The organism is Intrasporangium zincisolvens, from assembly GCF_034724055.1.
GTDB classification, from domain to species: domain Bacteria; phylum Actinomycetota; class Actinomycetes; order Actinomycetales; family Dermatophilaceae; genus Monashia; species Monashia zincisolvens.
In genome coordinates this window covers 609,193-723,377 of the sequence record NZ_JAWIIL010000001.1, presented here as the reverse complement: position 1 = coordinate 723,377, position 114,185 = coordinate 609,193, and the positions used below count along the sequence as shown (strand labels likewise).

Annotated in this window: 98 protein-coding genes (2 of these 98 only partly in view); 45 read left to right on the top strand and 53 right to left on the bottom strand. The window is 72.2% G+C overall.

Annotation, left to right across the window (positions count from 1 at the left end):
* Positions 1–290: the start of a CaiB/BaiF CoA transferase family protein gene (locus tag RY076_RS03270; protein ID WP_323096097.1), read on the bottom strand. The gene continues 886 nt to the left of window position 1, outside the view; only the first 290 of its 1,176 coding nucleotides appear in the window; its start codon is at positions 288–290; its stop codon lies beyond the left edge, outside the window.
* A gap of 121 nt (positions 291–411) precedes the next feature.
* Between RY076_RS03270 and RY076_RS03265 the strand changes: the two genes are divergently transcribed.
* The gene (locus RY076_RS03265) at positions 412–1,140 is read left to right on the top strand and encodes a FadR/GntR family transcriptional regulator (protein WP_323096095.1); all 729 of its coding nucleotides are present in this window, start codon (positions 412–414) and stop codon (positions 1,138–1,140) included.
* A 77-nt stretch (positions 1,141–1,217) separates the two neighbouring features.
* Here the strand turns inward: RY076_RS03265 and RY076_RS03260 are convergent, their stop codons facing one another.
* The 5 genes from RY076_RS03260 to RY076_RS03240 all read right to left on the bottom strand — a co-directional run bounded on the left by RY076_RS03260 (position 1,218) and on the right by RY076_RS03240 (position 6,499).
* Complete coding sequence (locus RY076_RS03260) at positions 1,218–1,736, bottom strand: gamma carbonic anhydrase family protein (RefSeq protein WP_323096094.1); 519 nt, start codon at positions 1,734–1,736, stop codon at positions 1,218–1,220.
* 90 nt (positions 1,737–1,826) lie between these two features.
* On the bottom strand, positions 1,827–3,341 hold the full coding sequence (locus RY076_RS03255) for a peptide MFS transporter (protein ID WP_323096092.1): 1,515 nt from the start codon (positions 3,339–3,341) through the stop codon (positions 1,827–1,829).
* A gap of 79 nt (positions 3,342–3,420) precedes the next feature.
* Positions 3,421–5,112 (bottom strand): 5,6-dimethylbenzimidazole synthase, encoded by a 1,692-nt coding sequence (bluB, locus tag RY076_RS03250; RefSeq protein ID WP_323096090.1) that lies wholly within the window; start codon positions 5,110–5,112, stop codon positions 3,421–3,423.
* Between the two features lie 28 nt (positions 5,113–5,140).
* Positions 5,141–5,977 carry an SDR family NAD(P)-dependent oxidoreductase gene (locus RY076_RS03245; protein ID WP_323096087.1) on the bottom strand — a complete coding sequence of 279 codons (837 nt, stop codon included), beginning with the start codon at positions 5,975–5,977 and terminating at the stop codon, positions 5,141–5,143.
* A gap of 9 nt (positions 5,978–5,986) precedes the next feature.
* On the bottom strand, positions 5,987–6,499 hold the full coding sequence (locus RY076_RS03240; protein WP_323096085.1) for a MarR family winged helix-turn-helix transcriptional regulator: 513 nt from the start codon (positions 6,497–6,499) through the stop codon (positions 5,987–5,989).
* 175 nt (positions 6,500–6,674) lie between these two features.
* Here RY076_RS03240 and RY076_RS03235 point away from each other — a divergent pair, with 175 nt between their 5' ends.
* Positions 6,675–7,982 carry an MFS transporter gene (locus RY076_RS03235; RefSeq protein WP_323096083.1) on the top strand — a complete coding sequence of 436 codons (1,308 nt, stop codon included), beginning with the start codon at positions 6,675–6,677 and terminating at the stop codon, positions 7,980–7,982.
* On the opposite strand, the gene RY076_RS03230 is transcribed toward RY076_RS03235, so the two are convergent.
* The 3 genes from RY076_RS03230 to RY076_RS03220 are packed head-to-tail and all read right to left on the bottom strand — an operon-like array spanning position 7,955 to position 10,593.
* A complete protein-coding gene (locus RY076_RS03230; protein ID WP_323096081.1) occupies positions 7,955–8,746 on the bottom strand; it encodes a DUF5995 family protein in 792 nt (263 codons plus the stop codon). The two genes, RY076_RS03235 and RY076_RS03230, sit on opposite strands and share 28 nt — an antisense overlap.
* A gap of 40 nt (positions 8,747–8,786) precedes the next feature.
* Positions 8,787–9,401: a flavin reductase family protein gene (locus RY076_RS03225; RefSeq protein WP_323096080.1), complete on the bottom strand. Its 615-nt coding sequence runs from the start codon at positions 9,399–9,401 to the stop codon at positions 8,787–8,789.
* Positions 9,402–9,447: 46 nt separating this feature from the next.
* Complete coding sequence (locus tag RY076_RS03220; RefSeq protein WP_323096388.1) at positions 9,448–10,593, bottom strand: pyridoxal phosphate-dependent aminotransferase; 1,146 nt, start codon at positions 10,591–10,593, stop codon at positions 9,448–9,450.
* 144 nt (positions 10,594–10,737) lie between these two features.
* Between RY076_RS03220 and RY076_RS03215 the strand changes: the two genes are divergently transcribed.
* Entirely contained in the window at positions 10,738–11,265 is a 528-nt protein-coding gene (locus tag RY076_RS03215; RefSeq protein WP_323096078.1) for a phosphoribosyltransferase, read from the top strand.
* A gap of 30 nt (positions 11,266–11,295) precedes the next feature.
* On the opposite strand, the gene RY076_RS03210 is transcribed toward RY076_RS03215, so the two are convergent.
* Positions 11,296–13,290, bottom strand: a complete 1,995-nt coding sequence (locus tag RY076_RS03210; protein WP_323096076.1) for a hypothetical protein — start codon at positions 13,288–13,290, stop codon at positions 11,296–11,298.
* A 228-nt stretch (positions 13,291–13,518) separates the two neighbouring features.
* Between RY076_RS03210 and RY076_RS03205 the strand changes: the two genes are divergently transcribed.
* The gene (locus RY076_RS03205) at positions 13,519–14,595 is read left to right on the top strand and encodes an alpha/beta fold hydrolase (RefSeq protein WP_323096074.1); all 1,077 of its coding nucleotides are present in this window, start codon (positions 13,519–13,521) and stop codon (positions 14,593–14,595) included.
* 25 nt (positions 14,596–14,620) lie between these two features.
* Complete coding sequence (locus RY076_RS03200) at positions 14,621–15,493, top strand: LLM class F420-dependent oxidoreductase (RefSeq protein WP_323096072.1); 873 nt, start codon at positions 14,621–14,623, stop codon at positions 15,491–15,493.
* Positions 15,494–15,496: 3 nt separating this feature from the next.
* On the opposite strand, the gene RY076_RS03195 is transcribed toward RY076_RS03200, so the two are convergent.
* From RY076_RS03195 to RY076_RS03180, 4 genes are read right to left on the bottom strand one after another with little or no spacing between them, the layout of a single operon-like run.
* The gene (locus tag RY076_RS03195; RefSeq protein ID WP_323096070.1) at positions 15,497–15,796 is read right to left on the bottom strand and encodes a hypothetical protein; all 300 of its coding nucleotides are present in this window, start codon (positions 15,794–15,796) and stop codon (positions 15,497–15,499) included.
* A gap of 45 nt (positions 15,797–15,841) precedes the next feature.
* Positions 15,842–16,690, bottom strand: coding sequence for an ABC transporter permease (locus RY076_RS03190; RefSeq protein ID WP_323096068.1), 849 nt, complete (start codon positions 16,688–16,690; stop codon positions 15,842–15,844).
* Positions 16,687–19,488, bottom strand: a complete 2,802-nt coding sequence (locus tag RY076_RS03185; protein WP_323096067.1) for an alpha/beta fold hydrolase — start codon at positions 19,486–19,488, stop codon at positions 16,687–16,689. Before RY076_RS03185 ends, RY076_RS03190 begins: the two co-directional genes overlap by 4 nt.
* A 31-nt stretch (positions 19,489–19,519) precedes the next feature.
* Positions 19,520–20,092, bottom strand: a complete 573-nt coding sequence (locus tag RY076_RS03180) for a TetR/AcrR family transcriptional regulator (protein WP_323096064.1) — start codon at positions 20,090–20,092, stop codon at positions 19,520–19,522.
* A 93-nt stretch (positions 20,093–20,185) separates the two neighbouring features.
* On the opposite strand from RY076_RS03180, the gene RY076_RS03175 reads away from it, so the two are divergent.
* Positions 20,186–20,863: an NADPH-dependent F420 reductase gene (locus RY076_RS03175; RefSeq protein WP_323096063.1), complete on the top strand. Its 678-nt coding sequence runs from the start codon at positions 20,186–20,188 to the stop codon at positions 20,861–20,863.
* 19 nt (positions 20,864–20,882) lie between these two features.
* Here the strand turns inward: RY076_RS03175 and RY076_RS03170 are convergent, their stop codons facing one another.
* A complete protein-coding gene (locus RY076_RS03170) occupies positions 20,883–21,182 on the bottom strand; it encodes a hypothetical protein (protein ID WP_323096061.1) in 300 nt (99 codons plus the stop codon).
* A gap of 44 nt (positions 21,183–21,226) precedes the next feature.
* Here RY076_RS03170 and tpx point away from each other — a divergent pair, with 44 nt between their 5' ends.
* Positions 21,227–21,718 (top strand): thiol peroxidase, encoded by a 492-nt coding sequence (gene tpx / locus RY076_RS03165; RefSeq protein ID WP_323096059.1) that lies wholly within the window; start codon positions 21,227–21,229, stop codon positions 21,716–21,718.
* Here tpx and RY076_RS03160 read toward each other — a convergent pair.
* On the bottom strand, positions 21,688–22,962 hold the full coding sequence (locus RY076_RS03160) for an MFS transporter (protein ID WP_323096057.1): 1,275 nt from the start codon (positions 22,960–22,962) through the stop codon (positions 21,688–21,690). The two genes, tpx and RY076_RS03160, sit on opposite strands and share 31 nt — an antisense overlap.
* An 86-nt stretch (positions 22,963–23,048) precedes the next feature.
* On the opposite strand from RY076_RS03160, the gene RY076_RS03155 reads away from it, so the two are divergent.
* Positions 23,049–23,570 carry a MarR family winged helix-turn-helix transcriptional regulator gene (locus RY076_RS03155; RefSeq protein ID WP_323096055.1) on the top strand — a complete coding sequence of 174 codons (522 nt, stop codon included), beginning with the start codon at positions 23,049–23,051 and terminating at the stop codon, positions 23,568–23,570.
* Positions 23,571–23,604: 34 nt separating this feature from the next.
* Here the strand turns inward: RY076_RS03155 and glpK are convergent, their stop codons facing one another.
* Positions 23,605–25,131, bottom strand: a complete 1,527-nt coding sequence (gene glpK, locus RY076_RS03150) for a glycerol kinase GlpK (protein WP_323096053.1) — start codon at positions 25,129–25,131, stop codon at positions 23,605–23,607.
* A gap of 391 nt (positions 25,132–25,522) precedes the next feature.
* Between glpK and RY076_RS03145 the strand changes: the two genes are divergently transcribed.
* The 6 genes from RY076_RS03145 to RY076_RS03120 all read left to right on the top strand — a co-directional run bounded on the left by RY076_RS03145 (position 25,523) and on the right by RY076_RS03120 (position 31,331).
* On the top strand, positions 25,523–26,995 hold the full coding sequence (locus RY076_RS03145; RefSeq protein WP_323096051.1) for an HNH endonuclease signature motif containing protein: 1,473 nt from the start codon (positions 25,523–25,525) through the stop codon (positions 26,993–26,995).
* Between the two features lie 87 nt (positions 26,996–27,082).
* Positions 27,083–27,532, top strand: coding sequence for a hypothetical protein (locus RY076_RS03140; protein WP_323096049.1), 450 nt, complete (start codon positions 27,083–27,085; stop codon positions 27,530–27,532).
* A 132-nt stretch (positions 27,533–27,664) separates the two neighbouring features.
* On the top strand, positions 27,665–27,931 hold the full coding sequence (locus tag RY076_RS03135) for a twin-arginine translocase TatA/TatE family subunit (RefSeq protein WP_323096047.1): 267 nt from the start codon (positions 27,665–27,667) through the stop codon (positions 27,929–27,931).
* Between the two features lie 22 nt (positions 27,932–27,953).
* Positions 27,954–28,631 (top strand): ATP-binding protein, encoded by a 678-nt coding sequence (locus tag RY076_RS03130; protein ID WP_323096044.1) that lies wholly within the window; start codon positions 27,954–27,956, stop codon positions 28,629–28,631.
* 43 nt (positions 28,632–28,674) lie between these two features.
* Positions 28,675–30,399, top strand: a complete 1,725-nt coding sequence (locus tag RY076_RS03125) for a glycerol-3-phosphate dehydrogenase/oxidase (RefSeq protein WP_323096042.1) — start codon at positions 28,675–28,677, stop codon at positions 30,397–30,399.
* Complete coding sequence (locus tag RY076_RS03120; RefSeq protein ID WP_323096040.1) at positions 30,396–31,331, top strand: carbohydrate kinase family protein; 936 nt, start codon at positions 30,396–30,398, stop codon at positions 31,329–31,331. Before RY076_RS03125 ends, RY076_RS03120 begins: the two co-directional genes overlap by 4 nt.
* Positions 31,332–31,344: 13 nt before the next feature.
* Here the strand turns inward: RY076_RS03120 and RY076_RS03115 are convergent, their stop codons facing one another.
* A complete protein-coding gene (locus tag RY076_RS03115; RefSeq protein ID WP_323096039.1) occupies positions 31,345–31,773 on the bottom strand; it encodes a VOC family protein in 429 nt (142 codons plus the stop codon).
* A 104-nt stretch (positions 31,774–31,877) separates the two neighbouring features.
* Entirely contained in the window at positions 31,878–32,747 is an 870-nt protein-coding gene (locus RY076_RS03110; protein WP_323096037.1) for a DNA-formamidopyrimidine glycosylase family protein, read from the bottom strand.
* 87 nt (positions 32,748–32,834) lie between these two features.
* On the opposite strand from RY076_RS03110, the gene RY076_RS03105 reads away from it, so the two are divergent.
* A complete protein-coding gene (locus tag RY076_RS03105) occupies positions 32,835–35,861 on the top strand; it encodes a glycosyltransferase (RefSeq protein ID WP_323096035.1) in 3,027 nt (1,008 codons plus the stop codon).
* On the opposite strand, the gene RY076_RS03100 is transcribed toward RY076_RS03105, so the two are convergent.
* Both RY076_RS03100 and RY076_RS03095 read right to left on the bottom strand, forming a co-directional pair.
* Positions 35,848–37,020, bottom strand: a complete 1,173-nt coding sequence (locus RY076_RS03100) for a glycosyltransferase family protein (RefSeq protein WP_323096034.1) — start codon at positions 37,018–37,020, stop codon at positions 35,848–35,850. The genes RY076_RS03105 and RY076_RS03100 overlap by 14 nt on opposite strands.
* 11 nt (positions 37,021–37,031) lie before the next feature.
* Positions 37,032–38,912 carry a glycosyltransferase family protein gene (locus RY076_RS03095; RefSeq protein ID WP_323096033.1) on the bottom strand — a complete coding sequence of 627 codons (1,881 nt, stop codon included), beginning with the start codon at positions 38,910–38,912 and terminating at the stop codon, positions 37,032–37,034.
* Positions 38,913–39,095: 183 nt separating this feature from the next.
* Here RY076_RS03095 and RY076_RS03090 point away from each other — a divergent pair, with 183 nt between their 5' ends.
* From RY076_RS03090 to RY076_RS03055, 8 genes are all read left to right on the top strand, one after another.
* Entirely contained in the window at positions 39,096–40,823 is a 1,728-nt protein-coding gene (locus RY076_RS03090; RefSeq protein ID WP_323096032.1) for a glycosyltransferase family 4 protein, read from the top strand.
* Positions 40,820–41,722 (top strand): ABC transporter permease, encoded by a 903-nt coding sequence (locus RY076_RS03085; protein ID WP_323096031.1) that lies wholly within the window; start codon positions 40,820–40,822, stop codon positions 41,720–41,722. Before RY076_RS03090 ends, RY076_RS03085 begins: the two co-directional genes overlap by 4 nt.
* Before the next feature lie 4 nt (positions 41,723–41,726).
* Positions 41,727–42,536: an ABC transporter ATP-binding protein gene (locus RY076_RS03080; RefSeq protein WP_323096030.1), complete on the top strand. Its 810-nt coding sequence runs from the start codon at positions 41,727–41,729 to the stop codon at positions 42,534–42,536.
* Positions 42,533–43,786, top strand: a complete 1,254-nt coding sequence (locus tag RY076_RS03075; protein WP_323096029.1) for a glycosyltransferase — start codon at positions 42,533–42,535, stop codon at positions 43,784–43,786. Before RY076_RS03080 ends, RY076_RS03075 begins: the two co-directional genes overlap by 4 nt.
* Positions 43,720–44,979: a UDP-N-acetyl-D-mannosamine dehydrogenase gene (wecC, locus tag RY076_RS03070; RefSeq protein WP_323096028.1), complete on the top strand. Its 1,260-nt coding sequence runs from the start codon at positions 43,720–43,722 to the stop codon at positions 44,977–44,979. Before RY076_RS03075 ends, wecC begins: the two co-directional genes overlap by 67 nt.
* Positions 44,980–44,993: 14 nt before the next feature.
* The gene (gene wecB / locus RY076_RS03065; protein ID WP_323096027.1) at positions 44,994–46,205 is read left to right on the top strand and encodes a non-hydrolyzing UDP-N-acetylglucosamine 2-epimerase; all 1,212 of its coding nucleotides are present in this window, start codon (positions 44,994–44,996) and stop codon (positions 46,203–46,205) included.
* Positions 46,198–47,478, top strand: coding sequence for a nucleotide sugar dehydrogenase (locus tag RY076_RS03060; RefSeq protein WP_323096025.1), 1,281 nt, complete (start codon positions 46,198–46,200; stop codon positions 47,476–47,478). Before wecB ends, RY076_RS03060 begins: the two co-directional genes overlap by 8 nt.
* Before the next feature lie 154 nt (positions 47,479–47,632).
* Positions 47,633–48,886 carry an extracellular catalytic domain type 1 short-chain-length polyhydroxyalkanoate depolymerase gene (locus tag RY076_RS03055; RefSeq protein ID WP_323096024.1) on the top strand — a complete coding sequence of 418 codons (1,254 nt, stop codon included), beginning with the start codon at positions 47,633–47,635 and terminating at the stop codon, positions 48,884–48,886.
* Between the two features lie 4 nt (positions 48,887–48,890).
* Here RY076_RS03055 and RY076_RS03050 read toward each other — a convergent pair whose 3' ends face one another.
* From RY076_RS03050 to RY076_RS03020, 7 genes are all read right to left on the bottom strand, one after another.
* Positions 48,891–53,780 (bottom strand): ATP-dependent helicase, encoded by a 4,890-nt coding sequence (locus RY076_RS03050; protein ID WP_323096023.1) that lies wholly within the window; start codon positions 53,778–53,780, stop codon positions 48,891–48,893.
* A 48-nt stretch (positions 53,781–53,828) separates the two neighbouring features.
* Positions 53,829–55,643 (bottom strand): selenocysteine-specific translation elongation factor, encoded by a 1,815-nt coding sequence (gene selB / locus RY076_RS03045; protein WP_323096022.1) that lies wholly within the window; start codon positions 55,641–55,643, stop codon positions 53,829–53,831.
* A gap of 45 nt (positions 55,644–55,688) precedes the next feature.
* Positions 55,689–57,005, bottom strand: coding sequence for an L-lactate MFS transporter (locus tag RY076_RS03040; RefSeq protein WP_323096021.1), 1,317 nt, complete (start codon positions 57,003–57,005; stop codon positions 55,689–55,691).
* Positions 57,006–57,059: 54 nt separating this feature from the next.
* Positions 57,060–58,166, bottom strand: coding sequence for an NrfD/PsrC family molybdoenzyme membrane anchor subunit (nrfD, locus tag RY076_RS03035; RefSeq protein WP_323096020.1), 1,107 nt, complete (start codon positions 58,164–58,166; stop codon positions 57,060–57,062).
* A complete protein-coding gene (locus RY076_RS03030) occupies positions 58,163–59,200 on the bottom strand; it encodes a 4Fe-4S dicluster domain-containing protein (RefSeq protein ID WP_323096018.1) in 1,038 nt (345 codons plus the stop codon). Before RY076_RS03030 ends, nrfD begins: the two co-directional genes overlap by 4 nt.
* 3 nt (positions 59,201–59,203) lie before the next feature.
* Positions 59,204–62,572, bottom strand: coding sequence for a formate dehydrogenase (gene fdh / locus RY076_RS03025; protein WP_323096016.1), 3,369 nt, complete (start codon positions 62,570–62,572; stop codon positions 59,204–59,206).
* Between the two features lie 167 nt (positions 62,573–62,739).
* Positions 62,740–63,435 (bottom strand): family 43 glycosylhydrolase, encoded by a 696-nt coding sequence (locus RY076_RS03020; RefSeq protein ID WP_323096387.1) that lies wholly within the window; start codon positions 63,433–63,435, stop codon positions 62,740–62,742.
* On the opposite strand from RY076_RS03020, the gene RY076_RS03015 reads away from it, so the two are divergent.
* The 3 genes from RY076_RS03015 to RY076_RS03005 all read left to right on the top strand — a co-directional run bounded on the left by RY076_RS03015 (position 63,322) and on the right by RY076_RS03005 (position 67,573).
* On the top strand, positions 63,322–63,567 hold the full coding sequence (locus RY076_RS03015; protein ID WP_323096394.1) for a hypothetical protein: 246 nt from the start codon (positions 63,322–63,324) through the stop codon (positions 63,565–63,567). The two genes, RY076_RS03020 and RY076_RS03015, sit on opposite strands and share 114 nt — an antisense overlap.
* A 342-nt stretch (positions 63,568–63,909) precedes the next feature.
* On the top strand, positions 63,910–64,980 hold the full coding sequence (locus tag RY076_RS03010) for an FUSC family protein (protein WP_323096014.1): 1,071 nt from the start codon (positions 63,910–63,912) through the stop codon (positions 64,978–64,980).
* A gap of 37 nt (positions 64,981–65,017) precedes the next feature.
* Positions 65,018–67,573, top strand: a complete 2,556-nt coding sequence (locus tag RY076_RS03005) for a DEAD/DEAH box helicase (RefSeq protein WP_323096012.1) — start codon at positions 65,018–65,020, stop codon at positions 67,571–67,573.
* 10 nt (positions 67,574–67,583) lie between these two features.
* On the opposite strand, the gene RY076_RS03000 is transcribed toward RY076_RS03005, so the two are convergent.
* Complete coding sequence (locus RY076_RS03000; protein WP_323096010.1) at positions 67,584–68,036, bottom strand: SRPBCC family protein; 453 nt, start codon at positions 68,034–68,036, stop codon at positions 67,584–67,586.
* A gap of 71 nt (positions 68,037–68,107) precedes the next feature.
* On the opposite strand from RY076_RS03000, the gene RY076_RS02995 reads away from it, so the two are divergent.
* Complete coding sequence (locus tag RY076_RS02995; protein ID WP_323096009.1) at positions 68,108–69,049, top strand: acyl-CoA thioester hydrolase/BAAT C-terminal domain-containing protein; 942 nt, start codon at positions 68,108–68,110, stop codon at positions 69,047–69,049.
* Between the two features lie 72 nt (positions 69,050–69,121).
* Positions 69,122–69,907, top strand: coding sequence for a DUF1206 domain-containing protein (locus tag RY076_RS02990; RefSeq protein ID WP_323096006.1), 786 nt, complete (start codon positions 69,122–69,124; stop codon positions 69,905–69,907).
* A 78-nt stretch (positions 69,908–69,985) separates the two neighbouring features.
* Here RY076_RS02990 and RY076_RS02985 read toward each other — a convergent pair whose 3' ends face one another.
* Genes RY076_RS02985 through RY076_RS02975 form a run of 3 tightly spaced genes read right to left on the bottom strand, consistent with a single transcriptional unit; the run spans position 69,986 to position 72,562 of the window.
* The gene (locus RY076_RS02985) at positions 69,986–70,747 is read right to left on the bottom strand and encodes a phosphatase PAP2 family protein (protein ID WP_323096005.1); all 762 of its coding nucleotides are present in this window, start codon (positions 70,745–70,747) and stop codon (positions 69,986–69,988) included.
* On the bottom strand, positions 70,744–71,526 hold the full coding sequence (locus tag RY076_RS02980) for a phosphatase PAP2 family protein (RefSeq protein ID WP_323096003.1): 783 nt from the start codon (positions 71,524–71,526) through the stop codon (positions 70,744–70,746). Before RY076_RS02980 ends, RY076_RS02985 begins: the two co-directional genes overlap by 4 nt.
* Positions 71,519–72,562 (bottom strand): diacylglycerol/lipid kinase family protein, encoded by a 1,044-nt coding sequence (locus RY076_RS02975; protein ID WP_323096001.1) that lies wholly within the window; start codon positions 72,560–72,562, stop codon positions 71,519–71,521. Before RY076_RS02975 ends, RY076_RS02980 begins: the two co-directional genes overlap by 8 nt.
* A 138-nt stretch (positions 72,563–72,700) precedes the next feature.
* Here RY076_RS02975 and RY076_RS02970 point away from each other — a divergent pair, with 138 nt between their 5' ends.
* A complete protein-coding gene (locus RY076_RS02970; RefSeq protein WP_323095998.1) occupies positions 72,701–73,345 on the top strand; it encodes a DUF1345 domain-containing protein in 645 nt (214 codons plus the stop codon).
* A 36-nt stretch (positions 73,346–73,381) separates the two neighbouring features.
* On the opposite strand, the gene RY076_RS02965 is transcribed toward RY076_RS02970, so the two are convergent.
* Genes RY076_RS02965 through RY076_RS02945 form a run of 5 tightly spaced genes read right to left on the bottom strand, consistent with a single transcriptional unit; the run spans position 73,382 to position 78,559 of the window.
* Entirely contained in the window at positions 73,382–74,635 is a 1,254-nt protein-coding gene (locus RY076_RS02965) for an ATP-grasp domain-containing protein (protein WP_323095997.1), read from the bottom strand.
* On the bottom strand, positions 74,632–75,366 hold the full coding sequence (locus RY076_RS02960; protein ID WP_323095996.1) for an alpha/beta hydrolase: 735 nt from the start codon (positions 75,364–75,366) through the stop codon (positions 74,632–74,634). The genes RY076_RS02965 and RY076_RS02960 overlap by 4 nt, the downstream gene beginning before the upstream one ends.
* Positions 75,367–75,401: 35 nt before the next feature.
* On the bottom strand, positions 75,402–75,740 hold the full coding sequence (locus RY076_RS02955; RefSeq protein ID WP_323095994.1) for a TfoX/Sxy family protein: 339 nt from the start codon (positions 75,738–75,740) through the stop codon (positions 75,402–75,404).
* A 13-nt stretch (positions 75,741–75,753) separates the two neighbouring features.
* Positions 75,754–77,211 (bottom strand): MFS transporter, encoded by a 1,458-nt coding sequence (locus RY076_RS02950; RefSeq protein WP_323095993.1) that lies wholly within the window; start codon positions 77,209–77,211, stop codon positions 75,754–75,756.
* Between the two features lie 22 nt (positions 77,212–77,233).
* Positions 77,234–78,559, bottom strand: coding sequence for a M20/M25/M40 family metallo-hydrolase (locus tag RY076_RS02945; protein ID WP_323095992.1), 1,326 nt, complete (start codon positions 78,557–78,559; stop codon positions 77,234–77,236).
* A 56-nt stretch (positions 78,560–78,615) separates the two neighbouring features.
* Here RY076_RS02945 and RY076_RS02940 point away from each other — a divergent pair, with 56 nt between their 5' ends.
* The gene (locus RY076_RS02940) at positions 78,616–80,202 is read left to right on the top strand and encodes an LLM class flavin-dependent oxidoreductase (RefSeq protein ID WP_323095991.1); all 1,587 of its coding nucleotides are present in this window, start codon (positions 78,616–78,618) and stop codon (positions 80,200–80,202) included.
* Between the two features lie 26 nt (positions 80,203–80,228).
* Here the strand turns inward: RY076_RS02940 and RY076_RS02935 are convergent, their stop codons facing one another.
* Positions 80,229–80,786, bottom strand: coding sequence for a type 1 glutamine amidotransferase domain-containing protein (locus tag RY076_RS02935; protein WP_323095989.1), 558 nt, complete (start codon positions 80,784–80,786; stop codon positions 80,229–80,231).
* Between the two features lie 68 nt (positions 80,787–80,854).
* Between RY076_RS02935 and RY076_RS02930 the strand changes: the two genes are divergently transcribed.
* Entirely contained in the window at positions 80,855–81,574 is a 720-nt protein-coding gene (locus tag RY076_RS02930) for an MBL fold metallo-hydrolase (RefSeq protein WP_323095988.1), read from the top strand.
* A gap of 192 nt (positions 81,575–81,766) precedes the next feature.
* Here RY076_RS02930 and RY076_RS02925 read toward each other — a convergent pair whose 3' ends face one another.
* Positions 81,767–82,144: a DUF5681 domain-containing protein gene (locus RY076_RS02925; protein WP_323096386.1), complete on the bottom strand. Its 378-nt coding sequence runs from the start codon at positions 82,142–82,144 to the stop codon at positions 81,767–81,769.
* Positions 82,145–82,286: 142 nt separating this feature from the next.
* On the opposite strand from RY076_RS02925, the gene RY076_RS02920 reads away from it, so the two are divergent.
* Positions 82,287–82,886 carry a hypothetical protein gene (locus RY076_RS02920; protein WP_323095987.1) on the top strand — a complete coding sequence of 200 codons (600 nt, stop codon included), beginning with the start codon at positions 82,287–82,289 and terminating at the stop codon, positions 82,884–82,886.
* A 31-nt stretch (positions 82,887–82,917) separates the two neighbouring features.
* Here the strand turns inward: RY076_RS02920 and RY076_RS02915 are convergent, their stop codons facing one another.
* Entirely contained in the window at positions 82,918–83,793 is an 876-nt protein-coding gene (locus RY076_RS02915) for a hypothetical protein (protein ID WP_323095986.1), read from the bottom strand.
* Between the two features lie 1,984 nt (positions 83,794–85,777).
* On the opposite strand from RY076_RS02915, the gene RY076_RS02910 reads away from it, so the two are divergent.
* Complete coding sequence (locus RY076_RS02910) at positions 85,778–86,524, top strand: hypothetical protein (RefSeq protein WP_323095984.1); 747 nt, start codon at positions 85,778–85,780, stop codon at positions 86,522–86,524.
* 554 nt (positions 86,525–87,078) lie between these two features.
* Here the strand turns inward: RY076_RS02910 and RY076_RS02905 are convergent.
* The 4 genes from RY076_RS02905 to RY076_RS02890 form a co-directional block, all read right to left on the bottom strand.
* Complete coding sequence (locus RY076_RS02905; protein ID WP_323095982.1) at positions 87,079–87,609, bottom strand: DUF4395 domain-containing protein; 531 nt, start codon at positions 87,607–87,609, stop codon at positions 87,079–87,081.
* A 68-nt stretch (positions 87,610–87,677) separates the two neighbouring features.
* Positions 87,678–88,484, bottom strand: a complete 807-nt coding sequence (locus RY076_RS02900) for a DUF6498-containing protein (protein ID WP_323095980.1) — start codon at positions 88,482–88,484, stop codon at positions 87,678–87,680.
* Between the two features lie 56 nt (positions 88,485–88,540).
* Positions 88,541–90,067 (bottom strand): MFS transporter, encoded by a 1,527-nt coding sequence (locus tag RY076_RS02895; protein WP_323095978.1) that lies wholly within the window; start codon positions 90,065–90,067, stop codon positions 88,541–88,543.
* A gap of 24 nt (positions 90,068–90,091) precedes the next feature.
* Positions 90,092–90,673 carry a carboxymuconolactone decarboxylase family protein gene (locus tag RY076_RS02890; protein ID WP_323095976.1) on the bottom strand — a complete coding sequence of 194 codons (582 nt, stop codon included), beginning with the start codon at positions 90,671–90,673 and terminating at the stop codon, positions 90,092–90,094.
* Between the two features lie 123 nt (positions 90,674–90,796).
* Between RY076_RS02890 and RY076_RS02885 the strand changes: the two genes are divergently transcribed.
* Positions 90,797–91,594, top strand: a complete 798-nt coding sequence (locus RY076_RS02885) for a deoxyribonuclease IV (RefSeq protein ID WP_323095974.1) — start codon at positions 90,797–90,799, stop codon at positions 91,592–91,594.
* A gap of 108 nt (positions 91,595–91,702) precedes the next feature.
* Entirely contained in the window at positions 91,703–92,614 is a 912-nt protein-coding gene (locus RY076_RS02880; protein WP_323095972.1) for a trypsin-like serine peptidase, read from the top strand.
* Between the two features lie 39 nt (positions 92,615–92,653).
* Here RY076_RS02880 and RY076_RS02875 read toward each other — a convergent pair whose 3' ends face one another.
* Entirely contained in the window at positions 92,654–93,445 is a 792-nt protein-coding gene (locus RY076_RS02875; protein ID WP_323095970.1) for a DUF4118 domain-containing protein, read from the bottom strand.
* A 140-nt stretch (positions 93,446–93,585) separates the two neighbouring features.
* Between RY076_RS02875 and RY076_RS02870 the strand changes: the two genes are divergently transcribed.
* Genes RY076_RS02870 through RY076_RS02860 form a run of 3 tightly spaced genes read left to right on the top strand, consistent with a single transcriptional unit; the run spans position 93,586 to position 95,183 of the window.
* Complete coding sequence (locus tag RY076_RS02870) at positions 93,586–93,990, top strand: DUF6855 family protein (protein ID WP_323095969.1); 405 nt, start codon at positions 93,586–93,588, stop codon at positions 93,988–93,990.
* Positions 93,991–94,008: 18 nt separating this feature from the next.
* Complete coding sequence (locus tag RY076_RS02865; RefSeq protein WP_323095968.1) at positions 94,009–94,434, top strand: DUF3224 domain-containing protein; 426 nt, start codon at positions 94,009–94,011, stop codon at positions 94,432–94,434.
* The gene (locus RY076_RS02860; RefSeq protein WP_323095966.1) at positions 94,431–95,183 is read left to right on the top strand and encodes an alpha/beta fold hydrolase; all 753 of its coding nucleotides are present in this window, start codon (positions 94,431–94,433) and stop codon (positions 95,181–95,183) included. The genes RY076_RS02865 and RY076_RS02860 overlap by 4 nt, the downstream gene beginning before the upstream one ends.
* A gap of 91 nt (positions 95,184–95,274) precedes the next feature.
* On the opposite strand, the gene RY076_RS02855 is transcribed toward RY076_RS02860, so the two are convergent.
* A complete protein-coding gene (locus RY076_RS02855) occupies positions 95,275–100,329 on the bottom strand; it encodes a GH92 family glycosyl hydrolase (protein ID WP_323095964.1) in 5,055 nt (1,684 codons plus the stop codon).
* Between the two features lie 275 nt (positions 100,330–100,604).
* Between RY076_RS02855 and RY076_RS02850 the strand changes: the two genes are divergently transcribed.
* The 5 genes from RY076_RS02850 to RY076_RS02830 all read left to right on the top strand — a co-directional run bounded on the left by RY076_RS02850 (position 100,605) and on the right by RY076_RS02830 (position 106,043).
* On the top strand, positions 100,605–101,603 hold the full coding sequence (locus RY076_RS02850; protein WP_323095963.1) for a LacI family DNA-binding transcriptional regulator: 999 nt from the start codon (positions 100,605–100,607) through the stop codon (positions 101,601–101,603).
* Entirely contained in the window at positions 101,600–102,658 is a 1,059-nt protein-coding gene (locus RY076_RS02845; RefSeq protein WP_323095960.1) for a class I mannose-6-phosphate isomerase, read from the top strand. The genes RY076_RS02850 and RY076_RS02845 overlap by 4 nt, the downstream gene beginning before the upstream one ends.
* Before the next feature lie 99 nt (positions 102,659–102,757).
* A complete protein-coding gene (locus RY076_RS02840; RefSeq protein WP_323095958.1) occupies positions 102,758–104,074 on the top strand; it encodes an ABC transporter substrate-binding protein in 1,317 nt (438 codons plus the stop codon).
* Between the two features lie 122 nt (positions 104,075–104,196).
* Positions 104,197–105,102: a carbohydrate ABC transporter permease gene (locus tag RY076_RS02835; protein ID WP_323095956.1), complete on the top strand. Its 906-nt coding sequence runs from the start codon at positions 104,197–104,199 to the stop codon at positions 105,100–105,102.
* Positions 105,099–106,043 carry a carbohydrate ABC transporter permease gene (locus RY076_RS02830; protein ID WP_323095954.1) on the top strand — a complete coding sequence of 315 codons (945 nt, stop codon included), beginning with the start codon at positions 105,099–105,101 and terminating at the stop codon, positions 106,041–106,043. The genes RY076_RS02835 and RY076_RS02830 overlap by 4 nt, the downstream gene beginning before the upstream one ends.
* Before the next feature lie 79 nt (positions 106,044–106,122).
* On the opposite strand, the gene RY076_RS02825 is transcribed toward RY076_RS02830, so the two are convergent.
* Both RY076_RS02825 and RY076_RS02820 read right to left on the bottom strand, forming a co-directional pair.
* Positions 106,123–106,977, bottom strand: a complete 855-nt coding sequence (locus RY076_RS02825; protein ID WP_323095952.1) for an ABC transporter permease — start codon at positions 106,975–106,977, stop codon at positions 106,123–106,125.
* A complete protein-coding gene (locus RY076_RS02820) occupies positions 106,974–107,999 on the bottom strand; it encodes an ATP-binding cassette domain-containing protein (RefSeq protein WP_323095950.1) in 1,026 nt (341 codons plus the stop codon). Before RY076_RS02820 ends, RY076_RS02825 begins: the two co-directional genes overlap by 4 nt.
* A 226-nt stretch (positions 108,000–108,225) precedes the next feature.
* On the opposite strand from RY076_RS02820, the gene RY076_RS02815 reads away from it, so the two are divergent.
* Positions 108,226–108,648 (top strand): helix-turn-helix domain-containing protein, encoded by a 423-nt coding sequence (locus RY076_RS02815; protein WP_323095948.1) that lies wholly within the window; start codon positions 108,226–108,228, stop codon positions 108,646–108,648.
* Positions 108,649–108,738: 90 nt separating this feature from the next.
* On the opposite strand, the gene RY076_RS02810 is transcribed toward RY076_RS02815, so the two are convergent.
* The 5 genes from RY076_RS02810 to RY076_RS02790 form a co-directional block, all read right to left on the bottom strand.
* Positions 108,739–109,686, bottom strand: a complete 948-nt coding sequence (locus RY076_RS02810; protein WP_323095946.1) for a phage tail tip lysozyme — start codon at positions 109,684–109,686, stop codon at positions 108,739–108,741.
* A 32-nt stretch (positions 109,687–109,718) separates the two neighbouring features.
* Complete coding sequence (locus RY076_RS02805) at positions 109,719–110,804, bottom strand: peptidoglycan recognition protein family protein (protein ID WP_323095945.1); 1,086 nt, start codon at positions 110,802–110,804, stop codon at positions 109,719–109,721.
* Positions 110,805–110,810: 6 nt separating this feature from the next.
* The gene (locus RY076_RS02800; RefSeq protein WP_323095943.1) at positions 110,811–111,560 is read right to left on the bottom strand and encodes a D-Ala-D-Ala carboxypeptidase family metallohydrolase; all 750 of its coding nucleotides are present in this window, start codon (positions 111,558–111,560) and stop codon (positions 110,811–110,813) included.
* A gap of 121 nt (positions 111,561–111,681) precedes the next feature.
* On the bottom strand, positions 111,682–112,587 hold the full coding sequence (locus tag RY076_RS02795; protein ID WP_323095942.1) for a hypothetical protein: 906 nt from the start codon (positions 112,585–112,587) through the stop codon (positions 111,682–111,684).
* 7 nt (positions 112,588–112,594) lie between these two features.
* A complete protein-coding gene (locus RY076_RS02790) occupies positions 112,595–112,990 on the bottom strand; it encodes a peptidase inhibitor family I36 protein (RefSeq protein WP_323095940.1) in 396 nt (131 codons plus the stop codon).
* 247 nt (positions 112,991–113,237) lie between these two features.
* Here RY076_RS02790 and RY076_RS02785 point away from each other — a divergent pair, with 247 nt between their 5' ends.
* Positions 113,238–114,185 carry the beginning of a tetratricopeptide repeat protein gene (locus RY076_RS02785; RefSeq protein WP_323095939.1) on the top strand. Its footprint extends 1,473 nt past the window's final position, so only the first 948 of its 2,421 coding nucleotides appear in the window; it begins with the start codon at positions 113,238–113,240; the stop codon falls past the right edge of the window.

The following is a 114,185-nucleotide window of genomic DNA, read 5'->3' as shown; positions in this document are numbered from 1 at the left end:
TCGGCGCGGTCGACGAGCGCGAGGAGCACGTCCTTGTCGGCGGCGTCCTTGAGATCGAGGGTGATCGACTCCTTGTTGCGGTTGGCCGACAGGTAGTACGTCGCCTCCCGCTGCCCGTCGGGGCCGACGAAGGGCGGCCCCCACCCGCGGGTGTCGTCGCCGCGGCCGGGCGCCTCCACCTTGATGACGCGAGCGCCGAGGTCGCCGAGCATCATCGTCGCGTGCGGCCCGGCGAGCGCGCGGGTCAGGTCGACGACGAGGACGTCGCTGAGGGGTCCGGTCGAGGTCATGGACGGCATCCTGCCGCGTGCGGCCCCCGGTCGCGTTGGTCGAACTCCACCGCGTCACGACGAGCCGGTGTCACTGGCCTGTCCACTGGGCCACTGGAGGTCCCGAGCCTAGAGTGACGTCATGCCGACATCCCCCGACGCCGCGCCACCGGGCCGGGTCGTGCGGCTGCGCCTATACGAGCAGGTCGCCGAGCAGATCACGGCCTGGGTCGAACGCACCGGGCTCACGGCCGGCGAACGCCTCCCACCCGAGCGGGAGCTGGCCGAGCGGCTCGGGGTCAGCCGGGCCACGCTCAGCCAGGCCCTCGTGGCCCTCGAGGTCAGCGGCGTCGTCACGGTCCGCCACGGCGACGGCACGGTGCTCTCGGAGTCACCCGGGCACCGGCGTCTGGCCGAGGCGCTCCGGACCCGCGCCACCCGGCTGCCGGACGTCCTCGACGCGTACGACGCCCTCGCCACCAGGGCCGCGGCCCTCGCCGCCGAGCGGCGCACCGACACCGATCTCGCGCACCTCGACGCGGCGCTCGCGCAGCTGGCGGGCGAGGTCGCGGACGGGCACCGCGGCGAGGTGGGTGACGAGCTGTTCCACGAGGCCGTGGCCGCAGCCGCCCACTCGGCGCTGCTCGCCCGACTCCTCGGCGAGGTCCAGGACCTGCTCCGGCCGGCGCGGGTCGAGTCGCTGTCGCAGCCGGGGCGGCCCGCCGAGGCCCTCGCGAGCCTGCGGACCGTCGCTGCGGCGGTCCGCGCCGCCGACCCGGCCGCCGCTGCGAGCGCCATGCACGCCCACGTCCTGCTGACCAGCGACGCGCACCTCACCGACGTCGCACCCTCCACCTTCCCGATCGAGTGAGCACCCGGTCCCAACCGCCACACGCGTCGGGTGACGCCTGAGGTTTCGTGCTCACTCGATGAACGTCGGGCGGCGGGTCAGCCGATGACGCGGGCCGAGCGGTGCATCTCGGCGAGGCCGACGTAGACCTCGGCGTTGGCCTTGATCCGCAGCACGCCCGCCTCGTCGATCTCCCGGCGCACCTTCCCGGGCACGCCGGCCACGAGCGAGCGCGGCGGCACGACCATGCCCTCCGGGACGACGGCACCGGCGGCCACCAGGCTGCCCGCACCGATCCGTGCGCCGTTGAGCACGACGGCACCCATGCCGACGAGGCAGTCGTCCTCGATCGTGCAGCCGTGCAGCACGGCCTTGTGGCCGACGGACACGCCCGACCCGATCGTCGTCGGGTGCTCGGCGTCGGTGTGCACGACGACGCCGTCCTGCAGGTTGCTGCGCTCACCGAGGACGATCGGCTCGAAGTCGGCGCGCAGCACCGCGGTGTACCAGACGCTCGAGCCCTCGCGGAGCTCGACGGCACCGAGCACCTCGGCGCTCGAGGCGATCCACGCCGTCTCGTGGACGGTCGGGGCACGGTCTCCGAGGGTGTAGATCATGCGTCCTCCTGGGGTGGGTCCATGTGCAGCGGGCGGCCCGACGGCCGCCGCACCGATGGGGTGCGACGGCCGCGGGTCAGGAATCGAGGCTCACTCGTGGCCGCCGACCTCCGCCGACGCCATGCGGCGACGGATCCACGGCACGAGGGCCATGAGCACGGCCGTGAAGGCGAGCGTCATGACGCCGTTGACGACGTAGTACTGCGAGTCGGGCAGGCCGTCCATGGCCTTGATGAGCTGGGCGGCGAGGGCCTGGCCCGCCGCGACGGCGAGGAACCACAGCGCCATCGACTGGCTCGCGAACGCCTTCGGCGCGAGACGCGTCGTGGCCGACAGGCCGACCGGCGACAGGCACAGCTCGGCGACGGTCTGGAGCACGAAGACGGCGGTCAGCACGAACACCGGTGCGGTGTTGTTCTGGTAGGTCGCGAACGCCCACGCCATGCCCAGCGCCGACAGGCCGATGAGCCCGACGCCGAGCGCCATCTTGAACGGCGTCGACGGGAACTTGCCGGCCCGACGCGTCCAGATCCAGCCGAAGACCGGCGCGAGCAGGACGATGGCGAGCGGGTTGATCGACTGGAACCACTCGGGGTTGATCGTGACGCCGGCGACCTGCTTGACGGTGTTGTTCTCCGCGAAGAGGGCCATCTTTCCGGCGGCCTGCTCGAAGATCATCCAGAAGAGCATCGCGCCGATCCACAGCGGCAGGTAGGCGAACACGTGTCGCTTCTCCTGGGGCTCCACCTTGGGGCTGCGGAACATCATCGTGAAGTAGCCGATCGGCACGGCGATGGCGAGGATCGAGATGGCGTCGATGACCTGGTCGAGGAGCGTGTCGCGCCAGAGGCCGGCGAGCAGCAGCAGCGCCACGAAGAGCACGACCGAGCCGACGGCGAGGCCGACGACCCTCGGGCGCTCGCGCGCCGTGAGCGGGTTCGGCACGTCGTCGCCGGCGCCCTTGAGCGCCTTGCGGCCGAGGACGAACCAGACGATCGCGACCGCCATGCCGACGGCAGCGGCGGCGAAGCCGGCGTGGTAGCCGTAGTGGTCGCGGAGGAAGCCGACGACGAGCGGCGAGAAGAACGAGCCGATGTTGATCGACATGTAGAAGATCGAGAAGCCGGCGTCGCGGCGCGGGTCCTGCTCGCGGTAGAGCGAGCCGACCATGGCGGACACGTTCGGCTTGAGCAGGCCCGTGCCGAGGGCGACGAGCGCGATGCCGAGCCAGGCCGAGCCGGCCGCGGGGACCGCGAGGCACAGGTGGCCGGCCATGATGACGATGCCGCCGTAGAGGGTCGAGCGCCGGGCGCCGACGAGGCGGTCGGCGGCGAACCCACCGATGACGGACAGCAGGTAGACCGAGGCGCCGTAGACGGCGACGACGGCGGTACCGGTGTTCTCGTCGATGCCGAGGCCGCCGTTGGCCAGGGTGTCGGTGAGGAAGTAGAGGAGGATGGCCCGCATCCCGTAGTACGAGAAGCGCTCCCACAGCTCGACGAAGAAGAGCGTCGAGAGGCCCTTCGGGTGGCCGAGGAAGGCCCGGTCGTCGGGGTCTGCGGCGCCGGCTGGGGTGGGCGGGCGGTCCTGGGTCTGGGTTGTCATGCGTGTTCTCCCGGCCCCGGTTCACGGGGCGGTCGGTTGATGGACAGCCACCCAAAGTAGGGCGCGCACCACGCCGGACTCAAACCGTACGCGTGCGGGCGACCTCCCGGCGCAGGTCCAGACCGGTGTGCAGCAGGCCCGTCGCGAGGGCCGCTCCGACGCCCTCCCCCGCACGGATCCGGAGGTCGAGGAGGGGCTCGAGGCCGAGCTCGCGGAGCACGGCAGCATGGGCTTTCTCACGCGAGCGCTGCCCGGCCACGAGGTGCGCGGCGACGGCCGGCTCGACGCGTGCGGCCGCCAGCGCGGCGACCGAGGTGGCGAGCCCGTCGAGCACGACGACGCCACGGGACGCGCAGACGCCGAGGACGACGCCGTGGAGGACGGCGAGCTCTCCCCCGCCGAGACGCCGGAGCACCTCCGACGCCTCGAGGGTGCCGTCGGGCGGGACGACGCGGGCCAGGGCCCGTTCGACGACGTCGCGCTTGCGCCCGACCATCGCGGTGTCGGCCGACGACCCGCGCCCGACGACGTCCGACGCGGGCAGCCCCAGCAGCGCCGCTGCGAGCGCCGCCGCGACGGTCGTGTTGCCGACGCCGATCTCGCCGAGTGCCACGGGGCCCGATGCGGCCAGGCGTTCGCCGTGCTCGCGGCCGAGCGCCACGAGATCCTCGAAGGTGCCGACGTCCAGAGCGTCGGAGTCGACGAGATCGCCTCTGGCGCAGCCGATCCCGGCATCGATGAGGAGCACGTCGAGCCCGGCCGAGCGGGCGGCCACGGCGCCCATCGACGTGCCCGCACGCGTCGCGTCGGCGACGTCGGCAGTGACCGACACGTCGAAGGCGCTGACGCCGTGCGCGGTGACGGCGTGGTCGGCCGCGGCGACGACGAGCGTGCCGCGCCCGGTCCAGCCGCGCGGCGCGGGCAGCGCCTCGACGCGGTCGAGGACGGCGTCGACGACGCCGAGCGAGCCGGGTGCGGTGAGCAGGTCGTCGGCCCGGTCGCGCGCGCCCACGACCTCGGCCTGGGCGGGGGCGCGCAGGTGCGACACCGGCGCGTCGGTCTCGGTCCAGCGCTCGCGCATGACGACCTGCTCGAGCGGCACCCGCCGCGACCACCCGGCCCGCTCGAGGCCGGGCTCGGGCGGGCGCTCGTCGGGCCAACCGAGGCAGAGCCAGCCGAGGGTCTCGACGCCGTCGGGCAGCCCGAGCAGGGCCGCGAGCTCGGCCGGCTCGAAGAGGGTGACCCAGCCGAGCCCGAGCCCGTGGGCCCGCGCCGTCAGCCACATGTTCTCGATGGCTGCCGCGCACGACCACAGGTCGGCGTCGGGGAAGGTGGCCCGGCCGAGGACGCCGGCGGCGGGGGTGCGGCGGTCGCACGCGACGACGACGCCGACGGGCGCCTCGCGGATGCCCTCGAGCCGCAGGTCGAGCAGGCCGCGGGCGGACTCTTCGGACATTCCGGACGCCTGGCGCAGGCGGGCCCGATCGGCCATGAGCGCGGCGGTGTCGCGGGTGGCCGACTCGGTGACGACGAGGAACCGCCACGGCTGGCTGTGGCCGACGCTCGGACCGCGGTGGCCGGCGAGCAGGACGGCCTCGAGCACGTCCTCGGGCACGGGGTCGGGCCGGAACCGCCGGATGTCGCGGCGCGCCCCGACGACGCGCTCGAGCGAGGCGAGGTCGTCGCGCAGGGCCCACGCGTCGGGCGCCTGGGCACGCTCTGCCGCCGAAGTGCGGTCGCCGATGGTCGGGACGGGCCTGCGGTAGCTCACGGCCCCGAGCCTAGTTACCGGCCAGGCGTCAGGCGGGCGCCGCCTCGATCCACCCACGGGTGACGCCGAGCACCCGCGACCCGTCGAGGTCGGCGAGCGAGGCTCCGACGAAGGCCGTGGCCCCGGTCGAGGTCTGCCACCTGAAGCGGTACTCCTCCGACAGGGCGGCGTCGGCGATCGCGTTCGAGGCGTCGACCGAGGACTGGGCCGCGGCGAACGCGCCCTCGGTGCGAGCGAGGTACGCCCGCAGCTGCGGGGCGTACGCGTCGTCGGCGACCTCGGGTCGGGCGACGTTCGACACGAAGTCGCTGGCGACGGCGGCCGGCTCGACGACCGACACCCGGACGCCGTGGGCGAGGGCGACCGGCGCGAGCGACTCCATGAAGCCCTCGACGGCGAACTTCGCGCCGCAGTAGGCGTCGGCGAAGGGCTGGCCGACGGCGCCGCCGACGCTCGTCACCGTGAGGATGCGCCCCGAGCCGTGCTCGCGCATGTGCGGCAGGACGAGCTTCGTCAGCGCGACGGGCGCGAGGTAGTTGACCTCGAGCTGGGCACGGACGTCGTCGAGGCTCAGCTGCTCGGCGGTGCCGACCGCGCCGCGTCCGGCGTTGTTGAGCAGGACGTCGAGCGAGCCGTGGTCGGCGATGACGCCCTCGACGCACCGGCGGGCGGCGTCGTGGTCGGTGACGTCGAGGGGCCGGACGTCGAGGGTGACGCCCGCCTCGCTCGCCGCCGTGTCGAGCGCCGTACGGCGACCCGTGTCGCGCATCGTGGCGACGACGGTGAGGCCGCGGCGGGCCAGCTCGACGGCGGTGTGCAGACCCATGCCGGACGACGTACCGGTCACGAGGGCGATCTGGCTCATGTCGCGACGCTACTCCTCGACGTCGTCGAGGCCCTCGATGACGATCTCGAGCAGCCGGCCGAGCTCGTGGCGCTCGGTCTCGCTGAGCCGCTGGAGGGTGTCGCTCTCGACGACGTTCGACTCGCGCACGGCCGCGCGGAACAGGGTCCAGCCGTCGGTGGTCAATGACACGAGGGTGCGGGTGCGGTTCGACTCGTCGGGACGGCGCTGGACGAGGCCGCGCGTCTCCATCTTGTCGAGGCGGTGGGTCATCGACGACGGGGCGACGTTGGCGAGGTCGGCCAGCTGGCTCGGGGTGAGGCAGGCGTCGCCGGCGCGGGCGAGGCCGGCGAGCACGGCCCACTCGCCCTGCGTGAGGTCGAGGTCGGCGAACTGGCGCACGTACCACTGGTCGAGCTTCCTCGTCACTGCGTAGACGCCGGTGATGACGCGCTGCACCGACTCCTCGCCGCCGGCAGCGGTGTAGAGGGCGACATCGGCCGCGTGCTCCTGGGCGGCGTTCCTGCGTCGTCGTGTCGCCATAAAAGGCATTGTTCCACCACCCGGGAGTGGTGCTAGAGTTTCGATGTCGAACTTCGTGTTCGAAATATTCGAGACCGAAGTCGCGTTGTACGCCCTCGTGCGTCCGCGACCGCCGGACCCCTCGGGCACTGCAGCCCGCCCTCGATCCCCCGACCCCGGAAAGGGTGTGAAACCCATGCGTACTCGCCTGCTCGTCCTTGCCTCCTCCGTCGGCATGCTCGGTTGGGGCACGGTGCTGCCCTACCAGTACGCGTACGCGGCCAACACCCGTGGCTGGGGTCCGCTCGCGGCGGCACTCGCCAGCACCCTCTTCTCGGTCGGCGCGCTCGTCGCCGCACCGTTCGCCGGGCGCCTCAGCGACCGCTTCGACCCAGTCCTCGTCGCCGTCGTCGCCAAGCTGCTCGCGGCCGTCGGCGTCGGCAGCCTCGTGTGGGCCGACACCGCGCCGTCCTTCCTCGTCGGCATGTTCGTCTTCGGCTTCGGCCTGACCGCCTCGACGCCGGCCGCGTCGGTCCTCGTGCTGCGCTGGGCCGGGCACGCAGACCGCCGCAAGGTCTTCGCCTACAAGTTCACGGCCGAAGCGATCGGCATGGCGGTCGGCGCGTTCGTCGCCGGCCAGCTCGTCGACCTGAAGCGCACCGACGGCATGACGCTCGCGTTCGTCGCCGCCGGCGTCGGGTTCGCCCTGTCGGCGGTCATCATCCGCGTCGCCGGCATCGGCGCCCCGACCGAGGTCGACACCGACGTCGCGCCGGGCGAGGCCGAGACCCGCGTCAGCACCCTCGAGGCGCTCCGACGCGTCTTCGCCGTGCCCGCGCTGCGCTGGGTCGCCGTCGTCACCGTCACCCTCGCGCTCGGCTTCTACGCCCAGTTCGAGTCGGGCCTGCCGGCCTACGCCCTCACCGTGCTCGACGCCGACGAGTCGACCATCGGCCTCGCCGCCGCGGTCAACTGCATCGTCATCGTCGCGCTGCAGGTCGTCGTCGTGCGGCTGACGGCCAAGCGTGCCGCCGGCTCCCTGCTCATGGCCGTGGGCGGCATCTGGACGCTGTCGTGGGTCGTGCTCTCCAGCGCCCAGCTCGTCGAGCCGGAGGTCGCCTCGGCCCTCTTCGTCACGACGTTCGGCATCTTCGCCGTCGGCGAGACGATGTACGCCCCGGTGCTCAACCCGCTCACCGCGAGCCTGGCTCCCGCCGGACTCGTCGGCACGACGCTCGGCACCTTCACGGCGATCCAGACGACGTTCTCGGCCCTCGGCCCGCTCGTCGCGGGCGCCCTGCTCGGGCTGGGCCTCGCCAACGGGTTCCTCGCGCTGCACCTCGGCCTGAGCCTCGTCGCGGTCTACGCCGCCTGGCGCCTCCGGGCCGTCATGCGCCGGACGCCGGTCGAGGCCGCCGTCGAGTCGGCCGCCGAGCCGTCGGTTGAGCCGTCGGTCGAGCCGTCGGTCGAGCCGCGTCAGGTCGCGGCGCCCGCCGCGGCCTGAGGCCCGGCGACGGGCGTCAGCAGCTGGCGGCTCGCGAGGCCCACGGTGCGCGAGAGCGTCGCGAGGTAGTCGGTCCGCAGCGGCTCGACGCCCTCGAGCGACCAGAGCACCCCGGCGTTCGTCCACGCGGCGTCGCGGGCCCGGCCGATGCTCCAGGCGCCGACGAGGTCGGCGACCGGGCCCGCCACGCGGCGGTCGACCTCGAGGGCCAGCCCGTCGAGGAAGGAGCGCCGCACGTCGTCCTGCACTTCGGCGAGCAGGCCGGTGACGCGCTGGTAGTCCTCCTCGAGGCCGGGGCTGTCGGGGCGCAGGCCGAGCTGGCGACACGTGCGCACGACCGCGATCGGCAGGTCGTGGTTGATGTGGGCGTTCATGCCGGCCACGGCGAACTGGATGGCGAGCACGTCCGTGCGAGAACGGGACTCGAAGAGCGGCAGCCACGCGTCGGTCGGCGTCGGAGCGGCGACGGCCTCGAGCCAGAGCCCGGCGAACACGAGGTCGAGGCGCGTCATCGTCGCGGCGTCGCGGAACCAGCCCTGGCCGATGCGGTCGCGGACGAGCTCGGTCACGCGCAGGTACATGTCGCTGAAGGCGCGCACCCCGTCGCCGGCCGGCAGGCCCGCGTCGATCTCGCGCATCCGGGCCACGAGGGCGTCCACGGTCGCGAGCTGCCCCGGCGGCACGGGTTCGAGCGGGGAGGCCCCGGGCCGGTCGAGGCCGAGGCGGGTGCGCACCGCCGCGAGCACGTCCGAGAACCAGCCCATGCCCAGACGGTAGACCCTCGGCGGGCCGGGGCTCGGGGTCTCAGCGGTAGTGCTCCTCGTCGACCGTGGCGAGGCGCGAGGGGTGGAGCTGGCCGCCGAGGCCGTAGAACCGCTGGAAGCTCATGACGAGGGGTCGCCACCGGTCGGGGTCGATGCGGTTCGGGTGGGCCTCCGCGCGAACTGACGGGTGCACGTGGACGCGGACCACCTGCGCGACGACGAGCGCGTGGTCGGTCTCGTGCACCGACTCCACGCAGGCCTCGAGCGCCACGGGGCACTCGGCCGCGAAGGGCGCCGTGACGACGTCAGAGGCGACGGGCGTCAGTCCCGCGAGCCCGAACTTGTCGCGGTGGTGACGGTAGCCGGCCGCGGCCTTCCACTCCGACAGGCGCTCGGCGCCGGTCGTCAGGGCGAGCCGGTCGACGGCGTCGACCTGGTGCTGGCTCGGCAGGTTGACGACGAGCTCGCGGGTGCGGCGCAGGTTGGCCAGGGTCTGGGAGGCGAGGCCGAGCCCGAGCGTCGCGGTGTGGCCGAGCCAGAAGGCGGAGGAGAAGGGAGCGAGGTTGGCGCTGCCGTCCTCGTTCGTCGTCGACACGAGCACGACGGGCGTGCCGAGGTAGAGGATCGCGGGGTCGATGGTGACGTGGCTGCTCACACCTCGTAGACGCGTCGGGCCCTCAGGGTGTGAGGTCGCGTACGCGTCAGCGCTCGTTGAAGGCAGCGATCCGGTCGATCGCCTCGCCGACGGCGGTGCTGCCGGCGGCGAAGCTGAGCCGGACCGACTGCTCCCCCGCGCGGTCGTCGAAGTCGACGCCGGGCGTGATGGCGACGCCGGCCTCCTCGAGGAGCGCGGACGAGTAGGCCCGCGAGCCGCCCCACCGCTCGAGCTGGGGGCCGAGGTCGGCCCAGTAGTAGAAGGCGCCGTCGGGCGGGGCAGACTCTCCCCAGCCGAGCCGGGCTGCGTTGTCCAGCAACAGCTTCCGTGTGCGGGCGAACTCGGCGACGGCCTCGTCGCACTCGGCGTACGACTCCTCGGCGAACGCGGAGACCGCCGCGTACTGGGCCGGCGCTGGAGGGCACAGCGCGACGTTGCCGGCGAGCGCGTCCACGGTTCTGGCGAGGTCGGCAGGCAGCAGGAGCCAGCCGAGCCGCCACCCGGTCATGCCCCAGTACTTGCTGAACGACGACACGACGACCGCCGACTCGTCCGTCTCCCACGCGCACACCCCGCGCGGGTCCTCGGCATCCGGCCCGGGGTAGGTGACGCCGTGGTAGATCTCGTCACTGACGAGGCGCACCCCGTTGGCGGAGCACCACGCGCTGACTGCCGCGAGCTCGGCCCGGTCGACCATCGTGCCCGTGGGGTTGGCGGGCGAGGCGAGGACGAGCCCGGCGAGTGCCCCCTGCTCCTGGGCGGCGTCGAGCAGCTCGGGCGTCGGCTGGTAGCGGGTGCCCGGGCCGCAGTCGATCTCGACGACCTCGCAGCCGAGGGCCCGCAGGATGTTGCGGTAGGCCGGGTAGCCTGGTCGGGCCAGGGCGACGCGGTCGCCGGCCTCGAACGCGGCGAGGAACGACAGGACGAACCCGCCCGACGAGCCGGTCGTCACCGCGACCCGCGCCGGGTCGACGTCGACGCCGTACCAGCGGCCGTAGTGCGCGGCGATCTCGGCGCGCAGCTCGTGGGTGCCGAGGGCCGACGTGTACGTCAGCGCGCGCCCCGACGCGTGGATCCGCGCCGCAGCCTCGGACACGAGCGTCGGCGCACCTCCGGAAGGCTCGCCGGCGCACAGCGACACCACGTCGCGACCCTGCGCGCGCAGCACGGCCACGCGGTCGAGCACGTCCATGACCTCGAACGGCGGCACCTGCGAGCGCCGCGACGGACCGGGGTGGCGGGGTGCGTGGTTCACCCGGCCAAGTCTCCCCCACCGTCCACCCGACGAGACCGGCAGGTAACAAGTCGGTCACACGACCTCGCTACGCTGGTTGCCATGACGCTCGCCTACCACGCAGACTCCTCCACGCTCGCCGACAAGGAGGTGCTGACGTGGGAGGGCTTCGGCCAGGCCTGCCGCGAGCTCGGTGAGCTCGTCGCGTCCTCGAGCTTCCGCCCGGAGATCCTCGTCGCGGTCGCCCGCGGCGGCCTCCTGCCCGGCGGCGGCCTCGCCTACGCCCTCGGCCTCAAGCTGACCGACGCCATCAACGTCGAGTTCTACACCGACGTCGACGAGACCCTCCCCGACCCGGTCCTGCTCGCCCCGCACCTCGACACCGCGAGCCTCAAGGGGCGCCGCATCCTCGTCGTCGACGACGTCGCCGACTCCGGCCGCACCCTGGCCCTCGTCATGGACCTGCTCCACGAGCACGGTGCCGAGGCCCGCAGCGCGGTGCTCTACGGCAAGCCGCGCTCGGAGGTCACCCCCGACTACGTGTGGCGGGTCACCGACCAGTGGATCGTCTTCCCGTGGTCGGCCCAGCCCCCGGTGACGGCCGGCTTCCCGACCCCCGACGAGGACTGACGCGTCACGGCATCGACATCACCGACCGCGTCAGCGGACGGCGATGACCCGGACCGCCGAGACCCCTGACCCGTTGAGGCTCGTGGCGCTGCGCAGGACCCGGACCTCATACGTCCCACGCGTCCCGAAAGCCGTCGTCAGCTGTGCCGTGCCCCCGGCGGGAGCCGCGACCGTCCTGACGGTGCGCCACGTGGACGTGCCCCGGAGCCGGGTCTGGAGCGAGACCGTCGCGCCCGCCTGGTACGGGTAGGTCGACGCCTTCACCACCACGGAGCGGTTGCGGTAGGTGTACGTCGGCGTGCTCGTCACCGTGACGGCCGCCGTCGAGGTGGCCGGGACGACACCCGACAGCCAGCCGACCCCCGGAGCCGGCGTCGCGTACGACACGCGGAGCTGGCCGTTGGCCCGGCTCGTGTAGGCCAGCGTCGCCACCCCACCGGTCGTCGCCCTGGCCGAGGCGACGGAGACCCAGGTCGTGGTGCCGGCCTTGCGCAGCTGCAGGGTCACCGGGACGCCGACGGGCAAGGACGTCACCCCGGCTCCCCGGTCGTCGGCCAGGCGGACCGTGACCTTCTGCGTCGAGCCGTACCGCGTGGCCGGCGCAGCGAAGGAGGCCACCCGGCGGTTGGCGTACACCGGGAACGATCCCGACACGGACTGCTGGAACCAGTCACCCGCGTCCGCCCACACGACGTAGCTCGCCGAACCGGCGGCGCGCGGCGTGAAGGACGTGCGGCCCGTACCGTGCTGGCCGCCGCACGGGGCGCACCAGCTGCCGCTGGGGGCCCAGCCCGACGGGTCGGTCAGCTGTCCGCTCAGCGACTCGATGACGTGGCCGGCGGGCGCGTCCGCCGTGGCCGTGACCTGCGACGCACGACCGACGAACGCGGGCGGGGCGACCACCCGGATCCCGAGCGTCACCACGTCGTAGGTCGTCGTGACCGGCACGCCGACCTGGTTGGGCCGCGTCGTCGACTCGAGCATCCGGGCCGAGACGGCGTGGCGCCCGACGCCGAAGGTGCCGAGACCGACGAGCCGCTGTGCCGACCCGGACGCAGAGGTCAGCGACGCCGGCCAGGACTGGTTGGCGTCGCCGGGGTTCGTCACGACGCCGTCGACGGACACCTCGACGTAACCGACGGACCGCGCGAGCGGGCCGCGGAGGGAGACGTACATCGTGCGGCCCGTTCCGACGAGGTCGGGCTGCGAGAGGTCCTCCAGAGCCAGGGGTGGCGCGTGCCGCACCACGATCTCGCCCGTGTCGAAGGGGGGCCTCACGTACCACCCGTCCGCGCTCCGCCCCCGGGTGACGACGAAGTAGCTGCCCTCGGGGTACCCGGACAGGTCGAAGGTCATGGTCGCCCGGTAGCCGGCGGGCGTCGAGACCCACTCGACCAGCCGGCGCTCGAGCTCGGCCCCGAGGTCGGGGACCCCGGCCGAGCCGCGGACCAGGCGGGCCTCCACGGTCTCGCCGGGCAGCGGGGTCCCGCCGTCGGGGAGGAGGGGGGTGCGCACCGGTGCGGCCACGTACGTGACCGTGGTGTCGGCCACGGCCGCGCTGTAGCCGGCCGTGTTCGGCGTCGGCGCCGTCTGGCGGGTCAGGGAGTGCTCGAGGGCAGGCAGTCGGTAGTCCAGCGCCACGCCGACGGCCTGGTACCCGCCCGGAGTGGTGAATCCCGCGAAGAACGGATTGCTGTCCCCGCTCACGGGCCGCTCGAAGTCGCGCCCCGGCTCCACGGCGATGTCGACGGTGCAGCCGGTCGGGCAGGTCTCCCGGGTCACGGACCGGGTGCCGACGCTCCTGCCCCAGCCGGCGCTGACCTCCGTCTGCTCCTGGTCACCCAGGTCGACCTGGAACCGGGCGGTGAAGGCGCCGCCGACGGTGGACCCCGGCTCCGGGCTGACGAGGGTCACGACGGCGTCGGTCGTCTCCTCACCGAGCGCCATCGCCGTCGGTGTGGCAGGCAGCGCAGGAAGGAGCAGGACGACGAGCGCGGCGAGCGCGGTGCGCACGGACGTGCGCATCGGGGAGCGTGGCATGGGTGGTGTGACCTCCGGCGGGGACGTTCCCCCTCGGAACGCACACGTCGCAGATCGTAGGTCACCGACTCGGGCCGTTCGCGCCGATCATCACGAATCGGACCGTCGGGCGGCGCGGGACGACACACCCTGCGTCGGATCGATGGCATCGCGCCACACTGCCCGACCACCGCGCCGGCTGGTACGACTGGGCCACCGGACAAGGAGGCCCGCATGGACAGCTCGAGCAGCACCCCGTCAGCGTCGTTCACGTGTTCCGTCGTCGAGACGGACCGCCTCGCCACGAACGTGTGGACGAGCGGCCCGGAGGACGGTGCGCCGGTGCTCCTCGTGCACGGCAACCTCTCGACCGGCGGGTTCTGGCGGTACGTCGCCGAGCAGCTGCCGGCCGACGTGCGCGTCATCGCCCCCGACCTGCGTGGCTTCGGGCGCACCGAGCCGCTGCCCGTGGACGCCACCCGAGGGCTCGGCGACATGGTCGACGACGTGCGCGCGCTCCTCGAGACGCTCGGCCTGACCAGCGGCTCGCGGGTCACCGCCGTCGGCTGGTCGATGGGCGCGGGAGTGCTCGAGCAGTACCTGCTGACCCACCCCGGCGACCTCGGCAGCGTCGTTCTGGTCGCGCCGCTGTCGCCGTACGGCTTCGGCGGCACGGTCGACGCGTCGGGCACCCCGGCGTTCCCCGACGCCGCGAGCACCGGTGCGGGAGCAGCGAACCCGGACTTCGTCCGCCGCCTCGCCGAGAAGGACGCGTCGGACGCGGAACCGCAGAGCTCGCCGCGCGTCGTCATGCGCACCTTCTACGGCCCCGGCGCCAACGCCGCGAACGTCGACGAGGACTTCCTCACCGACGAGCTGCTCCTGACCCGCACCGGTGACGACTTCTACCCGGGCGACGCCACGCCCTCGGAGAGCTGGCCGGGCGCCGCCCCGGGATCGCGCGGCGTGCTCAACACCATGGCCCCGACGAACTTCGACGCGTCCGGCATCGTCGACCTCGACCCCAAGCCGGCCATCACGTGGCTGCACGGCGAGGTCGACCAGATCGTCTCCGACGCCTCGCTCTTCGACCTCGCGACGCTCGGGTCGATGGGTGCCGTGCCGGGCTGGCCCGGGGCCGACGTGCTCCCCTCGCAGCCGATGGTCGCCCAGATGCGTGCCGTGCTCGAGCGGTACGCGGCGAACGGCGGGGTCACCCGCGAGGTCGCGCTGGTGGGCATCGGCCACGGCATCCCGCTCGAGGTGCCCGGCCGCGTCGCCGAGGAGGTCGTGCGCGCCCTCGTGCGGTGAGGAATCCGGACGTAGTGTGCAGAGCATGGACCTCGGACTGCACCTCGCCAGCTTCACGTGGAGCGGCGGCTCCGCGACGTTCGTCGACGACCTCGTGCGCACGGCGCGCACGGCCGAGGACGTCGGCTTCACCAAGCTCTCCGTCATGGACCACGTCTGGCAGATCGGTCCGGTCGGGCCCAAGGAGCAGGAGATGCTCGAGGCCTACACGGCCCTCGGCTTCCTCGCGGGGGTCACCGAGCGCATCGAGCTGCTCGCGTGGGTGACGGCCGCCGTGTACCGCGAGCCGGGGATGCTCGCCAAGGAGGTCACGACGCTCGACGTGCTGTCCAGGGGGCGCGCGTGGCTCGGCATCGGCGCGGCCTGGAACGAGGAGGAGTGTGTCGGGCTCGGCCTGCCGTTCCCGTCCACCGCCGAGCGCTTCGAGCGGCTCGAGGAGACGCTGCAGATCTGCCTGCAGATGTGGGGCGACAGCACCGAGCCCTACGACGGCAAGCACTACCGGCTCGGCAGCACCCTCAACTCGCCGCAGTCCGTGCAGCGACCACACCCGCCGATCCTCATCGGCGGCGGCGGTGAGAAGAAGACGCTGCGGATGGTCGCCCAGTACGCCCAGGCCTGCAACCTCTTCGACAGCCCCGACCTCGCCCACAAGCTCGACGTGCTCAAGCGGCACTGCGACGACCTCGGCCGCGACTACGACGAGATCGCCAAGACCGTCATGGGACCGGTCAACCCCGGACCCAACGGCGAGAACGTCGACGCGACGCTCGAGCACCTGGCCGACCTCGCGGCCCTCGGGGTGAGCCACCTGCACATGCGCGTGCTCGACGGCTCGCGCACAGACTGGCTCGAGCTCGTCGGCGAGCGGATCATCCCCGAGGCGAAGAAGCTCTGAGCATCAGTCGTCGGACGGGGCGCGCTCGTCCCTCGTGTACGAGCGCGTCGCGTGCACGTCGTCGGTGAGCCCGTAGACGGTGCGCAGGTCGGCGATGGCCTGCAGCTGCCGCCGGCTGTGCGGGCTCGCGCACGACTCGCCCTCGTCGCCGGCGACCGGTTCGAAGGAGTGCAGCACGATGCGCTCGAGCAGCTCGCCCAGCGTCTCGTCGTTGAACTCGGCGAGGCCCTTGAGCACCTTGACGAGGTCCTTCTCCATCCGCACGCCGAGCTGGACGCGCTCGACCTTCATCACGTCACCCATGGGACCAAGTTACCCAGGTAACACCAGATGGTCTTGCGCTTTTCCTCAGCTGAGGATGTCGGCCCGGCGGAAGCGTCGGTAGCCGAGCATCGTGAAGGCGACCGCCCACACGAGCGACCACAGCGCGCCGTGGGTCACGGCGGTCCACTGCGGGTCGAGGGCGATGATGTCCTGCCAGGCTCGGTTGTAGTGGCCGGGGAAGGCGTTGCGCCACGGGTCGAGCGCGTCGATCTGGTCGAGGATGTTGAGGACAATGGTGAAGAGCACCGCGCCACCGACGGCGGCGAGGGGCGCGTCGGAGCGCACCCCGATCCAGAACGCGATCGCGGCCGTCGGCAGGAGCGTCACGAAGACGTACGCCAGGGCGAGCGCCAGCCGCGGCAGCAGCTGGCCCCACGTCAGCGACTCCCCCGTCGGGCTCGTCAGCGGCGCCCAGCCGTAGGCGAGCCCGCCCACGAGCAGCGACCACCCGACGAGCAGCACGGCCGCCGCGACCGTCGAGGCCAGCCCGATGACGAGCTTGCTCGTCAGCAGCCGCGCCCGCCGCACCGGGGCGATGAGGAGGTAGCGCAGCGAAGACCACGACGCCTCCGCCGGCACCGAGTCGCCGCAGAAGAGCGCCGCGACGAGCACGAGCAGCAGCTCGGACGACGCGAAGAGCGTGAAGAGGGTGAAGTTGGCCGAGCCGTCCTGGGCGAGGTCGATGAACCGGGGCGCCGCACCCGGACGCGGCGGGTCGCCGAACGCGAAGGCGGCCACGAGGATGAGCGGCAGCGCGAGGACGAGCGCGAAGGCGACCTTGGTGCGGCGCCGCCCCCACTGCCTCCCGAGCTCGGCGCGCCACGACAGCGGGTCGCGGACGCGTCGGACGGGTCCCACGGTTTCGACGCTCATCGGGCCCTCACCTGCCTCAGTCGGTCGACGAGCGACACCGACTGGTCGCCCGGGCCGGTGCCGTTGCTCGACGCCGCAGCGGAGATGACGCCGAGGAACACCTCCTCGAGGTGGCGCCGGCTGCTGACGCCGACGACGGGCACCCCCGACTCGACGGCGGCCCGCACGACGGCGGCCCGGTCGAGGTCGGCGACGACGACGAGACGCGTCGGGGTGTCGACGCGCACCTCGCTGACGCCGGGCGCAGCCGCCAGCGCGGCGGCGAGGTCGTGGAGGCGGTGCCGCTCGACACCCTCCTCGACGTCGACGAGCGTCGTGTCCTGGCTGTCGACGAGGTCGGCGACGGGGCCCTGGGTGACGACGCGTCCGGCGTGCATGACGACGACGTGGGTGCACGTCATCTCGACCTCGGCGAGCAGGTGGCTCGACACGACGACGGTGCGTCCGGTCTCGGCGTAGCGGCGCAGGATCGGGCGCATGGCGGCGATCTGCGGCGGGTCGAGGCCATTGGTCGGCTCGTCGAGGACGAGCAGCTCGGGCAGGCCGAGCATCGCCTGGGCGATGCCGAGCCGCTGCTTCATGCCGTGGCTGTAGGACTTGACGGGGCGGTCGACGGCGCCGCCGAGGGCCGCGACGTCGAGGGCCTCGTCGAGGTGGGCGTCCTCGGACGGGCGGCCCGTGGCGCGCCAGTACGCCTCGAGGTTCTGCCGGCCGGTGAGGTGCGGCAGGAAGCCGGGACCCTCGATGAGCGCGCCGACGCGGCCGAGCACGTCCGAGCCGGCCGTCACCGGCTGGCCGAGCACGTGCACGCTGCCCGCGTCGGAGGAGATGAGCCCCATGACCATGCGCATCGTCGTCGTCTTGCCGGCGCCGTTGGGTCCGAGCAGCCCGACGACCTGGCCGCGCTCGGCCCGCCACGACACGTCGTCGACGGCGCGGTGCCCGTCGGCGTAGGTCTTGACGAGCCCGTCGACGACGAGCGGCACGTCGGCGAGGTCGGGCCGTGGTGCGGCGTGCGCGCGCCGGCGCCGTCCGACGAGCCAGCCGCCGAGCGCCACGAGGAGCAGGACCGCGAGCGCCGACGCCGCGACCCGGGTCTCGGTGTCGATGCCGGTGCCCGAGCCGGCCGCCGGAGCAGCCGCCGCGACGGGCACGACGAGGCCGCCGTCGGCGCGCACCCGGACGGTCGCCGGCGTCCGGTCGTTCGAGAACGTCGACTCGGTCGCCGTCAGCAGCACGCGCCACTGGCTGCCGGCCGGCATCGGGTAGGTGGCGGCGGGCAGCGAGAGGGTCACCGGCGTCGGGCGCCCCGGCGTCACTGTGACCCGCAGCGGGGAGACGAGGGCGTGCGGCAGCGTCGCCTGCCCGCCGCTGACGCGCCACAGCGAGGCGAACAGCGTGACGGTCGGCTGGTCGGAGGTGACGGTGAGCCGCAGCGTCGGCGAGCCGACGGCGGTCGTGCCGGTGGCGACCGGCTCGGTGTCGAGGGCGGTGGACTGCCCCGGCAGGGCAGCGATCTGGTACGTCGAGAGGGTGACGCCGAGGGCGGCGAGGCCCGGCACCGCGATGAGCGAGGCGGGCTGGCCGCCCGGCGGGTGCGAGAGCACGCCGGTGGTCGTGCGCAGGGGCAGCGTCGTCGTCGACAGCGCGGACCCGCCGAGGCCGGGGTAGTGCGGCAGCGTGAACAGCTGCGACGCCTGGCCTCGCCGGGCTGCCGGCGTTGAGTAGGTGAATGCCACTGTGGGAAGGGCGGATTCGTGCGGCGCCTTGTCGCGCACCCAGTGGTCGAGCCACGCGTAGGACGCGTCGGTCTCCTCGCGCACGCGGCTGCTCGGTGCGTCGTGCCCGCCGTCGGTCCAGCGCACGGCGTACGGGGTGCCGGACGCGTCGAGCGCAGATGCGGTGGCGTCGGCCTGATCGAGGCCGAAGAGCGAGTCGGCCTGGCCCTGCACGAGGAAGGTCGGGGCCTTCACCTGCGGCATCGTGGCGCGCGGGCTGTGGGCCCGGAGCAGGGCGAGCAGCTGCGGCGAGGGCGTGCCGGTCTCGGACGCCTGGACGAAGAGGCGGCAGATGGTCGGGTCGAAGCGGCCGCACTCCGATGCCGCGGCGCCCGAGCCACGGCGGGCACCGAGGAAGAAGTTCGAGGCCCACACCTGCTTGAACGGGCCCGGCTCCGCGGTGGGCGCGCGGCCGGCCGCCGTGGTCGGCGGACGCGTCAGGGCCGACTGCGGGAAGAACGCCTCGGCGAGGTCGTTCCACGTGATCGCGGCGACGACGCCGTCGACGCGCGGGTCGGCGCCGGCGAGCAGGAGCGCGAGCGCCCCGCCGTAGGAGGCGCCCATGACGCCGGCTCTCGGGTCGCCCGATGCGTCGAGCTCGACGTCCGGACGAGCCGCCGCGAGGTCGAGCATCGCGCGGGCGTCGGCGACCTCGAACTGCGGGTCGTCGAGGTGGATCCGGCCGCCCGAGGCGCCGTGGCCCCGGGCGCTCCACGTGACGACGACGTAGCCCCGCTCCTGCAGCTCGACCGCCTGCACGGCGACGGAGTCCTTGCTGCCGCCGAAGCCGTGGGCGAGGAGCACGACGGGGTGCCGGCCGGTGGTCTGCGGGTACACCGAGACGTCGAGCCGCACCGGCGTGCCGTCGGGCTCCGAGCGCACCGACACCTGCTGGGCGACGGGTGCGGCGGATGCTGCGGGGCGCACGACCGCTGTCGACGCGTGGGCCGCGGGCAGCGTCGGGACGCCGGCTGCGAGCACCACCCCGAGCGCGGCGACGAGGCGGGCCCGGACCGTCATGGGCCCATCACATCACGGAGCCCCGTCGGAGTCAGGCAGCGGCGGGCACGGCGAGCGCGACGAGCGCAGCCGCGGTGCGCCGCGCGGCGGCCGCGGCCTCCGGGTCGGCCGAGAGCGCCCCGTCCGCGAGGCCACCGTCGAGCAGCAGGGCGAGCGAGCGCGCCAGCCCGTCCGGATCCGTGGCGCCGGCATCGACGGCGAGGCCGCGGATCCAGGCGAGGACGGCCTGCTTGTGGGCGACGGTGCGGTCGTGCACCGGAGTGCCGGGAAGAGTCTCGGCGGCCGCGTTGATGAAGGCGCAGCCGCGGTAGCCGTCGCGCCGGCAGGCCGTCCCGAGCGCGTCGAAGAGGCCGACGAGCCGGTCCGCGGGAGCGGGTCCGGCGGCCTCGGCGGCGGCCCGGAGCTGCCCGGTCCACACGCGGTCGACCCGGTCGAGGTAGGCGAGGACGAGCTCGTCCTTGGCCGGGAAGTGCTTGTAGAAGGTCGCCTTGGCGACACCCGACTCGGCGATGATCAGGTCGACCCCGACGGCCTTGATCCCCCGGGCGTAGAAGAGGCCGAAGGCGGTGTCGAGGATCCGGTCACGGGCGGGGGCGGCAGGCACCCTTTGATCATAGACAGACCTGTCTGTTACCGTCCATGTCCGCAGGCAGACAGATCTGTCTACCCATCGACATCGCACCGCGAAGGAACCCCCATGGACATTGCAGTTCTCGGCACCGGCATGGTCGGCCAGTCGCTCGCCGGCGCCCTCACCCGCCTCGGACACTCCGTCACCGTCGGCACCCGCGACCCGCAGGCGACGCTCGCCCGCACCGACGCCGACGCCATGGGCAACCCGTCCTTCGCGTCCTGGCACGCCGAGCACGGCGACGTTGCCCTCGCGAGCTTCGCCGAGGCTGCCGCCAGAGCCGAGCTCGTCGTGCTCGCCGGCAACGGCTTCGCCGCCCTCGACATGCTCACGGCCGCCGGCGCCGACCACCTCGCGGGCAAGGTCGTGCTCGACATCTCCAACCCGCTCGACTTCTCGGCCGGCTTCCCGCCCAGCCTCTTCGTCAAGGACACCGACTCGCTGGGCGAGCAGATCCAGCGCGCCTTCCCCGAGGTCCGCGTCGTCAAGTCGCTCAACACCCTGACCGCCGCGCTCATGGTCGAGCCGAAGCTCCTCGGCGAGAGCACCACTGTGTTCGTCTCGGGTGACGACGCCGACGCCAAGGCCACCGTGACGGCCCTGCTCACCTCGTTCGGCCACGACGACGTCATCGACCTCGGCGGCATCGAGACCGCCCGCGGCACCGAGATGCTCCTGCCGCTGTGGCTGCGCACCATGGGAGCCCTCGGAACCGGCATGTTCAACATCAAGGTCGTTCGCTGAGAGGGCTCCGCCCGACGCGTCAGCCGTCCTGCTCGAGACGCCTCTCGAGACGCTTCTCGAGCAGGTAGGCGGCGACGCCGCACACGACGAGCACCAGGAGGGGCGGCAGGTAGCGCATCGCGCCCTCGAGCTCGAGCCAGTCGTAGGGCGCCGTCGAGAACGCGAAGAGGTCGAGCTCGAGGACGTAGCGCACGATCGGCAGCAGCCCGAAGACGATCCCGACGATGCCGATGCAGTTGATGAGGAACCGGGTGCCACCACCGGCGGGCACCTCGGGCGCACGCCCGGACGGGCGCTCGGGCGGGCGCGTCGGACTCATGGGCCACAACCTACGCGTCCGGCTGCGGGTGCTAGAAACACGGCATGGCCATCACCGCACTCGGAGACACTCCCGTCCACACCGTCGGCGACCTGCCCGCCGTCGGCACCCCCGCGCCCGCCTTCACCCTGACCGGCCCCGACCTCACCGACGTCGAGCTGCCCAAGGGGCGCCGCGTCGTGCTCAACATCTTCCCGAGCATCGACACCCGCACCTGCGCGACGAGCGTCCGCCGCTTCAACGAGCTGGCTGCGGGCCTGGAGAACACGACCGTCATCTGCGTCTCGGCCGACCTGCCGTTCGCGCTGCGCCGGTTCTGCGGCGCCGAGGGCATCGAGGACGTCGTGACGGCCTCGACGTTCCGGTCGAGCTTCGGCCAGGACTACGGCGTGACGATGACCGACGGCGGCATGCGCGGCCTGCTCGCACGCACAGTGGTCGTCGTCGACGCGTCGGGCACCGTCACGCACGTCGAGGTGGTGCCGAGCATCGGCCAGGAGCCCGACTACGACGCCGCGATCGCCGCGCTCGGCTGAGGCTCGACGCCAGAGGGATCGTCCGGGGTGACGGCGGGAGCGCCGCCGCCCCGGGCGAAGTCACGCACCCCGCGGACGAGCAGCGGCCAGCAGCCGGCGACGAGCATCCACACGGCCACCCCGGCCATGACAGTGCTGGTCGGGAACCGGTCGCTGATCGGACCGACGAGCAGGTTGCCGAGCGGGATCGCGCTGAACGAGATGAGGATGTCCCACGACGCGACGCGCGCGAGGCGGTCGTGGGGCACGCCGTCCTGCAGCGCGGTGTCCCAGCCCACGGCGAAGAACATCAGCCCGGCGTTGGCCAGGAGGCCGCAGACGAGGATGCCGGCCAGGCTGCCGGGCCACGCGAAGGCGAGTGGGAAGAGCGGGAACAGTCCGAGCGCCACGAAGGCCCAGAGGAGCATCCGCCGCGGCTGCAGTCGCATCGCGAGCAGGCCGCCGACGATGCCGCCGACGCCCTGGGCGGCGACGACGAGGCCGAGCGTCTTGGCTCCGCCGAGGTCGCGGACCGCGGTGACCTCGACGAGGACGACGAGCACGCCGGTGGCGACGTGGAACATCCCCGCCGAGACAAGGCCGGTCCAGAGCCAGTCGTGACGCCGGATCTCCGCGAGGCCCTCGACGATCTCGGCACGCACGGACGTGCGCTCAGTTCGGCGCGAGGCCCCGGCCCGGACGAGGGCGACGCTGATGGCCGACCACACGAAGGTGGCTGAGTTCGTGGCGAACCCGGCAACCGGGCCTGCGTGGGCGACGACGAGGCCGGCGAGGAGCGGACCGGCGATCTGCGCCGCGGACTGGAGGAAGCTGATGGCGGCATTGGCGTCCTGTCGACGCTCCGCCGGGACGACGAGTGGTCGCAGGGACACGAAGGCCGGGAAGAAGAAGGCACCCGCACCCGAGGTCACGGCCGCGAGGGCCGCGAGCAGGGCCAGCGGCGGGTCACCGAGCAGGAAGGCCAGCGCCGTCGCGCCTGCGGTCGCGGCGCGGACGAGGTCGGCGACGACCATGATCCGGTGCGGTGCGAGCCGGTCCGCCCAGACCCCGCCGAGGAGGGTGCAGAGCAGCCGGGCCCCCATGGCCGACGCGGCGATGATGCCGAGCTCGGCGGCGCCCCCGCCCGCCAGGACGATGGCGACCGAGAGCGCGATGGGGTGGAACGCGTCGCCGACCCAGGAGAGAGCCTGGCCCGTGACGAGGAGGCGGAAGTCGCGCACGGCGGTCAGCTCACGGATGGACATGGCTCGACATTAGTTAGATGTCTGACTATCTGTCAACGAACTATCAGATGGTTTGCCTTACCGCGCGCCTCTGCGACACTGACGCCATGGCGAAGGCACCCGGGCAGCCGCGGCAGCAGCAGGACTCGGTCGACCGGCACGTCGCCCGGTGGACCGGACTGCTCGACGGGATGGACCCGGAGGTCGAGGGCGCCGTCACCCGGATGCAGGCCATCACCAAACGGATCAAGGCCGACGACCACGCCGCCTACGCCGACAGCGACGACACCATCGAGGACTACTGGACCCTGCACGCGCTCCTCATCCAGCCCTACCCGGAGGAGGCGACACCGGCCCAGCTCGCCGACGCGTGCGGCGTCACCCGAGCGGCGATGACCTCACGCATCGACCGGCTCGTGCAGCGCGGCAAGGTCACCCGGGAGGTCGACCCGGTCGACCGCCGCCGCATCCTCGTGCGACCCACCGCATCCGGACGGGCTCTGTGGGAGAAGGGGATCGAGGCGGGACTCGCTCGGGAGAAGGCCGCGTTCTCGGCCCTCGACACCGCCGAGCTGCGGGCATTGAACGCCCTCCTGCGCAAGGTCGTGCTGCACCTCGAGGAGGGCTGAGCCGGCGGGGTCGGCACGCCGGCACACCGGCACGTCAGCGGGTGTCGTCGTCGACCCAGTCAAGGGTGCGCTGCACGGCCTTCTTCCACTGGCGGTAGAGACGGTCGCGCTCGGCGTCGTCCATCCGCGGCGTCCACCGCCGACCCTCGCGCCAGTTCTCGCGGATCTCGTCGGTCGACTCCCAGTAGCCGACCGCGAGGCCCGCGGCATACGCGGCACCGAGCGCCGTGGTCTCGGCGACCTCCGGCCGCACGACGTCGACACCGAGCAGGTCGGCCTGGAACTGCATCAGGGTGTCGTTGCCGACCATGCCGCCGTCGACCTTGAGCTCGCTCAGCGGCACGCCCGAGTCGGCATTCATCGCATCGAGCACCTCACGCGTCTGGAAAGCCGTGGCCTCCAAGGCTGCCCGCGCGAGGTGGCCCTTGTTGACGTAACGCGTCAGGCCGACGAGCGCGCCGCGCGCGTCGGGGCGCCAGTGAGGGGCGAAGAGGCCCGAGAAGGCGGGCACGAAGTACGCACCGCCGTTGTCGTCGACGCTCGCCGCGAGCGTCTCGACCTCCTTGGCGTCCTTGATGATTCCGAGGTTGTCGCGCAGCCACTGCACGAGTGACCCCGTGACCGCGATCGACCCTTCGAGGGCATAGACGGGCGCCGCGTCGCCGAGGCGGTAGCAGACGGTCGTCAGCAGGCCGTTCTCGGAGGCGACGATGTCCTCGCCGGTGTTGAGGAGCATGAAGTTGCCGGTGCCGTACGTGTTCTTGGCCGTGCCGACCTCGAGGCAGGCCTGGCCGAACGTCGCCGCCTGCTGGTCGCCGAGGATGCCTGCGACCGGCACGTCGATGAGGATGCCGGGCTTGCACGTGCCGTAGACCTCCGACGACGAGCGGATCTCGGGAAGCATCGAACGCGGGACGCCCATTGCGGCACAGAGGTCCTCGTCCCACGCGAGCGTGCGCAGGTCCATGAGCAGGGTGCGCGACGCGTTGGTGACGTCGGTGACGTGGACGCCGCCGTCCGCCGCGCCACCGGTGAGGTTCCACACCAGCCAGGAGTCGATGGTGCCCATGAGCAGCTCGCCGGCCTCGGCCCGCTCGCGCGCGCCCTCGACGTGGTCGAGGATCCAGCGCACCTTGGGGCCGGCGAAGTAGGTGGCGAGTGGCAGCCCGGTGACCTCGCGCCACCTCTCGGCGCCGTCGGCTGCGGCGAGCTCGTCGCAGATCGCCTGGGTGCGGGTGTCCTGCCAGACGATGGCGTTGTGGATCGGCTCGCCGGTGACGCGGTCCCAGACGACCGCGGTCTCGCGCTGGTTGGTGATGCCGACGGCGGCCACGTGCGTGGCGTTGAGGTTGGCCTTGCCGAGCGCCCCACCGACGACCTGACGCGTGTTGGCCCAGATCTCCGACGCGTCGTGCTCCACCCAGCCCGCGCGCGGGAATACCTGCCGGTGCTCGAGCTGGTCGACCGCCACGACGCGGCCGCCCCTGTCGAAAACCATGGCGCGGGTGCTCGTGGTGCCCTGGTCGATGGCGACGACGTGGCTGCGCTGCTCGGTCGGCATGAGCCCGACCGTACCGTGCGGGTGGCCTCGCTTCACGGTTCCGCAGCAATGCTTGTGGACAGGCCTGCGCCACAAGGATTTCCGTGTCCACAGCCTGCGGCCCACCCTTGATTCTTGTTCGAACACCTGTTCTAATTGAGGGAAGGGACCACCCGGCGAAAGGAGAGCGGCGATGCCCTATCTCGACGCGCTGCCTGCCTCAGGTGTGACTGGTCGTCTCGCTCGGGTCCGGCGGATCCTCGCCGCCGACCGCGAGCGTCGTGAGGCCTGCTCGGTTGTCGTCGCCGCGGGCAGCGGCGCGTCGGGATCTGTGTCGGGACCCGTGGGGTCCGGGCTCGAGCGCGTGCCGGGTTCCCCGGCGGCTGGTGGGGTATCCCGTCACGCGGATGTCGTGGCTGCGCCGCAAGCCTTCCGTGACGAGCGGCTCGACGCGTGCGGTGACCGGGTCCTGTCGCAGGTCGAGGCGCTGGAGCGGGCCAAGGCGCGGCTGGAGGCCCGGCTGCTGCAGGCCTACGCGGCGCTGCACACGATCCAGGAGCAGCAGCTGGCCCGCATGGTCACCGCCACCCCGGTGCCGCTGAGCATCGACCGGCTGGTCGCGGACGAGATCGCGTGCGCGACCGGGGTCGGCCAGGCGGAGGTGTCCCGGCGGCTCGAGCTGGCCCTCGCGGTACGGCGGCACCGGGTCCTGCACGCGGGCCTGCGCCAGGGGTCGGTGAGCCTGTACCGGGCGTTGACCGTCGTCGCCGAGACCCGTCACCTGCCCGACGACGCACTGCCCGCCCTGGAAGCCACCATCCTGGCCCCGACCCCCGACGGCACCCTCGCCTCGCAGCGGCTGTTCCGGGCCCGGCTGCGCCGCGCCGTCACCGCCGCCGACCACCGCGGCACCGACGAACGCCGCACCGCCGCGACCCTGCGCCGGGGCGTGGTCGGGCGCCTGACCGAGGACGGCATGGGCGTCCTGACCCTGACCGCCACGGCCGAACGGGTCGTCGGCGTGCTGGACCGCGTCGACGCGCTCGCCCGGGCCGCCCGCGCCGCCGGCGACGACCGGACCCTGGACCAGCTGCGCAGCGACCTGCTCACCGACCTCGCCCTCTTCGGCACCACGTCCGGGGCTGCCGCGCCGGGCGGCACGGGCTCCGAGGTCGTCGCCGGGTCGACCCCCGATGCCGCTGCTGGTCTCGACACCGGCCCGACGTGCGGGCGCTGGCTCGCCACCGCGCCGGCCGCGGTGGTGCGGATCGTCGTCCCGTTCGAGGTTGCCACCGGCACCTCCGACGCGGCGTGCGAGCTGCCCGGGCACGGCTGGGTCACCGCCACCCATGCCCGAGCGATCATGACCGCCCCCGGGTCGATCTGGCAGCGCCTCGCCGTCGACGTCGACACCGGCACCGCGCTGCAGCTGTCCACCGACCGGTACACCCCGACCCGCGCCATGGTCGAACACGTCCGCGCCGTCGACGGCATCTGCCGCGCCCCCGGCTGCCAGGTCCCGGCCGACCGCTGCGACCTCGACCACATCACCCCCTGGCCCGCCGGCCCCACCCGCGTGGCGAACCTGCAGGCCCTGTCCCGCGGCTGCCACCACCCCAAGACCGCCGGCGCCTGGACCGCCAGACGCGACACCCACCACCCCGGAAACCACGAACCCGACGACCCCGGCGACCCCGGCGACCCCGGCCGCAGCGGTGGAGGCGATGCCGGCGACCCGGTGCGGTGGACCACCCTCGCCGGACGCGACTACGTCACCTACCCCAAGAACTGGCGCGAAGGCCTCACCGACCCCGGCACGACTCCACCCAAAACGGGGCCGCGTGAACCAGAGCGCGACCCGGAACCCGAGCCGCCACCCTTCTGAGAGCGCCGGTCGGCCGGGCCTGCGTGGCAACGTCAGTGCGCGCGTCATCACCAACCGGGCCCGGCACCGGTGCAGGATGCGGTGGTGATGGGCGATGAGGCAGCTGGGGCCGCGCGCCCCGACAGGGCACTGGGCCCCGCCGGGGTGCTGCTGCTCGTGTTGTCCATCGCCCTCGTCTACCTCGGGGGCCTGACCCTGCTCGGATCGGCGATGGCGCCTCCTATCGGGCCGGAGGACGAGGTGGCCGCCTCCTCGTGGGCGGTGTCCCTGGTCGTGGGGCTGGTGAGTGCGCCCGTCGCGCTGGTCCGGCGCACGACCCTGACCCGGCTGACGCTCCTCGCCATCGGTAGCGCCACGGCCTGCCCTTGCCTGCTGCTGCTGGTGCGCCACGTGGCCTCCGGCCAAACCACGGTCGACGACGCACTGCTCGTGGTGTCCCTCGGGGTCGGGACACTCGCGATCATCGTGGCGTCGATGAGCGGGCGGGCGCGTCGGCTCCGGCCCGAGCCAGACGCGTCGACCGGTTCGTCGTCCTGACGCACCTCCGTCCCGCGGCGCGTATCACAGCCACTCCGTCGGCGATCCACAGCCCACGTCCAGACTGCGCGCCTAGCCTGCGGCTGAGCGGCATGCGGCACCGTGCCCGGCCGCCGTCGAGGGGAGGACGCCATGGCCGATCTGGGATGGCCCGAGATGCTCATCATCGCCATCGCCGCGATGGTCCTCTTCGGCTGGAAGCGCCTGCCCGACGCCTCGCGCAGCCTCGGCCGGTCGATCCGCGTCTTCCGCTCGGAGATCGCCGGGATGCGCACCGACGGCGAGACCGAGCCCGCCCCGACGACCGTGACTCCGGGCGCCGTGGCCCCGTCCGGCCTCGACGCCCCGGCGCCGGTCACGACGACCCAGGTCACCGGCACGCCGCTGCGACCCGAGTGACCGGTCGCGCCAGACTGTCCCGGTGACCGGAACCTGGCGCAACACCACCCACGACTGGGCCGCGACGGTGGACACCGACCACCTCGCCGACATCCGCGCGCGGGCCGCCGAGCTCGCCCCCGGAGGCGCGACCCACCTGGTCCTCGAAGTGCTCGCCTACGCCGACGACGAGGCCGCGAGCGCCGGCCGGGTCGGCCGCTGTGTCGTGACCGTCCACGCCGACGGCTCGCTGTCCGTGGCCGACGACGGACGCGGCACCGACACCCGGGTCGACGCGTCGGGACGAACCGTCCGCAAACCGGTCATGGCCACCCGCGACCTGCGGTTCTTCGACGTCGAGGACCCGCCGCAGCTGCCCGACGGCCACCCACGACGCGGGATGTCCGTCGTCGCGGCCCTGAGCGAGATCCTCGTGCACACGAACCGTCGACTCGAGGGCAGCTGGACCCAGACCTACGACCACGGCGTGCCGGTCACCGACCTCGTCCCGGTCGTCGACCAGCAGGGAGCCGCCACGGCGACCGGCACTGCGACCGGCACGACGGTCCGCTTCCGGCTCACGGGCTGCTCCGGCGAAGAGGCCCGGAGCCTGACGACACGGCTCGGCTCGTGGCCTCACCTCGAGGTCGTCGTCGTGCACGAGGAACCGTCGGCCCGCGACTCGAGCGCCGCGGACGCCCCGGCTCGGGACCGCTCGTGACGGTTAGGGTGGGTTCGGGCCCGTCCGACTCCAAGGAGGTGCGATGACCAGCCCCGTCCGCCTCGACCTCGACTACCGCGCCGCTGCGTGGAAGCGCCTGGCCAGCAAGCAGTTCGACGTCCTCGTCATCGGTGGCGGCGTCACCGGCGCCGGCACCGCCCTCGACGCAGCGACGCGTGGCCTGTCCACGGCCCTCGTCGAGCAGCGCGACTTCGGCTCCGGCACATCCTCCCGCTCGTCGAAGCTGTTCCACGGCGGCCTGCGCTACCTCGAGCAGATGAACTTCGACCTCGTCCGCGAGGCGCTCAAGGAGCGCGAGCTCATGCTGAGCCGCATCGCGCCGCACCTCGTCAAGCCGGTGTCCTTCCTCTACCCGCTGACGAACCGCGGCTGGGAGCGCCCGTACGTCACGGCCGGCCTGACGCTCTACGACTCGATGGGCGGCGCACGCTCGGTCCCGCGGCACAAGCAGCTGACGCGCACCGGCGCCCTCAAGCTCGCCCCCGCCCTCAAGCGGGAGTCCCTCACCGGCGGCCTCCTCTACTACGACGCCCAGGCCGACGACGCCCGGCACACCCTGACGACGGTGCGCACCGCGGCCGCCTACGGCGCCACGGTCGTCTCGAGCGCCCGCGTCGTCGACCTGCTGCGCGCCGGCGAGCGTGTCGTCGGTGCCGTCGTCGAGGACGTCGAGACCGGCGAGCGCACCGAGGTCCGCGCGTCCGTCGTCATCAACTGCACCGGTGTCTGGACCGACGACATCCAGACGATGGCCGGTGGCCGTGGGCGGTTCCACGTGCGCGCGAGCAAGGGCGTGCACATCGTCGTGGCCCGCGACCGGATCAACTCCGAGACCGGCCTGATCCTGCGCACCGAGAAGTCGGTGCTCTTCGTCATCCCGTGGAACACCCACTGGATCGTCGGCACCACCGACACCGACTGGGACCTCGACCTGTCGCACCCGGCCGCCACCAAGGCCGACATCGACTACATCCTCGAGCACATCAACACCGTCCTGAAGGTGCCGCTGTCCCACGAGGACATCCAGGGCGTCTACGCGGGTCTGCGCCCGCTGCTGTCCGGCGAGAGCGAGGACACGAGCCAGCTCTCGCGCGAGCACGCCGTGGCCCGCCCGCAACCCGGCCTCATCTCCATCGCCGGCGGCAAGTACACGACCTACCGGGTCATGGCCGCCGATGCGGTCGACGCGGCAGCCGAGGACGTCGGCGGCGACGTGCCCGGCAGCGTCACCGAGTTCATCCCGCTGTCCGGCGCTGAGGGCTACGTGGCCCTCGTCAACCAGATCGACCGGCTCGCCCGCCACCAGGACCTCCCGGTCTGGCGGGTCACGCACCTGCTCGAGCGCTACGGCTCGCTCGTCCACGAGCTGTTCGCACTCGCCGAGGACGACCGCAGCCTCTACGAGCCGCTGCCCGGCGCCGAGGAGTACCTCAAGGTCGAGATGCTCTACGCCGCGACCCACGAGGCGGCCCTGCACCTCGACGACCTCCTCGCCCGTCGCACCCGCATCTCGATCGAGACCCCGAGCCGCGGCATCGACTGCGCCCGCGCCGTGGCCGAGATCGTCGCCCCGGTGCTCGGCTGGGACGCCGAGCGCCTCGAGGCCGAGGTGGCGGCCTACCACGCGCGCGTCGAGGCCGAGCTCGAGTCGCAGAAGGAGCTCGTCGACTCCGAGGCCAACGAGGAGCGGCTCGCCGCCCCCGACGTGCGCCGCATCCCGGTGAGCCGGCCCCAGGAGGTCCAGTGACGGACGCGTCGCCCGGCGGCGTCCTCGTCGTGGGCGGTACCGGCGTCGACACCATCGTGCGGGTGGGCGAGCTGCCCGTGCCCCTCGCCGACTCGCACGTCGTGCCGCCGATCGACATGCACGTCGGCCACACCGGCACCGGCGTCGCCCTCGGGCTGCAGCGGCTCGGCGTGCCGACGCGGATCGTCGACGTCGTCGGAGACGACCACGAGGGCTGGCTGGTGCGCGATCGCCTTGCCGCAGAGGGCATCCCGTTCGACACGGTCATCCACCCGAGCGGCACCCGCAGGGCCGTCAACCTCGTCGACCCGACCGGCCGCCGCCTGTCGCTCTACGACCCGCGACACCCGTACGACCTCGTGCCCGACGCGTCGCTGTGGCTCGACGCCCTCGCCGCGCTCGACGCCGGCCCGGGCGCCCGGCACGTGCACGCGTCGATCATGCCGTGGACGGTGCACGCGCTCGACGAGGCGACCCGCCGCGGCCTGAGCACCTCGACCGACCTGCACGACTGGGACGGCCACAACCCGCACCACCGCCCGTTCGCCGAGGCCGCCGACGTCGTCTTCGTGTCGGGTTCGGCCCTCGGCGGTCGCGAGGACGACGTCGTCGCCGACGTGCTGGCCCGCGGACGCGCCCGCCTCGTCATCGTCATGGACGGCGCCCGTGGCAGCCGGGTCACCGTGCGCGACGGCGAGCGCTTCGCCGTACCCGCCCTCGACCTGCCCGGACGCGCCGTCGTCGACTCGAACGGCGCCGGCGACGCCTACGTCTCGGGGTTCCTGCGCTCGTGGCTCGCGGGCGGGACGGTCCGCGACGCCGCGCGCGCCGGCGCCGTGGCAGGTGCGTGGGCGTGCGGGGCAGCGGGCACCCACGCCGACCTCGTGGACGCCGCCGAGATGGACCGCCAGCTGGTCCGGCTCGACGCCTGAGCCGAGCCCGAGCTCAGCCCTGGCCGCCGCCGGCGTTGTCGCCGCCGGCGATGTTGACCATCCAGTCGACGCCGTACTTGTCGGTGAGCATCCCGAACGTGTCGCCCCACATCTGCTTCTCGAGCGGCATCTGCACGGTGCCGCCGTCGGCAAGGCCGTCCCACCAGCCCTTGAGGTCGGACTCGTCGTCGCCGCTCAGGCTGACGGTGATGCTCGAGCCGGTGCGGTACTCCATCTGCGGCGGGGTGTCGGCGGCCATGAGGGTGAAGCCGGACGGGGTCTCGAGCTGGGCGTGCATGATGCCGTCGGAGCCCTCGCCCTCCTGCCCGTACTCACCGAACGTGCTGAGCGTCAGGTCGCCCCCGAAGACCGACTTGTAGAACTCCATCGCCTGGCGGGCGTTGTCCTTGAACGAGATGTACGGGTTGAGCCGAGAGGTCATCGCATGCTCCTTCGCAGGTCGCTCCGGTTCGGAGCGGGACGTGCAACAGGCTAGGACCGGCCACCGACGACCGGCACCCCAACGGGTGGAGTCCGGTCGAAATCTCAGTACGAACGCCGCGAACGACGCGCGCCGCCGTTCGAGCCGAGCGGGTTCTGCCGGCGGCCGTCGTCGGTCGGCCCGAGCCCGCCCTGGCAGGTCGGGCAGTAGAACATCGTGCGCTCCTGCGGCGGGACGCCGATCGGCGCCACCCGCACCGTCGTGCCACAGCGCCGGCACGGGCGCCCGCTGCGGGCGTGGACGTAGTGCGCCTCGTCGAGGCGCCGGCTGCCGGTGCTCGACTGGACGGCGTGGTGGCGACCCTGGTCGATGAGCCGGCGGGCCCGGTCGACGACCCGCTCGACGGTCTCGCGCCCGAGATCGGCGGGCAGCGCCCACGGCTGCACGCGTTCGAGGAAGAGGGCCTCGGCGCACCACATCGTGCCGACGCCGGCGAGGTTGCGCTGGTCGAGCAGGGCCGCTCCGATCGGCACCGGCGCGGCGAGGACGTTGCCGACCGCGCGGTCGCGGTCCCAGTCGGGGCCGAGGACGTCCGGGCCGAGGTGGCCGACGAGGTCGCCCTCGCGGTCGGTGGGCACGAGGTCGAGCATCCCGAGCCGCAGCCCCAGCGCCGTCCAGTCGGGTGCCGACACGAGGGCCCGCAGCTGCGGGTTGCGACGCCACCGGTCGGCGAGCGTCGGCGTGGCCTCGACGCGCCACTGACCCTCCATCCGCAGGTGCGAGTGCAGCGTCACGCCGCCCTCGATGCGGTGCAGGACATGCTTGCCGCGGCTCACCACCTCCAGAGTCGAGCGGCCGCGGAGGTCGGCCGTGGAGATCTCGGGCCAGCGCAGGTCGGCCTCGACGATGACTCGTCCGGCGAGCGCGGCATGCAGCCGCTGCGCCGTGCGCCACACGGTGTCGCCCTCCGGCACGTCCTACCTCCTGGCCTTCACCTCGCGTTCACCGTCGGGGTGCCCGCCACGGCCAGCGTATTCAACCCGCGCCACTACCTTCGCCGGGTGCGAGACCTGACCGTCGTCGTGTCCGCCCCCGGATCGTGCGCCTCCCTCGAGCGATGCCTGCGGGCGCTCGCGGCGCAGACGCTGCCGGCCGACCGGTTCGAGGTGGTCGTCGTGCTGCACGGCCCGGGCGAGGCGGCGCGCGAGGGCTTGAAGCGCACGCTCGAGGGACCGCTCGCCGGCCACGACGTCGTCCTCGCCGACGCGGTCGCCCCGACCTCGGCCGCCGCGCGCAACGTCGGCGTCGAGCTGGCCCGGGGCAGCTGGACGACGCTCGTCGACGGACGCGACGTCCCCGGCCCCGACCTCCTCGAGGCCCTCCACACGTCCCGCTCCACCGAGCGGGTCGCCGCGGCCCGCGTCGAGCAGGCGGGGGCAGGCCACGAGCCGGCGCCCGACGCGGGACCGACCACGGCTCCCCACCGCGCCGTCGGGCTCGCCCGGGCCCGCGGCGGATTCCTCGTGCCCACCGCGTGGCTCCGCGAGGTGCCCTGGGTCGACGCCCTCGCCGAGCACGCCGACGCCGTCCGCGCCGGTGCGCTGCTCAGCCGGTTCGACCACCGCTTCACGACCGTCGACCCGACGCCCGCCCTCCGTGGCGCCACCTACGCCGTCTCCCCCGACGCCCCCGACGCCCGGCCGCTGCTCCCCGACGTCGTCCGCGACCGGGTCGCGGCGCTCGAGGCCATGACCGCCGGCACGCAGGCCGACCCCGCCGACCGGTCCGCCCTGACCGACGCACTCGTCGACGCCGAGCTGGCCGACCTGCGTCGCGACGTCGCCGGCGACCCCGACGCCACCGCCCTGGCGGACCGGTTGCTGCGCGCGGCCGGCATCCGCGGGGTCCGTGGGCTCGGCACGACGACCTCGCACGACGACACGTGGTCGCTGTTCCGCGAGCCTGACGACGCCGTGCGCTCGGTCGTCGTCGTGGCGGGCAGCGCGGGTGCGGTCAACGGGCACGCCCGGATGTTGACGTTCCTGTCGCGCAACGGGGTCGGCGTGCGGGTCGTGCACTACAGCGGGCGGCTCAAGCCCATGCTGCGCCTGCTCCCCGACGCCCACAGCGTCGAGGTGCTGCCCGCGTCGTCGGGCTGGCTCGAGTCGCGCCTCGCCGGCACCCGGTCGCGCCGCCGCCGCATCGCGGTGCGGGCCGCCGAGGAGGCCCTGCGCGTCGGGCGCCGCGTCGTTCCCGAGGTGCTTCCGCCGCGGGTCACCGCCCCGGCGTGGCGACGCGTCGACCAGCGTGCCGCCGACCTCGTGACCGAGCCGGGGACCGTCGTCGTCCTCGACCGCGGCGGCTCGACGCTCCTGCGCGCTTGCGCCACAAGCGGTTCCGTGCCGGCAGCGGGCGACCTGCACGACCTCGCCGTCACCGTCATGCGCGTCGCCGCGAGCCGCGTCGGGGGTCACCTGCAGGACGCGCACGCCGCCCGAGGCGCCTCGCGGGTCCTGCGCCGTGAGCCCACCCGCACCCGCTCGTGGCTCGACGCGCGCCTGTGGGCCATGGTCGGCTACCGGCTGCTGCGCTCGAACCGGCTCGAGGCGGCCGAACAGGTGCTCGACGACCTCGGTGCGATCTTCGGTGCGGACGCCCTCGACCGGCACGGGGTGCCGGCGCTGCGGGCGCTCATCGACGTGCAGACGGGCCGCGCGCGCGACACCGGGTCCGTCGTCGACGCCGTGCGCGCCGCCCTCGGGGAGGGGGACGCCGCCCTCGCCGGGACGGACGGCAGCCCGGACGACGCCACCCTCGACGAGGTGGCCTTCCTCGCCACCGTCGCCCTCGACGTCCTCTTCACCCGGCGCCTGCACGCCGCGGTGACCACGACGCCCCTCGTCGACGACCCGGACACCTTCCTGGCCCCGCTGCGCGACACCGCGACCGGGCGCCTGCTGGCTGCGCCCGCGCCCCGACGCGACGTCGCGACTCCCCCTGCTGCCGTGGGTCCCCGGCCCCGTGTCACGGTCCTGCCCGGCGCCTACCCGAAGTTCGCGAAGGCCGTCGTCGAGCAGCTGACCCCGGCCGCCGACGTCGAGGTGCTCGACCTCGGGGCCCGCGAGTCCCGCTTCACCAACACGGGCATCGACCCCCGCACCGTGCGGGCGCGCCTGCTCGCCGCCACCGGCCAGGCGCCCGCCCTCGACCCCGCGACGGCCGAGGCGCTGACGGCCGACGTCGTCTTCGTCGACTGGGCCGACAAGGGCCTGACGTGGGCGACGGACGTCGTGCCCGAGGGCACCCGCGTCGTCGTGCGACTCCACGGCGTCGACACCCTGAGCGCCTGGCTGCACACGGCCGACTGGTCGCGCGTCACCGACGCGATCTTCCCGAGCGAGCACCTGCGCCGGGCCGCCGCGAACGCCCTCGGCGGCCGCCTCGACGGGGTGCGCCAGCACGTCGTCGCCAACCCCGTCGACGTCGACCGGTACGTCCTGCCCAAGCACCCGTCGGCCCGCAAGCGCCTCGGCATGGTCGGCTGGGCGCAGCAGGTCAAGGACCCGCAGTGGACGCTCGACGTGCTGGCCGAGCTGCGGCGCCACGACCCCGAGTGGCGCCTCGCCCTCATCGGCGCCGACGTCGACCTCCGGGCCGGGAACCCGGTCGAGCGCGAGCTCGCGCAGGCCTTCCACGCCCGCCTCGCCGCCGACCCCGACCTGCACGACGGGATCGACTACGTCGGCTACACCTCAGCCCTGCCCGAGCGGCTGCGCGACGTCGGCTGGGCCGTCAGCGCGAGCCGGCGCGAGGGCTTCCACGTCGGCCTCGTCGAGATGGCCGCGAGCGGCGCCGTGCCTGTCGTCCGCGACTGGCCGGTGTACGCCCGCGAGGGTGGCGCCGGCCTGCTCTACCCGACCGACTGGGTCGTCACGACCCCGGCCGAGGCCGCGACCCGGATCCTCGCCGTCACCGACGCCGGCGCCTGGGACGACGAGAGCGCCGGCACCGTCGACACTGTGCGAAAACGCTTCAGCGGCAGCGATGCCGGCGCCCGACTCCGCGAGATCGTCCTCAGGAACGGCTGATCCGCGAGAGCACCTGCACGGCCGCGCTCGCGTGCTCGATCGGCGAGCGGTGGTCGAGGGGCTGCGCGTCGAGGGCGCTGCCCTCCTCGACGACGCCCCACACGGGCGTGCCGCTGCCCCGGTAGTCGCTCCACTTGGAGGGCAGGAACGGGTTCTGCGCGCCGGCGGGGCTCACGGCGTCGTTGACGAGGAGGCAGTCCATCCGCTGGGCCAGGGACAGGAACTCGAGGTAGCCGACGAAGGGCCCCACGCGGACGCAGTCGCCGAGCCCGCGGCCGACGACGACGTCGTGCAGCTCCTCCGGCTTCGAGGTGAACACGTGGAGCAGGACGCGCTCTCGCACCGCGCGGGGCGCCACCTCGAGCGCGTCGAGGACGCCGGTGACGCCGCGGTTGGCGTAGAAGTTGCCGAAGTAGCCGACGTGCCGGCGGTTCGGGTCGAGCTCGTACGTCGAGGGCCGGCTCTCGTAGAACCGCGTCGCGGGCGTCGGGTGCGGTGACACGACGCCGACCCGCTCGGCACGCTCGGCGAGCCGGGGGTCGTGGCAGTGCTCGAGCATGAAGTCGCGCTGGTGCTCGTTGGTGAACATGACGCTGTCGGCGAGGGCGAAGGCGATGACCTCGCACCACTCGAAGGCGTTGAGTCCCTCCGGCGCCCGGAACCCGGCCGCCTCGACCGCGGCGCGCAGCCGCCCGAGCACCCGGTCGTCGGTCGCCGGGGCCGCGCGCACGCCGCCGAGCACGTCGTGCGACAGCGGGTCGGAGAACTCGGCGTCCCAGTGGATGCCGGGGCGGGCCAGCTTCACCTCCACTGCGAGGAAGTGCGAGGCCGCGAACTGCGCTCTGCTGTAGACCGACTCGTACTCCCCCTGCAGCGCCTCCCAGCGCTGGAACGTCTCGATCCCGAGCCGCTGGTAGTCGACGATCGAGGCCCACGAGCTGAACGCCGTCCTCGACGGCACGGCCGCGAACCGGCGCACGAGCCCCCCGGTCAGCTGCACGAGCCCGGCGTCCTGGTGCCGGATCGAGTCCATCGCGTTGCACACCACGTCGACGGGCTCGCCACGGTCGTGCACCCGCTTGGCCGCGACGATCGCCGCGGTGTCGGAGTAGGGCGGGAAGCAGTACGAGGTGACGATTCGGCGGGCAGGAGTGCTCACGGTGGTTCCCATCAGACGGTGACGTGCTCGGTCGGGTCGCCGTGGAAGGCGAGCACCCCGCGCCGGGCCAGCAGCTCGATGTCCGACACGGGCCACGTGTGCCCGTCCGGCGTCGTGGCACGCACCGAGACGAAGTTGAAGCGGTCGGTCGAGTAGACGCGGCCACCCTCGGCCCGCACCTTCTCGAGGAAGGTCGTGTCGACGCGTCGGGGCAGGTCCTCGAAACGCAGCCGGGTGGCGAGGTCGCGGGCCAGCAGGAGCGTGCCGCCCTGGACGAGGTCGACGTAGCGGTGCTCGGCGTCCGGGAACCGCAGCAACGTCGCGCCGGTGGCGGTCAGGTGCGCGTAGTGCGCCCACTTCCCGACGACGGCGGCGTCGGTGTAGTCGAAGGCGCGCACGAGGTCGAGCAGGTAGTGCTCGGCGTAGACGTTGTCGTCGTCCATCTTGGCGACGTACCGTCCCGACGCCGCGTCGACACCGAGGTTCATGCAGGCCCCGAGCGTCAGCGATGCGTCGGCGGCCCGCACGACGACGCGCGACGCGTCGAGCCCGGCGGCGTCTGCGAGCACGCCCACCTTCTCCGGCTCGAGCTCGAACCCGTGCGTCACGAGGACGAGCTCGAGGTCGGGATGCGACTGGGCGCCAACGAAGCGCAGGACGTGCTCGACCTGGCCGGGGCGCATCGTCGGCACGACGGCCGACACGCTGCGGTCCCGCGGCGGCGTCGGAAGCCCGACGGTCGCGAGGACGGCGTCGACGCGGTGGCCGTACGTGTGCTCGTCGTGCACCCTGCGGTGGGCGCGCAGGCCGAGCCGGTCGCGGTGGTCCTCGTGCTGGAGCAGGGCCCGCAGCTCGCGGTCGGTCTGCTCGGCGTCACGGGTCACGCGCACCGTGTCGCCGAACAACGGCTCGATCGACGCGGCCGGACCGGAGAGCACGGCGGTCTGCGCCGCCGAGAGCTCGAAGAGCCGGCGGGCGCACATCGTCGGCGACTCCGTCACCGAGTTGACGTTGAGGAACACCTTGTAGGCGGTGTACGCCCCGAGCATCCGCTCGTAGGGGAGGCTGCCGACGAGCGAGCCGGAGTAGCGGCGCGGGAACTGGTAGCGGGGGTCGCGCCCGGCCATCCGCGAGAACACCTCGAGCCCGAGCGGCAGGGCCGGCTCGAGCACGTACTCCATCTGGCGGCGTCGCTCGTCGTGCTTGTCGGCGAAGTAGCTGCCGGCGAAGGCGACCTCCCGCGTGCGTCCCGCCCCGTGGCGCACCGGCGTGTGGATGCGCGGCTGGGCACCGAACGGCAACAGGCCGATCCGCGAGCGCCCGAGGTCGCGCTCGTAGTCGGGAATGCGGCCGGCGTCGACGGTGAGGACCTGGTCGAACAGGCGCGCCGTCTCGAGGAACCGGTGGTAGTTCGGCGGGTCCTCCTTGTTCCAGAACACCGTCGGGATGCCCTCGGCGCGACACCAGGCCACGAGATCACGCAGCTCGAGCGACGGCGCCTCGGGTGCGGTCATCGCGAGCCGCCACGCGCCGCCGTTGCCGTTCCAGGCCGACTCGACGAAGAGGAGGTCGGGGCGCTTGTCCCGCAAGGCGGTCCGCCAGGAGTCGGGCTGCACCCGCACCTGGTCCCACTCGTAGCGGAAGGCGAGGTCGGAGAAGTCGTCGAGGATGACGGCGGCGAGGACGTCGGGCCGGGCGACGGGCCCGGCGGGCAGCTCCGGACGGGGCAGGTCGACGCGCAGCCGCGCCGCCCGCACCCGCGGCAGCCGACGCTCCACCTCGCGACGAACCTTGCGCGGCAGGTCCGCCCGCGCCCGCGGGTCGCCGAGGGCCCGCCATGCAGCCGTCCGGGCGCGGCCGATGTCTCCGAGGATCCGCTGCCTCGTGTTCACAAACTTCTCTCTCTGTTCGACTGGCGTTCCGCCTCGGCCCCATCGACGTTTCGCGTGCACTGCGACGTTCGTCCGGTGAGACCTGGACTCGGCGCCACTGTGGCATCCGCCCTCGGCACCTCCGGCCCCCGCGGCGCAACGCGCAGCCGAACAGTTGGTGACATCCCGTCCACGACGGCGCTGATGCTCGCGAACCTCCCGGTGGCGGCATGCGTCGCGCGCAGCCACGTCACCCGCAACCCGTGGCAGGCGGTGTGGGTCGGCACGCGCCTGCTCCCGGCGTCGGTCACCCGGGGCCTCGGCGAGCGCACCCGCGGGCCGCTGTCGGTCATCGCGGCCGCCGCGTCGGGCCAGCGCGAGCTCGCCCGACGACGCCTGTCCGACGGCCTGCGGAGCGCCCCTCTGGCCCGCGCCCGCCGTCTCCTCGCGGCCGCGGCCGCCACCGGCCAGTGGACCGAGGTCGACGCGGACACCGCGGATCGCGCCCCCGCCACCGGGGGCGCCGCCGCGTACGTCGCCCACGCGTCGGGCGACCTCACCACGGCCGAGCAGGCCCTCGCCGGCGCCCGCGGCCCGCTCGACCGGGCCCACCGCCGGTGGCTGGAGGGTGAACGGCTCGTGCTGACCGGCGCCGCCGTCGAGGCCCTCGAACCGAGCCGGGCCCACCCCTCACCCACCACCGACGCGCCAGTACGGCGACGCCGTGCCGTCGTCCACGTCGTGACGAACTCGCTGCCCGAGGTGCAGGCCGGCTACACGGTGCGCACCCAGGGCATCGTCGCCGCCCAGCGCCGCGCCGGCATCGACGCGCACGTCTGCACGCCGCCCGGCTACCCCGTCGCGCAGGGACACCTCCTCAGGGCGCGCGAGTCGGTGCTCGGCGGCGTGCCGTACCACCGCAGCCTCCCGGTCGGGCGCCGCCTCGACCTGCCCGACCGCCGCCTCGAGGAGTACGCGTCGGCCGTCGAGTCGCTCGCCGGGCGCGTCGGCGCGAGCGTCCTGCACGCCCACTCCAAGCACGACAACGCCCAGGCGGCGCTCGTCGCCGGGGCGCGCCTCGGTGTGCCCGTCGTGTACGAGGCGCGCGGCTTCCTCGAGGACACGTGGGCCAGTCGCGGCGGCAGCACCGCCAGCGACTTCTACCGCTGGACCCGCGCCACCGAGACCCGCTGCCTGCACCTGGCCTCCGCCGTCGTCACGCTGTCGCAGACGATGCGGGCCGACATCGTGGCGCGCGGCGTCGACGCGGACCGCGTGCACGTCGTCGGCAACTGCGTGCCCGACGCGTACCTCACCGACCCGACTCACGGCGACGCGGTCCGGTCCCGCCTCGGCGTCCACCGGGACGCCGTCGTCGTCGGCACCGTGACGACGCTCAACGACTACGAGGGCGTCGACGTGCTCGTCGAGGCCGCGGGGCTGCTCGACGACCCACGCGTCGTCGTGCTTGTCGTCGGCGACGGCCCGGCCCGCGACCGGCTGGCCTCGCGCGCGAACGAGCTGTCCCGCAAGGGGACCCGGACGCGCGTCATCCTCACCGGACGCGTCCCGCACGCCCGCAGCCGCGACCACCACGCCGCCGTCGACGTGTTCTGCCTGCCACGACGCTCCACCCCGGTGACCCGGCTGGTGCCGCCCCTCAAGCCCGTCGAGGCGATGGCGCTGGCCCGGCCCGTGGTGGCCAGCGACCTGCCGCCGCTGCGTGAGCTCGTCGGCACCGACCGCGGGCGCATCGTGCCGGCCGGCGACGCCACGGCGCTGGCGGACGCGATCCGCAGGCTCGCCGACGACCCAGACCTGCGACGCCGCCTCGGGCGCGCGGCACGTGACCACGTCGCCGCCGAGCGCACATGGTCCGCCGCGGCCCGCACCTACCAGCACCTCTACGAAACCGTCTGCGAGGACGCATGACCGACGTGACCACCGCACCACCGACGCCGTACGCGCCGGCGACGCTGACACCGGCGCAGGCCGAGGCACTGGCCCGCGCCGGTGGCCTCGAGGAGCTGGGTGTCCGCCCGCCGATGCGCCGGTACGTGCGCGACGTGTGGCGCTACCGCCACCTCGTCTGGCACCTGTCGTCGTCGCAGGCCTACGCGACGAACCAGAACAACCACCTGGGCCAGCTCTGGGCGGTGCTCAACCCGCTGCTGCTCGTCGGCTCGTACTACCTGATCTTCGGCCTGCTGCTGAAGACCCGCGGTGGCACGTCGAACTACATCGCGTTCCTGACGATCGGCATCTTCGTCTTCGGCTACACCGCCTCCGCCCTGACCGCGGGCGCCAAGGCCGTCACGGCCAACATCGGGCTCGTCCGGGCGCTGCGCTTCCCCCGGGCCGTGCTGCCGGTGTCGGTGACGCTGACCCAGTTCCTCGTCAACGTGCCGGCGTTCATCGTCCTCATGGTCATGGTGCCGCTCACCGGGGAGCCGTTCTCGTGGCACTGGTTCCTCTTCCCGGTGGCGCTGGGCCTGCAGAGCCTCGTCAACCTCGGGCTCGTCTTCTTCCTCGCGCGGGTCGTCAACGCCGCCCGCGACACGAACAACCTCGTCCCCGTCTTCGTGCGGCTGGCCCGTTACGTGTCGGGGGTCTTCTTCTCGATCCCGCACTACGCCGGGCACGGCCTGATGAGCGCCGTGCTCCTCTACCAGCCGCTCGCTGTCGGCATGACGACCGCCCGCGAGGCCCTCATGGACCAGTACCCGCTCTCGTGGTCCAGCTGGGTCGCAGCCGCGTTCTGGGGCGTCGTGCTCAGCGTGTCGGGGATCGTCTTCTTCTGGCGTGGGGAGGGTCGTTATGGCAGCGACTGATTCGGTGACCGACACGACCACCGAGGCCCGCCCGAGCGTCGTCTGCTCGAACCTCGACATCGTCTACTCGGTGTTCGGTGCCAAGAAGCGCGCGACGTCGACCGAGGGCGACCAGCCCTTCCTCGAGCGCGTGCTCGCCCGGCGGCGCAACGGCCTCGGGGAGGCCGCCGGCGTCGGCAACGTCCGACGCGTCCACGCCGTCAAGGACGTCTCGTTCGTCGTCCGCCACGGTGAGGCCGTCGGCATCATCGGGCGCAACGGCTCGGGCAAGAGCACGCTGCTGCGCGCCATCGCGGGCCTCATGCCGCCGACGAACGGGCGCGTGTGGGCCGAGGGCAACCCGTCGCTGCTCGGCGTCAACGCGGTGCTGCTCACCGGCCTGACCGGGGCCCGCAACGTCATGATCGGCGGCCTCGCCCTCGGCCTGTCACCGCGGGAGGTTCGCGAGCGGTACGACGACATCGTCGAGTTCTCGGGCATCGGCGACTTCGTCGACCTGCCGATGAGCGCGTACTCGTCCGGCATGGGCGCGCGCCTGCGGTTCGCGATCTCGACCGCGGCTGCCCCCGACATCCTCATGATCGACGAGGCCCTCGCCACCGGCGACGCCGAGTTCCAGGCGCGCAGCCGCGACCGGATCGCCGAGATCCGCCGCGACGCGAGCACGGTCTTCCTCGTCAGCCACTCCAACGCCGCGATCCGCGACTCGTGCGAGCGCGTGCTCTGGATGGAGCAGGGCCGGCTCGTCATGGACGGCCCGACCGAGGACGTCGTGCGCGCCTACGAGGACAGCCACCGGAAGGCGCGCGCGTGACCCCGGTCGACGCGTCACCCGTGCTGCGCGTGCTCGTCGTGACGGTCGTGCACCACCCCGAGGACGCCCGCATCCGGCACCGGCAGATCGGCGCGCTCCTCGACGCCGGGGCGCACGTCACGTACGCGGCGCCGTTCTCGGCGCACGGGCTCGACCTGCCGGAGGCGGTGGGGCTGCGCGCGCTCGACGTGCCGCACGCCGCCGGCCGGTCGCGGGGCGCGGCGTTCCGGGCCGCCCGCCGGCTGCTGCGCCAGGAGGCACCCGACCACGACGTCGTGCTCGTCCACGACCCGGAGGTCGTCGCGGCCGCGGCCGGGCTCGGGCTGCCCCACCTCGTGTGGGACGTCCACGAGGACACCGCCGCCGCCGTCGAGGCCAAGCCGTGGGTGCCCGACTGGGCGCGCGGCACCGTGGCCGGCGCGGCCCGCCGCATCGAGCGGTACGCCGAGCGGCACCACGACCTCATCCTCGCCGAACACGCGTACGCCGAGCGGTTCGAGCGGCCCCACCACGTCGTGCCGAACACCGTGACCGTCCCCGAGACCGTCCCGTCGCCCGGCGACACCCGCGCCGTCTACCTCGGCTCGCTGACGATGGCCCGCGGCGCGGCGACGCTGCTGCAGACCGGTCGTCTCCTCACCGTGGCCAGCCGCGGCCGCGTCAAGGTCGAGATCATCGGGCCGGCCCGCGACCAGCGCACCGCCGACACCGTCAGCTGGGGCGTCAAGTGCGGCCACGTGGTGCACCACGGCTTCGTGCCGAGCGCCCGCGCGCTGCCGATGCTCGACGGGGCGCTCGCCGGCCTGTCGCTGCTCGAGGACCGGCCCAACTACCGCCACTCGATGCCGACGAAGGTCGTCGAGTACATGGCGCGCGGCATCCCCGTCGTCACGACGCCGCTGCCGCTCGCCCGCGACCTCGTCGAACGCGCCGGCTGCGGCTACGTCGTGCCGTTCGAGGACGCCGAGGCCACCGCCGCCGCCCTCGTCGAGCTGGCGAACGACCCGGACCGACGCGCCGCGATGGGCCGCGCCGGCCACGCGTACGTCCGCGAGCACTTCGACTGGCGCGTCATCGGCCGCGACTTCGTCCGGCACGTCACCGACCTCGCCACCCGGCCGACCCACGCCCCACAGCCCACCTCACCCGCACCATCCGCAACCCACAGCAACGGAGACACCTCATGTTCGACGACGGAATCGCCGTCATCGGCCTCGGCTACATCGGACTACCGACCTGCGCGGCACTGACCCGCCAGGGCATCGGCGTCGTCGGGGTCGACGTCAACGCCCGCACCGTCGAGGAGATCAACGCCGGACGCGTGCCGATCGTCGAGCCGAACCTCGACGTCGCCATCGCCTCGGCCGTCGCCAAGGGCCTGCTGACGGCCACGACGCAGACGCCGCACGCGTCGGTGTACCTCATCGCCGTGCCGACGCCGTTCCGCGGCGACCACGAGCCCGACCTCGCCTACGTCCGCGCGGCCACCGAGGCCATCGCGCCGCAGCTGCGCGGCGGCGAGGTCGTCATCCTCGAGTCGACCTCTCCCCCCGGCACGACGCAGCTGATCTCCGAGTGGATCTCCGACCTGCGTCCCGACCTCAAGCTGCCCCACATGGGCGGCATCCCCGACGTGCACCTCGCGCACTGCCCCGAGCGGGTCCTCCCGGGGCGGATCATGGTCGAGATCTTCGCCAACGACCGCATCGTCGGTGGCCTGACGCCCGAGTGCGCGCTGCGCGCCGCCGAGGTCTACCGCACGTTCGTCACCGGCGAGATCCTCCTGACCGACGCGACGACGGCCGAGATGGCCAAGCTGACCGAGAACGCCTTCCGCGACGTCAACATCGCCTTCGCCAACGAGCTGGCCGAGATCTGCGAGCACGTCGGCCTCGACGTCTGGGAGGTCATCCGGATGGCCAACCGCCACCCCCGCGTCAACATCCTCCAGCCCGGCCCCGGCGTCGGCGGCCACTGCATCGCCGTCGACCCGTGGTTCATCGTGTCGGCCGCCCCGGAGCAGGCCCGGCTCATCCGCGCCGCCCGCGAGACGAACGACGCCCGACCGCGCTCGGTCATCGACAAGGTCGAGGCGGCGCTCGAGCTCGCCGGCAAGCCGGGCGGCACGGACGCGACCGTCGCGTGCCTCGGCCTGGCCTTCAAGGCCGACATCGACGACCTGCGCGAGTCGCCGGCCCTCACCATCACCGAGACGTTCGCGAACGAGCACCCGGGCACCCGCGTCCTCGCCGTCGAACCGCACGTCGACGCGCTCCCGGCCGGCCTCGCGGCCCTGCCCAACGTCGAGCTGACCCCCACCGCGCAGGCCGTGCGCGAGGCCGACGTCGTCGTGCTCCTCGTCGACCACGCCGCCTTCCGCTCGGTGAGCCTGGGCGACCTGCGAGGCCGCGAGCTCGTCGACACCCGCGGCTACTGGCGCTGAAGGAGATCCACACCATGAGCCTTTCCGGCACCACGCCCCGTCGCCGCGTCATGACGATCTACGGCACCCGCCCCGAGGCCATCAAGATGGCCCCGCTCGTCGCAGCCCTGGAGGCCGACGACCGGCTCGAGCCGGTGGTCGCCGTCACCGGCCAGCACCGCGAGATGCTCGACCAGGTCAACACGCTGTTCGGCATCAGGCCCGAGCACGACCTCGACCTCATGACCCCGGGCGCCACCCTCGCCGAGATCACGGCCCGCACGGTGCAGGCCACCTCCGAGCTGCTGCGTGAGACGCGCCCCGACGTCGTCGTCGTCCAGGGCGACACGACGACGGTGCTCGCGTCCGGGCTCGCCGCGTTCTACGAGCACATCCCCGTCGTGCACCTCGAGGCCGGGCTGCGCACCGGCGACGTGCGCAGCCCCTTCCCCGAGGAGGCCAACCGCCGGCTCACCGCCCCGCTGGCCGACCTGCACCTGGCCCCCACCGCGACGTCCAAGGCCAACCTCGTGCGCGAGTCCGTCGACCCCGCAAGGGTTCCCGTCACCGGCAACACCGTCATCGACGCCCTGCGGTGGACGACCGCGCAGCCCGTCGAGTTCGACGACCCGCGCGTCGCGGTGGCCGTCGAGGAGGCGGCCCTGGGCCGCGACCTGCTCCTCGTCACCTCCCACCGTCGGGAGTCGTGGGGGCCGCGCATGGTCGAGACGATGTCCGCCGTGCGCGACCTGGCGCAGGACCGGCCCGACCTGCAGGTGCTGCTGCCCATGCACCGCAACCCGGTCGTGCGCGAGGTGATCGAGCCCCTGCTGGGCCCGCTCGAGAACGTCCTGCTCACCGAGCCGCTCGACTACCACCAGTTCGCGCACGCGCTCGCCGGCTCGACGCTCGTGCTCACCGACTCCGGCGGCGTGCAGGAGGAGGCCCCGAGCCTCGGCAAGCCGGTCCTCGTCATGCGCGACACGACCGAGCGCCCCGAGGCCGTCGAGGCCGGGACCGTGCGCCTCGTCGGCACCGACGGCGCCACGATCCGCGCGGCCGTCGAGGAGCTGCTCGACGGCGCCGACGCCTACGCCGCCATGGCGGCAGCCGTCAACCCGTACGGGGACGGCCGCGCCGCCGAACGGTCGGTGGCCGCGATCGCCGAGCTGCTCGGCGTCGGCCACCGGGCGCCCGACTTCGACCCGGCCGACTCCGCGGAGTCGCGCCAGCTGCTCGGTGCCTGAGAACCCGCGGCTCGACGTCGTCGTCGTCGGGCTGGGGTACGTCGGCCTGCCGCTCGCGCAGGCCGCGGCGGCCGCCGGGATGCAGGTCGTCGGGCTCGACACCGACGCGTCGGTCGTCGCCTCGCTGTCGGTGGGGAGGTCGCACGTCGACGACCTGTCCGACGACGACGTCGGCGCGATGCTCGCGGCCGGGTTCGCCCCGACGACGGACGCGTCGGTGGTCGCCGACGCGTCGACGGTCGTCATCTGCGTGCCGACGCCGCTGGGGTCCGAGGGCGGTCCCGACCTCGGCGCCGTCGTCGGAGCGACGCGCTCGCTCGCCACGCACCTGCGCCCGGGCACCCTCGTCGTCCTCGAGTCGACGACCTACCCGGGCACCACCGACGAGGTGGTCCGGCCCATCCTCGAGTCGGGCGGTCTCGTCGCGGGCCGCGACTTCAGCCTCGCGTTCTCGCCGGAGCGCGTCGACCCCGGCAACCCCGTGTACGGGATCGTCAACACCCCCAAGGTCGTCGGCGGCCACACGCCGTCCTGCACCGACGTGGCGGCTGCCTTCTACGGCAAGTTCGTCGACACCGTGGTGCCGACGCGTGGCACGCGCGAGGCCGAGACGGCCAAGCTGCTCGAGAACACCTACCGGCACATCAACATCGCGCTCGTCAACGAGATGGCCCGGTTCTGCCACGACCTCGACATCGACCTCTGGGAGGTCATCGCGGCGGCGAGCACCAAGCCGTTCGGCTTCCAGGCCTTCCACCCCGGTCCGGGCGTCGGCGGGCACTGCATCCCCATCGACCCGAACTACCTGTCGCACAACGTCCGCACCCGCCTCGGCTACCCGTTCCGGTTCGTCGAGCTGGCCCAGGAGGTCAACGGCGCGATGCCGGCCTACGTCGTGCGCCGGCTCCAGGACGCGCTCAACCACGACGCCAAGGCGCTGCACGGCTCGCGGGTGCTCGTCCTCGGCGTCACGTACAAGGCCGACATCGCCGACCAGCGCGAGTCCCCGGCCGTGCCGCTCGCGCGCCGCCTGCTCGAGCACGGCGCCGACGTCGTGTTCCACGACCCGCACGTGACGCGGTGGGACGAGGTGGGCGCCGACGTGCCCCGCGTCGCCGACGCCGACCTCGAGGATGCCGTGGCCGACGCCGACGCCGTCGTCCTGCTGCAGCGGCACCGCGGCTACGACGTCGACCGCCTCGCCGCCCTGTCGAAGCGCTTCCTCGACACCCGCGGTTCGGCGACTCCACGCCCGCACGTGGAGCGCCTCTGACACCTCGACCGACACCTCGGCAACGGGGGCGTCAATGGTCCGCCGAGCCAGCCGGGTGTCCGGCTCGTGGGGGTTCGTCCCACACCCCGCGCCAGCGGCCGGTGCCATCGTGACGAACCGGGCACCAACGGCGATGCCCGGAACGGAGGCGACGATGAGCTCCACCCGCACCATCACGCTGCACCGGCTGCACCCGACCCATGCCGGCCCGGCCGTCCGCGCCCTCGCGGCCGTCCTCTCCCTCGTCACGGCGGCGGCCCTGACGCTGCTCGTGGTCAACGCACCGCCCGCGAGCGCCGCGACGCTCCAGCAGGTCACCGGGTTCGGCAGCAACCCGGGCGCGCTGGCGATGTACAGCTACCGGCCCGACGGGCTGCCGGCCGGTGCGCCGGTCGTCGTCGAGCTGCACGGCTGCACGCAGAACGCGACGACGTACTTCAACAGCTCGGGCTGGCGCACGTTCGCCGACCGGTACGGGTTCGCGCTCGTGCTCGCCGAGCAGAGCAGCGCCAACAACAGCAGCTCGTGCTTCAACTGGTTCCAGACGGGCGACACCACGCGTGGCCAGGGCGAGGCGGCGAGCATCGCCCAGATGGTCGACTACGCCGTCTCGACGTACGGCTCGGACCGCTCGCGCGTCTACGTCACGGGCCTGTCGGCCGGTGCCGCGATGACCTCGGTCATGCTCGCGACCTACCCCGATAGGTTCGCCGGCGGGTCGATCAACGCCGGCCTGCCCTACCGCTGCGCCACGAGCTCGATCGACGCCTACTCGTGCATGAACCCGGGCGTGGACAAGACGCCCAAGGCCTGGGGTGACCTCGTCCGCGCGGCCGACTCCGGCTACTCCGGCCCGCGGCCCAGGGTCGCGATCTGGCAGGGCACGAGCGACACGACCGTCGCGCCGATGAACGCCACCGAGCTGCGCGACCAGTTCACCGACGTGAACGGCGTCTCGCAGACCCCGACCTCGACGGGGTCCATCAGCAGCGGCGTCACGTGGGAGGACTACGGCGGCTCGGTACGTGTCACCCGGATCCAGGGGATGGGCCACGGCACCGCCGTCGACCCGGGCACCGCGGCCAACCAGTGCGGCACGGCGGGCGCGTACTTCATCGACACCGTGTGCGCGGCGTACTACGACGTGGAGTTCTTCGGTCTCGACGGCGGCAGCACGCCGCCGCCCACGAGCACCACGACGACGACCTCCACGCCGCCGCCCACCACGACGACGACGCCGCCCGTGTGCATCACCTCGAGCAACTACGACCACGTCGTGGCCGGGCGCGCCTACCAGTCGGGCGGGTACGCCTGGGCCGTCGGCTCGAACCAGAACCTCGGGCTCTACAACACCTTCTACACCGCAACCCTCAAGCAGTCCTCCCCCGGCTACTGGGAGAAGTGCTAGCCGCTCAGCGGCGCAGGCGCAGTCCGCGCGGGGTCATGTGGAACCCCGCGTCGGACAGCGCCTGCACGAGCGGGTGGCCCGACCCGAGCACCGAAGCGCCGTCGGCCTTCTCGACGGTGAGGCGGCCGAGCGCGCCCTCGCGCACCGCGAGCGCCAGGGCGTCGGCGGCGGGTTGGAGCCGGTCGGGGTCGTCGGACCAGCAGAGCATGGTCTTGCCGCCGCGCTCGACGTAGAGCACGAGCCCGCCGTCGACGAGGACGACGAGCGCCCCGGCCTTGCGGGCGGGCTGGTGGCCCTTGCGGCGCGAGGAGCCTTCGGCCGCCTCGTCGGTCGCGTCGGTGACGCCGCGCTCGGGCCAGCCGATGGCGGCGCCGTAGGGGTTGGCCGGGTCGCTCGCGGCCAGCACGAGCGCGGGCACGGCCGGCGCGCCGGGCCGGCGCCCGCGTCCGGTCGCCGTCGGCGGGGGCGCGACCGGCACCGCCCACTCGTCGCCCTCCCGCGGGTCGACGCGTCCGGCGGTCGACGCGTCGGTGCCGGGCAGGCGGGTGAGCGAACGCAGCCGGTCGACGGCGCCGGTGGAGGCGAACTGCGAGGCGCCGAGCCCTTCGACGAAGTAGCCGCGGCGCACCTTGCCGGCCTCCTCGGCGGCGGCGAGCACGCGGTACACGGCGGCGAACCCGCCCGGCACCTCCTCGCTGACGACCGACCCCCGGGTCAGCACGCCGTACCGGTCGAGGAGCAGCTCGGCGGCGGTGACGGCACGCACGGTCGGGTCGGTCTCGGCGGCGGGCAGCAGGGTCCACCGCCCGACGCCGGTCGGCGGGCCCGACCCTGCTGCACGGCCGGCCTGGAGCGCGCGCCCGGCCGCAGCCGCCTCGGCGGCCTCGACCTGCGCGGGCGTCGATGCAGCGAGCGCCCCACGGAGAGAGCCGAACCGGCCGAGCGAGCCACGGCGCGACGTGTACCGGGCCGACCGCGGCGCCGACGTCGTGCGCTTGTGGGCGGTACGACCTCCGGACAGCAGGGCACGTAGCGGCGCGACGGTGTCGTTGGTGACGTGCCCGGACCACACGAGCGACCACAGCGCCTCGATGACGTCGGTGTCGTCGAGGTCGAGGCGCTGGGCCAGCGGGCGGAAGAAGTAGGCGCCGCCGCCGTCGAGGGCGTCGAGGACGGCACGCTCGGCGTCGGTGAGCGCACCCTCGGGGCCGGTGGTGTCGTCGGGCGGGGTGAGCGTGAGGTGCGCGGTGTCGGCGAGGTGCAGGCTGACCCAGCCGTCGTCGCCGGGCAGCGAGCCGTGCCCGCGCCACACCACTTCGCCCGAGCTCATCACCTCGTCGAGCAGGGCCGGGCGGTAGTCGGCGACACGCGCCGGCAGCACGAGCGACTCGAGCGCGCTGGCCGGCAGCACGGCGCCGGTCAGCTGCTCGACCGCGCGCAGCAGACCCTCTCGGCCGCGCTGGCCGCCGCCGACGCCCTGCCACTGCGGCACGAAGCGCGCGAGGTCGGCCTGGTCGACCGGCTCGACCTCGTGGCGCAGCGCCGCGAGCGACCGGCGCCGCAGCAGCCGCAGCACCTCGGCGTCGCAGAACTCGGGCCCGTGGCCGCCGCCGTTCTCGGTGGGCAGCAGCTCGCCCTCGACGACACGGCCCGCCGACACGAGCCGGCGCAGCGCGTCGTGCACGACGGCCGGGCCCAGGCCCCACCACGCCGCGACGGTCTGCACGGCGAAGGGGCCGTGGGTGCGGGCGAACCGGGCCACGAGGTCGGCGAGCGGGTCGGGGACCGGCTCGAGGAAGGCCTGCGGCACGCCGACGGGCAGCGCGGTGCCGAGGGCGTCGCGCAGGCGGGCGGCGTCCTCGATGGCGGCCCAACGGTCCTCGCCGGCGACGCGCACGGCGATGACGCGTCGGGCCGCCTCGAGCTCGGTGAGCGCCGCCTCGACGGCGGCGGGCTCGAAGCCCTCGGCCGCGCGGGCCACGACGTCGCGCGTCGACAGCGGCCCGAGGACGCGGAGCAGGTCGGCGACGTCCTCGCCGTCGCGGGCGGCGCGCTCGGGCGTCAGGCGCTGGAGCTCGGCCTCGGTGCGGGCCACGGCCTCGGGGTCGAGCAGGTCGCGCAGCGCGAGCGCCTCACCCTGGCCGAGCAGCTCGGACAGCAGCGAGGGGTCGAGTGCCAGGGCGGCCGCCCGGCGCTCGGCGAGCGGGGAGTCGCCCTCGTAGAGGTACTGCGCGACGTAGCCGAAGACGAGCGACTTGGCGAACGGGCTCGGCTGGCGCGACTCGACGTCGACGACGGTGACCGCGCGCGATCGGATGTCGCCCATGAGCCCGACGAGCCCGGGCACGTCGAAGACGTCCTGGACGCACTCGCGCACGGCCTCGAGGACGATCGGGAAGGTCGGGTACTGGCTCGCGACCTCGAGCAGCTGGGCCGCCCGCTGGCGCTGCTGCCACAACGGCTGGCGCCGGTCGGGGCGGCGCCGCGGCAGGAGCAGCGCCCGGGCTGCGCACTCGCGGAACCGCGACGCGAAGAGGGCCGAGCCGCCGATCTCCTGGGTGACGAGCTCGTTCACCTCCTCGGGCTCGAGGGTGATGATCTCGACGAGCTGCTGGCCGACGTGGCTGCTGTCCGCGCCGTCCTCGAACTCGAGGTCGGGCAGGCGGAAGACGATGCCGTCGTCGCCGTGCATCGCCTGGACGTCGATGCCGAACCGCTCGCGCATCCGGGCTGCCACGCACAGGGCCCACGGCGCGTGCACCTGCCCGCCGAACGGCGAGAGCACGGCCACGCGCCAGTCGCCGATCTCGTCGCGGAACCGCTCGACGACGATGGTGCGGTCGTCGGGGACGTGCCGCGTCGCCTCCTTCTGCTCGGTGAGGTAGCCGAGGAGGTTGTCGGCGGCCCACTCGTCGAGGCCGGCCTCCTGCACCCGGGCGCGCGCCCGCTCGGGGGTGAGGCCGACGATCTCGCGGATGAACGCGCCGACGGCACGGCCGAGCTCGACCGGACGGCCCTGCTGCTCGCCCTTCCAGAACGGCAGCCGCCCCGCCTGGCCGGGCGCGGGCGTCACGAGGACGCGGTCGTGGGTGATGTCCTCGATGCGCCACGTCGACGTGCCGAGGGTGAAGACGTCGCCGACGCGCGACTCGTAGACCATCTCCTCGTCGAGCTCGCCGACGCGTCGGCCCGGGCCCTCGCCCGAGGCGAGGAAGACCGCATAGAGACCACGGTCGGGGATGGTGCCGCCGCTCGTGACCGCGAGGCGCTGGGCGCCGCGCCGGCCGGTCAGGGTGTCGGTGACGCGGTCCCACACGATGCGCGGGCGCAGCTCGGCGAACTCGTCGCTCGGGTACCTGCCGGCGAGCATGTCGAGGGTGGCCTCGAGGACGGTGCGTGGCAGCCCGGCGAAGCTCGCGGTGCCCCGGACGAGGGTCTCGAGGTCGCCGACGGTCCAGTCGTCCATGGCGGTCATCGCGACGACGTGCTGGGCGAGGACGTCGACGGGGTTGGCGGGCACGCGCAGCGACTCGATGTCGCCCGAGCGCATCCGCTCGACGACGACGGCGGTCTGCACCAGGTCGCCGCGGAACTTCGGGAAGAGCACCCCCTGGCTGACGGCACCGACCTGGTGGCCGGCGCGCCCGACTCGCTGCAGGCCGCTGGCCACCGACGGCGGGCTCTCGACCTGCACGACGAGGTCGACCGCGCCCATGTCGATGCCGAGCTCGAGGCTGCTCGTGGCGACGACGGCGGGCAGCCGGCCGGCCTTGAGGTCCTCCTCGATGGCGGCGCGGTGCTCCTTGCTCACCGAGCCGTGGTGCGCGCGGGCCAGCACCGCGGGTGCCCCGCGCGAGGCGCCGGACTGGGCCATCACCTGCGCCGGTGGGTGCGTCGCGGCGGCCGCGGCGTCGGCCGGCGAGGGCAGCCCCTCCTGCTCGGCGAGGCGCTCCTCCCAGATCTCGTTGAGCCGCGAGGTGAGGCGCTCGGCGAGGCGCCGCGAGTTGGCGAACACGAGCGTCGAGCGGTGGTCGGCTATGAGGTCGACGATGCGCTCCTCGACGTGCGGCCAGATGCTCGCCTGGGGCGCGTTTCCGGCGGCCGGGCCGGACAGGTCGGGCACGCCGGGGGTGATCTCGGCCGGTGCGCCGGACAGCTCGGCCATGTCGGGGACGGGCACGACGACGTCGAGGTCCCACTGCTTCGTCGACGCCGGCTGGACGATCTCGACCGGACGCCCGCCCGCGAGGTAGCGCGCGACCTCCTCGACGGGCCGGACGGTGGCCGACAGTCCGACGCGCTGGGCGGGCTTGGGCAGGATGGCGTCGAGTCGCTCGAGGCTCAGCGCGAGGTGGGCGCCGCGCTTGGTGCCCGCGACGGCGTGGACCTCGTCGACGATGACGGTCTCGACGCCCTTGAGCGCCTCGCGCACCGACGAGGTGAGCATGAGGAAGAGCGACTCGGGTGTCGTGATGAGGATGTCGGTGGGCGTGCGGGCGAAGGCGCGACGCTCGTTGGCCGGGGTGTCGCCGGACCGGACGCTGACGCCGATGTCGGGGACCGGCAGGCCGAGCCGCGTGGCCGCGTGGCCGATGCCGACGAGCGGGGCGCGCAGGTTGCGCTCGACGTCGACGGCGAGCGCCTTCATGGGCGAGACGTAGAGGACGCGGCACCGTTCGAGGCGCTCCTCGGGCACCGGCTCGCTCGCCATCCGGTCGATGGCCCAGAGGAAGGCCGAGAGCGTCTTGCCCGAGCCGGTCGGGGCGACGACGACGCAGTGGTGGCCCGAGCTGATGGCGTCCCAGGCGCCGGCCTGGGCGGTGGTGGGCGCGCTGAAGCTGCTCCGGAACCACTCCGCGGTGGCCGGGGAGAACCGGTCGAGCACGTCAGTCATTACCGGCCACCCTTCCACCCGCCACCGACACGCCCCTGCTGACGCCGCTCACCGACGCACCTCCCGGTGCGTGCCGTCGACGCGACGGGTCCAGCCCCGGGCGTCGAGGTGCTCGAGCAGCGGGATGACGGTGCGCCGGGTCGAGGTGAGCGCGACCCGGGCCTCGCTCGTCGTGAACGGCTGCGGCAGCCCGGCGAGCACGCGCATGGCCTGGGCCGGGGCGATCGGCAGCAGGTACACGTCGTCGGGCACGCCGGGCAGGCGCACGAGCCGCCCCGCCCGCACCGCGGCGGCCAGCTCGCGCGGGCCGATCGCCGACGCGTCGAGCTCCTTCTGCTCCGGCGCGGCGAAGGGCTCCTCGGCCAGGCGCGCCTCGATCCGGCGCAGCCCCTCCTCGGCCGGCGCCCCCAGCACGGCGGCGCGCCCGGGCAGGCCCACGCGTCCGTCGTGCGCGTCGAGCCCGGCCGACGCCGCGAGGTCGGGTACGAGGGCGCGGTCCGGCGCGCCCGACGCGGACCGCGCGGCCTCGAGGGTGAGCGTCGGGTCGAGCGGGTCGGCGTCGGCCCGGGCGGTGACCGCGGCGTGCAGCCGCCGCCCCCACTCCTGCCACGCCGTGTCGGCGACGAGCCACCGACCCCGGCGCGTGACGCCGTCGGCCGGTCGGTCGCCGTCGGGCACGCGGGCGCCGAGCGCCTCGGCATCCGCCTCGGTCATCGCCCCGCGCCGGGCCACCTCGGCGGCGAGGTCGGGTGCGCCACCCATCGTCGCAACGGTCTCCGCGCGGCGGGCGGCCGCTCCGCGCCGACGCAGGGCGGGTGGGTCGGTGTCGACGACGAGGGCGCCGAGCACGCGGCGCGAGCCGGGGTCGCGCAGCACGAGCCGGTCCCCGGCCGTGAGCGCGAGGGCCGCCGGCAGGGCGAGCCGCAGCGCGCCGGGGCCGAGCGGACGCGTCCGCACCTCCACGGCGAGCGAGCCGACGTGGAGCATGAGATGCGCTGGTACGCGGTCGAACCCGCTGCTGCCGACGTCGACCTGCGCGTCGACCCGCACGTCCACGATCGCTGTGGTCCGCCACGCGTCGGGGGTCACGAGCACGTCGCCCCGCCCCACCTCGTCGGCCGCGACGCCGCGGACGTTGACGGCGACCCGGCTCACCGGCCCGACGGTGCCGGCCGGGCGTTCCTGGCTCTGGAGTCCGCGGACGGTGACGCGGGCGTTCGTGCCGTCGGTGCGCTGCACGCGCAGCTCGTCACCGACGCGGACGGTGCCGGCGCCGAGCGTGCCGGTGACGACGGTGCCGGCGCCCTTGACGCTGAAGGACCGGTCCACCCAGAGGCGCACCCGGGCGTCGGTGTCCGGTGCCGGGAGCGACGCGACGAGCCGGTCGAGCGCCGCCCTCACGTCGTCGAGACCCTCGCCCGTGCGGGCCGACACCGTGACCGCCTCGGCACCGGCCAGCGACGTGCGCGCCACCCGCTCGAGGGCGTCGGCGCGGGCTGGCTGCGGGTCGGCGAGGTCGGCCCGGGTCACGACGACGAGGCCGTGCCGCAGCCCGAGCGCATCGACGGCAGCGAGGTGCTCGGCCGACTGGCGCCGCCACCCCTCGTCGGCGGCGACGACGAGGACGACGGCGGGCGCCGGGCCGAGTCCGGCGAGCATGTTGCCGACGAAGTGCTCGTGCCCCGGCACGTCGACGAAGGCGACCGAGGCGCCGGAGGGCAGCGTCGTCCACGCGTACCCGAGGTCGATGGTGAGGCCGCGGCGCCGCTCCTCCTCCCACCGGTCCGGCTCGATGCCGGTGAGGGCGCGCACGAGGGTCGACTTGCCGTGGTCGACATGACCAGCGGTGGCGACGACGTGCACGCCCTCACCGTACCCAGCGCGGCTGGGCGCGGGACCGCGTCGGTGTCAGTGCCGGGGGACGTGCTCCTCTCGGGGTGTCCTGGCCTCTGCTGCCACGGCGTCGTGCCGCGGCGGACGGGTGACGAGCGGCAGGACCAGGGCCACGACGGTGATGATGCCGATGACGGTGAAGCCCAGGGTGTAGGCCTTGTCGCTGCCGATGAGCGAGGCGATGAGCAGCGGCCCCACGACGCCGCCGATGCTCCAGCCGACGAGCATCAGTCCGTAGATCGCGCCGACGTTGCGAATGCCGAAGAACTGCCCGGCCGTCGAGGGCATGGTGCCGAACGCCCCGCCGTAGCAGAGGTAGATGAGCGCCGCGAGGACCGCGAAGAGGGCCTTGTTCGTGGCGTGTGGGATGAGCAGGAGGCACACGGCCTGGACGCCGAGGATGCCCATGAAGGCCGGCATCTTGCCGACGAGGTCGGACAGCCAGCCCCAGAAGATGCGGCCCGCGCCGTTGAAGAGTCCGAGCACGCCGACGAGGGCGGCGGCGGCCGCGGCGGAGTAGCCCGCGACGTCGCTCGCCGTGCCGGCCGCGACGGCGATGAGCGAGATGCCGGCCGTGACGCTCATCGTCAGGATGCCGGTCAGCAGGTACCACTGGCGCGTGTGCAGGGCCTCGCTCTGGCTGAAGTCGCGCGACGCGGAGTCGCCGCTCGTGACCTTCGGCGCGTCCTTCGAGCTGGCGCCCGTGACGTCGGGCACGACGTCGGGGTTGCGGAAGACCGACGTGCAGAGCAGGAGGATGACGAGGTAGCCGATGCCGAGCCAGAGGAACGCCTTGGTCGGCACGCTCGGCGTCTGGTCGATGAGCGCCTGGCCGACCGGTGCCGTGACGACCGCGCCGAACCCGAAGCCGGCCACGGCCAGTCCCGTGATGAGGCCCGGCTTGTCGGGAAACCACTTCTGCAGCATGGCGATCGGCACGATGTAGACCATGCCGAGGCCGAAGCCGCCGATGACGCCGTAGCCGACGACGAGCAGCCAGAAGGCGTCCGGCGTCTGGGCGAACGAGGCGAGGATGACGCCGACGGCGTAGATGATGCCGCCGGTCAGCGCCACGACGCGTGGGCCGCGGGCGTCCTGCAGCCGGCCGCCGACGTAGCTGCCGATGAAGATCATCCCGATGACGACGCTGAACGGCACGGCGGCCTTCGACTTCGACCAGCCGAACGCGGCGTCGCTCTGCATCGCCTTGGCGAAGACGCTCCACGCGTAGACGGATCCGATGGCCAGCTGCACGAGCACGGCGCACACGAGGATGACCCAGCGGTTCGCGCCGCTCGTCCTCGTTGCCGGGTCCCTGTCGGTCCTGCTCATGGCATTCCCCTTCCGGTCCTCCGGCGGCGCCCCTATGCGCCGCCGGCGCGGCGTCTAGCGCGCCGTCGTGATGGAGTCGTCGACGACCCCGGCAGCGCGCCGGCGTTCGAGACGCTCACGTTGGTGCTCGACCGTGTACTTCGGGTCGATCGCGGAGGTCATACCCGCCTCGAAGACGCCGAAGCGCGTGCACGCCGAACCCGCCATGAGGGCAAGGCCGCTCAGGGCCGCCCCGACGCGGGTGCGCCCGACGGTGACGGCGCCGACGGCCCCGGCGATGGTGAGCACCTTGCTGGCCTTGAGCAGCGTCGCGGCCTTGCCGGTGCGCAGCGGCTCGGACAGCGTCGGCCCGAGCTTGTCCTGCATCCGCTCGAAGGCGAGCGTCTCGACGAGCGCGCTGACGGCGGCGAGGCGCCGGGCCGGTCCGTTCTGCCGCGCCGGCACGGTGACGAGGGCCAGCCCCGCCGCGGCGAGGTTGGCGGAGCTGACGAAGACGAACGGCAGCTCGCGGTAGGACTCGTGCCACGTCGGCGTCGCGGTGTCGGCGAGGAGCACAGCGGTGTAGGCGGCGAGCGGCGGGGCGAAGAGCGCCGAGCCGACCGTGGCCGGGCCGTCGGCGAGCTCGAGGAGGCGGGACACGCGAGCCAGCGCGGTGCCGGGCCTGCTTGCGCCGGAACGACTTCCGATGAGCGCCTGCCCGACCTCCGAGGCGAGGGCGAGCCCCGAGAAGCCACCGAACGCGGTGAGGATCCACGAGCCGACCGACATCGGCGAGGTCAGCTTGACGGTGCGCATCATGTTGAGGGCGCGGCTCGGCTTGCCGAGGTCCTTGGCGAGCGCCGCCCCGCCGAGCGCGGCCGCCCCGACGGCGCCGACGCGTCCGGCCCGGCGCAACGCCGGGTAGCCGAGCGCCGCACCTCCCGCAGCGAGGAGCGCCGACCCGGCGGCGACGCCGCCGAGGAACAGGTAGGCGGGAATCTCCTTCTCCCACGGGGCGGGTTTGACGATGTGGCGGCCGTAGTAGCTGTCGAACCTCGCGTCGGGCACCATGAGCGACTCGTCGCGCTTCCGGCGTCCGCCGTTCTGGCCCGCCGATCGGGCACCGTCACGCCGACGCTCCTTCTCGGGCGGGCGGTCGGCGTCGAAGGGGTTGGTCGTCATCGCTTCCTCCCGACGAACGCGGCCGCGGCCATGCCGAGCATGGCGATCCCGGCGAGGCCGGCCTTGCGGAACATGTCGGGCAGGTCGGCCGTCGTGACGCGCGGGTCGGGCGGCAGGCCGTAGACCTCGGGCTCGTCGAGGAGGAGGAACACCGAGCCGGTGCCGCCGACGCCGTCGTTCTCGTCGGTGCCGTAGAGGCGCGCCTCGGTGTACCCGCGCTCGTGCAGCTCGGCGACGCGGGCCTTTGCGGTGGCCCGCATCTCGTCGAGGTCACCGAACTTGATCGACGTCGTCGGGCAGGCCTGGGCGCACGCGGGCGTCTGGCCGTCACCGAGCCGGTCGTAGCAGAGCGTGCACTTCTGGGCGATGCCGACGTTCTTGACCTCGCCGTTGTGGGACGGGTCGGCGCCGCCGCCGTTGACGGTGATGCCGTGCGACTGCCGGCCGCCCTCGTGGCCCTCGTCGCCGCGGCGGCGCTCGATGACGCCGAACGGGCAGGCGGCGACGCAGTAGCCGCAGCCGTTGCAGATGTCGTCCTGCACGACGACGGTGCCGAACTCGGTGCGGAACAGCGACCCGGTGGGGCACACGTCGAGGCAGGCCGCGTGGGTGCAGTGCTTGCACACGTCCGACGCCATGAGCCACCGCACGTCGGGCAGCTCGGGCTCGGCGACGGCCGTGGCCACGGGCGCGGCCGCCGGCTCCTCGGCCGAGCGCACGGTCGGCATCCCGAGCTGCACGAGCCGGCGGCCGGACTCACGGGCCTGCTCGACGCGCTCGGTGCTCTGCTCGACGAACGCGACGTGGCGCCACGTGCTCGCGCCGAGTGCCCCGGTGTTGTCGTAGGACTGGTTGAGCAGGTCGAGGCCGTCCTCGGGGATGCCGTTCCACTCCTTGCACGCGACCTCGCAGGCCTTGCAGCCGATGCAGATCGAGGTGTCGGTGAAGAACCCCTTGCGCGGCTCGTGCCTGTCCCACGCGGCGTCGGCCGCGGGGTCGGTCGGTCCGGACAGCTGGTTGCGCCAGAAGCCCACGCCTCAGCCCTCCTTCTTCTTCTTGGGCGACGTGTCGGGGATCGACTCCGGGTGCCCGGTGCGCAGCTCGTTGCTCGTCATGACGGTCGTCCCGGCGCGTGACTGGTACTCGGCGACGAACCGCAGCAGCGCCTCGCCGGTGGGCCGGCGGCCAGGCACGATGTCGCACGAGCCGGCCTTGCTCTCCTGGATCTGGACGTTGGGGTCGAGGGCGACGCCGAGCAGGTCGTTGGCGGCGTCACCGCTGACGACGGCCGCGCTGCCGACGCCCCAGTGGTAGGGCAGGCCCACCTGGTGCACGGTGCGGCCTCGGATGACGAGCGGCGTCATCCGCTCGGTGACGAGCACGCGCGCCTCGACCGCGGCGCGGGCCGACACGATGGTGGCCCAGCCGCCCGGCTCCAGCCCGCGCTCCTTCGCCAGCTCGGGAGAGACCTCGCAGAAGAACTCCGGCTGCAGCTCGGACAGGTAGGGCAGGAAGCGGCTCATGCCGCCGGCGGTGTGGTGCTCCGTGAGCCGGTAGGTCGTGAAGACGAACGGGTACACGTCGGCGCCCGGGGCGTTCCCGGACGGGCTCCAGAGGTTGTCCTTGCGCGGGAAGACCTTGCGGGCCGGGTTGGACTGCTGCCGGTAGAGCGGGTTCTGGACCGGCGACTCCTGCGGCTCGTAGTGCGTCGGCAGCGGGCCGTCGAGCATGCCCTTCGGGGTGAAGAGCCAGCCCTTGCCGTCGGCCTGCATGATGAACGGGTCGTCGCCGGCGAGGCCGTCGGGGCCGCCGGTGCCGGGCTCGGGCCGGTAGGACGGCGCCTTGGCCACCGGGAAGTCCGGCACGTCGTGCCCGGTCCACTTCCCGGCGTCGGCGTCCCACCACACGTACCTCTTGCGCTCGCTCCACGGGTTGCCCTCGGGGTCGGCCGAGGCGCGGTTGTAGAGGATGCGGCGGTTGGCCGGCCAGGCCCAGCCCCAGTCGAGCGCGGTGAGGTCCTGCTCCTGACCCGGGCGCCGGTTGGCGGCCTGGTTCGTGCCGCCGGCGTACACGCCGGTGTAGATCCAGCAGCCGCCCTCGGTGGAGCCGTCGGCCTTCATCTCGGTGAACGCCGACAGCGGCTGGCCCGCTTTCTCCCCCGTCAGGTGCCGCCCGTTGATCTCGGCGAGCACGGCCTCGGCGTCGATCTCGCCGTCGGCGTCGAGCGGGTAGTCCCACGTGAGATCGAGCAGCGGCCGGTCGCGCGGGTCGGTGGAGTCGGCGAGGATCTCGCGGACCCGCTTGCCCAGCTCGAAGAAGAACTCCAGCTCGCTCTGGGCCTCGCCGGGCGGCGCGACCGCCTTGTGGTGCCACTGGAGCATCCGCTGGGTCTGCGTGAAAGAGCCCGACTTCTCGGTGTGGGCCGCCGCCGGCATGAAGAAGACCTCGGTCCGGATGTCCTCGGTGCGCAGCTCGCCGGTGGCGATCTCGGGTCCGTCCTTCCAGAACGTCGCCGACTCGATCATCGCGAAGTCGCGCACGACGAGCCACTTTAGGTGGCTCATCGCCTGACGCTGCATCCGCCCGTGGGCCGAGCCGACGGCCGGGTTCTGGCCCAGGAGGAAGTAGCCCTCGACCTGGTCGTCGAGCATCGCCATCGTCGTCTGGTAGGTGCCGTGCGCACCCGAGAGGCGTGGCAGGTAGTCGAAGGCCCAGTCGTTCTCGGCCGTCGCGGCCTTGCCCCACCAGGCCTTGAGCAGGCTGACGGCGTAGGTGTCGGCGTTGGCCCAGAAGCCCTTCTGCTCCTTGCTGCCGATGGCGCCGAGGTAGTCGTCCCACGTGTCGTGCAGGCCCGCGACGGGCATGGCGAGGTAGCCGGGGAGGATGTTGTAGAGCGTCGGGATGTCGGTGGAGCCCTGGATGCTCGCGTGGCCGCGCAGCGCCATGATGCCGCCGCCCGGTCGGCCCATGTTGCCGAGGAGCAGCTGGATGATCGCGGCGGTGCGGATGAACTGGGCACCGAGCGTGTGCTGGGTCCAGCCGACGGCGTAGACGAACGCGGTCGTGCGGTCGCGCCCGCTGTTCTCGGTGACGGACCTGGCGAGGTAGGCGAAGTCGTCGACGCTGACGCCGCACGTGTCGGCGACCATCTCGGGCGTGTACCGCGAGTAGTGCCGCTTGAGGATCTGGAAGACGCAGCGGGGGTCCTGCAGCGACTCGTCGCGCAGCACCCGGGCGTGCTCGAGCGCCGGTCCGCCGGAGCCGTGCTCGTCACCGGCCGACCGCTCGGACGTGCTCTGCCCGTGCTCGTGCCCGGCCGCGGGGCCGCCGATGGTGCCGGGCGACGCGTCGCCCTCGCCGTCACTTTCACCGTCGCCCTCGCGGTCGTCGGCGGTCGCGTAGGCCCACGTGTCAGGGGCGTAGCTGCCCTTGTCGTCGTCGTAGCCGGAGAAGAGGCCGTCGAGGTCCTCGGTGTCCTGGAACTTCTCGCTGACGAGCGTCGCGGCGTTCGTGTACGCGACGACGTACTCCTCGAAGAACAGCTCGTTGCTCAGGATGTGGTTGATGAGCGCCCCGAGCAGCACGACGTCGCTGCCGGCCCGGATCGGGATGTGCTTGTCGGAGGTCGCCGACGTGCGGGTGAACCGCGGGTCGACGTGGATGACCCTCGCGCCCTTGAGGCGCGCCTCGGTGACCCACTGGTAGGCGACCGGGTGGCACTCGGCCATGTTCGAGCCCTGGATGACGATGCAGTCCGAGTTGGACAGGTCCTGCACGTACTGCGTGGCGCCGCCGCGTCCGAACGAGGACCCCAGACTGGGGACCGTGGAGGAGTGTCAAATACGGGCTTGGTTCTCGATCTGGATCGCGCCGGCTGCGGTGAACAGCTTCTTGATGAGGTAGTTCTCCTCGTTGTCGAGCGTCGCGCCGCCGAGCGAGGCGATGCCCATCGTCCGCCGCAGCGGACGGCCCTTCTCGTCGTGGTCCTGCCAGCCGGCGCGGCGGCTCTCGACGAAGCGCTGCGCGATCATCTCGACGGCAGTCTCGCGCGCCATCGGCTCCCAGCCGGTGCCGCCGGGGCGCCGGTAGAGCACGTGACGCTGGCGCGTCGGGTTGTTGACGAGCTGCTCGCTCGCGGACCCCTTGGGGCACAAGCGGCCCCGCGACACGGGCGAGTCCGGGTCGCCCTCGATCTGTACGACCTTCTCGTCCTTGACGTACACCTTCTGGCCACAGCCGACGGCACAGTACGGGCAGACGCTCTGCACGACGCGGTCGGCGGTGGAGGTGCGCGGCGTCAGCGACCGGGTGCGCTCGGACGTCACGGCCGGGCCGCGTCCGAGGAAGTCACCCGAGCGGACCTGCCGGACCACGGGCCAGGACAGGAACGTCTTCTTCGCCTCCATGGCCGTCACCTTCCCCGGCGTTCAGGCACGCCGACCCAGCGTCACGTCGTTCGAGCACTCCATGCCCACGGGGCCCGGAGCTCTAACCACCCTAGGCACGCGAGTCCGGAAAGCGGGGGTACGGGCCGACCCGGGTGTCGGCCCGTACCCACGAGCGTGCCGGCGCGTCAGGACAGGTACGGCGTCCCGTTGCTCCACTTGAGCACACCGGTCCAGGCCGGCCGCACGAGCGGGCTCGCGCTCTTGCGCACGTGGAAGGCGACGCGCAGCACCCCACCGTCGCTGATGACCTCGGCCCCGCCGGGGCCGCAGAAGCGGTCGGTCGTCGAGACGCCCATGCCGCCGACCCAGCGTGGGTTGCCGAGCGCGAAGAGGTCGTTGCCCGACCACACCTGCGTGGCGTAGTTGCAGTCCTTGTAGCCGTTGCGCGAGACGAACAGGTGCACCTTGCCGCTGCCGTCGCGGTACACGTCGGGGGCCTCGGCGACGGCCGAGCCGATGCGGGCCGCGCTGAGCACGACCTGCGGCGAGCCGGCGAGCTTGGTGCCGGTGGCGTTGTCGACGCGGACCGCCATGATCTGGAACCGGCGCGGGCTGTAGTTGCCGATCTTGTACACGAGGTAGCGGTTGCCGTAGCGGCTCGTGTACTGCGCCGGGTCGATGGCCTCGCTGTAGCCCGACGGCGGGCAGATGAGCGGCGTCGACGCCGGAGCGAACGGGCCGGTGGGCGAGGACGAGCGGCCGCACCGATGCAGTGCTTGTTGTTCGTCGCCGAACCGGGCGCCTCGCGGCGGGCGGCGAAGAACATCGTGAAGCGCTCGGCGCCCGGGGTGCTCGCCGTCTGGAAGACGTGCGGCGCCCACAGCTGCGCCGGCGAGCTGTCGGTCGACTCGAAGGTCCACGCGGGGCGGCCGCTCATCGAGTTCCCGACGATGCCGAAGCCCGAGCCGGGCGAGGCCGAGCGGGCGACGCGGAAGCCGGCGCCCGTCGCGTAGAGGTAGTACTTCGTGCCCTGGGCGCGCGTCGTGAACTTCGCGAACCCGGGGTCCGGGAAGTCGCGGGCGATGACGTTGCGGGCGCTGCTGCCGGTCGTGACGGCCTGCGCCGGGGCCGACGCGACCGCACCGGCCAGCATGACCGCCGCGGCCCCGAGGGCAGCGACGACTGCGGTCTTCTTCATGTGTGTCCCCTGATTCCCCTGGTGGTGCCGGGTTCGTGCCCGGCTGGCGCGATTGTGGCCCACCGCGGGCTCCACGTCGATGGGGAGTCGATGGGGAGTCGATGGGGAGTCGATGGGGAGTTCGCCCCGACCCCGCCGGCTCCTAGACTCTGGAGCGATGGACTCCCCCGCACCCGAACCGCGCCGGCCGGCGCTGCGGCAGGCGACGGCGGGCCTGCTGCGCTGGGGACCACACGGCGGTGCGCACCGGGTGGCCCTGCGCGCCGGCGTCTCGGTCGGGGTCCCGCTCCTCGTCCTCGTCCTCGCCGGACGCGCCGAGTGGGCGCCGTACGCCGCGTTCGGGGCCTTCACCTCGCTCTACGGCCGGCGGCACGCCCGCTCCGAGCGCGCCGGCATGCAGGTCGTCGCCGGCGCCTTCCTCGTCCTCGCGGTGACGGCGGGTGCGCTCGTGTCGCTCGCCCCGGAGTCGCGCTGGCTCGTCGTGCCGCTCGGGGCGCTGCTGGCCGCGGCCGGCTCCCTGGCCTCCGACGCGTACCGCTGGCACCCGCCGGGCCCGCTCTTCCTCGTCTTCGCCTTCGCGGTGTGCGCCATGGTGCCGGCCACGCCGACCACCGTCCTCGTCGCGGCCGCGGTGGCCACGGCGAGCGTCCTGTTCTCCCTGCTCGTGGCGCACGCGGGTGTGCTGCGCGAGCCGACCTCGTGGCGCCGCCCCCAGCTGCCGGCGCCACGGTTCCGCGACGCGCTCGCCGCACCGGGCGCCCGGGCGCACCTCGTGCGGTACGTCCTCGCGCTCGGCGCCGCGGGGGCCATCGCCACCGGGCTCGGCTGGCAGCACCCCTACTGGGCCATGGTGGCCGCGGTGACGGTGCTGTCGGGCCCCGACCTCGCGGCGCGGCTGACACGCGGGCTGCACCGCGTCGTCGGCACGGCGGCAGGCGTCCTCGTGGCCGCACCGATCCTGCTGTGGTCGCCGCAGGGCGCGTGGGCGGTGCTCGTCATCGGGGTCCTGCAGGTGCTGACCGAGCTCGTCGTGGGGCGCAACTACGCGGTCGCCCTGCTCTTCATCACCCCGCTCGCCCTGATGATGGGCCAGCTCTCCCACCCCGTCGCCGCCGGTCCGCTGCTGCGCGACCGGCTGTTCGAGACGGTCCTCGGCGCCGTCGTCGGCGCGGTCGTCCTGCTCGCGGTCCCCGACCGGCTGCGTCGGGCGTCGTCCGCGGGCGCCTGACGATTCGGCCGGCGCCCCGGGCCGGTGGCATGCTCGCGTGGTGACGACGAACCTCGAGAAGCGCATCCCGGCCGACGCGGACGCCGACGCGCTCTACGACGCGTTCGCCGAGTGGGCCGCCGAGCAGGGGCTGACGCTCTACCCGCACCAGGAGGAGGCGTTCCTCGAGGTGCTCTCGGGCAGCAACGTCATCCTTGCGACGCCGACCGGCTCGGGGAAGTCGCTCGTCGCCGCGGCCGCCCACTTCACCGCCCTCGCCGAGGACCGCGTCTCCTTCTACACCGCCCCGATCAAGGCGCTCGTGTCGGAGAAGTTCTTCGCGCTGTGCGACCAGTTCGGCGCCGACAACGTCGGCATGATCACCGGCGACGCCACGGTCAACGGCGACGCCCCGATCATCTGCTGCACCGCCGAGGTGCTGGCCAACCTCGCCCTGCGCGAGGGCCCGGCCGCCGACATCGGCCTCGTCGTCATGGACGAGTTCCACTTCTACTCCGAGCCCGACCGCGGCTGGGCCTGGCAGGTGCCGATCCTCGAGCTGCCGCAGGCGCAGTTCGTCCTCATGTCGGCCACCCTCGGCGACGTCACGATGTTCCGCGACGACCTGACCCGGCGCACCGGACGCGCCACGGCCGTCATCGCCGGCACCGAGCGCCCCGTGCCGCTCGAGTTCTCCTACGCCACGACCCCCATCCACGAGACCATCGAGGAGCTGCTCGAGCAGGACCGCGCGCCGGTCTACGTCGTGCACTTCACCCAGGCCGCCGCGCTCGAGCGCGCCCAGAGCCTCGTCGCGCTCAAGGTGACGACCCGCGAGGAGCGCGACGCCATCGCCGAGCGCATCGGCGGCTTCCGGTTCGGCACCGGCTTCGGGCGCACCCTGTCGCGGCTCGTGCGCCACGGCATCGGGGTGCACCACGCCGGCATGCTGCCCAAGTACCGGCGGCTCGTCGAGCAGCTGGCCCAGGACGGCCTGCTCAAGGTCATCTGCGGCACCGACACCCTCGGCGTGGGCATCAACGTGCCGATCCGCACCGTGCTGCTCACCGGCCTGACGAAGTTCGACGGCACGAAGCAGCGCCTCCTCAAGGCGCGTGAGTTCCACCAGATCGTCGGACGCGCGGGGCGGGCCGGCTTCGACTCCCGCGGCTGGGTCGTGGCCCAGGCGCCGGAGCACGTCGTCGAGAACCTGCGCGCCGTCGAGAAGGCCGGCGACGACCCGAAGAAGCAGAAGAAGATCCAGCGCAAGAAGGCGCCCGACGGGTTCGTCGGCTGGTCGGAGGAGACCTTCGAGCGGCTCATCACGAGCGAGCCCGAGCCGCTCCAGCCCCGCCTGCGCGTGTCGCACTCGATGCTCGTCAACCTCCTGGCGCGCGAGGGCAACCCGGTCGCGCACGCGGTCCGGCTGCTCTCCGACAACCACCACGAGGCCAAGGACCAGCGACGCCTGCAGAAGCACGCCCTCGTGCTCGCGCGCGAGCTGCTGACCTCAGGCGTCGTCGAGCGCCTCCCCGAGCCCGACGCGTCGGGCCGCCGGCACGCCCTCACCATCGACCTCCAGCGCGACTTCGCGCTCAACCAGCCGCTCGCGCCCTTCGCCCTCGCCGTCATGGAGACCCTGGACCGCGAGTCCGACACCTACGCGCGCGACATCGTCAGCATCGTCGAGGCGATCCTCGAGGACCCGCGCCAGGTGCTGTGGGCGCAGGAGTACAAGGCGCGCGGTGAGGCCGTCGCCGCGATGAAGCTCGACGGCATCGAGTACGAGGAGCGGATGGAGCGGCTCGAGGAGGTCTCGTGGCCCAAGCCGCTCGCCGACCTGCTCGAGGTGACCCTCGCCGCGTACCGGCAGAGCCACCCGTGGATCTCGGCCGACGCGCTGTCGCCGAAGGCGGTGGTCCGCGAGATGTACGAGCGCGGCATGACCTTCACCGAGTTCGTCTCGTACTACGGCCTGTCGAGGTCCGAGGGCCTACTGCTGCGCTACCTCACCGACGCCTACCGCGCCCTGCGCCGCACGGTGCCGGAGCACTACCGCGACGACGAGCTCGAGGACGTCGTCGAGTGGCTCGGCGAGCTCGTGCGCCAGACCGACTCGAGCCTGCTCGACGAGTGGGAGGACCTCGTCAACCCCTCCGAGGACGCGACCCCCGGGCGTCCGGGTGAGGTGGCACCCCCGGCCCGGCCGCTCACCGCCAACGAGCGCGCCTTCACCGTCATGCTCCGCAACGCGATGTTCCACCGTGTGGAGCTCGCGGCCCGCGACGCGTGGGAGCAGCTCGGCGAGCTCGAGGCCCGGGTCGCCGAGCTGACCGAGCCGCCCCGCACGGTCGTCATGGACGCCGACGCGTGGAACGAGGCACTGGGCGCCTACTACGACGAGCACGACGCCATCGCCACCGACCAGGAGGCCCGCTCCCCCGCCCTTCTGCAGGTGGAGAAGGTGCCCGGCGAGTGGCGGCTGCGCCAGGTCGTCGTCGACCCGGACGGCGACCGCGACTGGGGCCTCACGGCCGTCGTCGACCTCGCGGCGAGCGACGAGGCCGGCGCGGCCGTCCTCACCGTGACCGGGTTCGAGCGCCTCGGCGGCTGAGCGACGCCGCTCAGGCCTTCGGCGCCTCGGACTCGGCGAGGCGCTTCAGCTCGGTCATGGCACTCTCGGTCTGGCCGGGCAGCTGCCGGTTGATCATCGGCGTGAACGCCTTGCCGAACCCCTTGGTGCGGATCGTGATCGTGTGGGTCAGGCGCGTCTGGGTCTCGCTCGGGCCCGGCTGCACGTCGAAGTCGACGGTGACCTCCATCATCTTGTCGACGAAGTGGTTGGTCAGCCTCCGGTCCTGCTCGCGCGCGACGACCTCGCCGTCCATGACGCCGGTGCGCCCACCGTCCTTGTAGTGGTAGCGCAGCTTGGTGCCGACGGCCGTGGGGCCGCCCGTGACGTTGTCGAGCTGCGTGCACCGCTTGAGCCATTCGGGGGCGCGGGTCACGTCGTCGAGGATCGCGAAGACCGTCGCGGGTGACGCGTCGACGACCTCGGTGCGGGAGTGGTCGGGCATGGCCCCATCGTGGCACCGCCCGGCCGGGGCGCGGCGCGAATCGCCGGCGCGTCGTGCCTAGGGTGGTCGGCATGACCGACAGCGCCGCCGACCTGTCCACCGAGCTCTCCGACGTCCCCGGCCTCGACGCGGTGCTGCGCCGCCTCGACGCCGATGCGGTCCGCGTCGACGCCCTGCCCGACGCCGACGGCGTGCTCGCGCGCCCGCACGACGGCGGCAACGGCACCGGCGTGCTCGTCCTGTCCGGATCGAGCGGCCGCGTCGAGTCGCCGAGAGCGCGCCTGCTCGCGGCCGCCGGGGTCTCGGCGGCCTTGTCCTACCAGTGGTTCGGCGCCCCCGGAACTCCGGACACCATCTGGGAGTACCCGCTCGAGGCGTTCGGCCCGGCCGTCGAACGGCTCGCCGCCGACTGCGACCGTGTCGTACTCCTCGGCACGTCGAAGACCGCCGAGGCGTTCCTCCTGCTCGCGACCGACGACCCGCGCGTCGACGCCGTCGTCGCGGTCGGGCCGAGCCACGTCGCGTGGGCCAACGTCGGCCCGGGCCCCGACGGTGAGCTGCGCCCGCAGCACGCGTCGTGGAGCCGCGGCGGCGAACCGCTGCCGTTCGTGCCCTACGACGACGCCTACGAGGTGGCGGGCGACCCGCCCGAGTTCGTCGGCATGTACCGCCAGAGCCTCGTCGCGGCACCGGAGGCCGCTGCGGCAGCGACGATCCCGGTCGAGCGGTTCTTCGGCGACGTCCTGCTCGTGGCCGGCGGCGACGACCGCCTGTGGCCGGCCCTCGACGCCGCGCGGGCGATCGAGGCCCGCCGGTCCGACGCCGGCCTGCCGACCACGGTCGTCACCCACCCGGACGCCGGGCACCGCGTCGTGCTGCCGGGCGAGCCCGTCGCCACCGGCGGCATGCGGATGGCCCGGGGCGGCACGGAGGAGGCCGACCGGGCCCTCGGCCTGCTCGCCTGGCCAGAGCTGCTGCGCGTCCTCGGCGTGCACGAGGGCCATTCGTCCTGATCGACCACGAGCCCGTCGCGCTGGGTATGTTCCGAGAAAGTCTCGGGATCCCTCTACCGACAGGATCGCTCCATGGATTCGACCGACGTCAAGACCGCCGCAGCGCGTGCCGGTGACCACCCAGCGCTGGAGAACGCCGCGCGCGTCGGCTATGCCGTCAACGGCGTGCTCCACATCCTCATCGGCATCATCGCGCTCAAGCTCGCCTGGCTCTCCAGCGGTGGGCGCGCCGACCAGTCCGGTGCGCTCGGCGCCCTCGCCGACAACCCCCTCGGCATCGTCGTACTGTGGCTCGGCGTCCTCGGCTGGCTCGGGCTGGCCCTCTGGCAGCTGACCGAGGCGGTCGTCCGCGGCGAGGTGAGCGACCGGGTCAAGGCCGTCGCCAAGGCTGTCGTCTACCTCGTCCTCTCGGCGACGGCCCTCAAGTACGCCACGGGCAGCGGCGGCCAGAGCGGCTCGTCCCAGACGCGTGACTTCACGGCCTCGCTCATGTCGAAGCCGGCGGGTGTGTGGCTCGTCGCCCTCGTCGGCCTCGTCATCGTCGGTGTCGGCGTCTACCACGTGATCAAGGGCTGGAAGAGGAAGTTCCTCGAGGACCTCGAGCAGCACCCCGGGCCGTGGCTGGAGAAGGCCGGACGCTTCGGCTACATCGCCAAGGGCATCGCCCTCATCATCGTCGGCGGACTGTTCGTCCTCGCCGCGGTCCGCCACAAGCCCAGCGAGGCCCGCGGCCTCGACGGGGCGCTGCACAACCTCCTCGGCGCTCCCGGCGGTCCGTTCCTGCTGACCCTTGTGGCGCTCGGGCTCATCGCCTTCGGCGTCTACTCGTTCGGCCGCGCCAAGCACGCCCGCGTCTGAGCCCTCACTCCCCCGCCTCACACGACTGCACCGCTCGCCCCTTCAGGGTGCGAGCGGTGCGGTCGTCTACCGGGAGGTTCAGCGGGCGGCGGCGGTCGTCCGGCTGTCCGCGCTCTCGGTGCTGCCCTTGAGGGCCTCGAAGGCGTTGGCCGGTCCCGCGTCGCGGCGCAGCCAGAACCACGCCAGCAGGAAGCAGACGAGGCCGTTGGCCATGCCGACGAGCACGTCGGTGAGGTGGTGCATGCCGCGGTAGAGGCGCGCGTACATGACGAGCAGCGGCACGATGAGGCACACCGTCGTGACGAGGCGGCGCAGCCACGGCGTCTCGATGCGCTGGGCCATCGCCGCGAAGGTCACGTAGAGCGCGGTCGAGGCCCCGACATGGCCGCTCGGGTAGCTCGAGGTCGGCGGGGCCGGGTCGAGGTGCGGGACGTCCGGACGGTCACGGCCGGTGAGGGTCGTGGCCGCGACGAACACGCTGGCCTGGGTCGCGATCGCGATGGCGGGCACCACGGCGAAGAACCACTGCTTCGTGCGCCACCACACGATGAGCGCCACGAGGATGCAGACGCCGATGACGTACTCGGTGTTGCCGATGTGCGACCACACCATGGTGATGGAGTCCCACGTCTTGGTTCGCGTGTCCTGGATCGCGCGGTTGACCGACGTCTCCGACTGGAACCCGCCGAGCGGGCCGCCGATGATGAGGCCGATGCCGTAGATGACGGCGAAGAGGACGACCGCGGGGGCGAGGACGCGCAGACCGAGGTCGCGCATCGACTCCCCGAACGAGGGTTTCGAGCGGTCGAGCTCGTAACGGTGCAGGGCTGAGGAGTTCAACGGTTGCCTTTCGACTCGGGACCCGTCCTGCCCTCCGGCGGGGACGGGTCGTCCGGCTTGCGAGGGTTCCACCCGAGATAACCGAGGTACGAGGCCCCGACGAGGCCCGTACCGAAGAGGAGCCCGCCGACGACGTCGGACGGGAAGTGCACGCCGAGGAATACCCGGTCTGCCATCGTGACGAGCACGGCGAGCGCCGCGACGGTGATGACGACGACGCGCGTCCGCGTGGACACCACCGGCCAGATCAGCAGCACCACCGCGGTCGCGATGGTCGCGGCGTTGGCGGCGTGCCCTGACGGGAAGCTGTAACCCGGTGCGTGCGAGACCGGGTCGCTGACGACCGGGCGCGCGCGGCGCACGACCTCCTTGAGCACGAGCTGGAGGTTCCAGGCGACCATCATCGTCGCGAACGCCCAGATGGCGCGGCTGCGCAGGCCGTGCCGGCGCCACACCCAGACGCACAGCGCGGTGGCGGCGATGTAGGGCCACTTCGGCTGCGTCGCCTCCTGCCACACGAGAAGGAACGTCTTGAAGGCCGGGTTCGCACGGGTCACGTCGGTGGCGGCGCGGATCGCGGCCTCGTCGACCTGGATGACCGGCAGGAACTTCTCGCGCGCCACGAAGGCGAGCGCGGTGATGGGCACGGCGAAGGCGAGGCCGAAGCCGATCGCCCTGCGCAGCCGCCGCCACCGGCCCGGGCCCGGCGTCGCTGCCTCCCGGGACTCGCGCTGGTCGCGCACGTCCCGGGACCCGACGCCGGTGCGGGCATCAGCCACTGCGGACCACCAGCGCTCCGGGCAGGACACGGGCGGCGAGCGAGGTGCGCGGGCCGACGGGGTCACCGTCGACCTCGGCCTCGACGCCCTCGCGCACCCTCGCCTCGAGGACCGCGCCGCGGAGCCGGTCGAGCCGGCGGTGCCCCGCGTGGTGCCTCGTCACGATGTCGGACACGACCGACGCCCAGCCGAAGGCTCCGCGGGGCGCGATGACGACGGCGTCGAGGACGCCGTCGTCGATGCGGGCGTCGGGCATGAGCTCGAGCCCACCCTGGAGCGTGCCGCAGTTGCCGACGACGACCATCCGCGCGTGCTTGCTCGTGTCGTTGCCCTGCCGTCCGACGACTCCGGTGTCGGTCTGGGCGCCGGGGGTCTGCGAGCCCTGGGCCGCGCCACCGGTCGCGCGGACGTCGGCGCGGAAGCCACGGCGTCCGAGGCTCTTGAGGCCGGACAGGATGTAGGCGGGCCAGCCGATGACGCCCTTGATCTTCTCGTTCGTGCCCGCCATGACCTCGCCGTCGAGGCCGAGCCCGCACATGACGAGGAAGACCTCCTCACCGTCCTCGATGCCCGAGGACGTGCCGGGGCTGACCCGCTCGGACTCCCCCAGTCGCACGGCGCCGACGTCGACGCGTCGCTCGCCGCCGGACACGAGGGCCTCGGCGGCCTCCTCGAGGGTGTCGATGGGCAGGCCGAGGTTGCGGGCCAGCAGGTTCCCGGTGCCCGCGGGCAGCAGGCCGAGCGCGACGTCGGTGCCGACGAGGGCCGTGGCGACCGCGCGGACGGTGCCGTCGCCGCCCATCGACGCGACGACGTCGGCGCCGCCCTCGACGGCCTCGCGGGCCTGCTTCTCGCCGGTCTCCTGCTCGGTCGTCTCGATCCACGTCGGCGTCTCCCAGCCGTGGCGCGAGGCGGCCTGCGCCACGACGCCGCGCGCGTGGTCGACGTCGTCGACCTTGACGGGGTTGTAGACGACGGTGAGCCGGCGGCGGGTCGGCGCGGGGCTCGAAGACGGGGTCGGCGAGGGGTCGGCCATGGATCGGATCCTAGGTGTCGTGGCGGGGCCCAGCACGGGTCCAGCGGTGGGCGCGGACGGTGTCTCGGCGCGACACGACCGTTCTCTGGACGTCATACCCGCAGGGGCCGTGACAGTTGCGGGAGTAGCCTGCGAGCCGTGCCGACGATCCGCCGCCGCCTCCTCGTCGCGGTCCTCGTCGGGGCCGTCGCGGGGCTCGTGCCGCTCGGCCCCGCCGGAGGCCCGCTCGTGCACGCCCTCGTCGGGTTCGTCGTCGGCGGCCTGACGTTCGCCGTGCCGCTCCTCGCGCACGTGCTCGGCCACGACGCACCCGGCACGCGCGAGAAGGTCGCCGGACGCGACGGCGACGCCGCCTGGTACGACGTCGTCGTCATCGTCGTCGGCCTCGCCAGCCTCTTCGGCGTGGCCGTCCTGCTCATCGCCACCCAGGCCAGGGGCGTCGAGCTCGTCATGGACGGCGTCATCGGGGTGCTCGCGGTCGGCGTCGGGTGGCTCTGTGTCCACACCGTCTACGTGCTGCGCTACGCGCGCCTCTACTACGCGGTGTCCGACGAGGGTCGCCCGCCGATCGACTTCAACACCGACGAGGACCCGGCGTTCAGCGACTTCGCCTACTTCTCGTTCAACCTCGGGATGGCCTACCAAGTGTCCGACACGGCCGTCCGGTCCTCGCAGGTGCGCCGGGTGGTGCTCGGGCACACGCTGCTCGCCTACCTCTACGGCACGATCGTCATCGCCTCGACGATCAACCTCGTCGTGGGTATCGGCGGCAGCCAGCACTGACGCGTCGGGCGGCACCGACGCGTCGCGCCGGGAGCGTCACGCGATGCCGAGGCGCGCCTTCTCGTCGCGCACCCACATCGACACGAGCCCGCCGAAGTGCGACATGAAGGCGTCGACCTCGTGGGCCGGGTACGTCGTGACGACGGTCTGGCGCAGGAGGCTGTCGAAGGCGTCGGACTGCACCCACTCGAGGACCGCGGCGTCGAGGTGCGGCAGGTGCGTGTCGCACCACGCCCAGTATGCGTCGGTCTCGAAGTACTCGTCGGCGAGGCCGAGGTAGGCCGCGAGCTTCTGCTCGTCGGTCAGGTCGTCGCGGTCGGCGACGTCGAAGTAGCGCTGCATCTCGAGGTCGACGCGGGCGCGCCGGCCGGTGACGAGGCAGTACGCCGACCAGCGCACGAGCGCCTTGATGGCCCACGGGAAGTAGTAGTGCAGCGACGTGACGGCGACGTCGGGACAGGCGTTGGCGTAGTCGATCGGGTAGACGTCGTCACCCTTGACGAGCATCTCGGCCGAGTTGAACTCCCAGCCGAACATCGCGTTGACGACGCGGCTGATCGCGGCAGCCTGCCGACCGGCCGACGGCGTGAGGAAGTCGTAGGACACCGCGTAGCGGTTGTGCATCGGCTGCTCGGGGCGGAAGTCCATGACCATCGTCTCGGGGCCGATCGACAGGGCCCGCGCGAAGTGGTCGTACTCGACGGTCGCCTGCAGGTGCATGAGCATCTCGCCGGACTCGTCGTAGGCCTTGACGAGGTCGGACTCGTCGTCGATGCGGGAGACGCCGCGCCAGCCGCCACCGTCGAACGGCTTCATGTACATCGGGTAGCCGAGCTTGTTCGCGATCTTCTTGAGGTCGAACGGCCGGTTGTACTTGGCGCTCGTGTAGGCCCACCGGACGTTGTCGACGGGGTTCTTGTACGGCACGAGCCACGTCTCGGGCACCTTGAGCCCCAGGCGCATCAGCGCGCAGTAGGCGCTGTGCTTCTCCATCGACTGGAAGGTGAAGGGGCTGTTGAGCAGGTACGTGCCGTCCATGAGCGCGGCCTTCTTGAGCCACTCGCGCGGGTGGTAGTACCAGTGCGCGAGGCGGTCGATGACGAGCTCGGTACGCACCGGCTGACGCAGGTCGAACGGCTCGATGGTGAGCCGCTCGGTGGTCAGCTCGTGGGTCACGCCGTCGTCCGTGGTGATCGGGCCGACACGCTCGAGGAGCGCCTCGAACGCTGTGGGCCAGTCCTCCTCGGCTCCGAGCAGCAGTCCGATCAGGTGGTTGCGCGTCTGCGTCATCTGCCAGTCCCTCTCGACGGGTCGGGTGTCACCGATCCTTGCAGCAGTGTCAACAGGAACGGGTCGAACGCGGCCTCCCAGTGACGCCAGTCGTGCCGGCCCGGCACCTCGGCGAACGTCACGTCGTGCCCGGTGCGCGCCAGCGTCGTGGCCATGAGCCGGTTGTTGGCGAGGTTGCCCTCCTGCGTGCCGCACGTCAGGACGATCCGGGCGTCAGTGTGCCGGCGCCGGGCCCGGCCGACCGACGCGACGAACGCCGTGACCCGGTCCCAGTGCTCGAAGGACTCCTCGCCGTCGAGCCGCTTGCGGAAGAACGAGCCGGACTGGAGGAACAGCGCGCCGAACGTGCCGGGGTGGCGCCACTCGGCCTGCAGCGAGGCGAGGCCGCCGAGGCTCGCGCCCATGAGGGCCGGACGCGTCGGTGTGGCCCACGCGCCCGTGACGCGCGGCAGCACGTGGCCGACGAGGGCGTCCGCCCACTCGGGGTTGGCCGCGTAGCGCTCGTTGCGCGGACCGGGCTCGAGGAGCACGACGCGGTGGGGCCGGACGCGTCCGGCGTCGGTGGCGCGGCGCAGCACCGACAGGAGGTGGGCGCGGCGCGAGTACTCGGGGCCGTCGTGGGCCACGAGCAGCGGCAGCGGGTCGCCGCGACGGGTGCCGGTCGGCGTGACGACGGCCAGGTCGACGTCGCCCGCCGGGGTGCCGGTGACCGTCAACCTCGTGCGCGCCATGCCCCGACCCTACGGGCCGTGACGGCCGCTCGGCGCTAGGCCTTCTTGGCCTTGGGCGGCAGGGTGGCGATGTGGTCGCGGGCGCGCTCGAGCCAGGCCGACTTCTCCTCGTCGGGCATGGCTGCGGGCAGCGACCGCCAGCCCTTCATGGGTCGCTCCTCCGGGCCGAACGGGCCGGTGCCGGCCATCGCCTCGAGCTCGGCCAGCGCATCGGCGTCGGGCTTGACGCCGACGTCCTCGCCGAACAGGCCGGCGTACATGTTGCCGTTGACGAAGGCGCCGAGGCTGCCGAACATCGGCTTGACCTCGACGCCCGGACCTTCGGTCACGAGGCCGCGGAAGTGCGCCTTGGCCTCGTCCGTGTGCTTGGGCATCTTCACGCGTCCATCACACCACCGCTCGACGCGCGTCGGTGGCGTGCACGGTCGCGAGGAAGACGGCAGCGACGAGCGCCGTGACGCCGCAGATGGCCCACACCGTCATGTAGCCGGCGAGTGACGCGTGCCCGGTGGCCCCGGCGTCGACCGTGCCGGTGCTGGCCAGGGCGATGGCGAAGGTGCTCGACGCGAAGGCGCCGCCGATGGTCTTCGTCGTGTTCGTCATGCCGGTGGTCAGTCCGGTGTGGGTCGGGGGTGCCTGTGCCGCAGCGGCCGTCGGGAGCCCTGCGACGAGCGCGCCCGAGCCGAGACCGGCGACGACCATGTTCGTCATCGTCTGGGCGAGGGTGTCGTGGAACGGCAGGAAGAGCAGGTAGCCGACGGCGACGAAGCCGGCGGCCACGACGAGCGCGACCCGGGTGCCGACCCTCCCACCGAGGACGTGGAGCAACAACGCCCCGACGGCGAGGGAGAGCACGTACCCGCCGATGATGATCGACACCTTGCCGGCCGACGCGCCGAGGCCGTAGCCGGTGACGGCGGGGTCGGTGCGGGCGAACGTCGACAACGGGATCTGCGCCCCGAGCACCGACACCCCGAAGAGGAAGGCCGTCGCCTGCACCGGCCACTGGCCGCGCGCCCGGAGGACCCGCAGGTCGACGAGCGGCCACGCGCAGGCGAGCTCGACCCGCGCGTACGGCACGAGCGTGAGCAGCCCGAGCACCATGACGACCCACGGCAGCACCGACCCCGGGCCCTGCACACGCATCAGGACGAGTCCGGCCATGACGAGGCCGAGGGCCAACGTCAGCAGGCCGAACGCCCGCCAGTGGATGCGGCCCTCGCCCAGCCCGGGCACGTCCTCGACGCCGAGCCACACCGCGACGATCGCCAGGGTGACGACGACGGCCGGTAGGGCGAGCAGGCCTGTCATGCCGAGGGACTCAGCGAGCGCGCCGCTCGTCAAGGCGCCGGCGATGACGCCGAGCTCGAGCGCTGCGACGAGCACGCCGGCCGCGCCGCGGACGCGAGGCTCCGCTCCCCCGGTGCGACGGTGGATGATCGCGACCTCCATCGGCAGCCACACGACGTAGAACCCCTGGATCGCCCACGCGACGAGGAACGTGCCGAAGGTCGGGGCGAACGCGACGCCCCACGAGGCGACGGCCGTGACGACCGTCGAGCCGAGGAGGACCTTGCGGTGGCCGACGAGGTCGCCGAGCCGCGCGAGGAGCGGCACGACGAGCGCCGACACGATGAGCTGGGCGGCCTCGAACCAGTTGACGTCGGCGTCGTGGATCGACAGGTGCCGTGCGATGTCGGTGAAGATCGGCGTGTAATAGCCCTGGAGCACGCCGCTCGCGATCTCGACGCAGACGAGGAAGCCGACGACCTTGGCGATCGGGCTGTCGGCGAGGGCGCGGGCGGCGGCGTCGAGTGCCGGCCGCCCCGTGGTGCGTTCGCTCATGGGGTTCGGGTTTCCTTCGCGCTCAGAGGCTCTCGAGGAGCCGGCGGTACCAGCGGACGCCGTCGAGGAAGTCGCCGACGCCGATGCGTTCGTCGACGCCGTGGATCGCCCCACGCTGCTCCGCGCTCATCCGGAACGGCGTGAACCGGTAGACGCGCGGCCACACGCGGTGGAAGTGGCGCGCGTCGGTGGCCGCGAGCATGACGTAGGGGACGGGCACGACGCCGGGGAAGACGTCGGCGAGCGTCGACTCGAGGAGGCGGTACGCGTCGTCGTCGGTGGGTGACACGGGGCTCGGGTCGTCGCCGCTGACGAGGACCACGTCGATGTTCGGGTCATGCACGACCCTCCGGACGCGCTCGATGGCGCTGTCGACGGTCTCGCCGACCATGACCCGCATGTTGACGTGGGCTCGCGCCTCGGCCGCGATGACGTTGGCGCCAGGCGACCCGGACAGCTGCGTCACGGCCGTCGTCGTGCGGGCCATGGCGGCGGGCTCGTGGCCGAGCCGGGGCAGCACCCGTCCGAGCACGGGCCGCAGCCGGCGCGCCCGGGCGAAGACACGGGCGTACGGGCCGGACGCGTGCGGCGCCAGGCGCTCGAGCATGTCGACGGTGGGGTCGGGCAGGCGGGCGGGGAACGGTCGACGCTCGAGGCGCAGGACGGCTCGGGCGATCCGGGCCGTGGCACCCATCCGTTTCGGTGCCGACGCGTGCCCGCCGTCGCCGCGGGCGACGAGCTCGACGTCGACGGTGCCCTTCTCGGTGGTGCCGATGACGGCGGTCTGCGCCGCCACACCCGGCAGCGCCCCCTGGACGATGGCGCCGCCCTCGTCGAGCACGAGCCACGGCTCGACCCCGCGCTCGCGCAGCAGCCGGACCGCCTCCTTGGCGGCGCCGCCGGACACCTCCTCGTTGCACCCGAAGGACAGCCACACGTCACGCCCTGGCACGACTCCTTCGGCGAGCAGCTGTTCGACAGCGCTGCACACCGCCACGAGCGAGCCCTTGCAGTCGAGGGCCCCACGGCCCCAGACGAACCCGCCGTCCAGCTCGGCCGCGAACGGTGGGTGGGTCCAGGCCGACTCGTCACCGACCGGCACGACGTCGAGGTGGGCCATGAGGACGACAGGGGCTTCCGGCGTCCGTCCGTGCCACCGCACCAGCAGCGCGTCTCCGGCGATCCGCTCGACGTCGCACGCGGCGTGCAGCCGTGGGAACCGCGACGCCAGCTCGGTGAGGAGCGCCTCGAACGCGTCGCGGTCCTCCTCGTCGCGGTACCAGCTCGAGACCGTCGGGATCCGGATGAGCGCCCGCAAGGCCTCGACGGCAGCGTCGTCCCCGTTCATGCCCCGGAGCGTAGGCCCTCGAGCCGTGCTGTGACGGGCCGTGCTGTGATGAACCCATGACCGACTACGGGCACGAGCTGCAGTTCGGGCTGTTCCCCAGCCCCGACGCCGCCCGCGCCGACGCGACGCTCGAGCTGGCCCTGCTCGCCGACGTCGTCGGCCTCGACCTCGTCACCGTGCAGGACCACCCGTACAACGGCGGCCACCTCGACACGTGGACCCTGCTCTCGGTCATCGCCGCGCGCACGAGCGCCGTCCGCGTCGCGCCGAACGTCGCGAACCTGCCACTGCGCCCGCCGGTCGTCCTCGCGCGCTCCGTCGCGACCCTCGACCGGCTCAGCGGCGGACGCGTCGAGCTGGGCCTCGGCACCGGCGCGTTCTGGGACGCCGTCGTCGCGGCCGGCGGCGAGCGCCGCACGCCGAAGGAGGCTGTCGACGCGCTCGTCGAGGCGGTCGCCGTCATCCGCGGCGTGTGGGGGCAGGACCCCGAGCACGCCGGCGCCCGGTCGGTCAGCGTCGAGGGCGAGCACTACCGGGTCAAGGGTCTGCACGTGGGGCCCGCCCCCGTGCACGACGTCGAGATCTGGCTCGGCGCCTACAAGCCGCGCATGCTCCGGGTCACCGGGCGCCTCGCCGACGGGTGGCTGCCCAGCCTCGGCCACGCATCACCCGACGACCTGCCGGCGATGAACGCCGTCATCGACGAGGCCGCCGACCGGGCCGGGCGCGGACCGCAGGCGGTGCGCCGCATGTACAACGTCTTCGGCACGTTCGGCCGTGGCGGCGGCCTGCTGCAGGGCACCCCTGACGACTGGGCCGAGCAGCTGGCCGGCCTGACGCTCGAGCACGGCACGAGCACTTTCGTCCTCGGGGCCGACGACCCCGACACGGTCCGCCGGTTCGCCCTGGAGGTGGCGCCGGCGGTGCGAGAGCACGTCGACGCCGAGCGCGCCCGACGCGCGTCCGGCACGCCCGTGCCCGAGCAGACGCCACCCTCCGCGCCGTCGCGCCCGCTGCCCGACGCCCACCCGCTCGCCGTCCGGCCGACACCCGACGACGGCACCCGCCTGTCGACGTCGATGCCGTGGCGCGAGGACGACCGGCCCACGGCGCCGGTGCCGGCGGGCGCCGTCTACACGCCGCACGAGCAGGGCGTGCCCCAGCACCTCGTCGACGTGCACGACCACCTGCGCCAGGAGCTCGCGCAGGTCCGCGACCTCGTCGGCCAGGTCCGTCGCGGCGCGCTGTCGGTCGGGGCGGCACGCTCAGTCGTCAACACGATGGCGCTGCGCCAGAACAACTGGACGCTCGGCACCTACTGCGAGTCCTACTGCCGCCTCGTCACCGGTCACCACACGCTCGAGGACGTCAGCATCTTCACCCATCTGCGGCGCGCGCAGCCCGACCTCGCCCCGGTGCTGGACCGCCTCGAGCAGGAGCACCACGTCATCGCCGACGTGCTCGAGCAGGTCGACGACGCGCTCGTCGCGCTCGTCGGCACCGACGCGTCGGGGCCGGGCGGGCCCCAAGCCCTCGACGAGGTCGAGCGCGCCCTCGACCTGCTCACCGACACCCTCCTGTCGCACCTGGCCTACGAGGAGCGCGAACTCGTGCACCCGCTCGCACGCCACGGGTTTGGCTGACGGGTTCGGCTGAGGCGCAGGGCGGCTCAGGCCGAGCGGGCCGCCGCCCCGTGCTCGAGCGCCTCGACGACGGCGCCGCAGAAGTCGGGTAGGTCGTCGGGCTTGCGGCTGGTGATGAGGTTGCCGTCGATGACGAGCGACTCGTCGACCCAGTCGCCGCCGGCGTTGCGGACGTCGGTCTGCACGCTCGGCCACGACGTCAGCCGCCGACCCGAGAGAACCCCAGCCTCGACGAGGGTCCACGGGGCGTGGCAGATCGCGGCGACCGGCTTGCCCGAGGCGACGAAGTCGCGGACGAAGGACACCGCGTCGGCATCGGTGCGCAGCGCGTCCGGGTTGGCGACGCCGCCGGGCAGAACGAGCGCGTCGTAGTCGTCGACCGACGCGTCGGCGACGGTGACGTCGACGTCCTTGGTGTCGGCCTTGTCGAGGTGGTTGAACATCTGGACCTGCCCGGGGTCGGGGCTGACGAGCACGGCGTCGTGTCCGGCGTCGGTCACGGCCTTCCACGGCTCGGTCAGCTCGACCTGCTCGATGCCCTCGCTCGCGACGAGGAAGGCGACCTTCTTCTGGTGCGTGACCATGCGACCTCCTGGGGTCCGTGACTGTCTCGTACGGCCCCCGTACCCACTCGCGTGGCTAGGCTCGACGCATGGCCCGCGACCTCGTGGTTCCGCTCGCGCCGGGCGTCTGGCGCATCCCCCTCGTGCGTGACCTCGTCAACGGGTTCGCCTTCCGCGACGACGACGGGCAGGTGACGCTCGTCGACATGGGCATCGCGCGGAGCGGGCCGAAGGTCATCGCGGCGCTCGCGGCGATCGGCGCCGGTCCGTCCGACGTGACGCGGCTGCTGCTGACGCACGCCCACCCCGACCACGCGGGAGGCGCGGCCCACGTCGCCGAGGCCACGGGCCGCGCCTTCACCGTGCACCACGACGACGCCGCGTACGCCGCCGAGGGCTCCTCCCCGCCGCGCGACCGCCGCTTCCTGCTGGGGCGGCTCTTCGACCGCCTCTCCCGGCCCGGGAAGGACTTCACGCCGGTGCCGGTCGAACACGAGATGAGCGACGGCGAGGTGCTGCCGATCGCGGGCGGCGTCCGCGTCGTGCACACGCCGGGCCACTCACCGGGGCACGTGTCGCTGCTCCACGAGGCGACCGGCGTCCTCGTGACGGGCGACGCGATCTTCAACGTCCTGGGCCTGCGCTGGCCGATCAAGGCGTTCTGCACCGACTTCCGGATGACGCAGGAGACGGCCCACCGGCTCGCCGAGCTCGACTACGAGGTCGCGGCCTTCACCCACGGCGCGGAGCTGCGCGGGCGACCGCGCGAGGCGATCCGCTCGTTCCTGCTGCGCCACCCCGCCGGCTGACTGACCCCGCCCGACCCAGGGGTCCTCGTCGTCCACAAGGTTGTACACAACTGTGGACAGACCCTGTACGACCTTCCGGCGGCGCTGCGCCAAACCTTGGACAACGCCGTGTCACCGCGACGACCGGGTCGTTGGGCGCCTCGATGACCTCAGTTTGCTTCGGCTTGAGCTGCAGCATCGTCTGGTCTCGGGTTATGACGCTGATGATCTTGGGGAGTCCGTGATCCGCTGGCCCTTGGAGGTGACGTCCACCTCCGTGCCGCAGCCGAACTTGCCGATGAAGTCGCGAGCCGCGCTGCGGGCCGCCGGCTTGATGCTGGGGTCCATGGCCTCGATCAGAGCGGTGGCGATCATGGCACGCATCGGGGTGCCTTGGAACTCAGGATCGGGAAGCTTCGTCTTATCCTTGATTTTCTCGCTCAGCTTCTCGATGACGTGCTCGTCGTCCAGCATCTCCTGGATGGTCGCGCTAAGAGACTTGCCCTTTGGCCGACCCTTGGGGTTGCCAGACTGCCCAGGCTGGAAGCGCGTACCGGCTCCAACGTTTGGATCAACGCCGTTAGTTAGCAGTTTCCTGCCTGCATTCGCCTATTGTTCGCCTGATCCGTCGCCTGTTGATGTCATATGCAAGTAGTTATGCATGAATGCTGTCACAGGTCAACGTTGAGTGCTACCGTTCACGAAATTTCGAAGCGTCGGGGAGGGACAAATCATGGCAAAGCGCCTCACCGTCGATCAGAAGAACGATCGCCGGTTGACGCAGATCGCCATGTTCTCCGCCTCGGTTGCGCTTGTCGCCGTGGTGGCTGGCCCCTTGACGACGTTCTGGCTCCTAAAGCCTCAGCTCGATGCAAATATCGATCAATCTCGCTTCCAGGCGCTGTACGAGGATAAGCGGAAGTACTATGCGGAGTTCGAGGCTGACTTGGGGCAGATCGGAACGCTAGAAGTCGAAGCGCTGGTAGTCATCCTAGCCAATAACAAGAGATGGGCCGTGAATGATCCACAATGGACTTCCTTGAAGAAACAAATCGACGGCCTCAAGGTTAAGGCAAGTTCGGACTCTGGAAATATCTATATGGTGGGGCCGTCTGGCGTCGCCAAGAAGTCCAGCGCGGCATGGAACTCAATGGCGCGTGCCGCCGACATGTTCGATTGCCTAGCCGTCGGACAAGGTCCCACCTGTTCACAAGATACGACCATGAAGGAGGCGTACGGCAAGTTCCTCGACCTCAATAAGGCATCGGGCGTTGATGATCGAGCCTTCTTGGATGCGGCCCACGCAGATCTGGTGAAGGGGTTGATTGAGTGACAACTGCCTGGCTGTCCGCGCGGGTCATGGCCTAGATCTGTCGATCCTTTGCCTGGCTGAATGGAATGATTGATGCGGTTGGATTCTGCATGTACTCGCGGAACCGCTTGTTGTATCTGTCAATCGTGCCAGTATCTACTTCAGCGTTGACCCAGATAACAACGTCCATGAAGTAGCCCTCGAGGTCCACCATGGTCTCTATCTCGTATCCCTCGAAGATGACGTGGAAGTTGTTTACATGCGCCCAGTCCTGTGCGCGGCGGACGATGTCGCTGACTCCATCCGCAGGAGAACCGGCCTGGCTAGTCGCATCTCCCCAATATCCAGCACCGCCCCAGTACACACCCTGTCGCTCAGGTCCGGCTTCCTTGTCCCTGATGCCGCGAACGATTGCCAAGACCTCATCGAGGACGGACTCGGTGCTTCGACCAAGGTCGGCCACTTTCTGGATGACACCCTCTTCAAGGATGATCGTCTGGCCGGCAGGCGAAATCGGATGCGTCTCTAGAATGTCGTCGACTGCCTTCTTAAGTTCCGGCCAGTATGCCTTGATGCGTGATGCCGACTTGTCAGGCATACCGAACGCTGAGTAGAGGCTGCGGAGCACGCGCCTCATACCGTCCTCATCAAAAGGCACCGCCTGCAGGATGCTGAGCGGGCCAAGAAGGTCAGTGGTCTTGTCGAAGCCGACGAGCAACGGGATGACCCGGTTCTTCGGATCGTCACCGACAACCTTGGACAGAGCGCCGGCCTCAAAGTTGATCCACGGGCGCTCCATCGTGTGTTTAGTGACAACCACGATGCCAGCCTTGGCCTCCTTCAACGCCTCCTCGATGTCGGCGATCCCACGATCCGGCTTCGATGTCGATGTCTGAGACCCAGGGGCTGACGTGGTCAAGGACCTCATCAAGCCAACTGTGCAGCGCACCAGCGATCTCCTTCGATGGGCTGCCTGACCAGCTGATGAAGACTTTGTTCCTCGCCTCGGGTGCCATGGGCGGGATCCTAGTCGAACGGACCAACCCCACAGGTTTTGATGCCGGAGGGGTGCTGGGTGGCCGCACCCCTTCCCCGACGCCTTGCACCACGTCTAACAGGGGTGGCGGGTATCCCCTTCCCCGGCGTCGAGAGTGGTCCATCAGTGGTGGGTGTTGCAGAAATTAAACGCAACGGGGACCGGCGGGGAAGTGGTTGGCATAAAAAGCACCGCCATCTCTGACGGTGTCGACTGAACAACTTTATGTACCTACATCACGGGGAGTACTTCGCCGACAGCCATGCACGGCACGTCCGCTGGCTGCATCACTATGCCCTGCGCTGAGTCTTCACGAGCTGCGTAGAGCGTGTAGTCGCAGGCCCGGAAGCCGCCTTGTACCGACACGCTGACAGCCATGATCGTTCGTGGATCTACAACCGGCACGGGTGTGGGTGCTGATGTTGGCTGAGCTTCCGTTGTGCTTGTATTGCTTGGCGCGCTCACGTTCTGCGTGGTTGCTGATGGTGCCGAACTGCCGCTCGTGGTTGTGTTCTGAGAGGCCGATTGTTGCAGCGAATGGATCGCCGTTGTGTTCTGCTCGACCTTGCCCTAAGTCGCAGCTTGCTGAGTCACTAGCGAGTCAATGCGAGTCTCGTGATCGTCGACTTGCTGCACGAGCGGCGGCACTTCTTCTGCGCCAGTCAGGGCTGTCTGAGTGGCTATCACTGCCGATCCGGCGATTCTCAAGAACACGGTGGAGAGCCGATAATGATTTGCTTCGTGCGTGTTAATCTGGATGTAGAGCTTCTCCCTTCGTTGGTTTGATCGCTGGCGAGGAGAGGCTCTTTTTTGCCTCTTCTCTGCAAACATTTATGCATACGGGCTGGCATTTGTAAAGAGTCGCGTGCGAATTTTGCTTTAGGAAAGGAATGGGTGGATAATTGTATCAACGTGGAAATGGTTCCACATCTACCCGGAAGAGGTGAGGAGAAATATGGTAGTAGTTGCGATTGCAAGTCTTCAGTTGCTAGTGGCGGTCGCTCAGTTGATCGTCATGTTTCGACGGGGAGGCTGATTAATGATATTAATCAAATGCCCCCGCGGTGCCAGATGCCCGCGGGGGCTTTGTTCTATTGCAATACTTGTGCTCATCATTCACAACTAAGGGCAGTAATGGCATTCGGCTTTTGCCTGAACCTTGAGAGGGATGATGACTAACCGTGAAGCATGGACGTTGGCAATGCTGCGCTCAACACATACCAGGAGCCGGACGCCACCAGTAACGAAGACCGGGACCGGCTAGAGGCACTGGCGGAGCAAGCCAAGATCGTTCTGATGAACATGCGCAGAGAGACGCCACGGCCATGAGCCGCCGTCTCGAGAAGCCGAACGCTTCTGGTGGGACGACTGACCACTCAGAAGAGATCGCTCGTCTTCGCGTCAGGGCGCGGAGCAAGGAGCACTACGACGCGCTCGTGTACGAGCTGTGCGCTGATCTCCTGGCTTCTCACGATGACAGTGGGATCAGCCTCGACAACTGGACCGCCCGTGCGTTGGTCGAGTTGCTTATCGGTCAAGAGATTACGGAGAGCGGAGTGTGAGATGAACTGGATCAAGTTGTGGTTCGTCGCGCGCTTCATTAGGTGGTGCGAGTGATGCCCGCCGAGCGCGATTTCTGAGGATCACGAACAGCGACGAACGGTTTCACTTGCGCCGGCTGAGTGACGATGAACTCAAGACGGTGTCGGAAAACACGCTCATCAACATCGACAGCTTGCTCAGGTTCAATGCGCTTGTTCAGCTGGAGATACAACGTCGCAAGACACCTTCCCAATCCGGCGATGCCTCATGAGGCCGTGACTGACCCGCTACGTAAGTGCGGGTCTTCTTCTTGCCCCGCTGATACAGTGCGCCCATGGCGGAGAATCAGGGGAGCGACGAGCGGCCCAGCGGTACGTCTGGCAACTTCCGCGCGAAGGGTGGCAGCAAGCGCAACTCATCTGACTCGTATACCGCCCGCTACTCATCGACCGATCGACTCGTGGGCCAGAGCATGTCGTCCTTCGAGACGCCCGCCAAGTACCGACGAGCCACCGTCTCAGCTACCAAGGCGGCAGCGCAGCGCTCAAGAGGTCGCCGCGGTGCGAGTAGTTTTGCGGGTAGAGCCCGTCTTTATAGGAACTACGGGTTCGACGGTGCGATTATTTGGAAATCAGACCAACTCTCAAGCCCACGCCTGATCGCCGCCGTCATTGAGGGCATGGGGATTGTCGTAGAACTGGCTCAGTTCACCACGACTCGCAAGCGCCAGCCGCCGGCCATCATGTCGATGCGGATGAATAGCCCTCTGGAAGTGCTCATCTATATCGGTGCATGTGGGGGATCAATCGCCACCCTGATGGGTTCTCTCCGTATGGCTCACACACACATCATGGCCATGATCGGCAAGCATCACGCCACCATGATGGAAGTCGCCCAGTCGAAGAACCAAAAGGCCAGGCTCGAGCTTGAGACAAAGGTTATCGAGGAGATGACCAAGCACTTTGAGACTGAGGGCTTCACTGGGAAGGAACTGAGCAGCGCAGCACAAGCCCTGATCTTCAACAGTGGCGTCACGCTGCTTCCTGAAGCCAAGAAGAAGGCCCCGGCAGGCAAAAGGTAAAGCCCCACACCTTGTTCAGATGTGGGGCGGTTGCTCACAGCTCATAGAGCTTGATGAGCGAATCGGGGACGGAGGTTGTCTCTCCCTCGTCGTCCGGCTTCCCAGCGACGATGACCGTGCCACACGAGGCCGAGCTCGTGACGACGTGGAACGCCACCGACGGCGCGCCGCGGATCGGGCAGGGCGCCAAGGCCGTCGGGCAGATCCCGATCTGCTGGGACCCGGACGAGAAGGTGGCGATCGAGCGGGCGCACGCCCAGTTCCGGTGGTTCGGTGGCGGGTGGTCGGTCAACAGCGACCTGCCGACGTCGGCCGGGTTCCAGGGCGCGAGCCAGTTCGTGCGCCCCGAAGACGTCGCGGAGTCCATCCCGTGCGGGCCCGACCTCGACCGGATCGTCGAGGCGGTCAGCACCTACTGGGAGGCCGGCTTCACCGACGTCGCGCTCGTCCAGGTCGGCGGCGACGCCCAGGAGGAGTTCCTCTCCGAGGCCGCGGCCCGCTGCTGGGGAAGCTGCGCGCGGCTGCCGGGTCTGCCGTCTGAGGGGCCTGACGCGTCAGGCGGCCGTGGCCCGCTCGGCGAGGATCCGCTCGCGCCGCTTGGTGATGTCGGCGCACTCGAGGCAGACCTCCTCGGGCACGACGCCCAGGCGCATGAGGCCGGAGAAGAGGATGCAGCCGACACAGATGCCGAAGGCCGACTCGAGCAGTGGGAAGAGCACCATGACCGCGCCGATCGCGACGACGCCGACGAGCGCCCACGAGGCGCCGGTGGCGAGCGAGACGACCCAGAGCGCGGTCGCGGCGAGCGTCATGACGGCACCGATGCTCGCCGCGAACCGCTTCGGCGTACCGGCGGTCGGCTGCTTCGACGCCCGGACGGCGGGTCGGATCCACCGCTGGACGAGCTGCGCCACCGGACTGGCCTTCGGTCCGAGCGCGGCCCGCAGGGTGAAGTCGACGGCCAGGACGGCGTAGAGCCACCACTGCTGGGTCGCGAGGGCGACCGAGCCGACCACGAGGACGACGGCGGCAATGAGCCGCACCGTGACGTCGTCGACGACCGCAGGGAAGCGCGAGGAACTCATGCAAGCATTATGGACTCCATAAGGCTCACTTATGCAACCTCGGGTCAGGATCCGGACGCCGCGATGCGTCAGGGGGCGGACACGCGCTCCCGGCGGTCCGCCTCTCGCTGCGCCGCCCGGCGGACTGCGCGCTCCTCGGCTCGCCTCGCCGCCCGCCGCGCGAGGACGACGTGCTCGACGACGTGCAGCACGGCGTCGAGGGCGGTCTTGGCGCCCGTGAGCAGCGCCACCGCGGCGACGTCGTGCGCCGTGCGCCCGTCGACACCGCCCATCAGGAAGAAGCCGCCGATCACGGTGAGGTGCAGGGCGAGCATCCGCGGGTAGGGCGCGACGATGACCCACGCCGGGTTGGCCGAGGCGCGCTCGCGGCGTCCGAACCAGTTGAGCCCGACCGACAGGAGGTGGCTCAGGAGGATGACACCGGCCGTCGCGACCCAGTCGAGCAGGCCGCCCTGCAGCCCGACGACGCCGACCATGACCGCGGTGAAGGCGCCGTGCACGAGCGTGAAGAGGCCGAAGTGCATCGCGAAGGACAGCGCGCAGGCCGGGTCGCCGCTGACCCACGACTTCGCCGCGAGCCAGCCCTCGAGGCGACGAGGCACGGGGCCGCGGACCGGATGCGCACCCGAGGCGTCGCGGCGACGCGTCGAGGTCAGCAGCTTGACTGTGGTGGTGAACCAGACGACGACGTTCTCGAACCAGTAGACGAGCAGGACGTCGCCCATGCCGAGGCGGCCGTCGAGCGCCGCCCAGACCGGCAGGAGGTTGGCGCCGACGAGGATCGCCGCGCTCAGCGCCCGCGCCACCGAGGTGGGCAGGCGGCGGCCCAGCCGGGCCATCAGGTCGACGCCGAGGATGCGCAGGAGGGCGGTCACGGGCGCCCATGGTGCCATGAGCCCGTGACCGCCACCCGTCGAGTGGTGGACCGCCCTCAGGCGGTCCGGAGGACGCGGAGGGCAAAGAACGCACAGACCACGAACAGCACGGCACCGACACCGGCCACGACGTTGAGGCTCGTCGTGAAGGCGTCCTGCGCGGCCGCGACGAGCTCGCGCGCCGCGTCGGCCGGCAGCGTCGCCGCGGCCCGGACCGCCCCGGCGAGGGAGTCGAGCGCCGACGTCGTGGCCTCCGACGCGTGGTCGGCGGCGAAGGGCGCGAGCTGGCTGCGGTACACGAAGGTCGCGAGCGAGCCGAGGCCGGCGACGCCGACGGCGATCCCGAACTCCGCGGACGTCTCGGACATCGAGGCCACCGAGCCCGCGCGCTCCGGCGGCGCGGACTGCATCATGACGCCCATCGTCAGGGTCGAGGGGACCATGATCCCGAACGAGGTGAGGCACATCCCGAAGACGAGCAGGCCCAGGCCCGCCGCGGCGCCGACCTGGGTGTAGAGCACCAGGCCTGCGGCGCAGAGGAGCAGGCCCGACGCCATGCTGCGGGCGGTGCCGAGGCGACCGGCGATGCGGGCCGAGGTCGACGAGCCGAGCAGGAGGGCGAGGTTGGCCGGCAGCATCCACAGGCCCGCCCCGAGCGGTGAGAGGCCGGCGACGAGCTGCAGCCACTGCGAGCCGAGGAACGACACCCCGGCCATGACGACACCGCCGACGAGCATGACGGCCAGGGCCACCGAGAAGGCGCGGCTGCGGAAGAGCGCGAGGTCGACGAGCGGGTTGGCGATCCGGCGCTGGCGGCGGACGAACAGGACGCCCATGACCAGGCCCGCGGAGATCGTCGTCGCGGCGAGGGAGGCGCTGCCGCCGCGGGCGATCTCCTTGAAGCCGTGGATGACCGGAAGGATCGTCGCGAGCGAGAGGACCGAGCTGGCGACGTCGACGCGGGCACCGGCGTGACGCTCGGACTCCGGCAGGACGCGTCGGCCGACGACGACGAGCAGCAGCATGAACGGCACGCCGAGCAGGAAGGCCGAGCCCCACCAGAAGTGGGCGAGCAGGACGCCGCCGACGAGCGGGCCGACGGCCATGCCGCCCATGAAGCAGGCGTACCAGACGCCGATGGCCGCCATCATCGCCTTCTCGTCGGTGAAGATCGTGCGGATGAGGCCCATCGTCGACGGCATGAGGGTGGCGCCGGCGATGCCGAGGACCGCGCGCCAGAAGATGAGCTGCCCGGGGCTGCTCGCGTACGCGGCGCACGCGCTCGCGACGCCGAACGCGACGGCGCCGACGAGCAGGAGGCGCTTGCGCCCGATGCGGTCGCCGACCGCGCCCATCGTCACGAGGAAGCCGGCGAGGACGAAGCTGTAGATGTCGAGCATCCACAGCTGCTGCGTCGTGCTCGCGCCGAGGTCGGCGGACAGCTCTGGCAGCGCGAGATAGAGGACGCTGACGTCGAGCGACAGCAGCAGGGCGGTCAGGGCCAGCACGCCGAGCGCGAGCCACTGGCGGCGCGTCGGCGTGCTGGCAGAGGTGGTGCTCTGGGTCTCGGTGATCGTCGTCATGCCCTCACGTCGATCACCCGGCCGTCATTTCGACACGGGCTGATCCCTCTGGGCCATCGGGGCCAAGCCGCACGAGGCCGCGAAGCCCTCCGACTCGATGCCGAGCGCGATGTTCGAGCGCGTCGTGAGGTTGGCGAACCCGATGACCGTGGTCAGCTCCACGAGGCCCGCCGGGCCGAGCTCGCGCAGCAGGTGCGCGACGAGCTCCTCCGACGGCTCGGGCGGGGTCTGGCTCATCGCCTCCGCGTACTCCATGACCGAGCGCTCCAGCGGCGAGAACACCTCGGACTCGCGCCACCGCGGGATCTCGCGTGCCTTCTCGACGTCGAGGCCGTTGTTGTAGGCCATGAAGTAGTTGAAGTCGAGGCACCACGAGCAGCCGAGCATCGAGGCGACGGCCATGTGCGCGAAGGACTTGAGGCCCTCGTCGCACTCGTGCACCTTCTGGATCTTCTGGCCCAGGCTCATCGTCGCCCGCAGCAGCGGCTGGTGGTGCCACATGACCCCGAGCGACTCGGGCACGCTGCCGAACATCTTCGTGCTGAACCGCTTGACGAGGGCGCCGTAGGGTCCGGTGATCTCCTTCGGCGGGATCCTGGTGGTCATCGTGTCCTCCTGTGGGTGGGAAATCGTCCGTCGACAGGTGGACACCCGACGGCGCCGATGTGTGACATCGACCTGCATCGGCCCGCACGACCCCGCGTCGGTGCCACGGCCTACGCTCGGGGGATGGCCCTACACATCGGTGCGCACGTCGACCAGGAGGACCCGATCGCGGAGGCGAAGGCCCGCGGCGCCTCGCTCTCGCAGCTGTTCCTCGGCGACCCGCAGAGCTACAAGGGCCCGGTCGTCCGGTACGCCGGCGGCGCCGAGGCGCTCAAGCCCGACGCCGCGGCCGCGGGCATCGACCTCTGGGTCCACGCGCCGTACCCGATCAACGTCGCGAGCCTCAACAACCGCATCCGCATCCCGGGCCGCAAGCTGCTCCAGCAGCACCTGAAGGCGGCCGCCGAGATCGGCGCCAAGGGCGTCATCGTCCACGGCGGGCACCTCGGGGTCGAGGAGGACGCCGCCACGGGCTTCGACAACTGGCGCAAGTGCATCGACGGCCTCGACCTGCCGGTGCCGCTGCTCATCGAGAACACCGCGGGCGGCGACAACGCCATGGCCCGCCGGCTCGAGGCCATCGCGCGGCTCTGGGACGCCATCGGCCAGGCGTCGGGCAGCGAGAACGTCGGCTTCTGCCTCGACACCTGCCATGCGCACGCCGGCGGCAACGACCTCGGCAGCGTCGTCGACCAGGTGCGCGCCATCACCGGGCGCATCGACCTCGTGCACGCCAACGACTCCCGCGACGAGTTCGACTCCGGCGCCGACCGGCACACGAACTTCGGCTCCGGGCACATCGACGCCGACGCGCTCGCCGACGTCGTGCGGGCCGCGAAGGCCCCCGTCGTGTGCGAGACGCCCGGCGGCACCGACGCGCAGGCCGCCGACATCGCCTGGCTGCGCGGCCGGGTCGACTGACCCTTTTCTGACCGAAACCCGACCCAAGAGGGGCACTCCTGCCCGTACCGTGCAGGAAGGGCCGTCCTCGGGGGACCGTCCGGCGGCCGATCCTCCCAAGGAGGCTGCATGCGCAGGACCAGCTCACTCCTCGCCGGCGCCCTGGGCGCCGGTGCCCTCGTCCTCTCGCTCGTCGCCGCTCCCGTCGCCACCGCGTCCGGGGCCGGACGCGCGCACGGCCCGACGCCGCACGCCGCGGCGACGACGCCCGCCGAGCAGCAGCGCGTCCTCGCGTACTGGACGCCCGCACGGATGAAGAGCGCGATCCCCCGCGAGAACACGTACGTCGCGAACAAGGGCACCGCGAACAAGGGCAAGCCCGGCGGCGGCACGAGCGGAGCCCAGGCCGTCCAGGTGCCGGCCTCGCCGCTGTTCGGCAAGGTCTTCTTCACCGAGAAGGGCCTCAACTACGTCTGCTCCGGCACGGTCACGCAGAGCTCGAGCGGCTCGCTCGTCACGACGGCGGGCCACTGCGTCAACGAGGGCCCCGGCGCCTACGTGACGAACTTCGCCTTCGTGCCCAGGTACGAGAACGGCAACCGCCCGTACGGCACGGTCACGGCAGCCTCGCTGCTGACGACGGACGCGTGGCGCGCGAGTGGCGACTTCAACCACGACATCGGCTTCGCGGTCATGAACCCGCTCGCGGGCAGGACCCTCTCTGCCACCGTCGGCGGCTCCTACCCCATCGCCTTCAACCTCGGGTACGGCCGCACCTTCGACGCGTACGGCTACCCGCAGGCCAGCCCCTACGACGGCCAGACCCTCTGGAAGTGCAGCGGGCCGACGACGATGGACACCCGCGGCTCGACCGACAACCGGCTGCCCTGCAGCATGACCGGCGGCTCGTCCGGCGGCGGCTGGATCACGGGCGGCCAGCTGAACTCGCTCAACTCGTTCGGCTACCGCGGCGAGAAGGACGTCATGTACGGGCCGTACTTCGGCACCGTCGAGCAGAGCCTCTACACGCAGGTCGACTGAGGGGCGGGGAGCCGCGCCTGACGCCGCGCACCGACGGCGTCAGGCGCGGTCGCCCGCCTCGTCGGTGTGGTCACTACCCTCGACCACCGCCGCCATCCGGTCGGCGAGCAGCTCGGCGACGCGCAGCTGCTCGGCGCTCGGGCGCACGACCCGCGTCGCGGCGGTCACCCGGAAGTGCCCGAGCACGCGGTCGCCGCGCCGGACAGGCAGGGCGGTCCACGCCTCGGTCGGCAGCCCGACGCGCTGAACCGGGACCACGCGTCCGCCCGACGTGACGCGTCCGTCAGGGCCCACGACGGCGTCGTTCCAGCGCGGGTGCGTGCCCACCCACTCGGTGCGGTCGGCGCCCAGCGCCTCGGTGATCGCGGCCCCGATGGCGACGGCCCGCTCGTCGACGCCCGAGTCGGCCGGCGCGTCGAGCAGCTGGGCCAGGCCACGGATGTAGCCGTCGCGGCGCAGCGCCGCCGCCTGCTGGCGCCGGCCCCACAGCGCCACCTCGGTCACGGCCAGACCGACGACGACGAGGGCCAAGGCCAGCTCGAGGTCATCGCGGTGGTGGATCGAGAACGAGTAGTACGGCTCGGTGAGGAAGAAGTCGAAGCTGCCCGCCGCGGCGAGCGCCGCGAGGACTCCCGCGACCCGGTCGCCCGTCGCCGATGCGGCGACGACGGGCAGCACGAGGACCATCGCCGCGGTGCTCTGGTCCATCCCCGAGCGCACGAGTGCGAGGCCCGCACCGACCGCGACGGGCAGCAGCACCGAGAGCAGGCGCACGAGCCCGCGTCGGGCGGTGAACCGGTCGAGGAGCGTGTCCCTGGTGTCCGTGGTCATGACTTCATGGTCGCGCCGCGCAGGCGCGCGCGCGAGGGTGTGGGCGCCACCCTGACGCCGTCTTGACACGTTCCTGACGCCGCTGGAGTACGCGGGAGTACAAAGGTGAGGACGATGCCACCAGCCCGAGGAGGACGACCGTGAGCGGGACCGGAACCACCGACGACCCCTGGGTCCTGCGCACCCCGCCGGGCACCGGCGAGTACACGATGCACCGCGACGACGCCGCCACCCCGGCTCAGCTCGTCTGCCAGGTGGGCTCGACGCGGCTGACCTACGACGCCCGCGTCGTCGAGGACCTCCACGCCTGGCTGCGCGAGCAGGGTGACTGGGTTCCCCTGGGCTCGGCCGACGAGCAGAAGCCCGCGAAGGACGGGACCGTGGAGGCGTGGGCCCGGTCGGAGTCCAACCCCGTGGGTGGGTGGTACGGCCTGCGCAAGGGCTACCGCGGACGGGTCGGCATGTACCTGCCACCGCTGCTGGAGGAGCTCGGCCTCGCCGAGGTGGAGCACCAGCCTCGCAACAACCGCATGCGCGCTCTCTGACGCCGCTACGGTCGAGCGATGCTGAGCACCTCGACCTTCACGACGTCCGACTTCGACGTCACCGACTTCGTTCCGGACATCACGACCGCCCTGCCGACGGGACACCTCCGGATGCGCAAGACGTACTCGGGCGACGTGGCCGGCCGCAGCGTCACGCAGTTCACGTCGGCCTTCGACCAGGGATCCGGGGTGGGCACGTACGTCGCGATGGAGTCCTTCGAGGGCGCCGTCGGCAGACGACGTGGGGCGTTCAACTTCGTGCACGCCGCCTCGACGAGCGGCTCGGACCGGTCCCACGAGTACGGCCTCATCGTGCCGGGCAGTGGCACCGGCGCACTGGTCGGCATCGAGGGCACCGTGCACCTGCGCATCGACGAGGACGGCACGCACCGCATGGACTTCGAGCACAACCTTGACGTCGGCGCCCGGGACACTCGGGCGTGACCTCCACCGACCCCGGCGACACGGCCGTCGTCGCCCTGCACGGGGCCGACATGCTCGTCCGCACGTGGGAGCGGCGGGGCTCCGACGCGTCTCCCGACGCGGCTCCCGCCGCGCCCGCGGAGCCGCCGGTGCTCCTGCTCCACGCGACGGGCGAGTCCTCGCTCGACTGGGCACGGGTCGCCGCGAACCTGCGCGCCAACCGGACCGTCGTCGCGCTCGACGCGCGGGGCCACGCCGGCAGCAGCCGCCCGGGCTCCTACCGGCTCGAGGAGATGGCGGGCGACGCCCTCGCCGTGGCCGGCAGCCTCCCGGTCCTCGCCGAGACTGACGTCTACGACGTCGTCGGCCACTCCATGGGCGGGCTCGTCGCCCTGCTCGTCGCGGCCACCGAGCCCCGGCGTGTGCGCCGGCTCGTCCTCGAGGACGTGCCCCTGCCACACCCCCGCACCCCGAACCCGCCCGCCCGGCCCGACGCCGACCCCGGGTTCGACTGGGAGATGGTGCTGCAGGTGCGGGCGCAGATCGACGACCCCGACCCCGGCTGGGCCGACGTCGCCCGGTCGGTCGTCGCGCCGACGCTCGTCGTGTGGGGTGGGCCGTCGAGCCCGATGCCGGCCGAGCACGTCGAGGAGCTGGCCCGGACGCTGCCCTCCGGACGCCTCGTCCGCGTCGACGCCGGGCACCTCGTCCACGCCACCGATCCCGACGGCTTCCTCGCCGTCGTCCGGCCCTTCCTCGACGCCAGCTGAACCCTGCGCGAGGGGCCACGGACGGCGGCCGGCCCGCCGACGGCTCGTGGCTGTCGGCGGGCCGGTCGGTCCGGCGTGCGGGGCGGTCGCGTCAGCGCACCGTGACCGTCAGCGTCCCCAGCACGTCGGAGCGGGAGTCGGACACGAGCACGCGCACCGGGTAGGTGCCGGCCGAGGCCCACGTGTGGTTCCCGCTGATCGTGGCGACGCCGTCGGCACCGGGTGCCGAGACCGTCGCGTCCTCGGTCACGGACCCGTCGCCCCACTGGACCCGGGCCCGGTAGGTGCCGTCCGGCACACCGCCGGTCACGGTGCCGAGCGTGACGTCGGTGGCCGCACCGGCCTGGGCCGACGCGTCGGCACCCGGCGTGACCTGCATGGCCGAGCCGTTGTCGGCGACGGCGAACACGTGGATCCGGCCGGCCGACTTCGGGTCACCGGTCTGGGTCGGCAGGCTCACCGAATCGACCGTCTTGCCCGACGGGATGCTCATCGGCGTCGTCGCGAACAGCTTGGCGTGGCAGCTGTCCGTGCTCGTGCCGTTGAGGCGGTAGGCCATCTCGAGCGCCACGACGTTGCCGAACTGCGCCGAGCCGCACCAGTCGCCGTACTGCACCCGGTAGGGCGCGGTCGTGCCGTCGGTGAAGTGGACCGTCGCGGTGACGTCCTGGTTCGTCTGCGTCGCCGTGCCGATGAACGACAGCTTCGTCGCACCCGGTGCGAGCGACACCTTGAGCGTCTGGCCGGCGCCCGTGGCGTTGTCCTTCTGCCCGACCGGGATGCCCGGCATCGAGTAGCGAAGGTCGGTGCCCGGGACGGTCAGCAGCTTGCCCGGCACGCCGCCCGCGTCGGCGAGCGCCTCACGGGACAGGCCCGCCCGGTCGCCGTCGCACGGGACGGAGTCGCCGACGTTGCCGAAGCACACCGAGTCGAACCCCGCCGCGTACGAGGGCACCGTCGCCGTGTGGACCGTGGCGCCGCCGAGGGCGGAGCCGCTGTCGTTGGCCGTCGTCACCGTGACCTTCGGCTGGTAGTAGCCGGGCTTGGCCCACGTGTGGCTGCCGCGGATCGTGAACGACCCGAGGTCACCGGCCGCGATGGTGCCCTCCGAGCTCGAGCCGTCGCCCCAGGCGATGGTCGCCTTCGCCGTGGCCGACGGGTCCTGGCCCTGGCCGACGCCACCGGAGAAGGTGCCGACGGTGCCGCTCCAGGCGGTGCCCTCGGACGTCTCGAACGCGGGACCGGCGGTCACCGTGATGCCGGTGTTCTGGGCCTTCGACCCGTCGGTGAGGAGCTCGACCTCCGAGAGGTTCGGTGCGGCCGCCCCCTTGGTCGCCGTGACGACGAGCCGGTAGGAGGTGTACGTGCCGTTGTCGGCCAGCTTGAACGGACGCGTCTGCACCCGCCACGGGAAGGACTGGTCGGTGCGCGTGTCGAGCGTGCGCCACGTCTTGCCGCCGTCTTTGGAGCCCTCGACGCGCCACGCGGACGGGTCACCCGCGGCCGGGCCGGAGGTGATCGTGTACCACGTGGCCCGCTGCCCGACGCCCGACAGGTCGAACGTCACGGTCGGCGTCGCCGAGGCGAACGCGGCCGAGGTGCGCGACGTGTCGTCGAACAGCTTCGCGGCGTCGGCACCCGACGCGAGGCCGGTGGCCGAGGCGGTGCCACGACCGGGACCGGTCATGTCGCGCAACGGCTTCGGGGCCTCGGTGCCCGTCGTCAGCGACGGCGGGGCGTCCTGGGCGCGGGCGCCGAAGTCGGACGGCGTGCTACCCATCGCGAAGTCGAGCGTCGAGGCGCCCGCGATCTGCGACTGGTCGACCGAGACCGACTTCTGCTTCTGGCCGTTGACCGTCAGGCCCTGGACGTAGAGGTTCTTCTCCGAGTTGCCCGGGGCGTTGACCACGAGGTCGCCCTGCGTGCGGTGCACCGTGACCTGCTGGAACTTCGGCGAGCCCACGGCCCACTGCGACGAGCCGACCTGCAGCGGGTAGAGGCCGAGCGAGGAGAGGACGTACCACGCCGACATCTCGCCGTTGTCCTCGTCGCCGGGGTAGCCCTGGCCGGTGTCGGTGCCGACGTAGAGGCGGCGCAGGATCTCGCGGACCTTCTCGGCCGTCTTGAACTGCTGGCCGGTCCAGTCGTACATGTACGCGATGTGGTGCGAGACCTGGTTGGACTGGCCGAGCTGGCCCATCCGCACGTCACGCGCCTCGAGCATCTCGTGGATCGTGCCGCCGTAGCCGCCGGGCTTGGTCGCCGTCTCGGGCGTCGCGAAGAACGTGTCGAGCTTCGTCGCCAGGGCGTCGCGGCCGCCGTAGAGGTTGGCCAGGCCCGTGCCGTCCTGCGGTGCGTGGAAGGCGAAGTTCCAGCCGTTCGTCTCGGTGTAGTCGCCGCCCCACGCCTCCGGGTCGAAGGTCGCCGGGAAGCTGCCGTCGGGCTTGCGGCCCTGGAAGAACCCGACCTTCGGGTTGAAGGCGTTGACGTAGTGCGTGGCCCGCTCGAGGAAGTACTGCGACTCCTCCTGCAGCTGGGCGCGCCGGTTCGCCGGCGTGGCCGGGTCCTTGGCGAGCTTCGCGGCCATGTTGCCGATGCCGAAGTCGTTGACGAGGCCCTCGAGACCCCACGACACCGACTCACCCGTGCTCGTGCTCGTGTAGCCGAGGAAGATCGAGGTGTCGAGGCCCTTGCGGCCCACGGCGCTCGACGTCGGCAGGACCGTCGCGTTCTTCACGGCGGCGTCGTAGGCGCCGAGCGGGTCAGGGAGCTTGACGCCCTTGACGTACGCGTCGGCGAAGGCGACGTCCGAGCTGGTGCCGGTCATGAGGTCGGCGTAGCCCGGCGAGCTCCACCGGGCGATCCAGCCGCCGTCGCGGTACTGCTGCACGAAGCCGTCGGCGATCTCGGCCGCGACCTCCGGGTAGAGGAGGCTGTAGGCCGGCCACACGGTCCGGTAGGTGTCCCAGAAGCCGTTGTTGACGTAGATCTTGCCGTCCTTGACGGCGGCGTTCGTCGTCGTCGCGGTGGCCGAACCTGACTTGGCCGCAACGGGGCTCGCGTACTGGTAGTGCGGAGCCGCTGCCGTGCCGGTGTTCTCGAACTGGCTGTTCGGGTAGAGGTTGAGCCGGTACAGGTTCGAGTACAGCGTCGTGCGCTGCGTGTCGGCGTTCGTGTCGGCGTTGGTCTTGACGCCGACGACGCCGAGGCGCTGGTTCCACGCCGCGTTGGCGGCGGCGTGGACGGCGTCGAAGTCGCGCGCCGCCAGCTCGAGCGCGTGGTTGCGCTTGGCCTGGTCGAGCGAGATGAACGACGTGGCGAGCTTGAGCACGACGGTCTTGTCGCTGCTCGTGTCGAACGAGGCGTACCGCGTGCCGGCGTGCCCGTTCGGGGCGGTGCCGGCGGCCGTGGCGGGCCGGTCGAAGGTGCCGTAGACGAACATCCGGCTGCGGCCGGCGGACAGGCCGCTCCCGTTGTCGACCCAGCCGGTCACCGTGCCGGTCGCGGCGTCGACGGTGAAGGTGCCGTTGTCGTCGATGGTGTCGAGGACGAGGCTGCCCTTGGTCGTGCCGGACGGGAAGGTGAACCGGTAGACACCGCCGTGGTCGGCGGGCGCCATCTCCGACACGAGACCACCCTGGAGCACGGCCTTGTAGTAGTCGGGCCGGGCCACCTCGGTCTTGTGGTCGAACGTGAGGGCACGACCCGACGCGCTGCCGGTCGGGGTGCCCGTCGCCGTCGAGGGCATGACCGAGAGCTGGTTGCGGTCACCCATCCACGGGCTCGGCTCGTGCGAGATCGCCAGTCCCTGCATCACCGGCAGGTTCGAGGCGTTGTTGGCCGACTGGTAGTAGTACTCCCACGACTGCGAGTTCGCGTTCGTCACCGGCGTGAAGAACGTGAAGCCGTTGGGCAGCGCGCTGATCGGCAGGTTGTTGCCGCGCGAGAAGCTGCCCGAGGCGTTGGTGCCCCGACGCGTGTCGACGAAGTTCGTCAGGTCCGCCGCATCGACCGTGGCCGGGTGCGCCGCGACGTCGAGGTCGTCGATCCAGCCGCCGAAGCGGGTGTCCTTCTTCGCGGTGTCGTTGTCGTAGCCCACGAGGATGCGGTCGATCGTCTTGCCGGCGGCGACGGTGCCGACGTCGACGGAGACGGCGTTCCACTGGTTGGCGTAGAGGATCTTGCCCTTGCCCTGGCCGTTCGGGCTCGCGGCGACGCCGTTGGCGTCCGTGGCCTCGAGGTCGGACAGGTACGTGCCGTCGGTGAAGTGCAGGTCGAGGGCGCTGTACGTCGACGGGTAGGTGAGGTCACCCGCGACCATGTCGGGGAAGACCTTGTAGGACAGTCGAGTTGCCGGGTTGACCGGCAGGTTGACGTCGAAGAGGCGGTTCCAGGCGTAGCCACGGCCGTCGGCGGTGTGACCGCCGGAGTAGCGCAGCGCCTTGACGCCGGTCCAGCCGACGAGGGGCTTGATGTTGAAGCCGGAGATCGGGCCCGAGCCGACCTTGGTCACCATCGGCGTCGCCGGACCGGTCCCGGTGGAGCCGTCGGAGATGTCCCAGTCGGCCAGCTGCACGATGCTGCCGGAGTGCACGGCCGTGACGTTGAGCCGGTAGTAGGCGTAGCTGCCCGGCGTCGCCACCGTGAAGTCCTGCTTGGCGAACCGGCCGGCGAAGTCGACGTTGCTGCGGGTGTCGAGGTCGGTCCACGTCGTGCCGTCGCTCGAGCCTTGGAGCGTGAAGCCCTTCGGGTCGCGTTCCGGCGAGTCGTTGGCGGAGGTCAGCGAGTAGCGCACGACCTTGGCCGGCGAGGCGAGCTGGTAGCGCACCCAGCCGCTCGTGGCGAAGGCGAGCCACTTGGTGTCCGGGTTGGCGTCGGCGAGGTTGGCCGCCACCTCGCCCGGCGAGTTCTCGGCGCTGGCCGTGACGGCTGTGACCTGACCGAGCAGGCTCCCGTCGACGCTGACCGTGCCGGTGACGTTCTTCTGGCGCGGCCCGTCGGGGCCGTTCTCCACGGCCGAGAACGCCGGCTGGGGGTCGCCGGTCTCGAACGAGGTCGTGAAGCTGCCGGTGTCGTCGGCGGCCGCGGCCGCCGCGCTGGGCGGTCCGGCGACCGCCCCCATCGTCGAGGTGACCAGGAGCGCCATGGCGACGGCGCCTCTCTGGATCCCTGGTGTCAAACCCATCGGTTCCTCCGTGCTCGTCCTTGAGCTGAGCGGTGCAAGACTCCGCGAGACTTTCTCCGGGGGACGAGTGTCGTCAACGGTGCAGATGGTTCTTGTCCGGTCAGGACAGCCAATCGGACAGGAACCGGGCGCCCTACCCTCGATCGGCCGCATTTCGTTGCCGGGGTTCGCCTCGATCTGCTCAGATGGCAGGCATGACAGCGTTGTCTGACCACCGGACAGGCACACGTCCCACCATGGCGGACGTGGCCGCCGAGGCTCATGTCTCGGTCAAGACGGTGTCGCGCGTCGTCAACCACGAGGCCGGGGTGCGACCCGACACCGCCGAGCGCGTCCGGGCCGTCATCGAACGGCTCGGCTTCCGTCGCCACGACGGCGCCCGGCTCATCCGCCAGGGCCGCACCTTCACCATCGGGCTCGTCGTCGAGGACCTCGCCAACCCCTTCTACTCCCTCGTCGGGGCAGCGGTGGAGCGCGAGGCCCGGATCCGCCAGCACCAGCTCATCACGGCCTCGGCCGAGGGCTCCCCGAGCCGCGAGCGCGCCGCGCTCGAGGCGCTCATCGCCCGACGCGTCGACGGCATCGTCGTCGTGCCCGCGAGCGAGGCCGCCTCGGCCGACCCGGAGATCGACGCGAGCGGCACCCCGATCGTCTACATGGACCGCCCGGTGCGGGGCACCCCGCGCGACACCGTGCTCAGCGACAACCAGGGCGGGGTGCGCAGCGCCATCGAGCACCTCGTGGCCCACGGCCACCGCCACATCGCCTTCCTCGGCGACGACCCCGGCTTCTGGACCGCCCGCCAGCGCCGTGAGTCCTTCGTCGCCACGCACGACGCGCTCGGCCTGCCCGGCTCGGCACGGGTCGTCATGGGCCCGCACTCGGTCGTGTCGGTCCGCGACGTCCTGACCCGGTGGAGCGCCGGCCCCGAGCCGATCAGCGCGGTCATCACCGGCAACAACCGCATCACCCTCGCGGCGCTCTTCGCGATCCGCGACCTCCACGCGAACCTGTCGCTCGTCGGCTACGACGACTTCGAGCTCGCCGAGCTCATCGACCCACCCGTGACCGTCGTCCACCAGGACCCGGCCGCCATGGGGCAGAAGGCGGCCCAGCAGCTGTTCTCCCGCCTCCTCGGCGACGAGTCCCCACCGCAGACCGTCGTCATGCCGACGCGTCTCATCGTCCGCGCGTCCGGCGTCCGCCGCGACGGCACCCGAGGAACCCACCGATGACCACGACCCAGCACCTCGTCCCGAGGCACCTGCCCGTCAACACGCCGCACCGCTTCTACCGCGGCGGCGAACGCATCCTGGCCTTCCGCGGCCTGCCCGTCCCCGACGGGTTCGACGGCCACCGGCCCGAGGACTGGCTCGCCTCGACGACCCGCCTCTTCGCCGAGGGTGGCGGCGGGGTCACGCACCTCGACGACGGCAGAGACCTGCCGGCGGTGCTCGAGTCCGACCCGCAGGAGTGGCTGGGCGCCGCGCACGTCGACGCGTACGGCGTCGTGCCCGGGCTGCTGACCAAGCTGCTCGACAGCGGCGAGCGCCTGCCGGTCCACTCCCACCCGGACCGCGCCTTCGCCAAGGCCCACCTGCACTGCGACAACGGCAAGACCGAGGCCTGGATCGTCCTCGACGCCGAGCCCGGCGCCCGCGTGTGGCTCGGGTTCCGCGACGAGGTCTCCCCGGAGCACCTGGCCGACCTCGTCGAGGCCCAGGACGAGCAGCTGCTCGCGGCCCTCAACCCGGTCGAGGTGACCCGCGGCGACGCGATCCTCGTGCCCGCGGGCCAGCCGCACGTCATCGGCGAGGGCGTCCTCGTCCTCGAGCTGCAGGAGCCCACCGACCTGTCCGTCATGCTCGAGCACGAGCGTTTCGGCCTCGAGGAGGCGCACGCCTTCCTCGGCCTCGAGCGCGGCCTCGCGCTGCGCAGCGTCGACCGCGGTCCGCTGAGCCCGGAGGCCCTCGCGGACCTGCGGCGACGCTGGTCCGACGTCGTCGGCGCCGGCGGGGCGCTGCCGGCGCAGGCCGACACCTTCTTCCGGGCGCAGGTCGTCCGGTCGACCGGCCCCGAGCCGGTCACCGTCGAGGCGGCGTTCGCCGTCACGGTCGTCGTCGACGGTCACGGGACCCTCGTGACCGGCGCCGACGACACCGGCGGCGCTTCGATGGACATCACCAGGGGAGATGTCCTCCTCGTCCCCCACGGCGCGGGCTCCGTCCGCGTCGAGGGAGACGTCACCGTCATCCGGTGCATGCCACCGGACGGCACTCCCGCCGCCTGACCGCGGCACCGACACACGGCCGGACCCGGAGGGGGCACCGGCACCACACCGAGTCCCACCACCAACCGGTCGGGGCATCGGAACCAACTAGGAGGATCAATGCGCAACAGGGCTGTTGCAGCCGTGGCAATGGCGGGGGTCGTGGCCGTCGCCCTCGCGGCCTGCGGGTCGGGCTCGAACAACGACACCGGCGGCTCCGGCGGCGCCGCGAGCACCTCGCTCGCGACCAAGGCCGGCGGTGCCGGCGGTGACGTCGGCGTCTTCACGTGGTGGGCGTCCGGCTCGGAGAAGAAGGGCCTCGATGCGCTCGAGGCGCTCTTCAAGGAGAAGTACCCGAACGACAACTTCGTCAACCTCGCCGTCGCCGGTGGTGCCGGCTCGAACGCGAAGGCCAAGCTCGCGTCCGACCTGCAGAACAACCAGCCGCCGGACTCGTTCCAGGGCCACGCCGGTGCCGAGCTCGCCGACTACATCGACGCGGGGCAGATCGAGCCCGTCAACGACGTCATCCAGGCGCTCGGCGGCGAGTCGGCCTTCCCGAAGAACCTCATCGAGCGGCTGACCGTCGACGGCAACATCTACTCGGTGCCCTCGAACATCCACCGCGCCAACGTCGTGTGGGCCAACGTCGCCGTCCTGAAGAAGGCCGGCGTCAACGAGCCGCCGAAGGACATCAAGTCCTGGATCGCCGACATGGACAAGATCAAGGCCTCGGGCGTCTCGACGCCGCTGTCGGTCTCGGGCACGTGGACCCAGGTCCAGCTGTTCGAGAACGTCCTCATCGCCGACCTCGGCGCCGACAAGTACAGCGGCCTGTTCGACGGCAAGACCAAGTGGGACTCCCCGGAGGTCAAGGCCGCCGCGGCCGACTACAAGAAGCTGCTGACCTACACCAACACCGCCTCCGACGGTGACGACTGGCCGGTGGCGACCGACATGGTCATCGACGGCAAGGCCGCCTACAACGTCATGGGCGACTGGGCCGTGGCCGAGTTCGCGGACAAGGGCAAGAAGCAGGACCAGGACTGGACGTGGTTCCCGACCCCGGGCACCGACGGCGTCTTCGACTTCCTCGCCGACTCCTTCACGCTCCCCAAGGGCGCGAAGAACCCCGGCGGCACGAAGGACTGGCTCATGCTCATCGGCTCGGCCGACGGCCAGAAGGCCTTCAACCTGGCCAAGGGCTCGATCCCGGCGCGCACCGACGTGCCGAAGACCGACTTCCCGCCCTACCAGCAGTCCGCGATGGACGCCTTCAAGTCGAACACCATCGTCTCCTCGATCGCGCACGGCGCCGCCGTGTCGCTCGCGTGGAACGCGGACATCAGCTCCGCCATCAGCAAGTTCTACTCGACCAAGGACGACGCGACCCTCGTGAGCGACCTCGCCGCCGCCGCGAAGAAGAACCTCGGCTGACGCGGCACCTGCCCATCGTCTGCTGACGCCGGCCCGGCCGGCGCGGTCCTCCCGAACCACCGGGAGCCGCGCCGGCCGGTCGGCCACCTCCAGCGCCCCACCGTTCCCAGCAAGGACCATCCATGCGAAAGACCAAGGACTGGCTGCCGGGGTTCCTCCTCGTGCTGCCGTCGATCATCCTCGTCGGGGTCTTCGTCTACTGGCTCATCGGCCGCACGGTCGCGACATCGCTCGACCGCACGGTGACCAAGGCGAGCAAGCGGGTCACCAACCCGGGCGGCCTCGAGAACTACTCGAAGCTGCTCGGCAGCGACGACTACCAGCACGCCCTCTTCAACCTCCTCGTCCTCACCGTCGCGTTCGTCGCCGGCACGATGCTCTTCGGCCTCCTGTGGGCCGTCCTCCTCGAGAAGGGCGTACGCGCCGAGGGCATCTTCCGCTCGGTGTACCTGCTGCCGATGGCGATCTCGTTCATCGCGGCCGGCGTCGTGTGGCGCTGGCTGCTCTCGCCCGGCAAGGGCGACCAGGCCGTCGGCCTCAACCAGCTGCTCGCGATGATCGGGCTGGAACGCTTCCAGAGCGCGTGGTGGCAGTCGCCGAGCGCGTTCTCGATGGCGGCCATGGCGATCCCCGCCATCTGGCAGCTGTCCGGCTACGTCATGGCGCTCTTCCTCGCCGGCTTCCGCGGCATCAGCGAGGACCAGCGTGAGGCCGCCCGCATCGACGGTGCGAGCGAGTGGAAGCTGTACCGGCACGTCCTCTTCCCGCAGCTGTCCCCGATCGCGCTGTCGGCGCTCATCATCATCGGCCACATGTCGATGAAGATGTTCGACCTCATCTACGCGATCGCCGGCCAGAACTCGTACAAGGCCTCCGTGCCCGCGACGATGATGTGGACCCAGATGTTCCAGCAGAACAACCCGACCGCCGCCGCGGTCAACGCCACGATCCTGCTGGTGCTCGTCGCCCTCGTCGTCGTGCCGTACCTCATCTACACGAACAAGACGGAGAAGGAGACGCGCGGATGACCGCCACGACGAACGAGGTCGCGCCGGCCGCCGCCGGCGGGCGTGGTGGCGCGGTCGGCGAGCCGATCCCGACGCGTCGCAGCACGGGCAAGGCGCCCGGCACCGAGGGCACCGTGTGGGGGCGCACCGTCAGGTACGGGCTGCTGCTCCTGTTCCTCATCATGATCCTGCTGCCCCTCTACGTGCTGCTCGTCACGAGCCTCAAGCGCAGCGGCGACGTCACGGCGGGCCAGGCGTGGTCCCTGCCGACGGTGCTCTCCCGGGAGGGTTGGACCTCGGCGTGGACGGCCCTGTCGCCCGCCCTGTTCCGCTCGCTCATCCTCGCCCTGTCGGTCGCCGTGGTCTCCTCGGTGCTCGGTTCGGTCAACGGGTTCGTGTTCTCCAAGTGGCGCTTCCCGGGGGCGACGACGGTCTTCACCCTGTTCCTCTTCGGGATGTTCATCCCCTACCAGGCGGTCATGATCCCGCTGCAGGGGATGCTCATCGACGTGCAGTCGACGCCGGGGTTCTCCTGGTTCGAGGGCATCCCGAAGCTCATCGCGGTGCACATCATCTTCGGCATCCCGATCTGCACGCTGATCTTCCGCAACTACTACTCCACCGCGCTGCCGACGGAGATCCTCGAGGCGGCCAAGGTCGACGGCGCTGGCCTGCTCCGCACGTTCTTCTCGGTCGTCCTGCCGATCTCTATCCCGGGCTTCGTCGTGACGATGATCTGGCAGTTCACCTCGGCCTGGAACGACTTCCTCTTCGCGCTGTTCCTCACCAACCGCAACAACGGCCCGGTGACGTACGCGCTCAACGAGCTGGCCGGCGGGCAGAACCCGAACTACCCGCAGATCATGGCGGGCGTGCTCCTCGCGTCGCTGCCGACGCTGCTCGTCTACATCCTGCTCGGCCGCTACTTCATCGGCGGCCTCATGAGCGGCTCGGTCAAGTAGCCGCCCACCACCGACGCGAACGGCGCGGCCCCCCACCGGGGACCGCGCCGTTCGGGCGTCAGGACGTGGCGTCGCGTCGTCAGTCCTTGGTGCGGCGGACGTAGGCGCGGATCGCGAGCGGCGCGACGACGGCCGTGATGAGCAGCGACCACCCGATCGACACACCCACGGCGTGCTGCAACGGCCAGGCCGCACCCGGCGGGGTGCCCGGGACGTTGCCCCACAGCTCGCGCATCGCCTGCACGAGCGCGCTGATGGGGTTCCACTCGGCGATGGTGCGCAGCACCGGCGGCATGGCCGCGGTCGGCGCGAACGTGTTGGCCAGGAAGGTGATCGGGAACATCGTCGTGAACATCAGGCCGTTGACGGCCTCGGGCGACCGCATCGCCGAGCCGACGAGGATGCCGATCCAGATCATCGAGAACCCGAAGAGCAGCAGCAGCGCGAAGGCGAGCACCGCAGGGCCGAAGCCGTCCCGGATGCGCCAGCCGATGACGAGCCCGGTCATCGACATGACGAAGACGCCGATGCTCGAGTGGATGATGCCGTAGACGCTCCGGCCGATGAGGACCGAGCCGCGCGAGATCGGCAGCGACCGGAACCGGTCGATGATGCCCTTGTCGAGGTCCATGTTGAGGCCGTTGGCGACGATGAACGAGGAGAACGCCATCGTCTGGGCCATGATCCCGGGCAGCAGCCACTCGCGGTAGGAGGCGCTGTCGGTCTGGATCGAGCCGCCGAAGACGAAGGCGAACAGGACGACGAACATGATCGGCTGGATCGTGACGTCGGTGAGCATCTCCGGCTGGCGCCGGGTGTGCTTGAGGTTGCGCCAGACCATCATCTGCACCTGGCGCAGCAGCCCCGGCGGGTGCAGGACGGGTGCCGCGGCGTCGGCGCGACGCCGGGTGTCGGTGGCGGTGGACTGGGTCATCGGGACTCCCCCTCTGCGGACGCGGCGGCATCGCCCTCCTGCTCGGCCCGGTGGCCGGTCAGGCTGAGGAAGACGTCGTCGAGGCTCGGACGCTTGAGGCCGAGGTCGTCGAGGACGATCTCGCTGCGGTCGAAGACGGCCGCGACACGCGTCATGTCGGACAGGCCCTCGGCGGGCGCGGTCAGCTGGCGCGCCGGGACGTCGACGTGTACCTCGCTGACGTGCGAGGCGAGCAGGGCGCGCGCCTCCTCGAGCTGGCCGGCGTGCGACACGGTCAGGACGATGGCGGCCTGGCCGGACTGGTCCTTCAGCTCGAGCGGCGTGCCCTCGGCGATGACCCGGCCGTGGTCGATGACGACGATGCGGTCGGCGAGCTGGTCGGCCTCCTCGAGGTACTGCGTCGTGAGCAGGAGCGTCGTGCCGTCGGCGACGAGGCCGCGCAGGACCTCCCACAGCTCGACGCGGCTGCGCGGGTCGAGCCCGGTGGTGGGCTCGTCGAGGAAGAGGACCGGCGGTGCGGCGATGAGGCTGACCGCGAGGTCGAGGCGGCGCCGCATGCCGCCGCTGTACTCCTTGACCACCTTGTTGCCGGCGTCGGTGAGGGAGAACCGCTCGAGCAGCTCGTCGGACAGGCGCCGCACGTCGGGCCGGCCGAGGCCGTAGAGCGAGCCGATGAGCCGGAGGTTCTCGCGACCGGTCAGCATCTCGTCGACGGTCGCGGCCTGGCCGGTGAGACCCATGCTGCGACGCACGGCCTCGGGATCGGTGCGCACGTCGTGGCCCGCGACGCGCGCGGTGCCGCTCGTCGGGGCGGTGAGCGTGGTCATCATGCGGACCGTGGTGGTCTTGCCGGCGCCGTTGGGGCCGAGCAGGCCGAGGACGGTGCCCTGCGGCACCGTGAACGAGACGTCGTCGACGGCGGTCATGTCGTCGAAGCGCTTGACGAGGTGCTCGGCCTCGATGGCCGGACCGTCGAAGCGGTGGGAGGGGCGGGGTGGTCGGTCGGTGTCGGCGAGGGTCATGTGAGGGCTCCAGCTGCAGACGCTGTCGGGTCGGTGACAGGACCACGGTAGGTTCCGCCACCGACAGCCCCACCGACAGCCTAGGTCGCGAGTGGACGGCGTCAACATCTTTTGTCGGGTGGGCCCGTTTCGCCGTAGGCGTACGCGAACCGCTCGGTCCCGGCGCCCGCGGGTGCGACGCTGGCTGGAGGCGTCGCAGCCACGGCACCGACGACAGGAGACCGCGATGACCAGCCGACCCGCACGACCCGTGAGGCCCCCCGCCCGTCGACGCGGGCCCCTGCTCCGCCACGTCTACGGCGGGCTCATCCGCGGCCTGCGGCTGCGGCAGGGCCGCACCCTGGCCGAGGTCGCCGGCGAGGCCGGCATCTCCGTGGCCTACCTGTCCGAGGTCGAGCGCGGTCTCAAGGAGCCGTCCTCGGAGGTCCTCGACGCCGTGTGCCGCGCCCTCGGCTCGAGCATCACCCACCTCATCGGCGCCGCCCACCGGCAGCTGCTCGACCTCACGGCCGAGGCTGCGGTGGCCCCCGTCCTCGACCTGACGACCCGCATCGAGCACCAGCGGTCCGCGTCCTCGAGCGCCGCTCCGCTCGTCCCGGTCACCCCTCCCGCAACCGGCGCCCGCGCGTCGTTCGTCCTGGCGTCCTGACGTCCCGGCGTCCTGACGCATCGAGAGAGCAGCTCGTCCACGAGGCACGAGCTGCTCTCTCGATCGGGTCGGGGCCGCTCGGGCGACGCCTCAGTCGATGAGGCTGCCCCACGTGTTGTTGCCGACGACACCGTCGACGACGAGGCCCACCTTCGACTGGTAGGACCGCACCGCGGTGTTCGTCGCCGGGCCGAAGGAGCCGTCGACCGTCAGTGAGTAGCCGGCGTCGACGAGCTCGCGCTGCAGGCCGGTGACCGCGTCGCCGGTCGCACCCTGGCGCAGCACGGGCAGGATCGAGTACCACGTGTTGTTGCCGACGACCCCGTCGACGGACAGGCCGTGCGCAGACTGGTACGAGCGCACCGCGGACTCGGTGCCGGAGCCGAAGACCCCGTCGGCCGTGACCGACCGGCCGGAGGCCCGCAGCATGTACTGCAGCGTGCGCACCGCCGAGCCGCTGCTGCCGTTGCGCAGGACGGGCAGCGCTGTCTCCGTGGTGCCCCCGCCGGAGCCGCCCGTGCCGTACTTGGCGAGGACGTCCTTGGCGTAGGCGATGCGCTGCGTCGTCGCGCACGTGCCACAGCGCTCGAACTTCTGCATGAAGACGGTCGTGGCGGTGTCGACGCTGGAGGAGGCCCGCAGGTCGGACAGGCCGTAGCCGGAGAAGGTCGTCAGCTCGTACCAGATGAAGTCGAGCTGGCCGCCGAGGTCGTAGCGGCTGCGCCCGGTCTTCGCGACGTACCAGACGACGTTGTCGCTGGCGTCGTGGTCCCAGCGGCCGCCCTCGCTCCACTGGGCGATGCCCATGCCCGGACCGCCGGCCTGGTTGGCGTACGGGTTGATCGGGCTGCCGGACTCCTGGATGAGGTTGCCGACGATGCCGGCCGCCTGGTTCTGCGTCAGGCCCTTGCCGACGAAGTAGTTGAAGGCGGTCTGGTCGTTGCTGGCGGCCGACGCGCTCGGTGCCACGGCGACGCCGAGCACGAGCACGGCGACCGCGGCGAGGAGGCCGGACAACGTCCGGCGATGGGTCTTCATCAGGGTGTTCCTCCTGCTGTGTCGGGCTCGCCTCAGGCGAGCAGCTTGCTCCACGTGTTCAGACCCACGACGGCGTCGGGGTCGAGGGCGCTGGCGGTCTGGAACGACCGCACCGCCGAGGCCGTGCCCGAGCCGAAGACGCCGTCGACGGTGACGGAGTACCCCCGGGCGGTCAGGGCCGACTGGACGCCGCGGACCGCGTCGGAGGACTGGCCCTGGCTGCACGTCACGGCGAGCGGCGACTCCCACGTGAGGCGGCCGATGCTGCCGTCGGCCGTCAGGCCCTTGGACTGCTGGAACGACACGACCGCGGCCTGGGTGCCGGGGCCGAACGACCCGTCGACGGTGAGGCTGCGCCCCGAGTGGCGCAGCAGGTACTGCGCCGCCGTGACTCGGAAGCCCGACGCGCCCTGCGACAGGGTCGGCCACGAACGCGTCGGCGGCGGAGGCGGGTTCGACGTGCCGAGCTTCGCCGCGACCTCCGACCGGAGCTGGGGAAGCTTGGCGTACAAGGCATCTCCAGGACAGTCGGTGTCGAGGAAGTCGCGGTGCCCGTAGATGTCCTCGGGGCCGAGGCCGTACGTCTGGCAGAGGTAGGCGCAGAGGCTCACGAGGGCCGTCCACTGCGCGCTCGTCGGCAGGGTCGTCATGTACGTGCCCTCGTTCTCGATGCCGATCGACGTCGAGTTCTGGCCGGTGCAGTGCGCCCCGAGCGGGAAGACGCTGCTCGAGCCGGAGCCGAGGCCCTCGACCGAGCGGTGCCGACCCTCGAGCGTGTAGCCCCCGCGGCTGATCGTGAACTGCTGCCCCGAGTCGATCCAGCCGCGGGCGAAGTGCCACTGCTGGATGTTGCGGGCGATCGTGTACGCCGCGGCCTGGGAGTAGTCGGTCGTGTTCGCCGAGTCCGTGTGGTGCACGAGGATCTTCTGCGGCGGGCCGACCATGCTGATCGTCGACGTCGCGGGCTGGGCGCCCCACGTGGCGCAGCCGACGATCGCCGGGCGGGCGACCGACGCCGCGGCCGGCTCGGCGGCGGCCACCCCGAGGGCGGCGACGCCGCCGACCCCGAGGAGGCCACCGAGCACGACGCGTCGCGACGGTGCGTGCGAGTCACACATGGCGCGTCACCAGCCCGCGCACGCGTGCGCGTCCCACGTGATGGTGGACCGGATGTCGACGTGCGCGTGGTCGTCGTGCGCCGGGTAGCCCGGGCCGAAGATGCCGCCGAAGCCGGCGTAGCGGGCCTGCTTGGCGATGCTGCAGATCGAGGTGGCGCTGTCGCCGGGCACGAGGTCGATGGCGCCGCCGTTGAGGTGGACGCTGTTGCTCGCACCGCCGACCGACGCGTTGCACGTGGCGTCCCGGAAGCCGGACGTCACCTTGAGCGGGTGGTCGCCGAGCTGGTGGCGCAACGCCTCGGCACGCCACAGGGCGCGCTTCATGTTCTCCTTGTTGGCGGCCGTGCCGGTGAATCCCCGGCCGCAGTTGTAGCTCGCCTCGGCGTAGCTGAAGTGCGCCGGGGAGCAGTCGGGGTTCTGCAGCGCGTAGATCTTGGAGAACGTGGCCGGACCGGCGACGCCGTCGGCGGCCAGGCCGTAGGCCCGCTGGAAGCTGGTGACGGCCGTCGCCGTCTGCGGCCCGTAGGAGCCGTCGATGCCCATGACCTGGCCGCGCGGCACCCAGCCGGCGACACGGATCTGCAGCTGGGTGACGTCAGCGCCGGAGGCTCCGGAGCCGAGCGTCCTTGGCCACGAGTAGCACTCGTCGGCGTGGGCGGTCGGGGCCGTGGCGGTCATCGTCGCCGTGGCGGCGCCGAGGCCGCCGAGGACGAGGGCGAGCGCCGCGAGAGATCGGGCGAGTCGTGAGGTGCGCATGTGCGGTGTCCTTTCGTGAGGTGCCGTTCCCTGCGTTTCGAGAGTGTCCGAGATGTCCGTCCTTCGCGCGCCGAGCACGTGGGGAGCACTCCCCATCCGGACAGGTCGTCCTGGTGGAGGCCTACGTGTCGCTCGCGCCCGCCGCATCGAGCCACAGCCGGGTCGCCTGGTTGAGGAGTGAGCGCTGCTCGGCGTCGAGCGAGCTGGCCAGCAGCGCCTTTCGGGCCTGGATCGCGGCGCGCGGCAGATGCGACTCCAGCGCGCACTCGCCGTCAGCCACGGCGGCGGCGATCTGCGGACGACGAGGAGCGCGCGACGTGGAGCTGGCCTCCAGCGCCTCGGGTGACTGCGCGTGAATCCCTCTCTCGGCCAAGCACTTCTGCCACGCCCTGAGGGCTCCGCGGTACACGGAGGAGTTGGCGATCTTCGGGGTGACGAGGTCGCTGAGCGACTCCGGCGCGTACTGGACCATCGCCCACTTCTCGATCGACCCGAAGACGGCACGACGCCCCTCGGCGATGCACCCCGTGCTGGGGGTCAGGATCTGGCGACCCCCGGGCAGCTGGACCTTGACCGCCGGCCCACCCGTCCCGAGCAGCGTCGAGTAGTAGGCATCGCGCCGAGCCGGGGTGAGTCGCGAGACGTAGCGCGCCTCGGCCGCGACGGCCGGATCCGAGGCGGACGGTCCGGCGCTCAGAGGTTCCGACGCGTAGCCGACCCGTGACCTCCGAGCGAGGTCGATCGCCGCGGCTTCGTCGAAACCCTCGACTGCTCCCGGCGCACCTTGGGGTTCGAAACCCTTGAGCACCATGCAGTGGTCCGACTCGCGCCGCATCGCCCGCTCGATGCTCGTCTGCCGCCGCCCCCAGCTGCCGGAGAACGTCGCGAGGTCCAGGGCTTCGGACAGGACCGGCTTGGCATCCTGGGCCGGCACCGAAGTGGCCGCCCCGCCCTGGGGAACCGCGCACGCGCTGACGCACGCGGCCCCCAGCACGGTCAGGACCCCTGCGAACCAGCGAGTCCACATCGGCGGCCTACTTCGGGCTGCACCAGCGGTTGGAGCTGACCTTGTTCAGGTAGTCCCCGAACATGTTCGGGGTGCTGTCCCCACGGGCCAGCGAGTGGTACCCGTACCTCCAGGCCTCGGAGCCCGTCGCGTCGAACATGTAGACGGTGCACTGGGTTCCGTGGTTGTACGCCGACTCGGCGCAGTTGCTCCAGCTCCCGCTCGTGCAGGCCGTCGTCTTGTAGATGCTCCAGTCGGCGTTGTCGCCTGCGAAGTGGCCCATCGTGCCGCTGTAGCTCTGCAGGTTCCAGAAGCAGAACGAGCCGGACGGACAGCTGCTCGTGCCGGCGTTGGCGGCTCCTGCGAGACCGAGCGAGGCGGTCAGCACGAGCGCACCCGCTGCGGCAAAGCGTGCGAGCTTCATTGAGAAGTCCTTTCGTGGGTGAACGTGGTCGGTGACCCCGTCCCGTCGACCGGGCCACGCCACCAGAGGTTGGCCCCGATGCCCGGGCCGCGCCCACGGACAACCCGGACAACCGACCCGGACATTCGTCGTCCGAGTTGCGGCACCCACGGCACTCCCCCACGATGCGAGTGCGGGTCCTCCCGGGGGTCCGCCTTCGCTCGACGGGTCGCCTCACCGCGGCCCCGAACCGCACCAGGGGACGGGTATGGACGGAGACTTCGGCACGACGCTGCGTCGGCAGCGCAAGGCGGCAGGACTGACGCAGGAGGCGCTGGCCGAACGGTCAGGGCTCAGCGTCGAGGGCATCAGCGCCCTCGAGCGCGGGCAGCGCCGGCACCCGCGCGCCGACACCGTCGAGCTGCTGGCCGGCGGCCTCGGCCTCGACGCCTGCGCGCGCGCCGACCTCGTGCGGGCGGCGACGTCGCGTCGGGACGCGGCGTTGCCCGAGGCACCGCGCCGTCCGGCCGTCCCGCGGCAGCTGCCGGGCCGCACGCCCGCCTTCACCGGACGCGCGGACGAGCTCGGCCGCATCACGGCCCTGCTCACAGCCCCGCAGCGGCGGGACTCCCCCGTCGTCGTGGCGATCGTCGGCATGGGCGGGCTCGGCAAGACGACGCTCGCCGTGCACGCCGCGGCGGCCGTCGTCGACGAGTACCCCGACGGCCAGCTCTACCTCGACCTTCGGGGACACGACGCGCGAGCACCGCTATCGGCGCAGCGCGCCCTCGCCTTCCTCGTCGGCTCCCTCGGCGGCGACGCCGGCGAGGTGCCCGACGACGTCGACCAGGCCGCGGCCATGTTCCGCTCCATCGTGTCGGGGTCGCGCCTGATGCTCGTGCTCGACAACGCTGCCGACGCCGCGCAGGTCGAGCCGCTGCTGCCGGCGGCCCCGGGGTGCGCGGTCATCGTCACGAGCCGGCGCGCCCTGTCCGCACGCGTCGGTGTGCACCACGTGCCGCTCGACGTCCTGCCCGAGCACGACTCCCGGCGCCTGCTCGACGACCTCGTCGGGGCCGACCGCCTCGCCACCGACCCCGACGCCGCCGCCGAGCTCGCGCACGCGTGCGGCGGCCTGCCGCTCGCGCTGCGGATCGTCGCCTCCCGGCTGGCCGCCCGGCCGTCGTGGCCGCTGGAGTTCCTCGCCTCGCGCCTC

Bases quoted from the DNA above. Each gene is read 5' to 3' on its own strand.
- RY076_RS03265 (WP_323096095.1), top strand. From the start codon at position 412: ATGCCGACATCCCCCGACGCCGCGCCACCGGGCCGGGTCGTGCGGCTG.
- RY076_RS03260 (WP_323096094.1), bottom strand. From the start codon at position 1,736: ATGATCTACACCCTCGGAGACCGTGCCCCGACCGTCCACGAGACGGCG.
- RY076_RS03255 (WP_323096092.1), bottom strand. From the start codon at position 3,341: ATGACAACCCAGACCCAGGACCGCCCGCCCACCCCAGCCGGCGCCGCA.
- RY076_RS03245 (WP_323096087.1), bottom strand. From the start codon at position 5,977: ATGAGCCAGATCGCCCTCGTGACCGGTACGTCGTCCGGCATGGGTCTG.
- RY076_RS03240 (WP_323096085.1), bottom strand. From the start codon at position 6,499: ATGGCGACACGACGACGCAGGAACGCCGCCCAGGAGCACGCGGCCGAT.
- RY076_RS03235 (WP_323096083.1), top strand. From the start codon at position 6,675: ATGCGTACTCGCCTGCTCGTCCTTGCCTCCTCCGTCGGCATGCTCGGT.
- RY076_RS03230 (WP_323096081.1), bottom strand. From the start codon at position 8,746: ATGGGCTGGTTCTCGGACGTGCTCGCGGCGGTGCGCACCCGCCTCGGC.
- RY076_RS03220 (WP_323096388.1), bottom strand. From the start codon at position 10,593: ATGGACGTGCTCGACCGCGTGGCCGTGCTGCGCGCGCAGGGTCGCGAC.
- RY076_RS03215 (WP_323096078.1), top strand. From the start codon at position 10,738: ATGACGCTCGCCTACCACGCAGACTCCTCCACGCTCGCCGACAAGGAG.
- RY076_RS03210 (WP_323096076.1), bottom strand. From the start codon at position 13,290: ATGCGCACGTCCGTGCGCACCGCGCTCGCCGCGCTCGTCGTCCTGCTC.
- RY076_RS03205 (WP_323096074.1), top strand. From the start codon at position 13,519: ATGGACAGCTCGAGCAGCACCCCGTCAGCGTCGTTCACGTGTTCCGTC.
- RY076_RS03200 (WP_323096072.1), top strand. From the start codon at position 14,621: ATGGACCTCGGACTGCACCTCGCCAGCTTCACGTGGAGCGGCGGCTCC.
- RY076_RS03195 (WP_323096070.1), bottom strand. From the start codon at position 15,796: ATGGGTGACGTGATGAAGGTCGAGCGCGTCCAGCTCGGCGTGCGGATG.
- RY076_RS03190 (WP_323096068.1), bottom strand. From the start codon at position 16,690: ATGAGCGTCGAAACCGTGGGACCCGTCCGACGCGTCCGCGACCCGCTG.
- RY076_RS03185 (WP_323096067.1), bottom strand. From the start codon at position 19,488: ATGACGGTCCGGGCCCGCCTCGTCGCCGCGCTCGGGGTGGTGCTCGCA.
- RY076_RS03175 (WP_323096063.1), top strand. From the start codon at position 20,186: ATGGACATTGCAGTTCTCGGCACCGGCATGGTCGGCCAGTCGCTCGCC.
- RY076_RS03170 (WP_323096061.1), bottom strand. From the start codon at position 21,182: ATGAGTCCGACGCGCCCGCCCGAGCGCCCGTCCGGGCGTGCGCCCGAG.
- tpx (WP_323096059.1), top strand. From the start codon at position 21,227: ATGGCCATCACCGCACTCGGAGACACTCCCGTCCACACCGTCGGCGAC.
- RY076_RS03160 (WP_323096057.1), bottom strand. From the start codon at position 22,962: ATGTCCATCCGTGAGCTGACCGCCGTGCGCGACTTCCGCCTCCTCGTC.
- RY076_RS03155 (WP_323096055.1), top strand. From the start codon at position 23,049: ATGGCGAAGGCACCCGGGCAGCCGCGGCAGCAGCAGGACTCGGTCGAC.
- glpK (WP_323096053.1), bottom strand. From the start codon at position 25,131: ATGCCGACCGAGCAGCGCAGCCACGTCGTCGCCATCGACCAGGGCACC.
- RY076_RS03140 (WP_323096049.1), top strand. From the start codon at position 27,083: ATGGGCGATGAGGCAGCTGGGGCCGCGCGCCCCGACAGGGCACTGGGC.
- RY076_RS03135 (WP_323096047.1), top strand. From the start codon at position 27,665: ATGGCCGATCTGGGATGGCCCGAGATGCTCATCATCGCCATCGCCGCG.
- RY076_RS03125 (WP_323096042.1), top strand. From the start codon at position 28,675: ATGACCAGCCCCGTCCGCCTCGACCTCGACTACCGCGCCGCTGCGTGG.
- RY076_RS03115 (WP_323096039.1), bottom strand. From the start codon at position 31,773: ATGACCTCTCGGCTCAACCCGTACATCTCGTTCAAGGACAACGCCCGC.
- RY076_RS03090 (WP_323096032.1), top strand. From the start codon at position 39,096: ATGCTCGCGAACCTCCCGGTGGCGGCATGCGTCGCGCGCAGCCACGTC.
- RY076_RS03085 (WP_323096031.1), top strand. From the start codon at position 40,820: ATGACCGACGTGACCACCGCACCACCGACGCCGTACGCGCCGGCGACG.
- wecC (WP_323096028.1), top strand. From the start codon at position 43,720: ATGTTCGACGACGGAATCGCCGTCATCGGCCTCGGCTACATCGGACTA.
- wecB (WP_323096027.1), top strand. From the start codon at position 44,994: ATGAGCCTTTCCGGCACCACGCCCCGTCGCCGCGTCATGACGATCTAC.
- RY076_RS03055 (WP_323096024.1), top strand. From the start codon at position 47,633: ATGAGCTCCACCCGCACCATCACGCTGCACCGGCTGCACCCGACCCAT.
- RY076_RS03050 (WP_323096023.1), bottom strand. From the start codon at position 53,780: ATGACTGACGTGCTCGACCGGTTCTCCCCGGCCACCGCGGAGTGGTTC.
- RY076_RS03040 (WP_323096021.1), bottom strand. From the start codon at position 57,005: ATGAGCAGGACCGACAGGGACCCGGCAACGAGGACGAGCGGCGCGAAC.
- nrfD (WP_323096020.1), bottom strand. From the start codon at position 58,166: ATGACGACCAACCCCTTCGACGCCGACCGCCCGCCCGAGAAGGAGCGT.
- RY076_RS03015 (WP_323096394.1), top strand. From the start codon at position 63,322: ATGCAGTGCTTGTTGTTCGTCGCCGAACCGGGCGCCTCGCGGCGGGCG.
- RY076_RS03010 (WP_323096014.1), top strand. From the start codon at position 63,910: ATGGACTCCCCCGCACCCGAACCGCGCCGGCCGGCGCTGCGGCAGGCG.
- RY076_RS03000 (WP_323096010.1), bottom strand. From the start codon at position 68,036: ATGCCCGACCACTCCCGCACCGAGGTCGTCGACGCGTCACCCGCGACG.
- RY076_RS02995 (WP_323096009.1), top strand. From the start codon at position 68,108: ATGACCGACAGCGCCGCCGACCTGTCCACCGAGCTCTCCGACGTCCCC.
- RY076_RS02990 (WP_323096006.1), top strand. From the start codon at position 69,122: ATGGATTCGACCGACGTCAAGACCGCCGCAGCGCGTGCCGGTGACCAC.
- RY076_RS02975 (WP_323096001.1), bottom strand. From the start codon at position 72,562: ATGGCCGACCCCTCGCCGACCCCGTCTTCGAGCCCCGCGCCGACCCGC.
- RY076_RS02965 (WP_323095997.1), bottom strand. From the start codon at position 74,635: ATGACGCAGACGCGCAACCACCTGATCGGACTGCTGCTCGGAGCCGAG.
- RY076_RS02960 (WP_323095996.1), bottom strand. From the start codon at position 75,366: ATGGCGCGCACGAGGTTGACGGTCACCGGCACCCCGGCGGGCGACGTC.
- RY076_RS02955 (WP_323095994.1), bottom strand. From the start codon at position 75,740: ATGCCCAAGCACACGGACGAGGCCAAGGCGCACTTCCGCGGCCTCGTG.
- RY076_RS02950 (WP_323095993.1), bottom strand. From the start codon at position 77,211: ATGAGCGAACGCACCACGGGGCGGCCGGCACTCGACGCCGCCGCCCGC.
- RY076_RS02945 (WP_323095992.1), bottom strand. From the start codon at position 78,559: ATGAACGGGGACGACGCTGCCGTCGAGGCCTTGCGGGCGCTCATCCGG.
- RY076_RS02940 (WP_323095991.1), top strand. From the start codon at position 78,616: ATGACCGACTACGGGCACGAGCTGCAGTTCGGGCTGTTCCCCAGCCCC.
- RY076_RS02935 (WP_323095989.1), bottom strand. From the start codon at position 80,786: ATGGTCACGCACCAGAAGAAGGTCGCCTTCCTCGTCGCGAGCGAGGGC.
- RY076_RS02930 (WP_323095988.1), top strand. From the start codon at position 80,855: ATGGCCCGCGACCTCGTGGTTCCGCTCGCGCCGGGCGTCTGGCGCATC.
- RY076_RS02920 (WP_323095987.1), top strand. From the start codon at position 82,287: ATGGCAAAGCGCCTCACCGTCGATCAGAAGAACGATCGCCGGTTGACG.
- RY076_RS02915 (WP_323095986.1), bottom strand. From the start codon at position 83,793: ATGAGGTCCTTGACCACGTCAGCCCCTGGGTCTCAGACATCGACATCG.
- RY076_RS02910 (WP_323095984.1), top strand. From the start codon at position 85,778: ATGGCGGAGAATCAGGGGAGCGACGAGCGGCCCAGCGGTACGTCTGGC.
- RY076_RS02905 (WP_323095982.1), bottom strand. From the start codon at position 87,609: ATGAGTTCCTCGCGCTTCCCTGCGGTCGTCGACGACGTCACGGTGCGG.
- RY076_RS02895 (WP_323095978.1), bottom strand. From the start codon at position 90,067: ATGACGACGATCACCGAGACCCAGAGCACCACCTCTGCCAGCACGCCG.
- RY076_RS02890 (WP_323095976.1), bottom strand. From the start codon at position 90,673: ATGACCACCAGGATCCCGCCGAAGGAGATCACCGGACCCTACGGCGCC.
- RY076_RS02885 (WP_323095974.1), top strand. From the start codon at position 90,797: ATGGCCCTACACATCGGTGCGCACGTCGACCAGGAGGACCCGATCGCG.
- RY076_RS02880 (WP_323095972.1), top strand. From the start codon at position 91,703: ATGCGCAGGACCAGCTCACTCCTCGCCGGCGCCCTGGGCGCCGGTGCC.
- RY076_RS02875 (WP_323095970.1), bottom strand. From the start codon at position 93,445: ATGACCACGGACACCAGGGACACGCTCCTCGACCGGTTCACCGCCCGA.
- RY076_RS02865 (WP_323095968.1), top strand. From the start codon at position 94,009: ATGCTGAGCACCTCGACCTTCACGACGTCCGACTTCGACGTCACCGAC.
- RY076_RS02855 (WP_323095964.1), bottom strand. From the start codon at position 100,329: ATGGCGCTCCTGGTCACCTCGACGATGGGGGCGGTCGCCGGACCGCCC.
- RY076_RS02850 (WP_323095963.1), top strand. From the start codon at position 100,605: ATGGCGGACGTGGCCGCCGAGGCTCATGTCTCGGTCAAGACGGTGTCG.
- RY076_RS02845 (WP_323095960.1), top strand. From the start codon at position 101,600: ATGACCACGACCCAGCACCTCGTCCCGAGGCACCTGCCCGTCAACACG.
- RY076_RS02840 (WP_323095958.1), top strand. From the start codon at position 102,758: ATGCGCAACAGGGCTGTTGCAGCCGTGGCAATGGCGGGGGTCGTGGCC.
- RY076_RS02835 (WP_323095956.1), top strand. From the start codon at position 104,197: ATGCGAAAGACCAAGGACTGGCTGCCGGGGTTCCTCCTCGTGCTGCCG.
- RY076_RS02830 (WP_323095954.1), top strand. From the start codon at position 105,099: ATGACCGCCACGACGAACGAGGTCGCGCCGGCCGCCGCCGGCGGGCGT.
- RY076_RS02825 (WP_323095952.1), bottom strand. From the start codon at position 106,977: ATGACCCAGTCCACCGCCACCGACACCCGGCGTCGCGCCGACGCCGCG.
- RY076_RS02820 (WP_323095950.1), bottom strand. From the start codon at position 107,999: ATGACCCTCGCCGACACCGACCGACCACCCCGCCCCTCCCACCGCTTC.
- RY076_RS02815 (WP_323095948.1), top strand. From the start codon at position 108,226: ATGACCAGCCGACCCGCACGACCCGTGAGGCCCCCCGCCCGTCGACGC.
- RY076_RS02810 (WP_323095946.1), bottom strand. From the start codon at position 109,686: ATGAAGACCCATCGCCGGACGTTGTCCGGCCTCCTCGCCGCGGTCGCC.
- RY076_RS02805 (WP_323095945.1), bottom strand. From the start codon at position 110,804: ATGTGTGACTCGCACGCACCGTCGCGACGCGTCGTGCTCGGTGGCCTC.
- RY076_RS02800 (WP_323095943.1), bottom strand. From the start codon at position 111,560: ATGCGCACCTCACGACTCGCCCGATCTCTCGCGGCGCTCGCCCTCGTC.
- RY076_RS02795 (WP_323095942.1), bottom strand. From the start codon at position 112,587: ATGTGGACTCGCTGGTTCGCAGGGGTCCTGACCGTGCTGGGGGCCGCG.
- RY076_RS02790 (WP_323095940.1), bottom strand. From the start codon at position 112,990: ATGAAGCTCGCACGCTTTGCCGCAGCGGGTGCGCTCGTGCTGACCGCC.